The organism is Croceitalea sp. W27 (genome assembly GCF_055693185.1).
Genome location: NZ_CM146327.1, coordinates 3,679,504 through 3,794,846, shown reverse-complemented (window position 1 = coordinate 3,794,846; position 115,343 = coordinate 3,679,504). Strand labels below are relative to the sequence as shown.

The window sequence follows — 115,343 nt, the reverse complement described above, 5'->3', positions numbered from 1 at the left end:
GTTTATGAAGGTGATTATATAACTGCTAAAAAACAAGATTTAAATCTTGAAGCATTTTTTGTTCATAATAAGTTTCCTTCCATAGGGCTATACTTAGGCCTTTTAAATACTTACCAAAATGAATTAGAAAATTTAACGTCTTTTTCTACGGGATTATACTTTTCAAAGCCAAAACAACCCACAAACCCGTCAGTTGGTATTGTTGTCAATTTTAATGATGTTAATAATGACTTTAATCTAGAATCTGAGAATAGATTTTCAATAAATTTTGTAACTAGATTAAACCTTACTAGAGGATTTAGATAAAAATATAAACGATTAAAATTAAGTCTCAGAAATTATGAGCTTTCAAAATATTTTTTTAGCAGATTCAAACATATGGGATGTTATTCCTAACATAAAAACGATTATATCCTTAATTGCCTTCATTGTAGCGGCTGCTTTTCTCTATTTTCAGAGAAAGACAAAAGACAAAAGAAAAATATTAGAACAAACCCCTGACGATGAAAAAGCTCAAGTTGCTGGTATGATATTGGAAGACTTCCATGTAAATATCGATGAGCTAACAAAAGAACAACGCTATAATCTAGCAATGGAAAAGCTTAAAAACCGATCCAAATATCGTTTAACGATAAGTATTCTACTGGCTTTTTTATCGGTACTAGCATTACTTGCTTTAATTTTTGGAAATGGAGAGGGTAAAGAAAAGGAAGAAACCAATAACAAAGTCAGTTATGAAGTTTTTGCCACACCATTTGAAAACTCAATTGAGAAAAGAGAGAAATCTGGTGATTTTGAACATAGGAATGATTATTGTCAGAGCGAAACACCCGTAAATTGGATTGTGAGTGCTGATACACTAAATGGATGGCATATCGATGTTCCTTCAATTAGTATTACCCATACGGCACGAAGAAATTGTACTTTCAACGGAGTATTTAATGAATCTAAACTTGGTTTTGAGATTAGAGGTATTGTTAGAAATAATGGGGAATGTACGGGACCATTTAGAGATGGTAGAGGGAAAATTACAGCTTCATATAATTGCACAGAGGTTAAAAATACTAGAGTTCCAAAACCTACTATACAACTGACCAAGGGGAAATTAAACAGGAATGGAAGTAAAGAAATTGAACTTCCTTTAAAAACACTTGATTATAAAATAATTATCAGTGATTCTGAAAATCAAAAAACAACCCTAAGTAATATTAACCCTAGTGAAAATGGTTTTTCAATTAGAAAATTAGGCGACACAAAATTGTTACTTAAAACCTGAAGAATAAAAATAAACTTATATGCAGGTTGTCTGCCTTCAAGAAGATGCCTTTTACACTTTATTTGATAAGGTGGTAGAACATATTGATGCCAAAAGAAAAGAAGCACCTGCCAAATGGATTGATGGCAAGGAAGCAATGAGTATTCTAAAAATATCATCCAAGACGACCTTGCAAAAACTTAGGGATGAAGGAAAAATTCGGTTTTCTCAACCACAAAAGAAAATCATCCTATATGATAGCGATTCAATCAATAACTACATAGAACAACACGCCCACGAAACTTTCTAGAAATGGAGGAAATAAAAGTCGATAAGAACTATAAGGAGGCATTCAACCAGGGATATGGGTTAGCTAAGGAACTTGGACTAAAATCAGATATCTTAAAAGATTTGGCTTCTGGCAATAATCGAATGCAAGCGATGAAAGAAGGAATGGAGCAGTATGGGAAAGAATTGCTAGCTGAAAAAGACAAAGAAATTATTCCTCCTCTTGATATTGAAAGTTTAGATAATCATTCTATTGATTTAGATACTTTCGATATAAATAGCGATAAAGACATAGATTTATCAAAGTAAGAAGCTTATTTATTTCTTTGATGTCCTACTTGTTTTGGTGCATCATTTGATTTTTCAATTATACTTTCTGCTCCTGATTTTTTTGGGTCATATAAAATAGACTTTTCGTATGCTCCAGATTTATCATAAAAGTTCCACCACCCGGAGCTTTTTCCATCTTCATTGCACCCTTCAGCCTTCAGTATGGCATTGGTATTTTCTTTAAGCCACCACTGACTAGACCTGTCAGTTTCTACACTGTTGACTTCAAAGTTTACTACAGCATATGGGGAATCGAAATCTATACCTCTATATGCAACTGAGGTTTTTGCAATAGCATTGTCAGGTTTGTTTCGATTAATCCATTTCTGTATGCCAGGGTCATTTCGAATTTTGTCCATATTATTATCTATTGTGCTTATTGCAAATGCATTTAATAGGTTATTTGGTAAGGTTACCTCGCCTTTTATTAATTTTTTTTGTAAATCTTTTTTTAGTTTAACTTCAGAATGCTCATTGAGTAAATCCACGGCATATTCTTTTAGTCCTTTATCAACAGATTCATCTTGTAATAAATTCACGGCAATTTCTACATATTTTGAATCTAACTTATTGTATTCAACTTTATTGGTGATTATGATACCAATGAAACCTATGAAAATATAAGATGCAATTCTCAGTAAAGATTCAAGTCTACTAAAAGTTTTTTTCTTCATCTTTTAATCAAATAAAATTATTAGAATGCCTGCATAGTAAGATAAGAAGTAACAAGTGATTTCAACTATCAAAAAGCCTTAAATTTTTTGTGGTTTAGGTGCGTATTTCTTCTCTCAAACCCATGTCAAACTTGTGGCATGAAACAAAATCAAGAAAAATATGCCATTAGCGAAATCAAATTGACCTATACCAGAAAGGTCAAAGCTGATAAACGCCCCAAAATAACTTCCTCACAGGATGCACATTCACTGTTTCGTGCAAATTGGGACGATATGACCATCAATCTTTTTGAAGAGTTCAAAATACTCTTACTGGATAGAAATAATCGCTGTATGGGTATTGTGCCAATTTCACAAGGTGGTGTTTCGGGTACAGTAGCCGATGCTAAATTGATTTTTGCTTCAGCCTTAAAGGCTAGAGCTTGCGCCATTATTTTAGGACACAACCATCCCTCGGGAAATTTAAAGGAAAGTTTATCGGATAGAGACTTAACGAAGAAATTGGTCAAGGCTGGTAGATATCTCAACCTTCCAATTCTTGACCATCTTATCCTAACAAACGAAGGATACGCTTCCTTTGCCGATAATGGACTAATGCTTTAAAACAATAATCGATTAAAATTTGGTGGATTAAATTGAATCTCTATCTTAGATTCAATGAATCAAAACGATTGATAATAAACTATTTAATATAGATATATAGAAAACTAAATATTTAAAACATAAGCGTTAGCTAGCAAATTCCATCGAGTATAGAAAACTGGTAATTTTTGAGTCAGATGGAAGGCAAAAAGCTAATGCCCACGGTGAAGGCGCGGGCTTAGTTGCTGTATTTGATTCAGGGTATACCAGTACCTCTATACTCAAGGCACACTAAGTACCGCGCTATTTTTTTGCCGTATGAGTAATGACACCTTTCATATTCGAGACCCTTAGACCAAGAATTCTTCAATTCTTTAGTACTAACCTACACTCTTTTAATCTTTAAAAAATGAATATGAAACTAAAATTTTGTTTACAAATAACTTTATTAACGACGTTGATTTTAACTTTTTTTTCCTGTGGCTCAAGAGGTGATGTAGGAAATGAAACCCCTGAACATTTGGGCAAATCAGTTCTCTATGCCTTGAAGACCAATGACAAAGAATTATTTGCCAGTTATGTCTACACTGAGAATGAAGTTGAATACATTATAGAAAACTCTAAAAAGAAATCCAATGCCAAATGGGAACGTGACAGACATGCGGAATACTATCCAAAACTTATTGAAGCCTTTGATTTTTTAAGAGCAAAGGCGACTTCAAGAGGCCTAACAGATTGGGACGATGTTGAGTTCTCAAAAGTGAGTTACTCCCTAAAAAACGATGGGCTGGATGCTCGTAACACTACATTAGAATTTACCAATGGCAAGTTTATTGGAAGAATAAGCCTGTCAACGATTGGAAAATCGGATAGAGGTTGGTTTTTACAGGGCATGCCAAGCTTCAGAAATTATTCAAGAATGAATTAAACAATTAAATTTTATAAATATGAAAGCCTTTATATTAAGCAGCAAATTTTTATTACTTCTTTTAGCTTCTTTGCCACTATCATTATGTTCTAGTAATGATGATAATCCAGAAAATGAAGAAGAAATCGAAATGGAAACTATAAACCTAGATTTATCGGGTTTAGATGTTCAGGAAGAGGACACCACTTTTAGCCTTGAGGGATTTACATTTAATAATTCGGGGGCAAAGTCAGATGACTTTTTCATTACCGAAGAATTGAATGGAGAGGTGGTGGATATCAAGGGAATTAGCCTTTGGAATGATGGGACTTCTTTCAGACTGATAGGGATTAATTTGGATAGTACCTCTGGAATAAAAACAATTACAACTAGATTATTTAATAATGGCACCTTTGGTTATATCACCCTATATAATGAAAGCACTTTTGTTGAAGAGATTGAGACGGACAATAGATTGTCCGATATTGTCCTTGATGTTGAAGGCAAGAGTTATACCCGTCTTCAAATTAGGTCAGCAGAAGGAATGGCAATATCAATACAAATCGATTACTAATGAAAAAGTTAGCATATTTACTTATCGTATTTAGTATCATATTGGTCGGGTGTAGTTCTGATAATGAAAATTCTAACCTTCAAGAGCCAGGTACGGTCGATTCTGGTGACAGTAATGGAGCTGATTCAGGCTCAGACGGGGATAGTACACCTTCTGATGATATTTCAACACTTTTTCTAGGTGGAATAGCGCGAGCACGATTTAGTGAAGGTGAAATCTTTCTAATAAAGAGCAAAAACATATCGCTCAGAGGTAATGATAAATACTATACTGATTTAGGATTAGATGAGTTGGCAGGTATTATTAGCGTTACAGGTGCTAGTTATAATAAAGATGGCACAGCCCCAAAATCTGAAGACGATTTTTACTCGTTTTACAATCAAGCAGAACTAGATAGGGGGCGTAAAAGAAATAATGTAACAATCTCTTTTATTATTACGGAGGAAAATTCAGCAAATGCAGAACTCATGATAAATGACCCCATGACGTTTGCAGTCGGTACTCTTATACCCTCTCAAAATACTGGAGGTCGTCCAATTGAGAAGGGAAGTTTCTCGATTAAAGCGAGACAAAAGCGATTAACCGATGAAATCCCCCCTTTTGGAAAGGATATCAATGGAAATGTATTTCAAGAATTTACTTTTAATGACATTGAGGTTAACATGGATGATGAACATAAAATAAACGCCCTTAAATATAGACAAGGTGCGGAAGCACCTGTTGATTTCTTGCACGAAGAATTAGCCACAATGTTTGAAGAAAAGGGCAATGTCATATTCATAAAGGTTATTGAAACGCTTGTAGTTCAAAATGGAGAACGGCTGGAGGTCGTAACACCACCAAATTTTAACCCATAAGATTCTAAATTTATTTTAAAGAAAGCTCATAATCTAAATGGGCTTTCTTTTTATTCAAAATCATCTGACGGAGATGGTTTTTTGTCTACATATATATCTTTCAGATTATCCTTAAAATCATCTATATTTAATTGACGGTCATGAAAAACCTTGTCGCTAGTTTCATCATCCATTTGAAGACTGAGTTCTATATCTTGGTCATGAAAGATTTCTTTTTCTTCTAGGGTTGTAATTTCTTCACCTTTTTCCGGTTCATCAAATAGTTCCTTAGATTCTTTATCGGTCATAGATAGATTGAGACTTTCCTTATTATCTTGAAACTGTTCTTCTCTTGTTTCTATCCCTTTTTGCTCTTGCAATTGTTTATATCCATCAACACCTTTCTCGGCTAGAACGGATGCATCCTTAGGGGGCATATTTTCTAATTGCTCAATGGTATAGTCTTCATAGTCGCCCGTTGATTTAGCCTTATTGAGCATTTCGTCTTTAATCTTGTCCTCATATTCACGAGAAACCTCTGCCTTCCTTAATTCGTTATCCTCTTTAGATATCGTTTCCTTTTTTTCTGATTTAACAATACGAATATCCCCTTTTGGTTTGGGAGCTGGACTAGGACTTTTGGAAGAAGTGGTTTGTGTTCTATCCATGTCAAAAAGTATCTTATTTTTCTCCGCAATAAGGTCTTGAACTTTTTGACTTCGCTCAGCAATAGTACCAATAGTTTCAAGGTCTAAGTCATCGAGTTTTGTTGACATAAATAAATCATTATGTTAAGTTTTTCTTGTTTAAACAAACATTTAAGAGGTGAATGATGGCGTTAGCAAGTTGGGATCACTTTAAAAGATATGGCGAAAATGATCTTGAGCATAAAGAACAAGCCAGAGCTTTGTTAACGGAATCTCTTGGATTTGAGCCACCTGTTAAACTATCGGTTATGGGTGAGGTAGCTATTCGTAAAACCCTCAGAGAAATTGCCGAGGGTCAAGATAAGCAACAGACTCTCGAAAACAAGATTGAGCTATACTCAGGAATTATCAAAAGAATGATTCCCGAATACGCGCCAGAATTTGCCCATTTCTTAAATTGAGTCTTATCCATTTCCTGATTGACCACCCTTTTTCTTTTCGTCTAGAAAGTCATTGACCCATATTTCATCAGATGTGGTAAATGAGTCTTCGACAATGTCATAAAGTACTTTACGGGTTTCTTCATCTTCCGGTAATTCTATAGGTAAATAAACGCCTTTGGTGTCTTTTTTTGGTTTTTGGCCAATAAAAACATCATATTTCATTTCATTGGTAATCTTCTTATCGATATTGTCTAATACCCAATCCCTTCCCTGTTGAGCTTTACTAAAGTTCTTGGCCATAAACATCAAACCACAAACGATAAGTAGAACACCCGTTAATTTTGCAAACGCAATAAACGTAAATATAAGTCCAATTAGAATTGGAATAAGTGGCTCTAAAAGAACGTGAACCAAATAGTGGGAGATTTTTACACCTAGTACTTTTCTACCGATAATTTTATACCAGAATGGGGCTATTTCACCATCGGATAGACTGAAACGTTTAAAATCATAAGCTGTTCCATATCTTTTTATTTCTAAGCGATGATAAATTGCAAAGCCTAAAAATATCAACATGAAAATACTCAAAAACGTTCCTGAATTTCTTACTTGACTCAGATTGATGGTACGAATATTAACCCCTACTAGTTCTAGAAAATTGACATACAAATAAACTAATACTGGGAAAAGAACAAATGAGCTTAAAAAAATTCCAATCGATTGGGCTAAAGTGATATACCGTTCGCCAAATTTTCTTCTTAAAAAGACTTCAACGATTGCAGAACCATAAGAAGCAAATAACAAGAAAAATCCAACTACAAATTCTTTAAATCGGTTGGTGCGTCCTTGATGGATTTCAATGAATATATTTCTTTTCTCAGGGTTATAACTGTAATACTGACTTTCTGTACTCATATTTTTTGTTGGTTTATAGTGAATAATGAATGATTCTTTCCTGTGTTTTCAAAGGGAATTCCTTGCCGGTGAACAATAACCTCAATCCAAAACTCATTGATGGGTCCACCAGTTTTTTGCCGAGCAAAATCTGACGGCTCAATGGTATAAAGCATATTTTGAGAACTCCCCTCGCTAAAACTAGAATTATCTCCCGTTGACATCCCTTCACTACTAACCCATTTTAATTCTTTACCGATGAGATTGGCAGAATACTCATTAGTCTCAACATCTGAATTAGCGTGAAAGAATTTTGTCCCTAGGTTTCCAGCCAATGCTTTGAAGTGATATGCCCCTCGTTCTCCTCCTCCTGCATGTAGGGAATAATTGGGAAGGTTTTGAGTTAAATATACGGTGCACGCCCGATAACTTCTAGCAGTAGATTGATGGTCAATATCATGGTCATGCAGAAAGTAATGTGCTTCATCTACCCAAAGAAAGGTCGGACGACTGTTATCCCGTATTTGTCTTCTTTGCATAGCTCTTTGCCAAACATACTTGAAAAGAATTTGTCCATCTCGACCAATATTCTCATAAATAAGATAAGGTAAGTTGAAAACTATAATTTTTCCTTTGATGGTATCCTCTGGGGTAATAGTGGTTTCCGTATTGAACAAAGAATATAGAGGGTCACGCATAAAGCGGTCTCCGAAGCCAAAGAACATCTGCTCGACGATACTTCGGGTTTTTTCCGAAAGATATAGCCAGTTGCCATAAAAGAAATCCTCAATGATGTGTAATCGTCTGGCTAAATTATCTGCTTTTTTAGACTTAGGAGCTTCACTCAATTTGATAGCTGCGTGTTCCATCAGTCGAAAACACTGAGAGCTTTTACGCCAAGACTCACTGCTCAATTCAGCTTTGCTTTTGGGTGCGGATTGTATGATTTTGTAAATATGTTCGAACTTAATTCTTTTCTGTGTCAAAAGAGCTAAATCAACCGAATTGACTAGAAGTTGTTGTAGGGATGCATCCCAAAAAGCTTTATCCGATTCCTGACCTTCATTTGCACCCGCTTTGATTACAGTTTTTAAAGTATCTGCTATATTGTGTGTAATTCCTGTGCCTTTATCTGGGCGACTAGACTCATAATCAAGAAAGTTGAAACACTCATCGGAATCTTGACCAATAATAATTAAGTCATCTTCACGACCATATTTTTTGCAATAGAATTTCCACAGTTCCAATTCGTCTTCTTTGGCTGTGAGTACTAGCCCGCCAAAACCTTTATTAAGATATTTCTTTGCCAATAAAGCACCTGAACCCGATGTCTTACCCGAGCCTAGACCACCCATTATGAGAACACCTTCACAAGGATCCCGAATAGTAAATGGATGTCCCATTGGCCAATCAATCAAGTGCGTATCAAGCACGTTTGCCATATGTTATTTGTACTTTTATGTTTGTGGGGGAAACAATTTGGAGGAATACTAAATATAAAGATTTAGCCAGTAAACCCATTAAAGGAAAACCACATATTTTTCATGGTTTTTATAGGGGGTTTGACTAATAAAAACCTCAGTTTTTCAGTGGACTTCTTAGGTTTGAAATTTGAAAATATACTTAAGCACTGCTTAGGGGAGATGTCTGATTATTCAGAGCTGTGTTTGTTACGCACAATGAGCACAGAACAAACTTACAAATTAGACCCTATCACAAAGGTGATTTATCAACTTATTAAGTAATATGTTTAACATGAATTGGCAATAAACACCAAATTCTGACTGACCAACTTAAGATTAAATCAGTTAAAAGTAGGCTAACATATATTTAGATATACTTGCATATTATTTGCTTATTTTGCATTTAAAATGAGAATATGTTAAAAATAGATGTTTTTTGTCTAAAAAATCTCAAAATAAAGGAACAATCTTATTTTTTTTCTATTTTTAAAAATGAAAGTGAACTATACTATGCATGCATAATATTTTTTCTTCAGTTACTTAATATGGTACGATTCTTGTCAACAAATGTTTTAATGACTTTCAACTGTAACAAACTGTAAAAAACATATTCTATTATATGAGAGGAGGTCAATATAAATGAAAGCACCTATAGGTAAGAACATTGAGAAACTACTGCGAGAAAATAAGTACGATAACTTTGTGTATCGAGCGGTGACAATCCCAAAAACTCTTGAAGATGCTGGGTATCCCATTGAGGTTAAAGTAACAGAGACAAGTCTTAGATATTATTATTTAGGAAAAGATATTACCGATGAAATTGAGGAAGCAATTGAGGAAGGTACTATTGCGGCTGGTAAAATTGCTAATGATAAGAAACAAAATATCCAACCAATAATCTAACTTCATCATTTGCAATTTGCGTTAGTATTAATACTATTACTGTTTATTGTATTACCAGGCATAGCCTTCAGGCTAGGTTATCTTAAAAGGGATGGCCTTCAAGTTTTGGCTGGAACAAAGTTCTATATTGAAATATTTTTTGTAGTAACAATAGCTCTATCACTCCACTTCATAAGCTGGATAATCCTAGAGAGTGAAACTTTTGGATATGATTTTAAAGCTCAATTGTTTTACGATATTATTACTGGAGGAAAAAGTTACACATTCAATGATATTAATTTAATCAGTAAATCTGGGAAACTAGATGCTGGATTAGTATCGAACAATAAACAAGAAATCAAAAACTTTATTGGGTATAATTTTTATCTTACAATAATCTCTTACTTGTTTGGCGTTGCTTTAAATTACTTATTTCATTTAACCAATCTTAAGTTTCATCCAAATCTTCAGTTTCTAGACTATACGGGGAATTGGGATAGAATTTTATCATTCAACAAGCCTAAATTAAATCAATTCAGAGAAGTTTTTACAATAATCGATTCCGTTATTGAATTAGACGGTAGAGCCATAATTTACAGTGGTATACTTAAACGCTATTATGTTGATTCCCGTGGTTTTATTGATAAATTGGTTCTTGAAGATGTTGAGAGAATTTCATTAAAAAAATTCAACACAATTTCATCTTCAGTATCGTCACAAGCTACCAAAAAAACTAGTTCTAAAACTAAATTTATTTATAGAAATTTAGATTCTCCCCAAAAAAAGAAACTTATTGAAGAAAGTTTACCCGAAATAAAAAAGATTATAAAACAAGACGTTCAAGATAAAAAAGAGACGATATCAAAACAGTTTATTAAAATCCCAAGTCATCATTTTATAATTTATGGTTCAACAATTAAAAATATTGGTATTAGATATCATCAAGTAGATTATGACCTACGCCACAGAAAAGCAGCTTTTCATTTAGGTCCGTTTATAGTGAGATATCAATCAATTCACACTATAAGACCTTATCATGCTTTAAAGTCCCTTTTAGGAATATCAAAAAAAATAGAAGTAGGAAAGTATAAGTATAACATGTATGCATACTTACACTTGAAAAAGAGAATAAAAAAAAGGAAAGGGGAGCAATAAGCGAGCGAAGCGCTGCAAGCCCCAAAGCCTTACCGAGCTAATACTATGGAATGTCTATGGATGGAATTTAGTAAAATTATTCAGGCAATTATGACCTAGCATTACTGTTAAGACACGCCTTGTAATTGAGGGATTATAAGGGTCCAAACTAGGGTTACGGTAGTTGACATCATAATAATTAATTTCCCAGTTTACAGAACTCATGATTCTTTCTTCAAAAAACCTTCCTTTATTACGTTCCTTCGATAATTCATGGGTTGATGTAAAATCGGCATAAATAGTTACGCCACTATGGACGGTCATGAATTTAGCATAATCTAGCTTTTTAACGAATTCACTGTACACAAAGAAACCATTTTTGTCCCGTTCTCTTAAATCTTCGTTGAAAATATTATATCCTTTACGAAAATCATCATTCATTTTCGCTAAGACTTCAATTGAGTGTGGCATAATAAAAATCTTAAAGTTAAGAAGGTTGCCAAATTATGACAACCTTCTCCCCATTTAAAAACTATAGTTTAGGTTGATGTTTAGTCGTTGCTTTAAGGACAACCTCTTCACGAGGTTTGGTCTTAAAGGCAACCATATCGCCAAAGTTCATTTTGAAGGTGTTGTCTTCGGCAGGTTCGAAAGTCGCCACTTTCACTTTGCAAGGCTGTCCGTAAATTTTAGTACTCACGTAAAGGGATGGAATGATATTCCCTTTGGAATCCTTGTCTTGGTGAAGAATGAGTTCTTCTAATCCGAAGTTCATCCCATCACCATTATGGTGTTCCCACATGGCGGCAATCTTAATATTGATTGCAGGGTTGAAATCTTCTGATTTAACAAAAAGCATATGCGTTGGACGATTGCCTTTCTTTTCCGTTTTTTGTGCGTTAGCAGTCATTGTGTACTCCTTTGTTATAAATCATCAGTTGATATGCGAAATAAACGCCAAGGCAGAATTGATTTGCCCAGAATCACACGGGGTTGGTGCGGGCAAGTGACGGGCAAATCAATGCGTTGGTAGTATCGCTCCTTAAAACAACTGAGGTACGTTCTATGACAAAGAGATTAAAGTGACTACGCACATAAATTTCAAAAGAAATCATTATTTTTAATAAGATTCCCCTTTCATTTATTAAATTCAAATTTATATATGCCTAAAACTATAGGGAATATCGAGATGTATATGGGGCCTCATCAAGTAGGGAGTCCTGATGATTTATTATCACCAATAATTGACTTTATTGATGGAGCACAGAAGAATCTGAATATTGCTGTTCAAGAAATTGATGCTAAGGAAATTGCAGAAGCAATAATTAGAGCACGAATTAGAGGTGTCCGCATAAGAGTAGTTTTGGAAGCTGACTATCTTATTTCTAAAAAGGTTGCTCCAAATGCTTTTGACCCAAAAGGCAGTAATTATGAAATAAATCGTGAACTGTATAATGCTATACTAAGGTCAAGTATCAGGGTCAATTCAGATTTTAACCCAAAAATATTTCACCAAAAATTTATCACACGTGATAACACTTCTGTTCTTACTGGTTCTACAAACTTTACTGAAACAGGTGTAAAATCAAATTTGAACCATATAGTCATTATTCATGATAAGAAAGTGACTAAAAATTACAATGATGAGTTTAAGGAAATTAGGAACGGTCATTTTGGCAAGTATAATTTAGCTCATAACAAGCGACCACCTGAGATTGAAGTTTCAGGACTTCGAGTAAAAACATTGTTTGCCCCTGACCATAACCCAGAAATGGAAATCATGAAACAAATAGCAAAATCAAAAAATAGAGTTGATTTTGCCATTTTCACTTTTGCAAAATCATCAGGTATTGATGATGAATTGGTAAGTGTTTCACAAAGAGGGGTAAAAGTCAGAGGCGCATTGTATACTTCCCAAGCAAATCAAAAATGGTCAGCTAAAGACACATTTAAAGGCAGTCAAGCAGATTTATTCTTCGTGCCTAAAAAAGGCTTACCTGCTCCCAGACCAAGTAAACTTCACCATAAAATCATGGTTATTGATGAGCGGCTTATAATTGCAGGTAGCTTCAACTATACGGGTGCTGCAAACCTAACTAATGATGAGAACATCATTATTATTGGAGATTTAGATGCTAGTGATAGTTCGACAATATCTAAACAGAAAGAACTTGCTAAATATGTTCTTGATGATATTGACCGAATTATAACTGACTATGGATTACCTATAACCCATTAATTTTTTCTAGAATGCCAGAAGAGAAACGTTTAGACTATATCATTCATAACGTCCATTGCCATATCTTCACAATAGATTATCTGCCAGAAAAATATATTGGGTGGTATCTACCCACAACACTTGTGCGCAAAAAATGGATTGCAAAGCGATTATTCGGTTTAGCAAAAAGATTTGCCCCAAGGATAGCTGGATTCATCTATAGTGCTATAAAAGATAGCCAAGTTGATATTTTTAAAGAGTTGAGAGGATATTATCCGGCAACGGCTAGGTTTTGCCCCTTGACTATCGATTTTGATTATATGAATGCTGGAAAAGCGAAAAAAGACTTTTTGTCACAGCTTGATGATATTGCTAATATCAAAAAGAAATATGAAGAAGATGGTTTAGATGTTTGTTATCCATTCATAGGAGTTGATCCACAGCGGGACAATATATTAGATATTGTAAAGGAGCATATTGAAAAGAAAGGTTTTACGGGAATAAAACTATATCCTGCCCTTGGGTTTTTCCCCGATGACGATAGGCTGAACGGTGTTTATAAATATGCCGAAGAGAATGAAATACCTATTACAACCCATTGTATCCCCAAGAACAGAAATCATTTTCGCTATAATCCAACTAAAGAAATGATAGAAAAAGCTAAAAAACGTTTTAGTTTTTATGATAAAAAGGATGGACGAAATAGTTATGATTTTGCCAAGTATTTGAACCACCCTGACAACTACAGCTATGTGTTAGAAAAATTTCCAAATCTTAAAATAAATCTAGCCCATTTTGGTGGGAATGAAGAATGGAATAAGTATTTAGACACATCAGATGAGAATTTCAAAAAAGAACGGAATTGGTATTCGATTATAAGAAAGCTCATAATGGCACATCCAAATGTGTATGCTGACATTTCTTTTACGGTCTATGATGACAAATTATATCCGCTACTGAGAAATTTACTCAAAACCCCAAGCACAAAAAATAAAGTGTTGTTTGGATCAGATTTTTACATGCTGCAAAAAGACTATCACGAAAGACGTTTTGGAATAGATGTTAGAGGGTATTTAGAAGATGAAGAATTTTGGATGATTGCCGAGGAAAATCCAAAGAAATTTTTAAACATCCCATAAGACTTTAATTTTCCATTTGTGACTGACATTTCATGTGCGTGTTCTGATTTAACCCCCTCATGTAAAGAAGACTGTTTATTCAAAAATTGGGGGGAATTATGATTAGAATGTTTCAAAGCCAGACGGCAGGACATGCAAAGAGTTATTTCAGGGATGCCCTTTCCAAAGCGGATTACTATATCAATGACCAAGAATTAAATGGCACGTTCAACGGACGTATTGCTAAACAATTGGGATTAGAGGGGCATCTAGTCGATAAAGAAGCTTTCGAAAAACTATGCGACAATATTAATCCCAAAGATGGGGGTTCGCTAACCCCTCGAACAGTCAAGGATAGACGAGTGGGATATGATATAAGTTTTCATGCACCCAAATCCGTTTCTATTGTTCATGCGCTAACAGATGATAAAAAAGTGATGGAGGTTTTCAAAACAAGCGTCCATGACATCATGAATGAGATGGAATTGGATATGCAAACCCGTATTCGTACCCAAGGACAATATGATGACCGCTCTACCGCTTCAATGCTTTGGACAGACTTTATGCATCAAACGGCTCGACCTGTGGATGGTCAACCACCAGACCCGCATTTGCACTGCCACTGCTTTACATTCAATGTTACCTATGACGAAAAGGAAGCCCGGTATAAGGCAGGACAGTTTCACAACATCAAAAGGGATATGCCTTATTATCAATCACGATTTCAAAAGAGATTGGCAGATAACCTATCCAATATGGGGTATGGGATACGAAAAACCCGAAATGGGTTTGAAGTGGCCATCGTACCCCAACAGGCAATAGACCATTTTTCTAAACGCACGAATTTGATTGGGCAAGTCGCAAAAGAAAAAGGCATTGTCAATCGCAAGGAATTAGATGAACTAGGAGCGAAAACAAGAGGGAAGAAGCAAAAATCCCTCTCCATGCCTGAATTACAAGACCTATGGCGAAACCAGCTTGTTCATGAGGGTATTGACGAAAAAGCTAAAAGCGAGAAAGAGACTATCGATAAGAGTTTAAATGAAGAAAAGGCGATGAACCACGCCATCAATCATGTTTTCACCAGAAGCTCTGTAAAAAGGGAAAGGCAGATATTAAGCGAAGCCTATCTTCATGCCATAGACAACAAAAAGGTTTCTATGAAAGGTATTGATACCGCATTGAAAAAAGATGACCGTATTTTTCAAATTAAATCGGGAAGTGAAACGCTTTGCACAACCGCCCTTGTCTTAAAAGAAGAAAGAAAGATGGTTGAGTTGGCTGTTCAGGGGTTGGGTAAGGTCAAGCCTTTTCAAGCCAATTTCAAATCAGGACAATATAAGAACCTTGGAGATGAACAGGAAACTGCCCTAAAACATATTCTTACCTCCCCCGATAAGCTTACCATGATAAAGGGCGGTGCTGGCACGGGTAAAACCACACTTATTAAATATGCCGTTAATAAAATTGAGAAAAGTAACCGCCAAGTCATTTTACTTGCCCCAACGGCAGAAGCGGCACACGATGTTTTGAAAAGTGAAGGTTTTGAACGAACCGATACGGTTGCTCGATTTTTAAAAGACAAAGACTTACAAGAAAAATCTAAAGGTCAGGTTATTTGGGTTGATGAGGCAGGTATGCTTGGCACGAAAGACATGGCATCGATTTTGGGCATTGCCTCAAAAAATAAGACAAGGGTCATTCTCTCTGGTGACCCAAGACAACATTCTGCCGTTGACCGAGGAGATGCAATGCGGATTTTAAAGACAGTGGGCAATATTCCGCAAGCTTCAATGGAGCGCATTTATCGCCAGAAACATAATAATTATAAACTCGCCGTCAATCATATAAGTAAGGGCAATATAGTTACTGGGTTCAAACAATTGGATAATATGAACGCCATCGTTGAGACAGACTATACTGAGATTTCCAAGACCCTTACAGAAGATTATCTAAAGGTCATCGATGGCAAGAAATCAGCTCTTGTTGTTTCTCCAACACGAGAGCAGGCACAGAAGATTAATGGCGAAATCCGAGAGGGTCTTCGAGAGAGGGGCAAGGTCAAGAAACGTGAAAAGTCAGTCACGATACTGGAAAATCTGTATTTCACGGATGCCAAGAAAAAAGATGCACGGGTTTATCAAAAAGGTGATGTGATACAAGCGCATCAGAATATGCCCAAATTAAAAAGAGGGGGTAAGGCAGAAATTGACCATATTAAGGGGAAGTCGGTTTATTTTAAAAACAATAAAGGTGATATAGTGCGTTTGGATATGTCACGCCCATCAAATTTTGATGTGTATCGCAAACGAGAAATCACCCTTTCAAAAGGAGATGAAATCCGTATTACCAAAAACAGCTTTGATGAAAATAAAAAGCGTATCAATAACGGAACAGTGCTAACAGTCAATTCGGTCGACAGCCAAGGTCGTATCAAAGCAATTAAGAAATCTAAAGCCAAGAAAACAGGATTTAACCTCCCTGCCAATTTTGGTAATTTGGACTATGCTTATTGTTCCACGTCTTATAGTGCCCAAGGTAAAACGGTTGACCATGTATTAATAAATCAGCCTAGCACGACCTTTCCTGCCAGCAACCAGAAACAATTTTATGTTTCTGTTTCCCGTGGGCGAGAGGGGGTAAAAATTTATACAGATGATAAGGAGACTTTATTAGCTCAAATCCAAAAATCTGGTGATAGAATTGGTGCAACCGAACTTTTTAAGGATGGATACTTTCTGCCTAAAACTCTTGACATTGCAAAGGATAAAGAAAAATCCGATATTGAGAGAGAAATAAGACCAACGAAACCATCAAGGGAATATGAGCCAGACGTATAAGTTTAAAAGCCTTGCTATTGCCAGTAATGAGAAAGATGAGAATGCCTATGAAGAAACTGAAAAACTCAATGTGTTTACCCTTGGCGAAAGTAAGACAATCGATTTTAATTTAAAAGATGGTACACGCCAAAATTTTCATTATAGCCACTTTATCACCGCTTGGCTTGGTAATGAGGATAATTTGAATGTCCTTAAAATTTTCTTCTCAACCCATTTGGTAACAATAAAAGGATATTGCTTAGAAGAACTCTATGACCACTTGATTGAGCATACTATTAAAAACATAATAGAGCATGATGAGAGATATATCAGTATGACTGGCGAGGGGAAAGTTTTTGTGACACTAATAAAAATTGAATGGAAGAAGACTAATGGTAGTTAAATCCTAGAAATATCATTTGAGCATAAATACAGAATTTGATATTAATTTTAGAGATTTCTTGATAGCGATTAAAAAGGGGCAAATTGCTGCAAAGCAACCTGCCCCTTTTTAATGTTTGATGTAAAACCTTCATTTACACATCAGGCCCACCATTTTTAAATAAAATCTTCATAACCAATATTTTTAACGTTCAAAATTAAAGTTAAGAAAAATATATCAAACTTTAGATACATGGTTCATCTAAAGTAAACAATGAAGTAAAGATTTGTTGGGTTAGGATTTTTAATTTCAAACTTGAAGTAGTTTGTAGAGATTTGTTCAGGTTGTTCTTCACAGGTATTAAGAGTATCATTATTTAAGTCATAGCTCCATAGACCTAAAGAACGTACTGCTTCAGAAAATCTTATTTCAGAAGAAAAATGAATAGTTCCTTTAGAAAAATACGAAATCGGAGTGTAAAAGACCGCATCCATTGTAGGCCACATAGTATTGACCTTTTTTTCATTCATAAATAACTTAAATCTTTCTTTTATCTTTAGTGGTGTTAAAAATTGCAATTTAATTTTATTGAGTTTATCACTAATATATTCAACATTACTAATTACCTGATATCTTTCTAATCCGATTTCTTGATACAAATCCAAATCATGTTCTTTCTGGTCTTGACCTGTTCCACGAATACTAGCTAAAGAGACATATCCCGAAGATGCAATAGATAAGTTTTTACCTTCAAAAGTTTGAGTAATTTCAATATTATTACCAGTAATTAAAATGTTCTTAACATACTTCTCCAGAATAAAATCCTTATTAGCTTCATTTAATACAGGTATAAGGTTAGAGGCAAATATATTGGAGTTAATCCATTCTCCGATTTTTATAGCTTCTGGCCAAGTTTTTTTAAAAACTTCTACAATTGTTATTTTTTTTTCTTTATTTATCAATGAGTCAATTTCATTTTGTAGATAAAACACATATAGAGTAAGGATAATTAATAAAAATACGAGTATGGACATTATTGTGATTGTAGGGCCAAAAATCGAGTAAATTGTTATTGCGCCTCCAATAATAGTAATGATTGACACAATTTTGGCCATTAATTTTTTTCGTTTGAGAAAAGCTAAGAATTTATCCAATTGTCGATTTTTTTATTAAACTAAGAGTAGAGTACAGATATAAATTTTTAATCGAACTAGAACCATAACTCTTGAAGACATTCTCCACAAGGTTATAACCCATATAATAGCATGGAAAATAGTACTTCCACTTTCCGATGGCTGCATTAATAGGTTTTTCAGCGGCCTCGGTAGACAACCCTATTTCACCCTTTAATTTTTGAACACCCTCACTAATACTTAAGTTTCCCTTGATTATTTCGACTGCTAGCTTGTGTCGAACGGTTTTTATTAGTCGACGGTAGTTGTGACTGATAATTTGATTATCAGTGTAACTATTTTCTAAAAAGTGGCAGCCAAAGTCTGCAATCCCTTCGGCAATCAAGGAGAAAGGACTGCATAATATATTGATTGTAGACGATAAACCTAGTATTCCCTGTTTATAATAATATTCTCTTATAATATTTTGTGTATGATGTCCTGGGAATATTTCGTGGGCTGCCAAGAAAAAAGCTTCATGTTTATTAAAGGTGTTATTCTTATTGACTTTCACAATACTTTGATAATCCTTTTTGTAATAATGATATGCATTCCACAACTCTTCTGTATTAATTAATTCATAAGTTACATTACTGATTTTACGCAGATTTACACTTTCTTGTTCTCCAATTATTGGCTTAATTATTCTTTCAAAGGTTAAATTTTCTAGTCGCAAGGAATGTTTCTTTAGAATAGTAAAATATTCTTCTCCACTTATTAAATTATCCTCATTCCAATCTTTATAGCACTGTGGCCACTCAGTTTGGTATCCTACTTTTTTAAGACTTCTAATAAGTTTACTTTTTAATGTTTCAATTTCATTTTTAGAGGGTTGTAATAAAGCTGTTTTGTATATATTATTAATATGTTCAGGATACTTTTTGCCGGTGGGTTTTAATAAAGTTTCAATCAAATAATAGAGTGAGGATACTGAAGCTAGAAAATCAAGTGACAATTCGTTATTAGTTTTTTTTGCAAAATTGTCAACATCTTCAAAAAGCTTCTTAGCGGCATTAAATATTTGTTCTTTACCTTTTATTAATTTAGACTCTTCGATATTAAAATCACCGGTATATGAATCGACAATACTCCCTTTACCAATAAAATGGTCTAAGGAAAAACATATTACTATATAATCTTGACTTAACTTTTGAATCATTTTCTTAAACATTAATTCTGTAATATCAAATATCTAGTGCCTATGCAAACATAAATATATGATTTGTTGTCAAAAATACTTTAACATGTTTAAGTTATTTAAACGATCTATTCTTTATTAAGAAAACTATGATGATGGACAACATTAAGGGTAACCCTACTTATAAGTCCTATTGATTATTTTATTCAAATGGTTCAAGTTTGCTCCTTTGCCGTAAATAGGTCTTTTAAACTTATGCCCCATCAGTTGGCATTGAATTCTATCCGGTATTTCAAGAGTATTAAGTCTATCCTGAAAACTATGTCTAAAAGAATACAAAGAATGTTTTTTGGTAGGTCGTAAACCGTTTTCTTCTAAGTATTTATTTATAGTTGCGGAGAGTAAATCAGATTTACCATTGTATTTAGAAAATCCATTTGGAAAATCTTGAAAGGCTTTAAGGCAATCTCCAACTAATGGTATTTGGCGTTTACTCTCTTTAGTCTTTAATGAGTATCCCTTTCTCGGTCGAATATAAATATGTGGGATTTCATGATCGAGAATAATATCTTCACTACTTAGATTAACAAGTTCGATTGGTCTTGCTCCAGTTTGAATGCAAGCAAGAATTAAACACCTTTCCTCACGATCTAATTGTTTCAGGAGATGTTTATTCAAAATCTTTTCTCGAATAAATTCTGTTGAATAGGATGCCCGTTGTCCTTTATCATCTTCTTTCAGATAAATATTTTTAAAAATGGACTGAACGTTGATGTTCAATTCTTCATGGGTACTAACGGTCTCTATTACCCCCTTTAGGTGGGTAAAATCTTTATTGACTGTATCTGACTTGATATTTTCTCTCTCCATACGAGAGAGCCACAAATGACGGAGTTTTACCATATCTAAATTGGTTATTTTGGTTATGTTTTTATCCCCCACCTGATTGACGAAGTTATTGACCGCCTTAATCCGAGGATTTTTCCATTTACGCTGTTGGTCTTTGTTCTTATTCAGAAGTTTGGGTTTAGAGTAGTCCCAAAATCGCTCAAGAGCTTCTGAGAGGGTAACAATTTTCTCTTTATGGCCTAATAGTGCCTTTACCTTGATTTCATCGTCAGTGAACGATTTAGCAGTCAGAACACGCTCTAGTAGTTCTACAATCGCAAGAGAACTGATGTGATTAGTTGGCAAATAGGCAAAACCGAGCTTCTTTGCCATTTCTCTAATCTTTTTGAACTTTTCATTAGTGTGCGTTTTATTCTGTTCTACAAGAGTGTTCCAATACTTTTCAATAGTATCATTGATTGAAACGAGGTTTTTTACTGCTGTTTTTTTGCATTGCGTATGCAACGAAATTCGAACACGTTTCCTTTGGTCAAATTTAGAATAACAGATAGGTACTCTTCGGTCATAGAAATACCATCCGTTGCGGTTCATTAAATATCTCATTTTGGTTTCCCTTTTGGTTACCACATTGGTTGACAGAATCACTTGGTTTTGACCCTCGTGAAACCTCTAGAGATAATAAGACAAATAAATTCAGGTATTTACGCACATAAAAGAATATGTAAATGGAGGAGAGGATGGGATTCGGTAAGAATTTTCCAATCGTCCTAAATACCTGAAATCTATACAAAAGCAGTGCCTTGCGATTTCTATTAGGTTATATTTTGGTTGACAAAGTGGTTACTATTTTTTGCAAACCAATAGTGACATCATTACTTGTTGTTGAGCATTTGTAAAGCAATTTCTTTGTAAGACTGATTCTTTTTTCGATTTTCTATTTCTTCAAGAATTCTGGCGAAAATGGGAATGTATAAGTCTCCATATTTTTCGATGATTTCTGCCATAATTAAACTTGCCTCTTCTAACAGAACAATAGTTATGTCGCTTTCTTCTAAAAAGACTCTTTGCTTAGGCATAGCCTTGTCTAACTGCCTTTTGAGTTGTATTTGATTTTTCATGCTGTGAGACTCATAATATGTTGGAAGGGCAAACCTGCCCTTCCATTTTAAGTTCTATTCTTGGCCATATTCAGAGGGGTTTTCCAAATAGGTCTTGATGTCATTTATGCGGTATGCCTTTCTGCGGACATTATTAGAAAGTCTGTAAAGTTTTGGAAACCGTCCTGCTTTTCTTTCCCTTGATTGAGTTGTTTTGTCTAATGTGGTCGCTAATTCGGCTGTCCTAACAGAGATAAAAGCATTTATTTTTAACATCAAATGAGCGACAACTTCTGCCTCTTCATCCGGATCGATAAGAATAACGTTGTTGTTATTAATCGTTTTAGTCATGTTTTTTCCTTCTATTGATAATGAAAAACATGAAATAGATGACTATAAGGTTCATTTGTACGCACCTAGTAGATAATATAGAATCGATGAATAGAGGCTAAATTATTAGGTGTTTCCAGTTTACTTCAGTAATAATAGCTCAAGCTTGAAAAACTTATTTGAGCGCTAAGTGATTGTTTATCATTAATAATTCTACTTAAGGTTGAAAATATAATCCTTTGTTTATGGAAAGTTAACCTTTGGGTGCGTATTGTCCCTGCAACTTAGTTTTTAAAAGGTACTAAAAGAAGGAGTTACATTATGAACATGAACTTTGACTACCCCTATAAAACTAGAGACGACTTTCTTAAGGATGTTGTCAAGCTACTTGTGGCAAGGCGTATTCAGCTTGGGATTACCCAAGATGAACTCAACCATATGCTTGGAGTAGCTGATCGATTGGTCAGTAAATGGGAATGCGGGGTGAGAACACCCACATCATTCCATCTATTTTGCTGGGCTGATGCCTTAGAAAGCATGATGACTATTGTAGCCAATGACAACAATCCGCCAACCCCAGAGGGTACAACGGAAAAGGCTGTGAATGATAATCTGTTATTTCAGGTTCATCAAAACAAAGTGTAGTCATCAAAATATTTCCCAATGGAGAAAGGCAAGAAAAGAGAATTCTTAAACGGCAGCCCCACAAAGCTTAGGCGTTTAGCTTCTCTTTTCTTCGCTCCTCTAATACTAAGGAGATGAAAATTGGTTAAAGAAAGAAACTATATCAATGCTATCGTTGAATTTTATGAAGAAGGTTTTCAAACCGAGGTTATATTCAAAGTTGGTGAAATCGACTTAGAAGATGATATGCACGTTTTTGCATGTTTTAAATCTGAGGATGAAATTGAAGAGTTGGTTACAAAAGGTAATTCAGAATTTAAGGTTTTGGAGTATTGGAGGGGTGTCAGAAAAGATGATAAGCCTTTAAAACCAAGCAAACCTGAAGAATGGGATAATTTTTTTTGCTCAATTTCAAAAGGTCCAATTATATGATTTGAATTTGCTCGATAGTAAACTTTAACCTTTGTAATAAGTCATCATAGGAAAGAATATCTATAACGTTTTTGTATTTCCTTTTGACAACCTCGAAATCGGATTTTTGCGCTTTGGTTAGATTATTTTCCCGTCCCATTATTATAAACCCTTTAGGGTTGGTAATATGAATTTCAAAGTCATCCGGTAAATACTTACTATATTTTTCAATTAATTTTTGTTCACCTCGTTTTCCCCAGCGATTCAGATAGTATATATATTTTTCTAGTTGCATAACTGTACCGGATAACTCTTTTAATGGTATATGGTTACCACGATATAAGCTTCCGGTCATTATTGCATTATCAAAAGGTTTTTTAATTTCGACAATATCTATGTGCCCATTTGCATCAACAAAGAGATAATCTAAGTACCTATCTTTCCGTTCATCTGCTTTTATGTGTACATTGTCAAATACAGCGATATATTTTGGATATAACATTAATAGAATATCGATGATTTCTTTTTGCCATTGATTTTCATTAAAATCTTCCTCGCCATCTAGCATTGACTCTAGTTTCTCATAAATAGTCTGGTATTTTTCGACCTCGTATTCACTAAAAATTCTTCGTAATTGTTTTTTGGTTAACGACGGTTTTTTGTTTCGATATTTATTGAAGAGGGTTTCTGCATCCTTTGTGCTATCAAAGTAATTTTTCAACACAGCAGAAATTCTAGCTTGAGCATACAACTTTTTTTCATGAGTTGTTGGAAAGTTATTCAGCAAATCATAAAACTCTTCTGCCGGAATACAGTTTGGTAATTTACTTCCGATGATTAAATCTTCTGTAACCAATTTAGATATTTGCCCAAAAATTGAAATATTTGATTCTGCAATAAAAAAGTCAATTTCAATATCTAAATCTTTATGAAGGTAAATATCCTGTTCTTCTACTAAGACATTTGGGTATATTTTATAGAATTGATCTTCAATTTCTCCCTGTTTTAATGTTTCTAATGTACCTATGTTAAAGGTTATTTCTGCATAGTTATCATAATCCACAATGAATTCCTCAGTTTTAATTTTTAGGCGGGATGGATCAGATACCAATTCTGGAGTTAGTGTAAAAACCCCTCGTTTAAGCCTTACGAAACCATCATCTTTGAGTAAGCGCACAACCCAGTCGTCAGGGCTAAATGAAGCATCTCCATAAGCATATACCAGCTGTAAATAGCTGTCTTTTTTAAGTATTTCAATCATGTATCTTTAAACAACAAATTCTATAAAATTGATTATAAAATAAATATGAAAATTTAAATCTTTTTTTCAAAGTACAATTCACCTAACATTCCTTCTTTTTTGTCTGAACAGGAAGAGTTAATAACTAATTAGTTTGTATTGTTATTAAAACATTTATATTTTAACAGTCTATTTCCGACCTTCTTCCCCTATTTCGGATTCACTATATAGCTAAACATTACAAGGATAAAATTGTATGATAGATTCTACCGTAAAGACTGACTTCCTAGATTTATTTTATCACGATTTAATAGATCAAAAGTTAGAGAACAACAATACTTTAAACCTCTTCACCTTAAAAGTGAAAAACAACTGTTTTGCATATGATGAACTAACTGAGAATATTGCTAATTTACTGCATTGCTTTGCACTATCTAGAACCGAAGTCTCAATACTGTTAAAAGAAAATAAGTTGAATACCTTGGTTACAAGGGCTAAGCAAAAATTACGAGAGCATAATATCAACGATGGTGAGTTAGGAGAAATTCTACTTTATTGTTTATTGGAATCCCATTTAAATGCCCCAAAAATTTTAACTAAGCTTGAACTGAAGACATCGCATAACGATTATGTTAAGGGATCAGACGGTGTTCATTTATTGAAATTGTCAGATTTTGATTATCAATTAATTCTTGGCGAGTCAAAAATGAATAGTGACCTCGGAAAGGGTATCTCGGAAGCTTTTGGTTCAATAAAAAAACTGTTAGCGGAAAATTCAAACAAGCTAAACTTTGAGATTGATTTGGTGAACAGCCAGTTGATTAAGGAAGTTTTTGAAGATGAACAATATGAGATTCTTAAAAAAATACTTATCCCAAGTGCAAAAGAGGATGAAACCTACCTGGATTATTCTTTTGGAATATTTTTAGGTTATGACATTTCAATTGTGGAAGAAGATATGAAATTATCGAATTCGGATTTCAGAAATAAACTTCGCGAACAGATTAAATCAGAAATAAACAATGTAATTCAATCTTTCAATTTTCAGATTAAAAAGGCAGAATTTTCCGGATACGACTTTTATATATATGTTATTCCTTTTTCTGATCTTAAAATAAAAAGACAAGAGATTATCAGAGAAATCACGTCATGAAGTTTATAGATAGATTGGTAGATGACATCATTCGTGATGATTATTTTAAGAATATTTACAAAAAGTGCTTTTTGGTTTCCTCTTACTTCAACATCAAATCATCTGAAGTACCTGAGCTTACTCATAAAGAGTTCAATGATGCTTTGAGATTTGCGGATTTGCTATCGAATTCTGAAAAATCTGAGGCAAGAAATTTTGCTTATAGGATTATCACCTTTATCAATCCGGTATATGAAGAGCATCCTATTTATAAAACAGTATCAAAAGCGGTTTATTCAAAGCTAGGCAACTTTCCTGCAATAATATATCTAGAAAAAGAAAATGCTAACTATGCAAATCTACCCTTTATACGGATGATAGAAATGGAGGCAAAAAAAATTATCCAAAAAGTCCCTGATTCTGAAAACTTCATTTTTACAGATTCGCAATACGAACTCTTTAGTCGCTTAAGTAACACTACTGAATATAGTTTTTCTGGGCCTACCTCCATGGGTAAATCTTTTATGATTAAAGCATTTATCAAAAAAATCATGAAAAATAGCCCTCCTGAAAATCTAGTTTTGGTTGTACCTACAAGAGCGTTGATAAATCAATTCACCATAGATTTGAAAGAGGAGCTTTCTGAACTTACAGAATTGTACAATTACAGGATAATTACTAATTCCAATGTTACCGATTTGATAAGTGATACACCTCATAATTATATTTTTATTCTTACACCTGAAAGGTTTATTAGTTATTTATCTCAAGATAACAACCCATCGATAGGGTTTGTTTTTGTTGATGAAGCACACAAGCTAGCCAATCAAAAGGATTCCAGAAGCGTAACAACTTATACATCTATTGAAAAAGCCATAAACAAATATGGAAACATAAAGCTATATTTTGCATCTCCTAATGTTTCTAATCCGGAGGTTTTCTTGGAACTTTTTAATAGGCAATCGCTTGATAACTTTTATTCTACAAATGAATCCCCCGTTTCACAAAATCTGTTTTTTATAGATTTTATTGACAAGCAAGTTGAAGTGATTACAGAAAATGAAGTTACTAAGATTGATTCTCAATTCTTGTTTGAAAGTAATTCTAGCGTAGTCGAGCTCATAATTTTTTTGGGAGAGGGCAAGAATAATTTGGTCTATTGCAATAGCAAGAACAGGACAATTGAAAAATCATATGAGTTTATCCAAGAATTAGAAGAAACTGAATTGTCTTCGGATGTTAAAATGGCAATAAAACAAGTAAAAGAATACATCCATCCGGAATACTACCTAGCTGAATTGTTAAAGCATCGAACAGCTTATCACTATGGTAAACTTCCGCAGCTTCTAAGAAATCTTATAGAAGATTTATATAGAAAAGAGGAAATTAAGAATGTATTTTGTACTTCTACCCTCTTGGAAGGAGTAAATATGCCTACCCAGAACATTTTCATTTTAGATAATAGAAATGGGTTAAGGAAATTATCTCCAATAGATTTTTGGAACCTGTCTGGACGAGCGGGTAGATTATCAAGAGAGTTATCGGGTAATATATATTGTTTGAATTATAGTCAGTGTGAATGGGAGAATAAAGAGATTCTTCAAAAAAAGGAAATTAACCTCACACCAACTGTTATTGATAAGGTAGATAGGAATCTTCGAAAAATAGAAAAAATACTTAAGGAACAAGATGTATCAGGGACTGAAGAAGAAAAGAATATCCTAAAATATATTGCCAATATCATAAGCGTTGATACACTTGAAATAGATTCAAACTACAAAAGCCCAATAATTGATAAACTAATTAGTAAAAACAAAGAGACAATTATCGAATTGGCTCAATCAAAAGTAAGGGATTACGTAATCCCGAAAAGTATTTTAAGTTCTAATCAGTCTATTAATTTAAAAGTACAGGATGAAGTATATCGATGGGCGATAAAAAACAAAAGGGATAATAGCAATGTAAGACTTCCAAGGAATATAAATTATGAATCTTGTTTAACAGTAATAAATAGCTTCTTTAAGCTTTATAAATGGGAAACAGCAGAGAAAAAATTGAATAATCCTAATAGTCTTAAGTATTACGCATTTCTGATGAATCAGTGGATAAATAACATTGGTTTAAGCCAAATGATCAAACAATCATTGGATTATTACAAAAACACAAATTCTAAGGTAAACATTGGGGGAAATGACTTTGTCCCCTTTGAATATGGTAACAAACGGCATATCAATATCGTTATTGAAAACTTGATAGAAGATATTGATTACATATTGAGATTTTTACTTGAAAAATATTTCAATCATTATCATCAAATTTTAGTTTCTATATATGGAGAAGAGGATGTGGGGGAAAACTGGGCTTCACTACTTGAATACGGTACTCAAAATAGAATCGTAATTGCGTTGCAAAATTTAGGATTGTCAAGAAATACTGCTCTTAAAATATATAAAATAAAACCATCCCCATTAATAATCGAAGAGGGAAAGCTAAAAGAAGTGAACAAGAATTCTGTCTTAGATAAACTAAACAAGGATAGTTTAGAATATAGAGAAGCCTTGAGAATGTTATAAAGTAGGAGAAGCTTAATAAGCGTGAATTTTTAAAAATATATTTAGAGATCTTTGTATGAAAAAAGCAAAACTCTACAACAACATAATTCAAAAAATAACTAATATATCGAACATGGATAAAATTTATCAAGATATTGAAGACGATTTAGGCATCTATGCATACAATGCATATCATGACAATAGTAGACATGAAATGGAAGAAAAGATTCTGATTGCGATAATATCAAAAATCATTGTCGAATTTTTAATTGGTCTAATTGATCCTAAAAAACTTGGTGAAAAACTAAGAATAAAATTTAAAGAGCTGATAACCAAAAACAGAAAAAAGAATAAAGATGAATTCCTGTTTAGAGGTCAACTTGAAAATTTCCTTAAAGAAAATAAACAAATAATTGTAGGTGATAATCATTTTAATCAATCTAAAGAAAAGATATCGAACTATCTTATTTCGGATTTGAAATTACCATCAGATAAAGCAAGTCTGATTGCAGCCAAAATTTACGATGATTTAATCAAAAATGTAAATCAAGGTGATTTTTAAAGGTATTGAAATCAAAAATGCATTTAAACTATGTCTGACAAAAGAGTTAATTGCTGAAACAATATATCCAAACAAATCAAGTGCCGATACTCTTGTAGAAATAATAAAGGAATTTGAATCTTCGAAAGATGATAGGATTGTAAACGAAGAATCCAAAAGAAGATGGTATGAGATAAATTTTAAGGGAAGAATAACCTACATTAGTGTTAATCCAGGAGAAATGACCTCAATTAGACCTGAAGATAATTCTGAAATCATTTTACTTCCACTTACTCAAAATCAGATTGATGATTTCAATAAAAGAAAACTAGAAAAGACAAAGAATCTCATAAAAGACCTTTCTCAACAAAATACCTCTAAATCCGAAAAAAAACTCCTAAAAAAGTATCAACTAATCATTGATAATAGAATTCAAGTATTCTCTGATGCATCTAAACGTTTTGATAAAGAAGCAAAAAAAATAAATGAAAGAAATAATTATTTCTACGCAGAAAATACAATGAATAGATTGTACAGTGAGTATTTAATCAATATTGAAGACGATTATGCTTTCACCTTACCCTTGACACGAATTTCAACGAATATTCTTTTATTACAAGCGCAGATGATTTTTGGCATTTGGGCAAATGAAAATATCTATATTCAAAATCAAGCCACTGCACTTGGTTTTTGCACAAGGCTAATTCAAATGAGCCAAGCTGTAGATAGGTTGAAAGAGTTTTTTCAATTTGGAAACGAATATTTCGAAAAAGCAAATGAAGTTTTAATCCAAGCTATCCAGAATACTGGACCAATAAGTCATATTCGTGAAATAAGAATTGCAGCCCACTATTTTTGGGTAGCTATGATGATAAGTAAAGTAGCAAATGATATCGACACTAAAGAAAAAAAGGTTTTAAAGTATTCTTCCCTTATAGCTGAAGAGGGATGGGCGTGCTGTGTCACCTCTATGAGTTACACTCATTATGTTTATGAACATCCAAACTGGTTTGCCAATAGGGCAAAATTGATTTTATCTGATAATTCTTCAAATTTTATTCGCAAATTTTCAAGTTCAACTAATCCAATTTTACCCAGGAAAATGGCTGAAATTTATGCTTCATACGGAAAATTTATGATAGGAAGCGAGGAAATAAAAAATCAAGAGTATAATAACCTATTGAATTATCATAAAGATGTTAGTTTAAACACTTTTTTAGTTCACCTAGTAGAGTTCTTTTTAAATGAAATATCCTCCTCGTAGTTAAACATCAGTATTTATAAGAACAAATCAACACATATTAAACCAATTTTTGAGTGCAAATTGAGTGCAAATAAAAAGAGGTTTACAAAATTTTATTCATAAACCTCTGATTTTTATGTGATCGCGATAGGATTCGAACCTATGACCGTCTGCTTAGAAGGCAGATGCTCTATCCAGCTGAGCTACGCGACCTATTTTGCGGGTGCAAATATAGTAAGGTATTGTTCAAGTTAAAAATATTTTTTTAGTTATTGTTCATCAATTAAAATGTCCAATAACTGAATTGCCGCCTCCCCTATTTTTGTGCCAGGTCCGAAAACTGCTATAGCACCGGCTTCATAAAGAAAATCATAATCTTGTTTCGGAATCACTCCTCCAACAATAACCATAATATCTTCCCTTCCATATTTTTTGAGTTCTTCGATTACCTTTGGCACTAAAGTTTTATGCCCCGCTGCCAAGGATGACACGCCTAAAATATGCACATCATTTTCTACGGCTTGTTTTGCGGCCTCCTCCGGGGTTTGAAACAAAGGGCCGATATCCACATCAAAACCAATATCAGCATAACCCGTAGCAACAACTTTAGCACCTCGATCATGGCCGTCTTGCCCCATTTTGGCAATCATTATACGAGGTCTTCTTCCATCTTGTTCGGCAAAAATATCGGCCATTTTTTTGGCCTTTATAAAACTCTCATCTTGCTTAATCTCTTTAGAATACACTCCTGAAAATGATTTAATCACAGCTTTGTGCCTTCCAAAAATTTCTTCTAGGGCGTTACTAATTTCCCCTAACGTAGCTCTTAGGCGGGCTGCATTCACCGCTAAAGCTAATAAATTTTTATCCGCAGGCAAGTTTTCATCTCCAGATGACATCTTTAGTTTGGCGGCTTCGGTTAACTTTGCCAAAGCCATATTTACTGCTTTTTCGTCCCTAGATTCTTTAATGGATGCCAATCGCTCTAATTGTTGTCGTCGGACCTCTTGGTTATCTACCTCTAAAATTTGAAGGTCATCTTCTTCTTCTAACCCAAATTTATTGACCCCAACGATTACATCTTGCCCACTATCTATCCGTGCTTGTTTTCTTGCTGCAGCCTGTTCGATACGCATTTTGGGGATACCCGCTTCAATGGCCTTGGTCATACCTCCTAGTTCTTCTACTTCTTCAAGTAAAGCCCATGCTTTTTGCGCCAACTGATCTGTCAAATATTCCACGTAGTAACTACCTGCCCAAGGGTCGACAGTTTTTGTGATTTTTGTTTCTTCTTGAAGAAATATTTGAGTTTCACGAGCAATGCGTGCCGAAAAATCTGTTGGTAACGCTATTGCCTCATCTAAGGCATTGGTGTGTAGACTTTGGGTGCCGCCTAAAGTAGCTGCCATAGCCTCGATGGTTGTTCTTGCTACATTATTAAAAGGGTCCTGCTCCGTTAAACTCCATCCACTGGTTTGACAATGGGTGCGGAGTGCCAGGGATTTTTGGTTTTTAGGATTAAACTGTTTTACCAATTTAGCCCATAACATTCTGGCAGCGCGCATTTTGGCAATCTCCATAAAATGATTCATACCAATGCCCCAAAAGAAAGACAGGCGCGGTGCAAAATTATCGATTTCCAACCCAGCTTTAAGTCCTGTTTTAATATATTCCAATCCGTCTGCCAAGGTGTAGGCCAACTCAATATCTGCGGATGCTCCTGCTTCGTGCATATGGTAACCAGAAATACTGATACTATTGAATTTTGGCATAAACTGGCTCGTATATTCAAAAATATCGGCCACCAATTGCATAGAGGGTTTTGGCGGATAGATATACGTATTACGCACCATGAATTCTTTAAGGATATCATTCTGAATAGTACCGGCCAGTAAGGCCTTATCAACCCCTTGTTCTTCTGCCGCTACAATGTAAAAGGCCATAATAGGAAGCACCGCACCGTTCATGGTCATTGAAACTGACATTTTATCCAACGGAATACCGTCGAACAAAATCTTCATATCCTCAACGGAGTCAATTGCAACCCCAGCTTTACCAACATCGCCAATAACACGTTCATGGTCACTATCATAACCCCGGTGCGTAGGTAAATCAAAGGCAACGGATAACCCTTTCTGCCCCGCTTTTAAATTTCTTCTGTAAAACGCATTACTTTCTTCGGCCGTAGAGAATCCCGCATACTGGCGAATTGTCCAAGGCCTCCGCACATACATTGTAGAATATGGTCCACGGAGATAGGGTGGAATACCTGCCGCAAAGTTCAAATGCTCAACAGCTTCAATATCACCTTCATCAAAAAGAGGTTTTACCTTTATTTTCTCTGCAGTTTCAAATACAGCGGTGTTTTGGTTCTTGACCGCCCCTGTTTTAACTGTAGCTGAAGGACTTAAACTGATATTTTGAACATCTTTTCTACTCATCTTTCAGCCTATTTTGTTCTACATCCTCTGCTAAACGTCTCTCAATAATAGGCTCTAGCAAAGTCTTTCTAGCATTTGTTTTCACAAACGGATACAATTCTAAATCATCCTTCATCTTGTCGGACTCATTTAAGAACTTATTGGTTCCTACCAATACTTCTTTTCCAGCTTTAAAAGCAACCTGTTCTTTTTGCGCACTTTCTTTTATTTTCTTTTGAATGGTATGCGCTTTTAATTGCTTTAAAAATCCCCCTCCTTTTTCAATCGATTTAAAAAGTTCGAGACCTTTATTTGCAAGTCGTTCCGTAAGCGCTTCTATATAGTATGCTCCGTCCGCAGCATTATCAATCTTATCAAAATAACTCTCGTTTTTCAATAATAATAATTGGTTTATTGCAATACGATTTCCAAAGTCGTTCTCTTTATGATAAATCGCATCATAAGGCATATTATATACCATATTTGCCCCACCTAAAACGGCTGCCATACTCTCAGTCGTCGTTCTGAGCATGTTGGTGTTGTAATCGTACAAAGTTTTATTTCTTCTTGTTGGCACTGCAATGATATGGCAAGACTCTGAAACGCCATATTCCTTGGCTAGTGCACTCCATAAAATCCGTAAGGCTCTTAGTTTGGCAATCTCAAAAAAGTAATTGGTTCCTACGGAAACCTTAAAGGTGATTTCGATAGGTTTTTCGAAATTGCTCTTAATTTCATTCAAGTATTCATTTGTATGTGCCAACGCATAACCCAATTGCTGAACCATATTTGCCCCTGCATTTTGATACAGGGAAACATCTATACCAATCGTATTTTTAGCGTCTAAATCTAAAATAGTTTTGAGCTCTTCATGGTCTTTTTCTAGGTTATGAAACCAATTTCCGCTTCGGGCCAGGTTTCCGACAATATCAACATTTAGATAAATATTTTCCTTAGCATCACCCACAAAATTTAGCAGGTCTTTAATATATGCTGAAGACAAAAATTGAAGCTCAAAATAAATAGCAGTCTCTTTTGTATTGATGTCTTTTAGGAGTTCTTCTACTTTAACCTCCGTTGAAGGAATAACGAAAATTAGACTCTCCGCTCCATTCTCTAGCGCCTCTAGGCCATTTTTATTAGCTAAGACCGCATTACCCGCGTAAATAGATTTACCAATGTGCCATCCTGAAGTTTTTTTGACCTGTATGGGTTTCATCTCATCATCACTATGATAGAAAGGTTTTACCTTGATACCTTCTGGAGATTCCCAAACTAGGGTTTCGTTATAATCGGCTCCTTTAAGGTCAAACTGAATTTTCTGTTTCCATTCTTTGGCTGAAACAGGGTCAAAATCCTTAAATAAGTTGGTAGTACTCATTCTTTAATTCGTTTACAAAGGAATATTTCCGTGCTTTTTCTTTGGCAAAGAAACTACTTTGTTTTGAAGCGTGGTATAAGCTTTGATCAATTTTCTACGGGTATTTTTTGGTAGAATTACCTCATCTATGAAGCCTCGCTCCGCAGCACTGTAAGGATTGGCAAACTTTTCGGCATATTCTGCTTCTTTTTCAGCTAGCTTCGCCGCAGGATCATCAGCAGCACTAATTTCTTTTCTGAAAATAATTTCACTAGCTCCTTTTGCGCCCATTACCGCAATTTCGGCTCCTGGCCAAGCATAATTGAAATCGGCTCCAATATGCTTGGAGTTCATTACATCATAGGCGCCACCATAAGCCTTTCTGGTAATAACAGTTACTTTAGGTACCGTTGCTTCGCTCAGGGCATACAATAGTTTAGCACCATTGGTTATAATTCCGTTCCATTCTTGGTCTGTTCCTGGAAGAAACCCGGGAACGTCCACCAATACCAATAAAGGAATATTAAAACAGTCACAGAAACGTGTAAAACGAGCTGCTTTTCGTGAACTTTCCACATCTAAAACACCAGCCAAACTTATGGGTTGATTTGCCACTATACCAATACTTTTACCACCTAACCTAGCGAAACCAACAACAATATTATCGGCATAGTCTTTATGTATTTCGAAGAAGGTATCTTCATCAATAATACCATCGATCACATGACGCATATCATAAGGCTGATTGGCATTTTCGGGAACAATACGTTCAAGGTTCTCACGAACCTCATCACCCAGTTCAAATGGCAAATCTGCCGGAATATCTTCACAGTTCTGTGGCATATAACTCACCATTTGTTTGATTTGGTCGATACACTGAATATCGTTTGCCGCTGTCAAATGGGTTACTCCAGATTTCGTTGCATGCGTTGAAGCACCTCCCAATTCTTCGGAAGTTACTTCTTCATTAGTTACTGTTTTTACTACGTTTGGCCCGGTTACGAACATATAACTGGAATTTTCAACCATAAGTGTAAAATCAGTCATCGCAGGTGAATATACCGCCCCCCCGGCACAAGGCCCCATAATGGCAGATATTTGTGGTATAACCCCCGATGCCATAACGTTTCTATGAAAAATATCAGCATAACCACCCAAAGAACGAACACCTTCTTGAATACGGGCTCCACCACTATCATTTAATCCGATAACCGGCACACCAATTTTCATGGCCATATCCATTATTTTACAGATTTTCTCAGCATGGGTTTCCGATAAAGCCCCTCCGAATACAGTGAAATCTTGTGCAAACACACAGACCTTTCTGCCATTTATTGTTCCGTAACCGGTAACGACCCCATCGCCATAAAAAACCTGCTTATCCATACCAAAATCTTTGGTACGATGCGTTACCAATGCTCCCATTTCTTCAAAAGAACCTTCATCCAATAAAAAATGGACGCGTTCACGAGCGGTAAGTTTTCCTTTGGCGTGTTGTTTATCTATACGTGACTGACCACCTCCTAGTTGAGATTGGTTCAATTTATCTTCTAGTATCTGTATTTTGTCTTTCATCTGTATTTTTCCTAAAATCTAAACTCTATTTTTTGACCAATCAGAGGAAGTTGAAACTGCTGTTTTCAAATTCTTTTTGTCCTCTAAATACAACTTTAAGCCCAATAAGGCTGCAATTTCTTTTTCCTTGGCATATTGTACCTTGAGTTGTTCCGGAGCGTAGTAATTCTTTACGAAATGTGTATCGAAATTACCCGAAGTAAAAGCCTCATGCTCGCATACAAATTTCCCAAAAGGAAGTGTTGTAGAGATACCTTCAATCTTATAGTCTCCAATAGCTTTAATCATAAGCTGTATGGCCTCTTCCCTATTTTTACCATAGGTGATAAGTTTTGACAGCATAGGGTCGTAATGAATAGGTACTTCCATACCTTCTTCAAAACCGTCATCTAAGCGAATACCTTCACCAAATGGCTGTTTGTATGTGGTCAAAGTACCAATACTTGGCATAAAATTATCGAGGGAATCTTCGGCGTACACTCTAATTTCCAAGGCGTGCCCAGTAATTTTTAAATCTTGTTGTGTAAACGGAAGCGTTTCGCCACGTGCTACTTTTATCTGTTGCTCGACCAAATCAACCCCAGAAATCAATTCCGTCACAGGATGCTCTACTTGTAAACGTGTATTCATTTCTAAAAAGTAGAAGTTCTTGTTCTCATCCAATAAAAACTCCACTGTTCCAGCTCCTACATAATCGCATGCCTTGGCTACCTTTACCGCTGCTTGGCCCATAGCTTCACGAATCTCTGGAGTAAGTACAGCCGATGGCGCTTCTTCAACAACCTTTTGGTGCCTTCGCTGCACGCTGCACTCGCGCTCAAACAAGTGCACAATATTACCATGTGTATCAGCCAGCACCTGTATTTCTATGTGTCTTGGTGAACCTACATACTTTTCTATAAAAACGGAACCGTCTCCAAAAGCGGCTACTGCTTCACTAATGGCCCGTTCCATTTGCTCTGGAAGCTCTTCTAATGTATTTACAATTCGCATTCCTTTTCCGCCGCCGCCGGCAGATGCTTTTATTAGAATAGGAAAGCCTACCTCTGAGGCAATTTTCTTTGCCAATTCCACATCGGTTATGGCCTCTTCGATACCAGGCACCATGGGAATATCATAATCCCTGACCGCTTCTTTAGCCGCTAGTTTATCACCCATTACTTTTATAGCATGTGGTTTCGGACCAATAAAGGTTATCCCATTTTCTTCTACCATTTTAGCAAAAGCAGCGTTCTCACTTAAAAATCCATATCCGGGGTGTATGCCTTCCGCGCCAGTACTTTTTGCGGCCTCAATTACCTTATCCATAACAAGATAAGATTCTGAAGATGGTGCTTTACCCAACAAAACCGCCTCATCAGCAAACTTTACATGAGGTGAATGCCTGTCGACCTCTGAATAAACGGCTACCGTTTTAATTCCCATTTTCTGGGCGGTCTTCATTATTCGGAGCGCTATCTCCCCCCTATTCGCTATTAATATTTTTTTCATCGAAAACAATATTTACTTTGAATCCCATTATATCGGGAATCCGTTCTTATTCCATCTCTATAATCAATTGCCCTTTCTCAACGGCATCGTCTTTGGCCACCTCAATAGACTTGACAACCCCATCACCTTGTGAGAGAATAATATTCTCCATCTTCATAGCAGATAGAACCAATAAAGGTGTTCCTTCCGTAATTTCTTGACCAACTTCTACCAAAACATCAAGAATAAGCCCGGGCATAGGAGCTTTGATTTCATTAACTTTTTGAGATGTATTGACCAATAAACCCATTTCTTCAACCATCTGGTCATAGCTATCCGCTATATGCACTTGATATGAATTCCCGTTAACCTCAATGGTCAAGGTCTTATCCATAAAATTGGAATGCAATACATTAGCCCTATAAGCCTTATTGTTCTGGAGCACATGAAATTTACCCGCCTCTAACTCTAAAAGGTCCAATTGACTTGTTTGCTCTTCGGAAAAAGCAAATTCTTCATCGTCTACGCTGATTTTATAATTTGTCATCTTATGATCCATATATCATATTTTGGAAGTATAAAGATATTGAAAATTAATTAACTATGTTAATCATTAAATATATTAACTATTTTTAGTACATTAGGGATTTAGACTTAAAAAGTACGCAATCGCTTAGACATTTGAGCTGTTTTTTGATACAAACTACATGAAACACAACCTAAACTTCACAGACACAGACCCCAACATAAAAGGCTTTCAAGAAGTAATCTTTAGTGTCTCCAATATTGAGCGGTCCATAGACTTTTTTACTAGGGTATGTGGCTGGACTTTGCAGACCAGAAAAGAAAGCAGCCCAAATCTTAAAAGCTCTTGGCAACTGCCCGATACTGTTGAGATTACCGAAGCACTTCTATCTAATGAAGGTGACAATGAAGGTTTTGTGCGCTTGGTACAGTTTAAAAATATAGCCCAACAGCAAATTCGTTCCGCAACAAATGTTTGGGATACCGGAGGTATTTTTGACGTAAATATGCGTACCCCAGATATGGATAACTGGTACCGAGAATTACAGACCGAAGGCTGGAATGGGGTTTCGGAGCCAAAGCGTTATGTGTTTGGTATTTATGATGTTTCTGAAGTGCTCATGAAAGGACCTGATGGAATCGTAATCGCTTTTATGCAACGTTATGCGCCCCCTCTTAAAGATTTTGACCATATGAAAAAGACCAGCCGTATTTTTAATTCGTCGGTCACCGTTTCTAATATGGGGGAATCTTATGATTTCTACGTAAACAAACTTGGTTTCAATATGTTTTTTCAAACACCAGGTCTAGATAGAGAAACCGGGCATAATGTAATCGGCATACCCCCAAATGTAAATCATGAAATCACCGTACCTATTGATATCGTAAGGCCTGATAAAGATAATTTTGGATCTATAGAATACTTACAAACCAAGCAACTCAAAGGTAGAAATTGTGCTGCTCTGGCCAAACCGCCCAACCTAGGAATTTTAATGTATCGTTTTCCCGTTAGAGATGTTGAAGCTTATGCCGTAACACTTATTGAGAGAGGGCTTACATTAAATAGCGATGTACATACTATAGAAATTGCACCTTACGAAAGTTTAAAGGCATTTTCAGTACGCTCACCAGATGGGGTATGGATAGAATTTATAGAATTAATCAATTAACATTAAATAAAATATTATGTCACTCTTATACAAAAGAATTACACTATGCGTAGCAGACCTAGAACGTTCTCTTACCATTTACAGAGATATTCTTGGTTTTACCATTAATTATATTGAGCCTTCGGCGGAAGATTCTTTTTCGTATCCTGTTTTTCAGATTCCTAAAGAAGCGAAACTTAATTTTGCCACTCTCGATTCACCCACACAAGAGCGCACCTTCGCACTTACCGAAATTAAAGGTGTGCCTTTACCTAAACAAGAAGGTATTAAAATGGCCGCATCGGTAATCAAAGTAGACGACTTAGAAGGCGTCATGAAAAAAATTAAGGCTCTAGGATTGCATATAACGGATGTAAAGACCGATGAAAACGAATATGCCATGTTCAATGAACAAGCCTTTGTGGACTTTGATGGTCACTTAACCGTGCTGTATCAATTGATGGAAAAGTAAGCGCATTATGATTTTTAATACTTTGAATAAACTAGAAAAATTAAAAGACTACGCCCCCGTAACCATCCGTATCATTTTTCTATTATACTTTATTTTAGCCGTAAAAGCTCAAGTATATCTACCAAGTAATGCCGAGAAATTTGGAGAGAATCTAGCGACCATGGGCATCCCCTTTGCTTCTTTCATGGGATATCTCGCTACCTATAGCTTGTTTATTGCGCACCTAATGATAGTAATAGGTTTTAAAGTACGTTTAGCGGCAATACCTGAAGTAATATATTTTTTAGTAGCTGTATTTGTTTACCATATACCTGAAAGTCATGGCATTAGTCAAACTATGCCAGCCTCCGTAATGCTCGCTATGAGTATATTTTTATTGCTTAATGGAGCAGGAAAACCTTCTGTGGATGAGTGGAAAAAACCTAAGCCCTAAGGTTTAGTTTTTTTATTAAAAACATACCAATTTTTAGAGATTTCGTAATACATAAGCCCATCTTTATGATACCATGCGTCTGAATAAGATAGTGTAGTTGCATTCAATTTCATTTGAGACCAAGAGTAAATGGGTTTACCCGTATCAGGTGCGTCAAAAGCGCAAGCGCCTCTTTTCATAGCACCTTTAAATTCATTGACACTTTCATTAAAATAAATGTCACAACCGCCTAAAGGGTACATATCTTCTGGCGTTATTCCGAGTAGTTTGGAAGGGTCTTTATAAGCACCTTTGGTTCTGGCCTTAAAAGCACTATCCATTGGAAAAATATGTAGTCGCAGCACCAAAGCCGTATCTTTCTTATCAAAGGCATAAAAACGCTGGCGAGTTACCTTTTCCTCATTTTTGAATTCGCTCCACTCTGCATAAAACACATTTTCACCAAAGGCAGGTAGCAATACACGTTTGATATGTAAAGAAAGATGCTTGTTTCTGTACTCCTTATTGAGCTTTGCTTTGTTTTGATCTCTTATCTGTTCGCTATTATCATAATCACCTTCCCAGTAACTCAAAAATTGCTTCCATTCCAAGTTTTCTTTTGTAGTATTTTCCGCTTTAGAGCCAGCTATTTCTTTTTTACCCGACTCTTTACATCCTATAAAAACAAGGCAAAAACTTAAAACGAAAATTTTAAAAATTTTACTAGACCTCCACATAGTTTAAAAAATTCAAAAAAAATCCTTGTCAATTCTATGCTGTAATTATTAAGCTACTTCTGTCGGACCGTCCGTATTATCAGGAGTTACATATTTAATTGAGAAAGAGGTGATAAAAGAAATGGTCAACAAACCTACAACCACCCAAAAACTAGCACTATATGAACCCGTTTGGTCAGAAATAAGCCCGGTCAACCATGCTCCTAGACCAACGCCAACACCCTCAAAAACAGAAATGATTCCACCAATTTTTCCAGCAGATTTGACCCCGAATGTAGAGATGATAATATAGTTTAAAAGTGTGTATAAACCGCCCCAGCCGATACCTACGGCAATTAAAGCGGGCCATACAAAAGCCTCTGAGTTCATAGCCATACCAACAGTGCCTAAAAGCATCAATACCAACTGAATTTTAAAGAGTTTGTATTCATTGATGAAGTCAGTAACAATACCTGAACATAGTTTTGCACATAGAATAATAATGAAGAAAATACTAAATGTATTCCTTGCTTCTGATTCAGTATAGCCCAGTTCTAAAAGATACAAGAACAAATTGGCAATGATGCCCATAATACTATAAAAACAGAAAGTTCCAGTAATACAAATAGCCCAAAATACTGGTGATGCTAGAGCTTGTTTAAAATTGAACTCGGTCGCTTCCTCTGCTTTTTTAGATTCTTCTGTTTGCTTTTTTACCGGTTTTAAAAAGAAGAATATAAGAATGGCAATACCCACGGGAATCAATGCTTCCCATTGGAAAGAAGCTCTCCAACCAAAATTTTCCAATAAAGGACCACCAATTTGCGGTATCACGATACCGCCTAATGAAGTGCCTGCCAAAGCTATGCCAATAGCCGTACCCCTATTCTTTTTTATTCTCTGCGAAACCATTATGATTACGGCCAAAGTACTTGCTCCTGCAACAGCTAAGGCAAAACCCACATGTATGGCATACATATGCCAAGCCGCAGTGATGTAACTATATGAGTAGTACAAACCTGCAATCATGAACAAACCGACAATAATTGTCTTTTTCGCGCCGTATTTATCAATAATGGCACCTACAAAAGGCATGAGTGCCGCTGAACTAATAGAATTAAGAAAATCCCTAAACTTCAACTCCGATTTAGTCCACCCGAATTCTTCTAAAAGTGCACTATCAAAAATGGTAATACCTGAAAAAGTAAGGCCATTAGAGCATAATAGGACTATGGTTCCTAAAACGGCAATTCCAAAAAGCGTAAAAAAGGATTTGTTCTCGTTACTCATAATCAGTTTATTTTAATGTACTCTATTGGTGTATCGTAAGGTGTAATTTTGACTCCGTTTTGGCGTACAATTTCCATAACGGATAGGTGCCCATCGGATAAGGTTTCGGTAAGCTGAAAGGTAAGTCCGTTACCCAAATCTCCAATATGGTTAACAGTAAATTGGTCGGTTACCTGTAAGGTATACTCGGCTGTTCCGAAAGGCCCAACTTCTAATTTATTATAATCCAATATTAAAGCTGCATTATCATTTGTTATGCTTGCCGGGTCTAAGTGTGGTGCTTTTATAGATTCTAAAAACACTTTTCTATCACCATCTGAACGTAAGTAAAAAATAAGAGGTTTGATATCCATAGGTTTCCCTGGATAGGTGTAATAACTTTCCTCTAGCACATATATACCCTCATGGCCTTTGGGCCTATTAATAACCAAATGGTCACAGATATCGGTAACATGTTTTGCGTATGGGTGTACCTGATTTCCCGCCGCTTTTTCCTTATCGACTTGGGCTTGATTGTCCAAGGTACCGCATAAGATATCCGTAAATCTTTTTAATACTTTATCCATCATGAAGCTTGAAAAATTTCGACGTAGAATCCGTTTGGAGTTTCTAATACACATGCCTTACCCTTACCCAGAATATAATCGGAAACTTCTTGTATCTCTGAGATCACCTTAATATTTTTTGTCTTGGCATTTGCCATTACTCTTTCAATATCTCGGGTATTAAAACTATACATTCCTAATCCTTGATTTGGCAGACAACTTTGTACCCCTGTATCTATCATATTACCATCTTTAAAGTCTAGCAACAAATAGTGATTCTGTTGTGCTTCTTTCGCATAGATTCCACAAAAGCGGAAGGGTGTTCCTGTTTTAACGCCTAAAGCACCTTCATCAGCGGCTTCCCATACCGAATCAAACAAAATATAATGTTCTAACACATCTGTAAAGAACGCTACCTCGACATCTGAATCTTTAGCAACAAAAGCTGAATACCCAGGGCCACCAAAGCCGTCAGCAGGGTCACAAGGAGCCAACTGCGGATAATTTACACGTTCTATACCTACACAATGCAAGTAATCAGGGCCCTGATAAATCGTCTCTAGATAGTGTCCTTTATCTCCATTGGCTCTTACAATATCACCCAATTGCATGGGCGCCATCGCTTTTACCCCATATTCTTGCATGCGCTTGTCCATTCCTTTTGCGTCAGAAGTTGGGAATCCTAAAGAGAAAGAACCCAATTCATACGAACTATAGCTATTGTGAATTCTAGGTGTATCCGTTTTAAGGTGCAGAATACGCAATTGGATCAAGCTCGGCACCGTTGGGCGATAGCAGTGATATAAATCATAGTCGACCTCGGCAGGAATATTCCAAAATTTCTTTTGTTTACTCTTTTCTTCATCGGTTAAGATAACCGCATCAATCTGCATTTTCATGACCTCGCCATAAAAATGTTTATATCCTTCCAAATCTACAGTACATAAAGTAGCTGTATGGATATAGCTGGTTAATGCACCTTCTCCAATTCCATCAGGGATATCAAGTGTTGTTTGTTTCATGAAGCTATTTTTTATAAACTTTCTAAAGTGTTTTTAATATTTTCAAAACTCGGTAATGATTTTCCATCCGTGGTTTCGGCATATTGCACCACCCCTTCACCATCGATAACAAAAGCAGAACGCATCGAAAAACCGGTCATACCAGCAAAATCACCATCAAATAAAACACCATAGTCTTTGCTTACTTGACGGTTAAAATCTGAACCTAAGGAGAAATTAAGGTCGTTCTCTTTTGAAAATTTATCCAATACAAAGGGTGAATCAACTGAAACTCCCACCACCTTGGCATTTAATGAAGCGTAATCATTTTCTTCGCCATTTGCAGTGCATAATTGTTCGGTACAAACACTGGTAAATGCCAATGGAAAAAAATGAAGTATTAGATTTTTGCCTTTGTAATCACTCAATTGAATGGGTTCTAAATCAGTGCCCACCAATTTAAAATCAGGAGCTTTTTGCCCTTTAGTTACTTGAGCCATAATATTTATTCTTTAATAGTAACATGGTTAAAATCGTCGTATGAAATTCTTGAATTAAGATGAACAGTCCGTAATTTATTTCTTGTTTGTTTTTTCTTCTGCGGCTTTCTTGGCTGCAATATGTTTTTTATAAACTGTCCAAGAAGTTTCGTTTTCTCTTTTATCATCTTTAGCAGGTGGATTCATGTAAAGAGGATAGCGCTCTTCGAGTATTTTTTGGATTCGAGGCCATATTTTTGCCTTATCCAAAACACTTTCCCCTGTAGAATTAACAACCATAATGCCTTGCTTGCCGCCCATATTCATCCATGGTAACCATTGCGCAATACGCGACCATGAAATACTTGATGTTTCTAAATCTCTTATCTTAGGATTTGTCAATTCTTCTGTGGAGTAGTAGGTATTAAAAATCTCCATAGCATGGTATTTACCGCCTACGGCGTTTTGATAATCACCACCTAAAGGATTATTATAAAATAGCGGATATTCGTAAGAAGTCACCGCAACGTCACCATATTGACGGAATGAAAAAGTAGCTCGATCTTCTCCCTTATCATCCTTCTCATAAATATAACTTCTCAGACTTACCGGATCATTCGCTACATGAAGTACTTCAACGGTTTCCCCAGTCCATGGGTTTTCCCAAGTATCTAATATTTCATTCGTTTCCGGATCTAAATACATCATAATTTCACGGCCAACACTACGAAATCCTTGTCCTTTCACATCATCTTCAACACAATCGCATTGCCTTACATTTATACCGACCACATTAAAGATATTCTTGTCTTTTTCGCCTTCGATACGGCTATACATACGCCCCTCCCACATACCGTAAACAGGCTTACCCTCTTCAAGGGTATTGCAAACCGTTTTTTGAAGCATTTGAAGCGCCTCTAAACCTTTATATTCTTTTTTTTGTGCCTGTAATGTGAGTACTAAAACAGTACTAAGCATAAGTGAGATTCTTGTTTTCATATGTGTTTTATTTAGTTGTTCTTCTCTAAAAATTCCCACCATACCCCATCAGGACTTTTCAATGCAAAACACTGCACTTGACCGTAAGGAGCTATGGTTATTTGTTTTATGGGTTGATGTATTTCAACACCCTTTTCTAAAAGTGATTTGTAGTACGCCTGTAAATTATTTACATCGCATCTGTAAAGCAATAATCCACGATTTGGCGGAATAGCTTTATTAGAAAAATCCTTTCCTGCTATTCCTTCAAATTCACATGCCTGAAACATAACATCCCTTGAACCATCCAAAGAAAAAATATTGGCCATACAGGTCACATTTTCTATCATATTCATAGGAATGTTGAACATGTTTTCTATGGGAGCATCTTTTTTTACTTCGTATTCATTCAAAAGCGAAAAACCTAACTTGTCGACATAGAAGTCTTGGGTTTCTTTCAAATTTTTAACGGTAAGGGAAGAATTATAGACGTGAGAAGGTATTTTATAACCTTGAGGAAGTTCTAAAGGCGGCTGTACCCTATGGGTAAAAGCAATAATGATATCATCATACCCTTTCATTAAAATATCATACAGCTCAAAAGGACCCATTTTCTGCAACAAAGGGTCGCTAAGCCCATGCCATCCCAAATCGCGTATTTCATCAAAAGTTTGCGCTACTTCAGGAACTCGTAGGTTAATATCCATAATACCACCGATGTCCCATGGGTTTTGGGAAGAGCGAATATGCTCTTGAGCTACTCCCTCGTATTTAATCAACCGAAGAGAACCTGCTTCATGATTATTAAAACGAATCAACCGCTCACTGGCACTGACCTTTTTGTTTAGGCCCCAAAAGTCCAAGGTACTTCTGTCTGTCTTATACTCACCAACAATATCCAACCCACCATAGTCACAGAAAAAGTCACTTACCTTTTCCATATTACCTACACTGTAAACAACTTCTAAAATGGTATTTAGTTGAAACATTGGTTCTCGATTCTGTAACAAGATAATAAAAATAGTTAACTATATTAACTATTAATAAGGTTAATAATATTTTATACTCAATTTAACCCATAAAAAAACCCGTATTTCGAAATATACGGGCTCATAAAATCTTATTGAAGTTCCTTATTTATCTTTTTTCAGCCAATCCCCAACACCATATGGGTCGGGGTGCGCCGCAGAAACATGCTCGTGTCTGATTTTCCAATCGCCATCTATTTTCTTCATTACAAAAGACGAGCGAAAGGTTGTCATAATTTCTTTATCTCCTATGGAAATATACAAATCAGTTACACCACCTATCCAGCCCATATCACCCACGATTTCTTCGTAGGGTCCCTCGGTCCAGATAATTTTATCTAATGAAATGGAGGAAGTAACAAAATCACCCCATCCTTTCATAATCATACTAAAACCTTTGGTAGCCAAACGTGGCCCTTCTAAAACCACATAAGTATCTTCATCTGGGCAGTATCCGTTTCTGATTTCATCCATATCGCGTTCCGATATGGCATTCCAAAATTTTCGAATTCTTTGTTGAAGTATACCCATTACATCTCGTTGATATCGTTCGCAATTTCTTCCAACGATTTATCAGGATTCTCCAATTCTTCTTGCTCTTGTTGTACAATTCGAAGTACCCGTCCGATATATTCAGCATGCCATGTTTGACGCTGCTCCTCTTGCTCTTCGGTCTCAGGAACAAAGGTTTCGATTTCTTCGCGAGTCACCGTTCCCTTTTTCTCCAGCAAACGTTCAATACTGTCCATACGCTCACGCATTACCGCAAGCTCACCTGCTATGGCCATGGTAATATTCAACACACGCTCCACCGCTGGGTCGTCATGAAAATAAGGACGTTTGCCCTTAGGCTTGTTTGAAGCTAATTTTATATAATCTATTTTTTCTTCCATCTTCTAGTTTTTAATAGCACCAAATACGTTCCAAATTGGTGAACGGCCATGGTCTTCCGGTTCATCCGCTTTTTGCGAACCATCGTCCAAATCGTTTTCCGCTTTCGCTCCAATCTGCATAAAATCTTCTTCTCTAAATCCTGAAGATTTCATCAAATCAATAGGCTCAATATCATGCATTTTAGACCAATACGGTTCATTGTTATACAGTGCATCCCAATCACGAATGAACTTTTCAAATAAACTCATATCATCAGTATACTGAGGTTGCTCAATGTGTAAGGTCAAACCTTTAGGTTTTAACACACGATGCACTTCATCCATGATATTATAAATGGATTTTCCACCAGTTTCATGAAAGAACATAGTAGATTGTACCCAGTCAAAAGACTCATCTTCAAAAGTAGTTTTCGCGGCATCCATTTGCATGAACTTCACGTTAGTGATACCCAAATCCATAGCTCTTGCATGTGCATATCGTAACATTGGTGCTCCGGTATCTATTCCGATAACCTCAGCATCAGGAAACGCTTTTGCAATTGGCAATACATTATGACCCATACCACAACCAATATCTAAAATTCGTTTGGGATTGAAATCAGGGTAGGTTTTCTTTACCCAACTCACAATCGCTTTTCCGCCTCCATCACTGTAGCGACCTAAAAGTCCCGCCGTAGTTACGAAAAGTCCGGTATCATAATTTGCAGCCGGCGTTACATCATCCTCAATAAGTTCTGTATGGTAACTACCAGGCATGATGTGATTGTCACATGCCAACAAATAAGGTGGCACCTCCACACTTTCATCAAGTATCAAGGAGTCTTTACCTTCATTTAGAGCTTTTACTTTATCACGTAATTCGGCTGCTTGACGCAAAACAATAGAACGCCCAGCCTGCTGACGCATTTCCATTGTACTTCTTCTTAGGGAAGACCAAACTTGGTAATGGGCGTCTTTGCTTATCGCTTCTTTTAATTCTTCGGTGGATGCTATTTTTCTACCGTGTTCTTTCTCAAATTTAGGTTCTACCCTATTTTCAAAAGCCACTTTGTTACCGGTAGATACGTGCGCTAAATGCTTGTTTAAATTCGCCAAGAAATTATATCTAGCTCTTTCATCATGGTTCATCTCGGGAAAAACAGCGTGTTGTGCTATTTTATTATAGACCGGAGGTAAGTTTCGTACGCTCATAACTTTCTTTTTTAACTAATATATCCTAAAATTTTATCTTCTGCTATCGCAGCTTTATCTCTATCCGCGGGGCTGCCGTATCCAGCACCTCCGGGAAGTGTTAATATCAATTCTTCTCCTGGGAATAACTTATCCAATCCTTTTGGTGGAAATTCTCTTTCGGGTACAATTTGGATGGAACCCATTTGTCCGTCTTTACCTTCCAATATTCCTTTAGCAGGTGTCTGCGTTTTTTCGGTTAATAAGGATATATTCAAAGGATTTTCTCCTACATTCATAAAACTAAAACGCTGCCCTAAACCACCTCTAAATTTACCATCTCCTGCTGAATCTTGAAGTAATGATTTCTCTGTAACTCTTACGGCCACATCCGTCTCTAAAACTTCTATCGGCACATTGGCTACATTTGTTGGGAAGCTCAATACATGTTCACCGTCCATATTCGGTCTTGCACCATAACCTCCATTTAAAAAGAAGTATTCTACAAACTCTTTGCCCTTGTGTTCGCCATTTAAAACGATACACCAGCAGGCACTTCCACAATCTGCTTGTACTTGTTCGGGCACAGCTTTTGCCAAAGCTCCGAATACAACAGAGTGCAGCATATTACCTGTAATATTTCTAGCGCCGAGTGGAGAAGGTTTTTGGGCATTGACCAAACAACCTTTTGGCGCCGTCACTTTAATAGGATAAAAAGACCCATCGTTATTGGGTACATCTGGACTAAAAGTGCATTTAATGGGATACGCTGTGTAAGCGAATGTATAGTTTAATACTGCATTGATACTTAACGGATGCGCTCCTGAAGTTCCGGTATAATCCGCATGAATCTCATCACCTTTGATATTAATCGTGATTTCAAAATGACAGCCATTGCCTAATCCATCACCATCCGTATCATATGAATATTGATAGCTGCCATCTGGGGCAGCTAAAAGTGCTTCGCGCATTGCTTTCTCCGAAGCATTGATTACCGCATCTGCCAAATCTTGCAAATCGGTCAAGTCATTTTCTTGCATCAATTTCATCAAGGAACGAATGCCTTGGTCGTTGGCTGCTATTTGCGCGCGAATATCACCAATAGTTTGGTCAGCAGCGCGAACGTTATGTTCTAGAATATTGAATAGCGTATCGTTAGGTTTTCCTGCGGATATCAATTTTGTTGGCGGCACCATCAATCCTTCTTCATACAAATCTCGGGAACCTGCACCCCATAATACACCACCCATATCAGGTGAGTGTGCTATAGTTCCTATAAAACCTATTAAACTACCTTCATGAAAAATAGGAGAAACAATACCGATATCGGGTTTATGACCAGCACATAACCAGGGGTCGTTTGTCATTACGACATCTCCTTCTTTCCAAGTTTCCAAAGGAAAATAATCTTTCAATAATGCCTTAGTAAGTATTGGTAAAACTCCTAAAAACGAAGGTACAGAAACACTTGACTGTGCAATTGACCTTCCTTTCCTATCCATCAAAACCACCGCAAAATCATTTGATTCGCGTGTAACCGTTGAAAATGAAGTACGCTGCAAGGTCGTACCTGCCTCATCTACAATACTTATCAATCTTGACCATAATATGCTTAGTGCTATAGGGTCAAATTTTGTTTCTGTTGCTTGCATAAAAAATGATACTGGAAAATTAGTTAACTAAGTTAACTAATTTTTGATTAACTATTTATTTCTCAGGGTAAAAACTTTGTGGTTTAACATGGTTTTTACACAATTTCTTTAAAGTGTTCTTCCTAAAATTCTTCCGAAACTTAATGCCGGAGTAATGGCCATGCCACTACAAAAAGAACTTCCGCTCGTTGAGCCCAATCCTAAAAACTCTCCTGCTCCATATAAGCCTTCCATAGGTTGCCCTTCTGCATCTAGAATTTGTAAATCTTTGTTCACTTTAATTCCGCCAAACGTCACCAATACCGATGCATGGACTTTTAACGCATAAAATGGAGCTTCTTTAATCGGGTCTTCTAGAAATTCCCTTCCAAAATCAGGGTCTTTTTTCGTTTCTACCATGGTATTGTACTCCTCAATCGTGGTTTTCAAATTATCCGCTGGCAAGCCTGTTTTCTCAGCCAAGGCTTCAATAGAATCTGCCATCATTAGTGCTCTATTCTTTTTGGCTTCTTCCTTCATTTGCTGGACCGTCCATCCAATTACTATGGGATTGTGATGCCCATTATGGTCGTTCGAAGTCAATGCTTTTTCATCAAAAACCACCCAAAAACACCAATCCGGTTGTTTCATAGTTGCCAGTTCACGCGTCTCAGGATTCACCTCATCTTCCCGGATAAATCTTTCTCCGTTTGCATTTACGTAAATATCCCGAGGTTGGCGATAGACCGAAGTTAATACCATGGCCCAAGCCTTGTTGAAATCTACACGACCACTGCCAGCTTCCTCTTCCATTCCTCCCAAACTCGGGAGGTGAAAATCACCTAGACGAAACTGTGCCCCGTGTTTTTCAACAATCATATGACCGTCAGCTGTCGCAGTTGGATAACAACTACTTACCAAAGGAATATCTCCATGCTTTTCTTGAAAATAAGCTGGATTGCTTCCGTAACCTCCTGTTGTGATAACAATATTTTTTCCAGAATACCTTTGTTCTCCACTTTTAGTATCACAAATTACTGTATCATATCTTTTACCGGTTTTACCTAATCCTGTAAAGGAATGTTCAAAATGAATATTGATATTTCCACTAGCTACGTACTTCTCCCACAGTGGAAGCAGCACCTTATAAATACTCATGGCCTTTTCAGGTCCATAAATGGTTCTTGCGGTGTCATAAGCTACATGACCATAAATTATTCTTGGACACTCTGGAGCCCATTCCATTCCGATATCATCTAACCATTGAATGGTCTTCGGAGCTTCATAAACGGCTTTCTCTATCAGGTCTAAATCACCTGACCTGTTATTGATTCTATAAATATCTGCAAGATGTTTTTCTGGTGAATCTTCAATACCCTTTTCTTTTTGGAAATGCGTTCCCCCTGCACTCATATGACCTCCTGACCAATGCATGGCGCCACCGACATAATCCACTTTATCAATAACACCTATGCTTAGACCTCGTTCTGCTGCCGTAATAGCACACGCCATTCCTGAAGTACCTGCACCAACAATAAGAATATCGTAAACCATGTTTTAATGTAAATCGATGATGATGTTCTTATCATTATCCACTTGAACTGAACTATTCACACCCACAACTGTGGTGCTTTCTGTTTCTTCTATAATAGCAGGGCCATCAAACTTTTCATGTGGTTTTAAAGCATATCTATCATAGACAGGACAATCTAAATAACCTGTTTCTTCAAAGTATACTTTTCGTGTTCCTTTGTAGGCATTCTCAGCTGCAATACCAGTAGAAAACTGTTTTACTTTCATTTCTGGAGTTGGTCCTTGAACTACAACACGCCAAGTCACCATTTCCATAGCCATGCCTTCAATAGAGCGATTGTAACGGAATTCATATTCCTTTATAAAACGCTTTTCTATTTCTGTAATACTACTTTCATTCAATTGTCCTTCTGGTAATTCAATTGTAATTTCATGTCCTTGTCCCGAATATCGCATTTCAACGATGCGATTAACAATAGCATCTTTTTTAGCAATACCTGATTGCTCCAAAAAGGCGTAGCCATCATTAGTCATATCAGCTAAGAAATCATTGACTTCTTTCCAGTCAATTGAATTCAATTCTAAAATATGACTATGTATCTTTTCGCTTGCTACTGGAGAAACCAAAAACCCTAAGGCCGAAGTTACACCAGCTCCTACAGGAATAATCAAACGTTTTGTATTCAATAATTTCGCTACCCCAAACGAGTGAACAGGACCAGCTCCACCGAAACCAATCATATTAAAATGACGCGGGTCCATTCCTTTTTCCAAGACATGGACTCTAGCGGCATTGGCCATATTTTCGTTTACAATTTTGTGAACGCCCATCGCCGCCTCTTCGACTGATATGCCTAAAGGTTTGGCCAACTTATTTTCAATTGCTTTTCTAGCGGCATCAACACTCAATTGCATTTCACCACCTAAGAAATAATCGGCGTTCAAATAGCCTAATACCAAATCTGCATCGGTTACGGTTGGGTCTTCTCCACCCAAATTATAACACGCAGGACCTGGAGTTGATGAAGCACTATCTGGACCTACAGTTAAGAGTCCAATATTGTTTACACGGGCTATACTTCCTCCACCAGCTCCTATTTCAATCAAATCAATAACAGGGATTCTAACAGGAAGTCCGCTTCCTTTTTTGAATCGTTTTATACGACCTGCTTCAAAGTGGTTTGTTATTTCTGGTTCTCCTTCATAAATCACACAAGCTTTTGCCGTGGTACCGCCCATATCAAAGCACAACAAGTTTTCCTCGCACAAGTGCTTTCCAAAGAAAACACCAGCCATGGCACCGCCTGCAGGGCCGGACTCCAACAAATGAATCGGTGATTTTCGAGCTCCATCAATTGTGGTCAATCGTCCACTTGAAATCATGATATTCACGTTACCATCAAACCCTGATTTACGCAATTGCGTTTCAAAATCTTTTAAATACTTATCTGTAATTGGCTGCACGTAGGCATTCATTGCCGTGGCAGAACTACGCTCATATTCACGTATCTCAGGCATTATTTCTGAAGATAAACTGTAGTACATTTCAGGAACATGCTTGGAGAGATATTCTCCCAGTCTCTTTTCGTGGGAAGTATTTGCAAAGGAATTCAGCAAACAAACACCAACGGCTTCAATACCATTTTCTTTTAGAGTTGCTGCTAAATTTTCCATGGAGCTCTCATCCATCGGAGTCACCACATTCCCATGAATATCCACACGTTCTGCCACACCCATTCTTAGGTTACGAGGCACTAAAGGCTTGGGCATTGTCAAGAAAATATCATAGATATCATATCTCATTTCGCGACCAATTTCCAATACATCTTCAAAACCTTTCGTTGTGATAAATGCCGTTTTTGCTCCTTTACGTTCAATAACCGCATTGGTAACTAGCGTAGTACCGTGAACGATACCATCCATATTCTTTACCGGGAAATTGAACTTTTCCTCTATCTCTTTTATCCCATTAAAAATACCCACAGTAGGGTCTGGATAGGTCGTTAAGGTTTTGGCAAAATAGAGTTGGTTATTTTCATTGTTGAACAACACAAAATCTGTGAATGTTCCTCCGATATCGATTCCTAATTTCATTTCTTAAAATTCAAATTCAATTGTCAAAGACAAAATCAATTTCTCGACTCCGCTCGAAATGACAGTTTACTTGTTTTTGCTCTTTATTTTGTGTTTCTGATTTTATGTTTTTTAATGGTATTCTTCACCGCCAGAAACATTCATCGCCTCACCTGTGATATAATCTGCTTGGTCTGAAGCTAAAAAAGCAACCGCTTTTGCAATGTCTTCTACCAAACCTGTTCGTTTTAAGGGGTTTTTATCAACGATTGCTTGTAGGTAATCATCGTAATCTTGACCCAATTTTTCGCTAAAAAATTTATTTTGCCAATGCCCTAATCCTGTAGTAATATGATTTGGACAAACCGCATTTACACGTATTTTATGCGCTCCCAATTCTACAGCGTTTGAACGTGTCAGACCAATCATACCATGTTTTGATGCTGTGTAAGCAGCCGCAAATGGGAACCCCGATTTTGCCGCCTGACTTGCAATATTGATAATCGATCCACCTTTACCTTGATCAATCATAGCAATTGCAGCGTGTTTCGAACATAAAAATGCACCTTTAAGGTTGACATCTAAAACGGCATCCCAGCTTTTCTCTTTGAACTCCTGAAAGGGTTCCATGATATAACCAACCCCAGCATTGTTCACCATGATATCGACACCGCCAAAAGCTTCTCTTGTCTTTTTAACAAGAGTTTTCACTTGGTCTTCGAAACGAATATCACAAACAATTGCGGTAGCATTTACGCCTTTATTTTTTGCTTTTTTGACGATGGTTTCCATATCATCAGTCGTTCCTATATGTTCTTCGCTAAAGTTTTCACCTTGTGCAACGCCAATATCTGAAATGACCACATTGCACCCTTGTTCCGCCAATTTTAAAACAATGGCTTCACCGATACCATCTATTCTTCCCGAACCTGTAACAATTGCCGTTTTTCCCTTAAGATTATACATGATTTAAGCGATTTGTTCTGAAATAATAAACATCGGATTATCGGCAAATGATTGAAATTGTGCTGCTACTTTTTGCATCGCTTCGGAACCAGCTTCTTCGCCAAGCTTGTTCATATCATTTATCTGCAGTACCTCACAATATTGATAAGGTGAGGGATTTTCGGTACCCATGACATTTCCTAATCTGAAGACTTTAAAATCGTCTACACAGCTCATTTGAGAAGCTGTAGGCACATCGGTTTCTTTAGCCCACTGCTCGTAAGCTTCCTTTGAGCTTTCATCTTTTAAGTTGAAGAGTACAACTAGTGCTGACATACTATTCTTTTTTTAATCTTTCTAACCTACATCTCGACTCCACTCGATGTGACAGAAATTATATTAAACTATTATTTTCTTGCTTGTAAAAATGCATTCCCCGAGGATTTAATCAAACCTTGAACGGAATTCATGACCATCGAAGCTCCCTTTTCAATAAGAGCTTCAGCTCCTGCAGCATTACCTGCTACCGTTCCAAACCATTTTCCTGAATCCAAAATGGTGGCAAAGATTTCATCCAAAACTTTCTTCACCTCATCATGTCCTGGCCCATCATAAAAGCCCATTGACATCGCCAAATCGCGAGGGCCGATGATGAATCCGTCCACACCATCAATCTTACACAATTCAGGAAGGTTTTTTACGCATTCCATAGTCTCTATTTGTGGCATGACCAGGGTTTGTTCATTGGCAAAACTTACATACTCTTCTTGACTCATTGGCCCTTGCATATAATCCGAAGCCCTTACAGGACCCAAACCTCTCTTACCTAAAGGTGGGTATTTTATGGCTTCAACTAATGTTTTTACATCATCTGCATTGTCTATAGTAGGCATCATCACGCCCATGATACCAGCATCCATATATTGTAAAATCAATTTGGTATCAACACTTCTAATTCTAGCTAGAGGCGTAGTATTTCTCAACTCACAAGCACGGACCATATTTGTCACATCAGAAGCCGTTATAGCCCCATGCTCGCCATCGATCATGTAAAAATCCATTCCTAGAAGTCCTATATATTCACAAATCGTTGGGTCAATGGTTGGAGAGATTACCCCAAGTCCCGCCTTGCCTGACTCAATTCTCTTTTTTAGTTGGTTTTCTTTCATGCTGTTACGCTGTTGTTAGGTTGTACGATTATATTCAAGAAAAACACACATAGTAATTCCACTCTTATTGAAAGTGTTTTTCTTAATCTTGGAACAATTTAAGAAAAATAGTTAACATAATTAATAATTAACATAGTTAATCATTAAAATTTTGGTGTATTGTCAAGATTTCTGTAGAATTTCTGAACAATTTAATAAAATATCACCCTGAAGTGAGAATTCGACATTGGCAGAATTAAAGGGCTAAAAAAATAAAAGTCAACAACATGCTGACTTCTACTTACTATTCTATCGGTTCTCCCTTGGCAATTTTATCCCTTACGTAGTTCATTAGCCCTCCTGCTTCTCCTACTTCACCTACAAAGGGTGCAGCAGGTACAGATGTAAATTGAGTGCCTTTGGTGATGTTTTTTATAATTCCGTTATCTGCATCATATTCCAATTCATCGCCAGTCTCACACCCCAAATGCATTTCATCGTCCGATGTTACAAAAGGGAGACCATAGTTTATGGCATTTCGAAATTGCAATCGTGCAAAACTTGTCGCAAATACTGCTTGAATACCTGCCCCCATCAATCCCGTAATAACATGCTCAATAGACTTACCACCTCCGGCAAAATTATGGTTCGCAACAATAAAGGTGTGTCCTCTATCTTTAAAGGCGTTTTCTTTATTGAACTCTTCTTTGACACCTGCCATAACCCATTTACTATTTTCAACGGGATCAATTGCTGATGTCCAATATTCTTGAATAATAATATCATAGGCCATCACATAATCGTCAGCGACCCAACAGGTTCCTTTTATCATCTTATTTTCTATTTAGCTTATTAATTCTTTATATACACGATTGGCAGACTCTGCTGCCGCTTCCATCCCTCTATTTTCATGCGCCGTATGTTCACCCGCAAAGTATACGTTTCCTGCAGGTTTTATCATATCTAAAAACCATTCTGCCTGCCCAGGAGCAAATTCTACATAAGCCCCTTTATTATATTCATACTTACCCCAATTTTGGATTCCCAAATACTCCAGTTTACCTTTTGAAGCGGGTCGTATTTCGTTTATTTTTTTTATGGTGTAATCTGCAATTTGATTCTCGGTCATATTATCAAAAAAAGCAGTTCCTTTTCCATTGACCCAACACGCAATTTGTTTTTCTGTGGGTGATGAACTCATGTTCATGATACGTTCAATAGGTGTATCGGTCCACATATCCAATGGAATACCATCAGCCTCCCAATATTTTTCGGTATGCGCCAAATGAATTTGGGTAATGTTCGTGTATGATAGTTCCTTTATCGCTTTAGCTTGATTATCGTTGACATCGACATCTAGTTTTACATCTCGTAAAGTGGTGAAAGGAAGCGTGCAAACAACCTTTTTAGCCCTGTAGCTAGAGCCATCGCCACAGTTTACCGTAACGTTGTTTCCCGAATCATCGATTTGAGTAACCATTTTATTGGTTAGCACAGGTTTTTTCAGGGTATCAACTACTTTACTTATAAAATTAATAGTACCCCCTTTGAAATTCAGTGCTCTTTTAGAACCATTGTATTTACCAAAAGCCCTACTATGATGCGCATTGATAGCAGATGTTTTATAAATATCATTGTAATTAAGACTAATATCTGCCAGTTCAATTTCTTTATCAGAAAGACCTTTTTTCTTTAAAAAAGCTGCATACGGCTCATCTAAATTTTCAGTTTGATACCATTGGTCCAAACCAGATAAATAATTTGACTTCCCCAACGCCATAAATTGCTGAAGGTAAGGTTTGATTTCTCCTTCGGGCCATGGATGCTTTAGCTCACCATTCATATAAACTGCGGTCGGCGAATTCATAAAGTCGGTAATATCAATCATTTCTGCCCCCACCTCATTAATCAAAGGGAGTAAATTATCATATTTATCCCCAATACCACGACCACCAACATCTCGATTTATATCGGTTCGAGTGAACATTCTGCCTCCAAGACGATTGCTCCCCTCTAGGAGCATGTAGTCTTTCCCTGCTTTTTCTAAAAGATTAGCCAGAAACAATCCGGATATACCTCCACCCAAAATCAAATACTCCGTATCAGGTGCGGCTTTGGCACAAGATAAAGGCAAGATTCCCAAGGCGGTACTTGCCAATGCAGTATTTTGAATGAAGATTCTTCTATTCATGTATTACCTATCAAAAGTTCTCGGATCCGTAATTTCTCCGCGAATAGCCGAAGCTGCAACTACAGAAGGAGAGGTCAAATAAATTTCTGCTTGTTTACTACCCATACGGCCTGTCATATTTCGGTTTCCTGCACTTAAAACGATATCGCCATCACCGGCAACTCCAGTATGTATTCCAGCGCATGCAGCACAACTTGGTGTATCTACAGCAACGCCAGCCTTTATCAATGTTTCTAAATGACCCGCTTGTAAAGCCTCAAGATAAACGGTCTGACTGGCAGGTACCAAAATCATGTTTACATCACGATGTACTTGTTTGTCTTTCATTATTTCGGCCATGGTAGCAATATCCTCTAATCTTCCATTGGTACAAGTTCCCACAAAGGCTTTATTAAATTTTTTACCCAGTAATTTATCCACGGTTACAGTATCATCCAATTTACCCGGCATGGCCACCGTAGGTGCTAAATCAGAAATATCAATATCATAAACCATATCGTATTCCGCATCATCATCACTCTTCAAAAATTCCCACTTATCTCTTGTTCGATTTCTCAGATACCTTTCAGTAACCTTATCTGGGGCAACAATTCCATTTTTGGCGCCAAGGTCAACAGTCATGTTACATAGTGTCATCCTACCTGCCATGCTTAAGCTCTCAATTGCAGGGCCTGTAAACTCTAATGCCTTGTATAGCAAATGACCGTTCCAGTGCATCATACCCATTATATGAAGACTTAAATCCTTGGCCATAACCCATGGTTGCCATTTACCCGTAATATTGAACTTGACCGACTTAGGAATTCTAAACCAGGCTTTACCTGTTGCCATGGCAACGGCGGCATCGGTCACGCCAATTGCATTACCCATAGCGCCAACTGCCCCATAGGTATTTGCATGAGAATCCGTTCCAATACTAATAGTACCAGGAAGCACATGACCTTGCTCTACCATTATTTGATGTGCAATACCTTGTCTGCCTAAATCATAAAAATTGGTGATATCATGCTGTTTCACCACTTCTCGCCACTCATTTAACATATTGGCGAACTTCTGGTTAGGTGGTGGCACTAAGTGGTCGGAAACACAAATTACACGGTCCTTATCAAATACTTCGGTCTTACCTAAAGATCTGAACTTATCAAAACATGTTTTCCCAAGATAATCCATAGTCATAACCGTATGAATATCAGTCCATACTAGTTCTCCTGGTATAACTTTATCTCTGCCGCTACTGCGAGCCATTATCTTTTCTGTAATGGTCATTCCCATATTTTAGAAGATTTATGTGATTATCTTATTTTGTCTAAGATATTTATTTTATTTTAGTTAACAATATTAATTATTAATAAAGTTAATCGTTTTTGCTAAAATAAAATGTTTCTTATTGATTTATAGACTTTTAAGTAAAAAATAAGTTTGTAATCTATATCAAATCATTGATTTATAACAACCAATTTGGTTTTTGTACATTCAACATATTAGCAGAAATTCAATTCAAGAACCACTAAAAAAAGACACTTTGGAAAAACGAAGCTTTAAAGAATTTAAATTTGGATGGCCTGTTATCTTATCATCAACTTTCGGAATTGGTCTGGGCATGTCTCCTCTTCCGTTTTACACTATAGGTGTTTTTGCGATACCACTGACCAAAAATTTTGGATGGGGAATGGATACCGTAATGGGAGGCCTAACCGTATTTACTTTTGCAGCTTTAGTTGCAAGCCCATTGGTTGGATATATCGCCGATAAAATTGGAGCACGTAAAACCGCAATGTGGTCTTTATTCTTATTTGGCCTCACGTTTATAGCTTTCAATCTCAATACTGGCTCGCCTTTGATGTACTATATTTTGTGGGGGCTTTTGGCATTTACAGGAGCCGGAACATTACCTATGACCTGGACACGGGCCATTAACAATTGGTTTAATGAAAATCGTGGGTTGGCCTTAGGCTTATCATTATTGGGCACAGGGATTTTTGGTGCCTTTGCAAAACTTTACGCCTTTTCACTAATTGAAAAATTCGGATGGAAAACAGCTTATATAGGTGTAGGGCTTTTACCTATTCTAATCGCTCTGCCCCTTGCTTTTTTCTTTTTTAGAGACACTGATGACCCCAAAGTGGCAAATAAACTGGCCAAACTTAGAGAGGAAGTGCCGAGCCACAAACAAGTGAACAAAGCGGGATTGACCGTTAAACAGGCCCTTGCCGATTGGCGTTTTTGGATATTGGCTTTCTGTTTCATTTTGATTTCCTTCGGTGTTGGTGGCCCCATTCCAAATCTAGAGCGTCTATTTAGCTCCAAAGGTTTTGATACTTCTGATGCGGTAATACTGGCAAGCTCTATTGGATATGCCGTTTTAATAGGTAGATTGGTTGGAGGTTATCTTATTGATCGCTTTTGGGCGCCGGCAGTGGCATTCGTATTATTAAGTATCCCTGCAATTTCGTGCATTCTACTGCAGTCAGCAGATCTTACCTATACCAATGCACTCATTGCGGTAATTATTCTAGGGTTTGGAGCTGGAGTCGAATATGACCTTATGGCCTACTTGGTTTCCCGCTATTTTGGAATGAAGAACTATGCGGCTATTTATGGATTCCTTTATGGTTTCTTTGCTGTTGGAGCGGGATTTGGACCTGTGATTTTCGGTAAATTCTTTACAGCCAGTGGAACTTATGACTCTATTTTAGGTTATGCCGCCATCGCTTTTATTGTTGGGTCAATACCGCTATTATTTTTAGGAAAGTATCGTGTTTTTAAACCCGAACTAGAATCTTCTGAATCATAGTTTCTTATGAAAGTGCTAATCGTACATGCCCATGAAAACCCAGATTCGTTTTGCTCAGCTTTAGCAAATAGGGCAAAAGCAACTTTTGAAGATTTAGGCCATACCGTTAAGCTGTCGGATTTATATCTCAACAAATTTAATCCGGTAGGTGGCAAACATGATTTTAAAAAGTTATCCAATGGCAACTATTATAAATATGCATCTGAACAGATGAATGCACACGAACATAATGCATTTGCACCCGAACTAAAAACTGAAATGAAAATGTTGGTAGAAGCTGATGTTCTTATTTTTAATTTTCCGTTATGGTGGTTCGATATGCCAGCTATTTTAAAAGGTTGGGTAGACCGAGTTCTTGCTTATGGTTTTGCCTATGGTGGTAACTATGGCTTTTTTGATAAAGGAAGGTTTAAAGGAAAACATGCATTTTTATGTGTGACCACTGGAAGTCCGGCAGAATTTTATACCCCAGCAGGAGCCCATGGAAGAACATTGACAGACATTTTACAAAATATTCACCAAGGCATATTAGGATTAGTAGGTTATACGGTACTACCCAATTTTGAGGCATATGGCGTATCTAGAATTTCCGATGAAGAGCGTGCGCAACTACTTGTAGATTATGAAGCGTACATTAAAAAACACTTTGCATAAAAAAAGAGACTTATGATAAGTCTCTTTTTAATTTCTTTTAAAATCTTTTTCTAATTATCAGAACGAGACTTTTGTCCGTTTGTTCTGTTCTTAGGAAGGTCTTCCCAAAACTGAGGGTCAATACCATCTTGTCCGCATACCTTTCGTTCTTCAATCATAGTTACCCCATTAAATACGTCGCCATCAGACCATTTCCATACACGAATACGATGATCATCGTTTCCTATCAAATCAATTTGTTCGAACAGCATCATTCCAGGTCTGTGCTTGTACTCCCATATAAGGACCACGCTTCTGCCAGTCTCCCAAGCTTTACCTGAAAGTCTAGGGTTTTCAAAAATCAACTCCCCTTCTTCATTAAAAGGGCATATACCAAAATCAAGACATTCCTTAAAACCATCATCCCACATATATTCATTTACTTGATGGTATTTTCTATCAGGCAACATCGCACAAGTAAGCCTACTATTCCACTGATCGATTAGTTTACCATCTGCTCCAATTCTTTTATAGGTGCCTTCCCAAATACCAGCGTGCTTAGGAAATAGTTTTAATTCTTTCATTTTATTTCGTGTTACAAATTGTTATAAAAATAGTTAATATTATTAATCATTAATAAAATTAACTATTAAAATTTATCGGTAAAATGATATTTATCATTTTCTGAAGAAATATTTTCCTTGGTCAATTAATGAATTCTACACTTTCTAACTCATAATGCGTTTGCATATAACCGGCAGCACCTGCTTTTAAAAAAAGATAATCATCATCTGCAGTAACCCAAACATGGTATGGTGGATGTTCTTCCAGCAAACTACCCGCTGTATCACCGACTGAAAAATGCCTTGCATTAAAAGTACCGGCAGCTACGGTAATTTCTTCTTCACCATGATATTCGATACTCATTTTGGCCATTTTAAAAAGCATTGGCCCCGTCGCACCTCTATGATCGGGAGAAGTAAGTAAAAAATCATTTAGAAGTTGCTTGCCTTTACCTTTTGACAGATCATAGGTCTTCATTAATAGACCATCTCCCAAAATAGGATGCGCTTGCAACCATTTAACGGGTGTTTCAGTTTCAATACGCTGAGAAATGCGACCGTCTTTAGCATTTATCATTTCACATTCTGCATAGGTCGGGGTTACCCTAAACCACCCTGAACCTTCAAATTTATCACCGACCGAGAGTCTGACGCTGCAATCTAAAGGGGTACCATCTTTTTCCATTGCAATGATTACATCTCTAACTACATTAGGTTCATCATCTATTTCGCAATGTGCTTGCATCACTACGGTATCATCGCTCTGTGTCGTCAAGGTAAAATATTCTCGGCCACGTTCTTGGTCCATGCGCTCAGGCTTCTTACTTGTATATTTGATATGACCTCTTATAATTTTATGTTTCATCCTTGTATCTCTATTCTGATTTAAGTCAGATGTAATTCGCAATAAATCGTACTCGCATTACAAATACCTTAAAAACTAATTTCATATTATCCTATTAGGTGTAAGCCTAGTGCAGCATTCAGGGTGGTTCCTATCCAAATTCCATATACATAAGGCATACAATTGCCCATTCTTTTTGTCATAATGGCATTTGCATTATCTATATCCTTACCCTGCATTAGATTAATGAAAGCCGGCGTGAATTTTGACAGATGATAACGAATTCCTAGCCCAAATAAAATTAAAGCGCATACTATAAGCAACTTATAATTTAAATATGGCGCTAATATAATTGTAGGATTCATTATTGAATAAATAGCAAAACTTCCCATAACAATAACAATAACTATACGTGACCAGTAATCTATTGCCTTTAGTTTTTTCTTTTTTGCTTCGTTCTTGCTAAAATGCAGTGTCAAAACAAGTGCTAACCACAGCAGACTAAAGCCCCAGAGTGCCATAAGGCCTAAACCACTGATTTTAACCAGCCCAACCATTGATGCCATATGAATACCAGTAGGTGTTATCAAAGGCATAGCGATTCTCGGTCCTAAATCGCAGCCCAACAATATCTGCAAAGCAGTAGCTCTCTGAGGAGCTGATAATTTCGGGTTGATCACGAATCTACTTGAATAAAAGGTACCCATATCGGTACCTAACCAAAATACGAAAAGTAAAATGTGAAATAATTTTAAAAATAGAAACCAGTTCATTTTAAGTTTTTATTGGTTATTTATTTGATTACATGTTCCAAAGGAACCAATCTTCCAAAAGTTCTTTTACATATTTTAAAAAACGTGCGGCGTCCGCCCCATTGATAATTCTATGGTCAAAACCGATGGTCAACGGCATGATTAATCTTGGTTCAAAAGCATTGTTCATCCAAACCGCTTCTTTAGCGCTTGAGGCTACTCCTAAAATAGCAGCTTGTGGATGATTTACCAAAGGGAAAATTGCTGAAGTGCCTATTCTCCCCAAGTTAGAAATAGTAAAGGTACCCCCTTGAAGTTCATCAGGACTTATTTTCTTGGTCTTCACTTTCTCGGATAGCTGGACCAAGTCTTGAGAAATTTCCAAAACACCTTTCGAATTAGCATTACGCAATACAGGTACCATAAGACCCCTATCTGAATCTACGGCCACGCCTACATTAATGTAGTCCTTAAAAATAATCTCATTTGTATTTGTATCAAGACTTGCATTAAAAATAGGAAACTCCTCTAAAGCCTTAGCTGTCACTTTTACCAAAATACTGGTAATCGTAAGCGCTCCGCCTTTTTCTTTTACCTTATGTTTATGAGCTTGTCTTTTAGACTCTAAATTGGTAATGTCAACCTTTTCTTGAAGCCAAGCATGCGGTATCTCGCTCCAAGTAGTTGACATATTCTTACTGGTGGCTTGGGTAATACCGGCCATGGACTCCCTTCGAATACTTCCCCACTTACTAAAATCAGGCAGTTCTATTTTTGATGGCGCTACGACCGCTCCTCTATTTTGGTGCAAGGCCTTTGAGTAGTCTTTTACATCTTGTACTGATATTCTGCTACTGCCTTCCGGTAAGGTCATGGTTGTAATATCTATACCTATCTCTCTAGCAATTTTTCTGGCTAAAGGCGAAGATCTAAACTTACCCTTCCTTTCAGTTTTCTGCAAATAGGTAGGCATCGAAAGCATTGATTTGGAAACCTCGGGTGTCGGCGGCAGGCTATCTGCAGCCACTTCGGGTTCCTTAACTTTTTCAATGCTTTCTTCAGTTACTGAAGAACTTTCTGTTTTTAGAGAAACTATTGGAACCCCCTCGCTTATTTCATCTCCAATCTGCACAAGTATTTTCTCTACAATACCAGCTTCATCCGCGGGAACCTCAACTACGACCTTATCGGTTTCGACCTCCATTAATGTTTGCTCTAATGTAATCGTATCCCCATCTTTTATATGAACAGCTATTATAGTGCCTTTCTCTATTCCCTCACCTAATGATGGGAGTTTTAGTTCAGTAATCGCTTGAACACCGGAGTTCACTTTTTTATTAGTTTTTTGTGCTACTTCTGTATCGCTAACGAGTGTCATTACGGCTCGCTCTTGTTCTTCTGAAATGACAACAGGTTCTGAAGCGATGACGGCTTCACCCCCGCTTAATTGAATAATCGGGGTGCCCTCACTTATTTCGTCGCCAATATTAACCAGCAGTTTTTCTACGGTTCCTGATGCATCAGATGGTACTTCTACCACAACTTTGTCCGTTTCTACCTCCATCAATGTTTGCTCTGTAGTAACTGAGTCGCCAACTTTGACCGCAATGGAAATAATAGTTCCTTTCTCTATGCCTTCACCCAAGGATGGTAATTTAAGCTCCGTCATTTTCTTTTGCTTTAATTTGAATTAAATCGCTGCCGGATTTGTTTTTTTAACATCTATCTGATGCTTCTTTATAAAGTCTTTGACTTCTTTTAAGGTCACTATATCATCTTGATGTAACAACTGTAATGCACTCAAAGCAATATATTTAGCACTTATCTCAAAATGATTTCTTAAATCGTTTCTTCCTTCACTTAAGCCGTAACCATCTGTACCCAGAACATGATATCTTTCGGGCATCCATTTTGAGATACCCATACCTAACTGCTTGACATAGTCAGAGGCAGAAACAAAAACACCAGATTCATTTTCCAATAAAGTTTCGATATAGTTCTTTGGCTTGTTTACCGCCGTAGACAACAGTCTTTCTCTTTCCACATCCAAGGCGTCTCTTTGCAGTTCCGTATAACTGGTGACACTCCAAATGTCAGTTGAAATATTCATCTCTTCCAACAGGGCTTTGGCTTCAATCACTTGCATCATTATGGAACCACTGCCCATTAAATGCGCTTTACGTCCTTTCGATACTTTTTTACTTGATTTTTGATAGCGATACATTCCCTTGATTATGCCTTCCGTTACACCTTCAGGCATAAGTGGCATCGCATAATTCTCGTTGGTTACGGTGATATAGTAGAAAATCTTTTCTTGCTTTTCGTACATACGGTAAATACCATCTTTAACAATTACCGCCAATTCGAATGCAAAAGTTGGGTCGTAACTCTTCATATTGGGGACAATACTGGAAAGTACGTGAGAATGGCCATCTTGGTGCTGTACTCCTTCTCCGTTCAAAGTAGTTCTGCCAGATGTTCCACCAATTAAAAAACCTTTCACCATCATATCACCGCAGGCCCAAATCATATCACCTACCCTTTGAAAACCAAAGATGGAATAGAAAATATAGAACGGAATCATAGGCAATCCGTGCAATGAATAAGCAGAACCAGCAGCCATAAAAGACGCCAAAGCTCCTGCCTCGCAGATACCTTCTTGCAATATTTGACCATCGGTACTCTCACGGTAATACGAAATACTACCCGTATCAACCGGCTGATATAATTGCCCTTTAGGCTGATAAATTCCTGCATGACGGAAAAGTCCATCCATACCGAACGTTCGTGCCTCATCTGGTATAATGGGTACGATATAATCTTTTACACCCTCATGACGAAGTAACTTAGAAATGATTCTGACCAGTACCATGGTTGTAGAAACCTCACGGTCATCAGTACCCGCGTAAAACTCGTCAAAAAGAGCATCTTCTGGGGTTTTTATGGGCTTACTCTCGTCTTTGCGTTCCGGTAAATAACCTCCTAATATCTCACGCTGTTTCCGTAAGTATTGCATTTCTGGACTATTATCCGAAGGCTTGTAGAATGTAGCTTTTGCAGCTTCTTCTTCACTCAAGGGAATACCAAATCTTTTGGCAGCCTCAATACGTTCGTCCGCACTCATGTTCTTCTTTTGGTGAGTAGTATTTTTACCTTCACCTGAACTGCCCATACCATAACCTTTTAGCGTTTTCATTAAAATAACACTAGGCTTTCCGTTAGGCCTTGCTGCCTTTTCAAAAGCAGCGAATATCTTTTTGTAGTCGTGTCCGCCTCTTCTTATAGTCCTTATTTCCTCATCTGAAAGCGATTGCATCAATTTTTCTAATTCAGGATTGTCCTTAACCCAATGTTCACGTACCTTATCACCGGGCAATACGGAATACAATTGGTAGTCACCGTCCAATGCTCTTTCCATTCTATCTACCAAAATACCCTTATCATCACGAGCCAAAAGTTCATCCCACTCACTACCCCAAATCACCTTGGTAACATTCCATCCAGCGCCCAAGAAACTACGCTCCAATTCTTGAATTACTTTTCCGTTACCGCGTACAGGACCGTCCAAACGCTGTAGGTTACAATTTACCACCAGAACAAAATTGTCCAGCTGTTCACGAGAAGCAATGTTCAATGTTCCTAAAGTTTCAGGTTCATCCATTTCACCATCTCCTACAAAAGCCCAGACAAGTCCACCCTTTTTAGGTTTTAAGCCTCTGTTTTCTAAATACTTCTGAAAACGAGCTTGATAGATGGCACTTACCCCAATAAGTCCCATTGATGCCGAGGGAATTTCCCAAAAATCCGGCATTCTTCGTGGATGGGGATAAGAAGGTAGACCGCCTTCTTTCTGTAATTCTCTCCTGAAATTTTTTAGTTTATCTTCAGTAAGTCTTCCCTCTAAAAAAGCTCTCGCATATACACCGGGGGAAGCATGTGGCTGAAATGAAACCAAATCTCCACCATAATCTTCAGATTTTTTCTTGAAGATGTGATTTTGACCCACCTCATACATACTAGCAGCAGAAGCATAAGTTGCAATATGCCCACCTAATCCTTCACCACCATCGTAAGCTTGTAATACCATGGCCATGGCATTCCAACGATTGATATTTTCAATCTTTTTTTCTATTACGGTATCACCCGGATATGGAGGCTGATCTTTGGGGCTAATGGTATTGATATATGGAGAATTTAAAGCCTCTCCAGCCAATTTAACACCCTTACGTTGCGCAAAAGAACGAAGTTCATGAATTAGACTACTGGTCTTATCATCACCTTGTTCGTCGATAAATTCCTCTAGTGAAGCAATCCACTCTTCTAATTCCAATTGCCACTCGCGTTTTGTTTCTACAGCTGATGTACTCATGTTACTCGTATTTTTTGGGAACAAGCATTTCATAGATTCCCGTGATAAAACATCTAAAATATAAAAAATTAGTTAACAATGTTAATTATTAATGTTATTAATTAATTATATTTAGAGAGTAGAAACAAAAAATATTGTAATGCGCACTTCATACTATTCACGATTTACCTTGATTATTTCAATACTTATGCTGACCCGGTCATGTAATAATCGACAAACTATAGAAGGTGTTCTTATCGAAAATGTAACCGCAATAGATGCTAAAAACGGTATGCAGGAGCAGACAACTATCCTTATTAAAGCAAATAAGATAACCAAGATTGGTTCTACTGAAGACTTTAAGGACATTGAGGTTTCAAATACCATTGACGGAACAGGAAAATTCCTTATTCCCGGTCTTTGGGACACTCATATTCACATGGTCTACGATCAAGATTTGACCCCCGCCATGTTCGATTTGTTTTTACTCTATGGAATTACCAGTGTTCGTGATACGGGAGGAGAAATAGATTTGCTCACCCCGTTAAAACAAGAAGCGGACAATGACACAAAAAATACTCCACGCCTTAAAATAGCAGGTCCTTTGTTAGATGGTGTGCCAACCGTATACAATGGGAAAGGAAGACTTCCTAAACTGGGCGTGAGCGTACCTACTATATCGGCAGCTAGAGAACAGGTACTTACCTTACAAAAGGAAGGTGTAGATATTTTAAAGGTATATGAAATGTTACCTCCAGAAATTTTCACCTCCATTCTAAAATTAGCGGATAGTTTAGAACTACCCGTCACGGGCCATGTGCCTTTAAGTATGGATGCAACCGAAGCTGCAAATTTAGGAATGCGTAGCATGGAACACCTACGTAATCTTGAGTTTGCCTTTGTTAAAAATTGGGATAGTCTAAAAATTTCGAGAAGAACTATGCTTGAAAATCAAGAGCAGCTTTCCGGAATGAAATTACGTTCCAACATACACGATGCCCAACGTTCTTTTGCATTTGCCAATGAAAATGCAGAAAGAAAAAAGGAAGTTTTAGCGGCACTTAGACAAAATCAAACCTGGCAAGTGCCAACACTTACTATAATTACCGTTGCGGCAGAACGCTTTTTTGATACACCTGAATGGAAAGAAACCTTTAACCTAGTGCCGGATACTGTCGGTAACGGCTGGGCTTCGAGACTTGAAAAATATGCGGCAACACCGGTCAGTCCAAAATTCAGGGAATATGCGGATTGGATGTTTAAAATGATTGCTGAATTGAAAGCAGCCGATGTAAAACTTATGGCAGGCACGGATACTCCCATATTTTTTCTAACCCCTGGTTATAGTCTACATGAAGAGTTGGCATTATTGGTAAAAGGCGGACTAACACCAATGGAAGCCCTTGATGCCGCGACTTTACAACCTGCCAAATATTTTAATATGGAAAACGAACTTGGTAGTATTGAACCAGGAATGTTAGCGGATTTGATTCTTTTAGAAGCGAATCCACTAGAAAACATAAGGAATACCACAACAATTCAAGCAGTTATTAGAGACGGGAAAGTGCATGATAAGATTGCACTTGACCAACTCAAGAAGAAATTAGAAAATCTATAAATCATTCATAATACCAAGTCATCATGTTAACTACGGCCAACCCAAAAATTGAAAAAGGATATGTAAAAAGTGTCTTAGGGAAGATTCACTACTGGACTATTGGTAAGGGCAATCCATTATTTTTAATACATCAATCCTCATCTTCTGGAGAAGAATATGCGGGGCTTATCCCCTATTTATCCAATAAATACCAGCTTATTTCTTTTGACTGGCCCGGTCATGGTAATTCTGATGATCCCGAAAGTGAACTAGGAGTAGAAGAATATACGGAAGCTGCTTTGGCTATTTTAAATCATTTAAACATTGAGAAGTGTAGTATTTTAGGGCATCATGGTGGGGCCTTATTGGCAATGAATATCGCTTACTTACAACCAAATAGAGTTTCTCGATTGTTACTTTCTGGAACAAGTGGGCCTAAAACCAAAGAAGAGGCCGAAGCTTTTAAAAATAACCTCCCCATAAAACGGCATCATGAAATTGAAAAAGACGGACAGTCTATTCTAGACACTTGGAAAAGATACCTTCAATATATTCCTGATACAGACACCAAAAATGTAATGATTGCCTTTATTCACAATCTGAGTTCCAAACTAAGACCTTATGATGCACACTACGGCGTGTTGGGCTGGGATAGAAACCCCGCATTAGAAAGCCTTGAATGTCCTGTACTGCTTATTCAAGGAGGACAAGATGCATTTGTGAGTCGACAAGAACAATTGTTGAATATCATACCAAATAGTGAAAGAAAGGTCTTGCAAAATGCTGGGGCCTTCCTGTTTTTTGAAAAACCAAAAGAATGTAGCGAATTAATTCATTCCTTTTTAAGCAAAGAAGAATCTTAAACCACATGAAAATGAAGAAAATCATCTTTTTAAAACTTGTTACGGTACTATTTATCTTAGGTTTCTCGAGTCTAATAAATGCCCAAAAAGACACGACAAATACCGAATTTGCAGATGAGGACTTACTATTTAAGCGGACAAACCTTCTTATAAGTAATGCAGAAAAGTCTTTGGAAATTTACCAGAACATTTTAGGTTTTTCAATTTTTAGTAGGAAAAAATCCGCTCCGGACTCTTATTCATATCCTGTGTTTAAAATTCCAAAAGAAGCTGAAATCTCATTTATAACTTTAAATTCTCCCACTCAAGAAAGAACACTAGCCTTGACCGAAGTAAAAGGGATTGAGCTACCGAAACCCGGTATTCCGATCATGACCGCTGCCGTTATAAAAGTCGGTGATTTGAAAAAAGTAATGAATAAAATAGAAGCTTTAGGTTTGGAAACCACCGAGCCAAGGAGAGCGAAAAATCATGAATTTTATTTTGTAGAACAGGCTTTTATAGATTACGATGGGCATTTAATCGTACTCTATGAACTAGAAAGTCTAAAATAAACCAATTTCAATGAAAACTTTACATCTTTATATTTCTGCAATCTTTTTGGTACTATTAGCGCCCCTTTATTCGCAAAACGAAAATTATGAAGAGCGAAATTACACCTATCAAGAACGTGAATTGGAATACTTGATGAAAATATGGCCTGGAGAGTATGATAATGTGGAACAAATCGATTTTGATGCTTATCTCAAAAAAGATACTCCAGAAAAGGGAAAACATGAACGCGTTCATAATTTTACCAAAAAAGTAACTCTACCAAAATTCGGGGCCTACGTAATGTATGTCGAAGAATACCAAAATGACGACCCCTCAAATATTACAAGGCAAAGTATTTACAGCCTATCAGCTGATGAGGAAGCAAAAGCCATACGTATTAAAACCTATCATTTTAAGAGTCCAACACCTCAGCTAGCTGCCGAAAACACACTTTCTTTTTTGAACAATATTTCTCCGACATCGCCTTTGTTAAATGCAGGTTGTGACCTATTGATGCAAAGGGAGGGAATGGTATTCAAAGGAAAAACAGAACATAAAGACTGTAATGTATCTTCCGATTCAAAAATTACTTTGGACTATCAAATTACAGTCGGAGAAAAGGATTATACTTTTAAAGAAATCAAGTATGATAGGGCAACTGGAAGGCGTTTGCAAGAGACTGAACAGCTATCCGCTTACCTTTTAGAAAAATCACGATGTTTTGTGTGTATGATAGACTTTCCGAACGCGACAAACGGAAGACCCACTATAACCAAGTATTATATACCCATACATGACCAAGGGGGCAAATTTGAATTTGACTATGACGATGGCAGGCATATGGTCTTAGGCATGCGAAATACATGGTCTTTAGGAATGCAACGGGAAACCTTTGTAATCTTTATTCAAGAAGGTTCACAAAAAGGAAAAACACTTATTTATTCATGGGGAAATCCGGGGGCGGACCGAATAGGTTTTAACCCCGGATGGATTCGTGTACAATGTGATTTAGACACACCGGAAAATAGAAAGTTACAGCATGCACTAAGACCGGGTTCTTAAAAATATAAGGTTATTCTTTTGTGGCTATGGGTTTATCATTTCTAGACCATTCGCTCCATGAACCTACATAGAGATTAGGTATTTTAAAACCAGCATGATTTAAGGCCAAAAGAGTATGGCAAGCTGTTACACCAGAACCACAGTGAACCGTCACATTTTTTGAAGGTATATCGCCTATTATATTTTTGTATTTGATATTCAGTTCTTCTGATGATAAAAAGAGACCATCTGCATTTACATTGCCTGTGAGTGGCACGTTAATTGCCCCAGGAATATGACCGGCAATTAAGTCTATAGGCTCTGTTTCTCCTTTGTAACGTTCTTCGGCCCGAACATCTATTACAATATGGTTTTCATCTTGCACATTTTTCTCGACCTCGTCAATGTTTGTTAATGGTAAAGACCATTTTTTAATTTCATAAGATGAAACTTCGTGGGTAGACTCCTCGCCTGAATTTGTAGGAAAACCAACTTTAACGGCTTCTTTCATGCCACCATTGAGTACTTGTAATCTTTTGTGGCCCACTGCTTTCAACATCCACCAAAAACGTGCAGCTGCCATAGCCCCATTTGTAGCGTCGTACACAACCACATGACTTTCTTTAGTAATACCCAAAGAAGCCAAAACCTTAGAAAATTCCGTAATACTTGGCAAAGGGTGTCGTCCACCGTTCGCAGCATCTTCTTTTATGTCGGATAATTGTTTGTTTAAATCCACATAAAGTGCTCCCTTTAAATGCGCTTTGAGATAATCGGCTTTAGCACTTTTACCAAATCTTGCATCGATTAGTATTAGATCTTCTTTGTTTTTAATATTGAAAAGTTCAATCCCCGAAATTAGTGGTGAAAAATCAGTGGACATAACATTAAAATTTTTGGCCGTTATAACTTCCTCTTCAAAATCTAAAGTGTCCTGATTTTTTTGAATCTTTTTACATCCAAACAAAATCAGTACTAAAACAAGCAGTGCTGCTTTACCAAAATCTATCATTGTATAGAACTTTAAAACAGCACTTTTTTGCATAAATGTAACAAGTTCGACCTTATTAATTGATTCTATCTAAATTATGAAACTTATAATCGGCAGCAGTAGAAATAACCGAATCGGTTTCTTTGTCAGTAATTTTATCTCTGTAAGCAAAAACATCTTCGCTCAACATTACTTCATAATTAAAAGTTTTAGTGCCAAAGGTGCAGTCTTTTCCGTTCATCTTCATATTGTATTTTCCATCAACTTGTTTTACCAAAAGATCACAGATATCTGGATAAGAGCTGATTTCTTCTACGGAAAGACTATCTAAAACAGAAGGATTTTTCCAAGCGCCAACATATTTTTTCTTATCCTTAAAAGGCCACATTTTCACCCGTATTACACTATCTACCTCGCTAATTGTATAAATACGTTGTCTATAAGTTGAATCGGGTTGATGATCTCTATATTCTTCAACATACAAAACATGTTCGGCAATATCCGGTTTATCTAGTTTAATATAGTGCGATTCTATATTTAGATAACCGTTCTCACCAGAATCATCTAATCGCCAAACGTCTTCACCGTTCGCTTCTGCCTCAGCACATTGTTTATCGTTATTATACTTACCCGGCCACATGCGCATAATTTCATCCATCTGTTCGTTAAGGGTCAATTCTTTAACTACAGGTTCCTGTGTTTCCTCGGTTTCTTTAGCCTTTTCTTTGCAGCTGGAAGCTACAAGTAGCAAAGCAATTAAAAAAACACCGTTCAGTTTAAATTTAAAAGTTTTCATCTGTATCTATTTCGTGTTAAATTAAATTCATAATCTCAAGGGCAGCTCGTTCACCTGATTCCATTGCGCCTTCCATTCCCCTAGCTAAAACCGCAGTATGTTCGCCGGCAAAATGAATTCTGCCATTTGGTTTTGCTATTTCTTTTGAGAAATCGGTTATTTCGCCGGGTTTCCAGTAGGCATATGCACCTCCCGCGTATGGGTTGTTTATCCAAGTCCAATAGTGTACATATTTGAGCGCTCCTTTTAGGCTGGGGCGCATCTCTTCCAAAGTTTTGGTCACAGCAGAAATTGCATCTTCACGTTTCATTTTGTCTACTGATAGGGCGACGTTGCTGTTTAGATAGGCCACACAACTGGTCACTCTATCAGGGTGGTTTATATCATTTTTCAACGCCATAAAACGACCTGCTAAATTATCACACCACATACTGGGCGGAAGTCCATCTTCTTCCCAATACTTTTTGGTAGGGACAAAATGAATTTGAGCACAAGGGGTATATGATAAATTTTGAAAGGCTTTCCCTTGTTTCCCTTCTGGAGAGGGAGACATTTTTATATTACGCAATGCAGAAGCCGGTAATGTGCACAATACATAAGGCGCCCTTAATTTTTTATCGTTCGTTAAGGTTACACTGGCCGCATCAGCTTCTGAAACAATAGATTTTACCGGTGATTCCAATAAAATGTCTTGTTTAAAGGCACCAGCCATAGCTTCGGGTATACGCTGATTTCCTCCTATTGCGGCCCCTCCTTTACCAGATGAAGCTGCTTGTTGGGTTATGAAATTTAAAATTTGAAAATACATCAATACAGATATACTTTTCGCATCGGCACCGTAACTAGAATTGGTACTAACTGCAAGTTTTATAGCTTCGTCCGAGAAGCCGTTTTCTTTTAATGTGGTGTAAACTGATTTATCCCATTTGGCATATTCTGAATTTTGCCAAGCTGTTAAGTCGTTTTTTGGTAAAGGATTTAATTTATCATAAACTGACCAGGCGGGAGAAGTTGGAGATCCCTTTCTATACCCTTCTGGCATTGGATTAGCGCCATGTGAACTCCAATCAGAAGGAAGAATAAGGTTATTTTTAACCGCATACAATATTTCCCCTTTTCTTGGCTCTGTTCTAGGCCTGTAAGGCCCTATCTCAACTCCATATTTTTGAGCGGCATCCAACAATCGGGCATACCCACCACCGATTCCATTGGCCCCAAGCTCTGGGTGGCCAGGCACATCGCTATCTTTTGCAGTATGCACACGCCCCCCGAATCTATCGGTCGCCTCAACAACAATAACTTTATATCCGATATTCTCTAAAGTGAGGGCAGCATTGAGCCCTGAAAGACCCGCACCTACTATGATAACATCGGCATCAAAAGATTTTTTACCTCCACTCACACATGATTCCAATCCAAAATAGAAAGGAGCCGCGGCGAGCGCCAATCCGGTTTTTTGAAGCATCTTACGACGATTCATTTTCGATACTTGATTTTTGCTTTCTAACTTTTTCATTCTTTATCCCATTCTAAAGGTTCAGTAAAAACATCTGGTTGTTTATCTTCCGTAGCTTTAATAAAAGTCTCTGGCAAATCGCTCTTATTGTAAAAGGTCTGTCCACTAGAAGTCCATATCATATGGCCAGGGGTTCCTGCCATATCGAGTAATGACAACCAAGATGTTTGACTTGTCCAGTGATAATCGGAAGGTATATGCGTATGTGATCTGTCGGTAAGATAAGCGGTGTCAAAATCATAAGTATCTAAGGTCATTTCTGTTCTCCACGTTTGAGATTTACTTTCGAACCATTTGGTAAAGGCATGTCTAGTTACATGCATACGGCCACCTATTTCTGTAAATTGTAAATTTAAAGGAGCGCCAATTGCCGTACTCTCCATCTTAAAATTAGCATCCACTACAGGTCCATTCGGGGTCATGACCCCTCCACGTATGCCAGCCCTAAAGGCAGGAACTTCAACTTCTTGACCCGTATACGGGTTGGTCATTTTATCCAAAAATTCTCCTGTTTTAGAATCTTGGTACAACAACCAACCTTTGGACTTGGTTTCGATATTACCATTATCCAATTGTCTCATTATTTTAATACCACAACCCGTATATTTAAATACTTCTTTACCAAATACATTTAAACTATCTGGTCGGTCTGTTCGAATTCCAAAAACACGGCCTTCTGAATAAGAGTAGGTTTTCTTTCCTGAAATATCACCCTGTAATTTCTCAAAAATAAGCAGTTGGTCCATCGGGTCATCCAAATTATAGGCCAACGCTGTCTTTTCAAAAACTGAAACTTCGGTATCAACTGTTTCTTCGCCACTATTTTCTTTACAACTGAAAGAAAAAACAACAAGAACCAATGACAAATAAATTTTAAATAAGGTATTCATAATGTATATGTTAATTTTCGCAAGATTCCCTAAAAATAAAATAATTAATTATATTAATAGTTAATTAAGTTAACTATTAATTTTATATCTTGTACTTGTAAAATATTTTTTGAAGGGCTTTTTCTTTTTAAAATCACAGAGAAATCTTCAAAATACACCTTAAATTAAGCTATTAATCTCAACTAAAATGATGAAGGCTTTCACAATACTTCATGTAAGCATCCTATTTTTAGGTTATCAAACAATCATAGCACAAAACGATAGTATTCCGACTTTTAAAGATTGTAAGAACTGTCCGGAAATGGTTATCGTACCTGCTGGGTCAGTCTACATAGGCTCATATGAAGATGAAATAGGTAGAAAAAGAGGAGAACGAGATCGCGTTAAAGCTACTATAAGTGAGCCCTTTGCAATGGCCAAGAATGAGGTTACCCTAGCACAATACCGCGTTTTTATGGAAGAAACGAAGTATAAGTCGAATCAAGCCTACTATAAAGGTGAACCCTTGATAGGATGTAATTACTATGACGGAAAAAGTTATGGCTATGTTGCCGAACACAACTGGAAAAACCCAGGATATCCGCAAAGAGAGACTGACCCTGTGGTATGCGTAAGTTGGACAGATGCCAACGCCTATGCCCAATGGTTGAGCAAAAAAACCGGGAGGGTTTATCGAGTACCCTCAGCAGTAGAATTCGAATATGCATCAAGAGCCGGGAGTTCAACACCATGGTATTGGGGCACTGATCCCGCCGAAGCCTGCGGTTATGCCAATGTAGGCGATAGGGCATTTGCAAATAAATTTCCGACAAGAGCTTCTTTTCCGTGTACTGATGGCTATGTTTTTACTACAAGGGTAGGCAGATTCAAACCTAATAAGTTCGGTCTTTACGATATGGTAGGTAACGCATGGGAATGGACCAGTGACTGTTTTCAAAACGATTTATCCAATGCACCGGTAGATGGAACAGCTTGGACGGAAAATGAAAATAATGAGTGTGACGCGAGAACACCTAAAGGTGGAAGCTGGATAAGCGGAATTTCGTGGGCTAGAGCGGCAGTTCGCTCAAGAGATGGTGCAAATTATAAAAGTTTTATGCTCGGTTTTAGAGTTGCGGCCAAAGCTGAAAAGAATTAAAAAATTGCTAAAGAAATAGAGATGAAAACCACAAGAAGAAAATTTGTAAAAAATGTTGCAGGTGCTGCTGCGGCTGTTGGTGCTTTAGGTTTGGCCAATTGCGCTACAAAAGAGGGAAACAAAGACGAAAAGGATACCGCTCTCTTACCCGTTCAACCTAAAGGGCCTGCAAAAGAAAAATATGACGCCATAGTAGTAGGTGCCGGTCTATCCGGTTTACAGGCAGCTGTTTTGCTTGAGGAAGCAGGTTTAGATGTATTGGTGCTTGAAGGAAGAAAACGTCTGGGAGGTCGTGTTTATACCTTAGATAATATACCAGGAAAACCAGAAGCCGCCGGAGAGTGGATAGGGGCTAACTATGCCCGTATGATAAGTATGGTAGATAAAATGGGCTTAGAATTGTTTACACCTGAAATGAACAATAACAATAGACCATGGATGTATCATATTAAGGGAGAATATATCACCGCTGAGGACTGGCATGATCATCCATTAAATCCAATTCAAGGAGAGTTCAAAAATCTATTGCCGAGTCAATTTCTTTCAAAGATATCAAATCACGAAAACCCATTAAAGGACCAACCTCTAGACGCATGGTTAAAACCAGAGTTTCAGAAGTATGATATTCCCCATGATCAATATCTGAGGTCAAAAGGCTTGAATGAAGAGACGATTCGGTTGATGAATGTAACGATACATTCAGGTGGAATGCATAGAACTTCTGCCCTAAACGAACTTAGAAGATATCATGTGAACGAATTCAATAGTAAACTCAAATTTGAAGACGGTCATAGCTATAAAATGATTAAAGGCGGTAACTCTCAGTTACCTCAATTAATGGCCGAAAGTTTAAACAATGAAGTACAGCTCAGTAAAACTGTTGTTGCCTTCAGAGAAAAAAATAATGTAACAGAAATCACCTGTTCAGACAACACCACCTATAAAGCGGACCATGTTATTTGTAGCATTCCTATTTCCGTTTTAAAAAATGTGACTTTTGAGCCTTTGATAAAAGGTATTGCCTCTGAAGCTATCGACCAAATAGGGTATGGCTTATCCATACAGGCACACTTTCAAGTTTTAGAGCCCTACTGGGAAAAAGACGGCTTGGCCCCTAGTATTTGGTCCGATGGCGAATTAGAAAGAATCGCAGTACGACCAAAAAGAGATAAAAACGGGCCCGAAGCTCTTGTTGTATTTATTAATGGGCCAGAATCTCTTAAATTTAGATTGATGCCCGATGAGCAAGTATTTGCCTACTGCCAAAGAAAACTTGCCGAAATGAGACCATCTACTAAAGGACTTCTTAAACCGTTATTGATTCAATCTTGTGAACGCGATATTCACGGCGCTGGGGATTGGGTATACTGGCAGCCAGGACAGGTAACCAAGTTTGGTAATCATATGAGACCTAGACACGGTAACATTCATTTCTGTGGAGAACATACGGCAATTATGGAGCGTGGTATGGAAGGTGCCTTTGAGTCGGGTGAAAGAGCGGCCCTTGAAATTATTATGGAAGCTTAATACACTAAAAATGAACCTAACGAAATCCATTTGCACGCTACTTTTCTGTTCCATTTTCTCTATTGTTGGCCTTCAGAATAGTAATGCGCAATTAGACCCGAATACTAGAGACATTTTACTTTTGACAAAATGGTTCGAGGGTGAATTTGACAATGATTCTCAACTTTGGTTCGAAGGAAGAATGAAGGTTGAAGATGTACATGAACGGGTACATGCTATTCACGCCCGTATCGATGCCCCTAAAATCGGAAAACATGTCTTTTATGTCGAAGAATATACAGGTGGAGATACTACCAACATCACTAGACAGCGTATTGTTTCTTTTAAGAGCAATGCCCCCGCAGAGGAAATAGAGATGGAACTCTATTTTATAAAGGATGCCAAAAAATACCAAGGAGCGTATAAAAAACCTGAAATCTTTAAGGACTTTCCTCAAGACAAGCTTTTTGGTTTGGATGGCTGTAATGTCTTTTTTAAAAAAGTAGGTGAACAGTATGAAGGCAGTATGAAAGATAAGGCTTGTGTATTTGGAGAAAATGACCTAAAAAGATACTCCGTTCATAATATGACCATCTCTCAAAATCAGTATTGGCGAGTTGATCAAACCTATTTGGTAAAAGATGATTCTTTTTATAAAGGCCATCCCAATGACATTCCTCATAAGATGAGAAGGGCCGATATGTACTCCTGTGATGTAAACTTCTATATCAAATCATACGCAGAGCCTGATGAAGGAGATGTCGCCATAAAAGGTTTAAAAATTCACGACCAAGGTGGTTTTGCCTGGGTAACCTACCCTAAGGACAACAAGAAATATGGTTTTCAGCTTCGTGATAAAGAATACCCGTTCTATGCAACAGGTTCCGATTTTTTTATGATGCGCTTTATTGAAGAAAGAAAAACCCGATCAAACATTTTGGTAACTGCCGAACCTGATGCTAAAAAACTATCCTTTAATAGCGGATGGGTATCCTGTTTTTGTCAAAAAATTGAAGAATAATGATACATTTTACAACTAGAAAAGACCTATTAAATGAAACGTTTAAATACAGATTTTAAGACCATACTCGCCTTATCTCTTACATTGATTATGGTTTCTTGTGGAGAAAAAAAAGAAAAAAAGGAAGATAGCCTTATTAAAAGACCAAAGACCGAAGTCGCAAAAAAAGAGCCAAAACAAAAATTATCTGCTGGAGCTAGGGCTTTTATTCAATGCGCAGCTTGTCACAACTTAAAAGAAGGACAACCTAATAAAGTAGGGCCCAATCTTCATGGAATTTTTGGCAGACCTGCAGCCTCTCTTGAGAATTTTACCTACTCTGAAGCCCTAACTAATTCGAGCATCGTTTGGGATGAAGAAAAAATCCGTAATTGGCTTTCTAAACCATCAGACTATGTTCCTGGCACCACAATGGCGTTTATAGGAATCAAAAATGAAGAACAACAAACTGCTCTGATAGAATATTTAAAAGAAGAAACAAAATAATAGTTCAAGTGTTATACATAAAAAAGGGTAGAGGCAATTGCCTCTACCCTTTTTTTAATATGTCGTATTTTCTATCTACCCCAGCCTGCTCCTGCTTCACCACTTTGTAAGGCTCTTACTTCAGCAATATCTTTTGGTGGATTTAACCATTTCGGTTTTTCAGCTTTTGCCCAAGCCAATAATTTTGGTGGAAACTCATCATGACTTTCAACGCGCCATGAGTGCAATTGTATGATTGCCTTTTTATCCGGCATTCCCGCCCAAGGAGGTAAAGCTCCGTAACGCTGCCAGGCCATTTGATGTGGTTCATCTACCGAACCTTCTGGATGGATAAAGAAATCATAATTTTCCCAAGCTTGATACTGTTTTCCTGTTGGTAGCGGAAAATCTAAATATACTTGAGCATTATAAATGTAGCTCGCTCCCATTTTACGATAAGGTATTCCATCTTCTGATTTTATGACCTGAACGCGATCTCCTACTCCTTGCTCTACATCACCATATATTCTATCGTTCTCTAACCTATAGGTAATCATTTGATAAGGATAAGCAATGGGGGTAACGGGTTGACCATTATATTCTTTCAATACTTCACCAGTTTCTGGATCAGTATATGCAAACGTTTTTCTCGTTAAATGCGTAATTTTTCCATTCGGCTCATCTGGCCAAATAATAGTAGAACTATCAAAACCTATCATTCCAAATAGTTTTTTGCCCGATGGATACTCGTAAACAGCGCCATCGGCCACCCAATGAACCGCTTCGCCCGTACCACAACGTGCATCGACCCAATTCTTTAATACATCAGGGGCATTCTGGTAAGAGGCTTTTTCTGCCCATGGATGAGCAGTTGTTTCGGCTTTTTCTAATTCTTGGTCAGCTGGCTGTTCATTTTTTTCTTTACACCCTATAAATAAGGTTATGAAAAAAATTAGCGCTAAAAATTTGCTTTGTTCTTTTCGCATTGTATTCAATTTAATTCTTATAATCAAAAATGAAGGACTTTCTAATTCGTCCTTCGAAGTTTCTTTAATAGCAATTTACCAAAAGTTAATTTAGTTAACTATTAATCTGCTTAATTATATAGGACTATTTACGAATTATGCATCAAAAATGTGGTTTATTATCTAAAAGAATAACAAAATCATTTTGGCAAGAACAAATCGTTTGATATTCCCACATTTCTCATTGAATTTTTCATCTCCAAAAAAATCAAGTTAAAATTTATTTAAAAAAATAGTTAATTTAGTTAACGATTAACATAATTAATTATTATATTCGAAAAGTAATACTTGATAAGATTGATACCAATCGAAATTAATTAACTATAAATCAAGTACTTAAAATCATATTAACTAATAGTTAAACGAAGGACTAAAACTTAGAAAAATGAAAAAAATCTTAAATTTTATCTGTTTAGTCAGCTTTATTTGCTGCTCTACAGGGGTTTTCGCCCAAAGCACGGTTACAGGAAAAGTAACTGATCAAGACGGTATTGGAATCTTAGGTGCCAATATTCAAGTTCAAGGAACCAGTACTGGTAGTGTAACAGATGAAGATGGTAACTACTCCATTCAGGCAAATCAAGGAGATGTTCTAATCTTCTCTTACATTGGTTATCAAACCCAAAGACAAGAAGTTAATGGAAGTACGGTTAATGTTCAATTAAGAGAAAATGTAAGTCTTTTAAATGAAGTTGTTGTTTCTTCAACGAGAAAGCCAGTTAGAAAGCTACAGGCAACAACAGCAATTAATACCATTGGTACAGAGGAATTAGCAACCTTAAAAGCGGAGTCATTTACAGAAGCGATTCAGAACACACCAGGTGTCATTATAGATGAAACACAGGGTAGAAAAGGTGGATTCAATATTCGTGGTTTTCCCGGAGGTTCTATCTATTCGACTACACTCATAGACGGACTGCCCGTGTCTGCTATCGCAGCACAATCAGGAAGTCAGCAAGAATTTTTTGGAATCGACCAAAATGTCCAGAACATTGAGGTCGTAAGAGGCGCAGCGGCCACACTATTCGGTCGTGCAGCAGCTGCAGGTGCCATCAATATTATTTCAAAAACTGGTGGAACCGAGCATCATGGAAATTTTCAAATTACCAAGTACAGTAATAACTCAAGGGAGGGTCACCAATTTGATGGTGAGGTCGATTTTAGAGCAGACTTTAATTTTAATGGACCTATTTCCGATAAATTACGCTACAATATTGGAGGATATGTTTTGGAAGATTCTGGGGTAAAAGAGCAATTTGCTAAAGACAGAGGCGCTCAAGTAAGAGCCAATTTTGACTATCTAATTTCAGAAACTTCCTCTATTCGTTTGTATGGTAGTGTTTTCAATAATCAATTTCAAAATATTACTGATTCTCCATGGGATTTGGAAAATGGTCGCATTTTAGAAGGATGGCACCCAGCGAACACTTTCTTTAATGACGCCAGACCATTAGATAGGGCCTTTGGTGTTCTTGACGTGCGTCAGGGGTTTTTCAATCCTACCCTAGCTACACAAGCAGACGGTTCACCAATTAGAGATGCCCCCGGTGCCAATAGAGAGGTGACTAAAGGAGGAAACATTGGTGTTGACTTCAACATTGATTTAGGAAACGGATGGTTTTGGAGTGAGCGCTTCAGATATAATAACTTTGTTTACGAAGACATCAATGAGTTTAACTTTTCAACCTTCTACGAAGCAGATGCTACGGTCAACCGCTTTAACGGTCAGGCATTTAATCAAAACGTGGAGTTGATTACAGAACATAGAATTTCAAAACAAATTAAAAGCGAAAAAGCTGAGCACAATATCAGTGGTGGTCTATATTACAGTACTGCTGAAAGAGATCGTTTAGGCCTGAATTTTGTTTACGGATCCAGTGTGTCCTTTAGAAACCCTGAAGTAGGTCCTTCTTTCGGATTCAGTTCAGGTTCTTTCGGTTTTCCACAGCCTCCAGCAACCTCCTATATTTCGAATACTTCTTCTAACCGAGGGGAATCGGCTACCGGGATTTTCATAGGGGATGAAATGGTTTTCAATGAAAAATTGAGCGTAAACATTGCATTTCGCTATGACTGGCTAAAATCACGATTCAATACCAATCCTGAAGAAATTCCAAATTCCGGAATAGATTTTGACCCTAGTGGTGAGGTTGTGGAGAACGAATTAAAATTCAACGATTATTCCTATTCCGTAGGTGCGAACTATTTGATTGGTGAATCATCGGCACTATATGCTAACTACGTTAGAGCATTCTCCCTCCCAGGATCAATAAATGCAACCAGTATCGTTCCAGAAGATAACGAAGTGGTCAATAATCTTGAATTAGGATACAGAGCCGGATTGGGTGATTTAACCCTTGATTTTACCTTATTCAATACCAAAATAGACAATAGAATTGCCACGGTTTTTGATGGTAATCTGGGAGAATTTGTAGAAAGACCAGCCGGTTCGAACAAAATACTCGGAGGAGAGTTTGCCGCTACCTTTACGCCCAAAGGTATAAAAGGCTTAATTGTACGTGGTGCTCTTACCCTCCAAGATTCGCAATACGAGGATTTCTTTGTTCCATTGAGTACAGTTGACACCGATAGAGACGGTACACCTGATGCAACAAACGTTGATCAAGCAGGTGAACTGTTTGGCCTTAACCTTGTTGGAAGCGGCGTAAATGCAGGTATCAATTTGAATGGCCTAAAGGCGCAAAATAGACCTACTTCAATTATAAATGTTAATGTTGGCTACAATGCTGATCGATGGGGTGCCGATTTTGGTGGATTTACCTATTCAGGTGGTTATGCGGATGCATTAAACCTTTTTGAGTTACCAAGCATATCTGAGTACAATTTTGGAGCTTATTATGCTTTTCCACTTGGAACCGATGAACTGAGATTTAGTATGCGTATTAAAAACCTTTTTGATGGTGCCAATGCGAGACAACTTGTTGTAGGTGGTCAAAATACAGATGCTCCTTTAATTGAGAAACAAAACAACCCGACAAGTGCTGGTAGAATAACCACAGCGGTGTTCCAAAACCCAAAAAGAGTATTATTTACAATTGGGTACAAATTTTAAGAATTAAGTTTGAGTTAGTTCTAAGTATTAGGCATCACTTTTTAGTGGTGCCTTTTTTTATTACTTTTTTCATGGTTTAGAATTACAACCAATAAGATTAATGAAACCCATAAAAAACTTACGGTGGTATATTATCGGCACCATCTTTTTGGCAACGACCATAAACTACATAGATAGGCAAGCTTTATCCGTAGCGGCTCCGGTTATTAAAAAGGACTTGGAATTATCTAACGAGCAATACGGCTGGATCGTTAGTGCATTTTTACTGGCATACGCTATTATGCAATTGGTTTCAGGTATTGTAATCGATAAAATAGGCACAAAAAAGGGCTTTAGCCTCTCTGTAATATGGTGGTCAATAGCCAATATGCTACATGCTTTTGGAAGTGGAATGTTAAGTTTAGGTATTTTCCGTTTTTTATTAGGTATTGGCGAGGCCGGTAATTACCCTTCCGCAATGAAAGCCATATCTGAATGGTTTCCAAAAAAAGAGCGAAGCAAGGCCGTGGGTATTTTAAATATGGGGCCTGGCATGGGAGCAATTATAGCACCACCCTTAATGGCATGGCTAATTATCGCCTACGGTTGGAAAATGGCATTCGTTATAACCGGAGGTATCGGTTTTATCTGGTTGGCGCTATGGCGATGGATTTATTATGTACCAAAAAAACATCCAAGAATTTCAAAGGAAGAATTGCGCTACATTAAGGAAGACCAAGAAGAAACAATTCAAAAAAGTAAAACACCATGGTTAAATTATTTTAAGCACAAAGAGGTTTGGGGCTTGGCATTATCACGATTTGTATCTGATGGGGTATTTTACTTTTTTGTTTTCTGGTTGCCTTCATGGTTAGCCGATGAAAAAGGTTTTACCCTAACGGATATTGCCCTATTCGCATGGATACCTTTTGTACTTTCGGATGTTGGTAGTTTTGTTGGTGGATGGACCGGTAGTAGACTTATGAAAAGAGGGGTCTCTCTGGATAAGTCTAGAAAAAGAGTAATATGGATAGGCGCACTTTTGGTCGTTCCCATCTTGGGCTGTTTATACATTGATTCGCCATATTGGGCGATTGCCCTAATTAGTTTCGCCCTTTTTGCAACTCAATTCAAACAATCTGCTTTGTTTACCTTGCCCATTGATTTATTTTCGAAAAAGGATGCAGCATCGGTATGGGGAATTTCAGGTTCAGCGGGTAGTTTCGGTGCCATGTTATTTACACCGGTCATTGGTTGGTTAGTAGATACAATCTCTTACTCGCCCGTATTCATTATTGTAGCTTTTCTACATGTTTTTTCTGCAATTATAATCATGCTTTTTATTCCTAATATTCAATTAATTAAAAGTCATGCGTAGCTATCTATTTTTGAGGATCATAATTGGTTTATGGCTTAGTCCTATCATGACATTTGGGCAAAATAGTACAATCACAGCTTCCCTTAAGGAAAATCTAAATGAGCTTTTAGAGTGGTTTCCCGGTGAATACGATAATCATGAGCAGGTTTACAAAGAAGCTGTCATTGACCTTGCAAAAGAAAAAAGGCATCGACAAACCCATCATATCTTTTATCCAGTTAAACTAAACTTTATTGAAGGTAGAACGCTCTATGCACAACAATCACAGCACTACGATTTAGACGATATCTATCGTCAACGTATTTATGCTTTTTCAATAGATGAAGAAGAACAGGCCATTCGTCTTACAATCTACACTCCTAAAGAGCCAGAGAAATTTAAAAATGCGCATCTAGATCCATCATTTTTTCAAACACTATCAATAAACGATTTTATTTTGAAACCGGGTTGTGATGTGTTCTGGAAAAAAAAGAAAAATCAATTTGAGGGTTATCTAAAAGAAAATAGCTGTAGTTATTTTTCCGAGCGATTCAATACCCAAGTTTATTTAAACGAAACCTTGATTTTACGCAAAGATGCCCTTCTACTAAATGATAAAGCTTTAGACGAAAGTGGAAAGCTGGTTTTTGGTGTAAATGATAAGGGACCCACAATAAACCTAAAAGAAAAGTCTTGTGAAAATTAAAACACCTTTATGAAACCTATTCATATTATAACCATTATTTGTGTTGTATTTAGCGGTTGTACTGATAAAAAGTCCAAAGAAAAGAAAGTAAAAACGCTAACAGCTGTCGAGATTATGCAAAAGGCACATGAAAAGTCTGGCGGAAAGTTTTGGCAAAACCCTAAAAGCTTAACCCTAAAAGGACGTGGAATTTTTTATCAAAACGGTAAGGAATCAAAACATGAAGAACACAACATGTGGCGTGTTTTTGAAAGTAAAAAAGAAAATGCCCATAAGGCAAATGGAAAAGTGCGGATAGAATCCTTCAAAAACGGTAATCCTATATTTATAGTTACTTATGATGGGCAAAACACCTATGATGCCAATGGAAAACAAGAAAAATCCGAGGCCGACAAACGATGGGCTTCCAATTTTGGGTTTGGCGTTATCAGGCATGCTTTTGATGAAGGCTATGCACTACAAAAAATGGAAGATGACACCGTTAACCAGAAAGCCGTGTATCAAATTAAAGTAATTGACAAAAACAAAGGAGAAACTTTTTTTGGTATCGATAAAGAAGAATTCAAAATAGTAAAAGTAGCTTTTCAAACACCTAAAGGATGGCACCATCGTATCTATTCTAATTTTTTTACCAAGCCAGAGTATTCGTGGCTGCAATCTGGTCAGGTAGATTTATATTACGACGATAAATTGGCCAATACCATTATTTGGGAAGATTTTGAAGTAAATGAAGACTTACCAGAGGAGCTATTTATTCTTAATTAAATCTTATGAAAAACAAACGACTAGTACTAGCAGGTCGCCCAGAGGGGCTTTTGATAAAGCAAACCGACTTTAGGTTGGAGGAAGTGGAGCTTCCAACGCTAAAGGAGGGGGAATTTTTAATTAAAGTATTGTTTCTATCCGTTGCTCCCGTAATGAAATTTTATATGCAAGATGGCGCAGGCATTGAAGCTCCTTTGCAGTTCGGAGAAACAATGAGAGGTCGTGGCGTAGGAGAAGTAATTGAGAGTAAAAATGCTGATTTCGAAATCGGTGATATTGTACAAGGCAAATGTGGTTGGCAAGAATATAAAATTTGCGATGGGACCCCTTACCATATGATGTATAAGGTAAAACAAAGGAGCCTACCCTATTCCACCGCCCTTGGTGTCTTGGGTATGACAGGATTCACCTCTTATTTTGGGCTCTATCATGTAGGTAAATTAAAAGCTGATGACAACGTTTTGGTTTCTGCAGCTACAGGTGGCGTAGGCTCTAATGTAGGCAACCTAGCCAAAATAAAAGGTGCGCGTGCTGTCGGTTTGGCCAGTACTGACGAAAAATGTCGACTGTTGACCGAAAAACTCGGGTACCATGGAGCCATTAATTACAAAAAAGAAAATGTAGGTGAGCGAATCGATCATTTTTTCCCCGAAGGAATAGATCTATATTTTGACAATGTGGGTGCCGAAATATTGGATATCGCTTTGAGCAAAATTAGACGTTATGCCCGAGTAGTACTTTGCGGACGTATTTCACAATATGAAAAGCAACAGGACAACTCTGAATATGCACTAAAAAATTGGCATAAATTAGGATTGAATAGAGCCCAGATGAATGGTTTTTTTATCTACGACTTTGAAGACCAATTTGATATGGCTGAAAAAGAAATAGCCCAATGGATTTCTGAAGGCAAGCTAACCTATCAAGAAGATATGCTTGAAGGTCTTGAAAATATGCCAACCGCCTTAAATCGCCTTTTTGAGGGCAAAAACAAAGGGAAACAGCTTGTTAAGATTGCCAATACTTAATACTATGGGCACAAACAAACAACTTGTGATTTCTTCTTTTTCTGATGATATCCGTGCTGCGACCAGTATTCTTACAACCGAATTGCCTAAAATTTCGGAAAATCAAATCTTAGTCAAAAATAAATATGTAGGTATCAATGCACTTTACGACCGTGAACTATATCGCGGTAAAGTACCCTACATTAACGTGAAATTTCCATATGTTTTTGGGGTTGAAGCTGTTGGAGAAATAATTGAAACAGGCAGCCTGGTAAATAACTTCGCTATCGGAGATGCTATTTCTACCGTAAAAGTGGGTACGGCGTATAAAGAATTTCAAGTGCTCGATGCCGATGAAGCTATAGCTATTCCGGAAGCAACCCCCGAATACCTTACAATCAATCCAACAGGGGTTTCCGCTTATTTAGGTTTAAAAAATGTTGCCGAACTCAAACCGAAAGAAACTATTGTGGTCTCTGCTGCAGCTGGAGGTTTAGGTCATATCGTAGTGCAACTGGCCAAGCAGAAAGATTGTCATGTGGTGGCCATATGTGGCACTAAAGAGAAAGAAACTTTATTACAAAGCCTAAATTGTTGCGACCGTATTATCAACCATAGAAAAGAAAATATCCATACCGTTTTAAGTACCGAGTACGCTTCTAAAATCGATGCTGCCTTTGATTCCGTTGGTAGACATATGTTCGATGCTTTTCTAAAAAATTTAGCCCCCTTAGGTAGATTAGTAGTTAGCGGACTTGCAACCGAGATAAACGAAGGTTCGTTTGAAAAAATAAATGCCCCTAGAGTTTATGAAAGTATCTATTGGAAAGGAGCTTCCGTTCGATGTTTTATGAATCATTTGTACAAAGACCAGCATCCAGAAGCGAGAAACATATTATTTAAGCAATATCAAAAAAGAGAATTGCAAGTAAAGGTAGACCCAAAAAAGTTTCAAGGAATCGAGGCAATTGTGGAAGCTTCAGAATACCTGCTGGCAGGAAAAAGTTGTGGTAAGGTTGTCGTTGAATTATAAGAGGGTATTTTAGTAAAGTTGGTAACTCTTTAAATCAGGTTCAACCAACCTGTTTATGATTTCAATTCCATTCTTGATAATTATAAAACGTGCCGATGCTTTCACTACGCCGACATTTTTGGCATAATGGTAAACGTTTATTGACTTAGCCTCTATACCATCACTTAAATCCCAATACGTATCAAATTCCACTCTCAGGCAGTTTTTAAACTTTCCAGCAGGAACTTCTACATCTTCTTTTTTGACAATTTTTTGTGTCATTTCAAAAGTTCCTTTTAGTTGTGTACCATCCTTAAGATATCGGGTGTATCTCCGTGTTATTTCTAAATCACTTCCAATTTCTTCATCTTTGGCAAACCAAATAAAAGGTTTCTCAAAAACTGCTATACTGCCATCACTTGCAAAAGTTTCTCCATGATAAGAAATACCGCTTTCACTTACTGATAGTAATTTGGATGCTTTGGTCGCATCATAATGGCGATAAATCTTTGCTGTTTTTGGTATTGAAAATAAATCGCTTCCGTCTTCCCTTTCAATTTTATCAAATAACACCGCAAATCTATCTGCCTTTTCTTCAATCTTAGATATATAATCACCATCTTTCCAGTCCTCGGGAGCGGTATATCGCCATTCATTTTGGTCGGCAATCGGGTAGTAATCGGAAAAAAGAAAGGTGCTTTGTCCGTACCCAATTTTAAAGATTAGCACCCCAGCAAAAATCGAAATAACAGCTTTCATATTAGTCATCACTTTTTTCTAAAAAGATGGTTCGACCATACCTATCGGTAATCCATAAACGAATTCCATTCGGATCCCTAACCAAAAGCTCACTCCATGTACCATCAGGTTTTTCTGAAGGAGCAGAAATGATTTCGTAACCTAAATCCACAATTTTTTTATGAATTGGTTTTGTATCATCAACCAAAAATTGAAGCATTATAGAACCTGGTTCAGATCCGGAAGTTTTGACATTTGCTTTGGCGGGTAGACGCTTACCCGTAGCATCACTGATTTCAGATAAGGCAATATATCCTGCATTTACAAAAGCCTTACCATTATTTTGCGGAGCAAGAACGGTTAGTCGAATTGTCTCGCCCTTTGCTAATCCAGAAAAGTCGGGCAATCTAGAATCGAACATACCCTTTCTATCGATAAGAACCTTCATACCCAGTATATCTCGATATAGCAAAAGACTTTCATCTATATCTCGCACCGTAACCCCAGCTCGCATAAAAAATGCAGACTCAAACTTAGGTTCTTTGTCAGGCCAAGGGGCCGGGACAAATTGAGAGAAAACATAGGTTGAAAATAGGCAAGTTAATATGACTATTAAGACTATATTTTTCATTGTTGCGAATTTGAATTAAAACATTGGAACTTTTTAGGTATTTTTCTCCTCAAAATTGGCCATCGTCTCAGGATGGGCAGTTTGTATCAACAAGGCTTTCTTTCTAAAAAAGCGCAAAAAACCAGCATCGCCCATACGGGAACCATTGATACCCGATTCTTTAAAAGAGTTCTTCTCGGCATCGTAGACTTTGTTTGTCAAACTACCATCATTGATACTGATGGCACCAGCTTCAATCTGGGAGGCAATTTCAATAGCTTTATCTCTGTCTTTTGAGAAAACAGAAGCTGACAAGCCAAAAATACTGTCATTGGCCCATTCCAAAGCCTGCTCTTCTGTGCTAAAAGACATAATGGGAATAAGCGGGCCAAAGGTTTCATCTACCATGACTTCCATATCATGGTTAACATTGGTCAGTACTGTAGGAGCACACCAAAGTCCTCCGTCTATGTTTTCGACCTTTCCGCCACAAAGAATAGTTGCTCCTTTGGTCACGGCATCATCAATTTGCTCCTGAATTTTTTCGGCCTGTTTCTCAAAAATAAGCGGACCCATTTGCCCTTTTTCAGGATTGGTAGTTAAAGTAACCGCTTTTGCCTTTTGGGTAATTATTTCTACAAAGAGGTCATGGATGTTTTCGTGAACGTAAATGCGCTCCAAAGACTGACAAGCTTGCCCCGTAGCTCCTACACAACTTCTCAGAATTGCATCAGTGGCCACTTCTAAATCTGCATCTTCTAAAACAATTGCCGGATCTTTTCCACCAAGCTCTAAAAAAGCGGGAATAAAACGCTCGGCACAGGCTGCTCCAATTTTCTTTCCAGTAGGAACACTGCCCGTAAAGCAAATCGCATCTACATTGTTTACTACAGCTTTACCTGCTTCTGCCCCACCACGCACCAGTTTTAATACCGCCGCCAATTCAGGAACTGCAGCAATACTCTTTTCAAGTCCATCCATAAAACGAGGGGTAACCTCACTTGGTTTCAATAATACACCGCAACCTGCAAGTAAGGCAGGAATGGTATCGATTAATGCCAATAATAAAGGAAAGTTCCATGGACTTATAACACCCACAACACCATAAGGGACCCATTGCTGACCTATCTGCACAGTAGTGGCAGAAGCAGAGGGTCGTTCTGCCGGCGGATTATACAGCTGCGGGGCGCGATAGCTCCACGCTTGCATCAAACCAATGATACCTCCCGTCTCTACTTTGGCAATTCGTTTGCGAGCTGTATCGATTGCCAGCAGCTCTGCAATTTCTCCCTGAAATTGGGTAAAGCTACTCAGCCACTTTTGCAATACAGATACCCGCTCCTCTATGGTGCATTTTTGCCATGCCTTTTGAGCTACGCGAATTTCACCTACCTTATTCTCAACCATTTTTGGTGTATCTACCAACAACTCATAATCATATTGGCCTGTTCTCGGATTTCTAACCTTCATATCTTGGTGTTCGATGCTTTAAAACGCTTCTTTCAAAGTTACAAAAAATAGTTAACTATATTAATCATTAATTATATTAACTTTTTTTGTATTTTTAGTTTTTGATAAGTTAAGATAGATATTTTTGGGAGCACCTAACCGGTACTTCTTTAAACCAAAAGAACAATGAAGGTAATACTCGAAGAACAAGGCTTAAGAGACGGTTTTCAAACCTTGGACCAAGTTATACCTACCATAAAAAAGTTGGAATATGTTGACCGCTTGGTTGCTGCTGGCATCAAACGCATTCAAGTTGCATCCTTTGTTCACCCAAGATTGGTACCTCAAATGGCGGATGCAGAGGCAATCTGTGAGCAATTGAATAAGAAAGAAGGTGTTATTTATAGCGGCTTGGTCCTAAATTTAAAAGGTGTGGAACGAGGTATTGCTGCAGGACTGGACCATTTGGCTTGTTCAATTTCCGCTAGCAATACGCATAGTCAAAAAAACGCTCGCTTAACCCTAGACGAAGCAAAAAGTGCCTTCAAAGAAATGGTACAACTTTCTAAATCCAACGGAATTACAGTTCGTGGGGGAATTCAATGTGCTTTTGGATGTCGCTATGAGGGACATATTGATTCAGACCATGTTCTGGATATGGTAGACCATCATTTGGATGCCGGAATAGATGAATTGGCGCTTGCTGATTCTACAGGAATGGGCAATCCCAAACAACTGGGTGAATTGATGCAAAAAGTTGTGGAAAAAGCAGGAGACATTCCTGTGATTCTACACTTACATAACACTGAAAATAAGGGCTATTCCAATTTCTATGCAGCCACCGAAGCTGGAGTCCGCATTTTTGATACTGCTTTTGGCGGTTTGGGCGGCTGCCCTTTTATAAAAAGCGCCACCGGCAATATCGCGACGGAAGATACCGCCCATACAGCGCATCAAATGGGATATGAAACCGGATTGGATATCCATAAAATAGCCGAAATAAGTAGAGAATTGGAAACGACTTTGGGACATAAACTTCCCGGACAATTGTACCAATTAGTTGATAAAGATGATATTAAGATGATTTAATGGGACAGACAATTTCAGAAAAAATTATATCAAATCACGTTGGCAAAAAAGTTTATGCTGGCGAACTCGTGGTTAGTGAGGTAGATGGTTGTATGGCAAGTGACACTACTGGTCCTTTGACTATCAAAGCCTTTCATGAAATGGGTGGAAAAAAAGTTTTTAATCCGGATAAGTGTGCGTTGATTATCGACCATGCTGCGCCATCACCTAACGAAAGAATTGCCAATTTGCATAAAATGATGCGCGACTTTGCCAAAGAGCAGGGCATGCGTTTGTTTGAAATTGGAGAGGGTATTTGCCACCAAGTGATGGTCGAAAATGCCTATGTAAAACCAGGGGATATTTTTATTGGTGCAGATTCACACACACCGACTTACGGCGCATTAAATGCCTTTGCCTGTGGAGTAGGTTCTACGGATTTGGCAGCAACTATGATGACTGGAAAAATTTGGTTGAAAGTCCCGCAAACGATTCAAATCAATTGCTCTGGAAAGTTGCAAGAAGGTGTGACCGCAAAAGATTTGATTCTCTTTTTAGTTGGAAAAGTAACCGTTTCAGGAGCTACCTATCAGGCCATTGAATTTACGGGGGAAGCTTTTGAAGGACTGAGCTTAGCAAGCCGAATGACTATTGCAAATATGTCATCCGAAATGGGAGCTAAAACAGGCATTGTTCATCCGAAAGGGTTGGAATTGGATTATGATTTTGAAGCGATTACTCCCGATGAAGATGCCAATTATATAAAAACCTTCGACTTTGATGTCTCAGAATTAGAGCCACAAGTAAGCGCACCAGAATCTCCGGATAACGTGCATAACATCTCCAATTATGAAGGCACCAAAATTAACTACGCTTTTATAGGTACCTGTTGTAATGGTCGATTGGAAGATTTGGATATTGCTGCGGAAATCTTAAAAGGAAAGAAAATACATCCTGATGTTCGAATGGTCATTGCACCCGCCTCTCAAAGTGTTTTGTTGGATGCTATCAGTAATGGAACAATGAGCACATTGATTGAAGCAGGAGCTTCATTAATTACTTCCGGCTGCGGACCTTGCGTTGGCACACATCAAGGTGTTCCTGCAGATGGCGAAGTTGTGATATCGGCAGCGAATCGGAATTTCAGAGGACGAATGGGGAATCCCAATTCCAACATTTACTTGGGAGCGCCTTCAACAGTTGCGGCATCCGCTTTAGAAGGACAAATTGTGAATCCTAAAAAATACTTGGTGTAAGATGAGTGGAGTACAAACAAATATCAAAGCAAAGGCGCATGTGTATGGTGACCATATCGATACTGACCGTATCATCCCAGGAAAATATACCAAAACATTGGACATGACTACTTTGGCCAACCATGTTTTGGAAGATTTAGACCCTAATTTCAATAAGATTGTACAACAAGGAGACATTCTGGTTGCAGGTATCAATTTTGGTTGTGGTTCTTCAAGAGAACAAGCCCCCTTGGCTTTAAAAAAGTCAGGAGTTTCTGTGGTTATCGCCAAGGATTTTGCGCGTATTTTTTTTAGAAATGCCATTAATATTGGACTTCCCGTTTTGGAAATCGCAGACCATAACATTCAGAAAGGAGCCGAGCTCGATATTGATTTAAAAGCCGGTATCGTAAAAGATTTAACGGCAGGTGTTACTTATACTGCTACCAAACTTCCTGATATTATGATTAATATCTTAGGAGAAGGAGGCTTGGTGAATTACCTAACCAAATATGGAGATTACTCCCTTTAATCATGAGCAGAATTGCGCCAATTTCAGATTACCAAACCAGTGAGTTAGCCCCACTGTTTGAACAAGCCGAAAAATGGATGGGTTTTCAACCCAACGATGGACTGCTCATGGCGCACAAACCAAACCTATTGATTTCCTTTTTTAGTTTGGCCAAAGCTGTTTATGACGAAGGTTATGTAAATCAAGGTTTAAAGCGAATGATTGGTCATATTGCAAGCCTATCTGCAGGTTGCGAATATTGCAGTGCGCATACAGCCTTTAGTGCTGAAAAAAATGGCGTTTCCGAAGAAAAAATGAAGTCCATTTGGAATTTTCAAACATCATCCTTGTTTTCCAAAAAAGAAAAAGCAGCCTTAAATCTGGCTTTAAAATCAAGTATGGTTCCTAATCAAACGTCAGACAAAGACTTTGATGAATTGAAAAAACATTTTTGTGATGCAGCCATTGTAGAGATTATGGGCGTCATCTCACTATTCGGGTTTCTCAATCGATGGAACAGTACGTTCAAAACTGAATTGGAGGTCCAACCAAAAAAAGTATACGAATCTATTAAAACAACTGAAAATGCATAGTGCCCCTCTGAAAGGTTTAAAAGTATTAGAATTCACCCACGCCGTAATGGGCCCTTGTACTGGTTTGTTGTTGGCCGATATGGGTGCCGACGTTGTTCATGTTGAACCTACAAAAGGAGACAATACACGAAGATTAAAAGGTTTTGGCACAGGATATTTTTGGTTTTACAATCGGAATAAAAAGAGTTTAGCGGTTGATTTGAAATCGGAGGAAGGTATTCAACTGATTTATGACTTAGTGAAGGAATATGATATTGTGGTTGAGAATTTTGGCCCAGGTACGATGGATAGGCTTGGTCTTGGCTACGAAAAACTCAAAACCCTGAACAACAAACTTATTTACTGTTCATTAAAAGGATTTTTGAGCGGTCCTTATGAGAAAAGACATGCCATGGATGAAGTTGTTCAAATGATGGGCGGCCTTGCATATATGACCGGTCGTGAGGGAGACCCTCTGCGCGCCGGGACTTCCGTTATTGATATCACGGGCGGAATGTTTGGTTACATCGGCATTCTTCAAGCCCTTTATGAGCGTGAAAAAACAGGCGAGGGTGGCTTTGTAAAATCGGCACTTTTCGAAACCTGCGCTTTTCTAATGGGGCAGCATATGGCCTATGCTTCACAGATAGATTATGAGATTCCACCCATGCCCTCCCGTGTAAGCGCATGGTCTATTTACAAAGTATTTGATACCAAAGATAATAGTAAAGTTTTTGTGGGTATCATTAGTGAAAAACATTGGGCCAGATTATGTGAGGTATTTGAATGGAGTGATTGGGGCGGCGATGAACGCCTTGAAACGAACAACAAACGCATTGATGAACGTGATTGGTTTTTGCCAGCACTTGATGAACGTTTTAAAGCATTTACAAAACAAGAAATCATCGACCGATGTGATAAAGGTCATATTCCGTTTGCACCAATAAGCCAGCCCGAAGATTTGTTCGACGATGTTCAACTTAACGAAGGAGACAGTCTTTTGAATGTCACTATGCCGGATGGAAAAACAACAAAACTTCCTAAATTTCCATTAGAATATAAAGGAACACGTTCTGGCATTCGAATGGACCCTCCCAAAATCGGAGAACATACCTCGGAAGTTTTAAAAGAATTGAATATCGATGATGATGCTATTGCGAAAATGGTCGCTGCGGGAATTATAAAAACAGAGTAATTGTCTAAATTAAACATTATAAAATGAGGTTTCTGGTTATTTTGTTATTCTTTGTTGGGAATGCTTCGCTCTTATCCCAAGAGACAACTGAAAAAGAACAGGATGCTATTTTAAAGCAAATTGAACATCTTCGCACTGCACATTTGAATAGTGATGTAGACTTGGCTTCTGAGCTGTATCACCCTCAATTGATACTGACTTCGCAAAGCGGAAAAAAATATAAAAAGGATGTGGCCTTAGTAAATATCAAAAACACTTTTGAAAGCTATGAAAGTTCAGATATTGAATTCGTGCATATTTCGGATGATGTTGTATTGACCAATTATATCAATGAACGGAAGTATAAGGATTATGATAAAGGTAGGTTTCGTTTAACAGTGGTATGGACAAAACATGAAGATGCTTGGAAAATCATCTCAATGCAGTCCTCTAAAATTAAAGAAAGAAAAAAGAACTAGTGCAAATAGTAACTTTCTATTGGCATTAACAATAATCCAACTCATGTATGGAACAAAAAGAAGAAACAACTAGAAGTATTTTGAGAAGAGCCACATTTGTGGTTCCAGACGCCGAGGTAGCAGCTCAATTTTATATTGATGTATTCCAGTGGAAAGTTTGGTATGACGATATTGTTCATTGTGATGAGCGATTTCCGCCCTCAGGTGCTCCCCATCTTGCTGAAACAAGGGTAATAATACTTGAATCTGCAGACCCTGCTTTGGGCAAACTCGGATTCATACATTATACTGATGCTCCTTTTGATACCGGTTTGGTTACAAAGCGGACTAAAATCAGAGTTGGAGAACCATTAGTAGTTATAAATACTACAAATATTGATGATATTTATAATAAAGCTATTGCAGCTGGAGCAACCGTGGTAACACCGCCTGCCAACTGGACCGTACCGGGAGCAGATGGAAAAAAAATACAGTTGCGTTCCTCCTCTATGTTCGACCCTAGTGGTATCTATTTAGAAATAAGTCAAAGTGAGTTCTACAAGTAGTCGACCTATACTTTATTATCCCAACCAACCAGAAAAAATGATTTAAATCACCCTATCAATTAAAAAAATGCAAACAACAGATAAAACCGCCAAAGAACTTTATTTTGAAGTAAAAGCGAATCCAGCACGAAAGCGATTCGGATTTGGCAAAAAAGCAGCTCTGGTGAATATTGATATTCAAAAAGCCTACACAAGAACCGACCTTTTTAAAACGGCCTATGAAGCTGACCCAAAACAACTGGATTATGTAAACGAACTAGCTGCTAAATTTCGAGCTTTAGGTTGGCCTGTAGTTTGGACGAATGTCGCTTATATGGACACAGCGGCCGATGCAGGTATTTGGGGAACAAGAACCGATACACCGGATAGCTTACAAAATATCAAATTCGGTTCAGAGCGTTCCGAGTTAGACGACCGCTTGATTTTAGACCGTTCTATGGATGTTTTTTATGAAAAGAAAATGCCTTCTCCCTTCTTTGAAACACCTCTGCAATCGCTTTTAGTGTGGCATCAAGTAGACACGGTAATTTTGACCGGAGGTTCAACTTCGGGCTGTGTTCGTGCCGCTGGAGTTGATTCGCTTTCGAGGGGGTATCGCACTATCATTCCTGAGGAATGTGTGGCCGATAAACATGAAAGCTATCACTATGCAAACTTGACAGATTTATCTTTGAAGTATTGCGATGTGATGGAAGTAAAAGAGGTTTTTGAGTGGTTGGATAATTGCTAATCTTAACTGTCACATCGAGCGGAGTCGAGATGCAATCCTGTCTAACCTCTTGAAGTGTTCTCGACTCCGCTCGAACTGACAGAATAAATAAAAAATTAAAGATTCCCACCGGAGTTTATCCTGAGCGAAGACGAAGGGCGGGAATGATAACAAATGTCATTTTCCATGAAAGAAGACCCAGGATATTATGATTATTGGCCTTATGAAAATCGACCAAAGATTGAATGGCCAAATGGTGCTAAGGTTGCCTTTTGGGTAGCACCGAATATTGAGTTTTATGAGTTGAATCCGCCAGACAATCCTTTTCGAAAACCTTGGTCACAGCCTAGTCCCGCTTTACCAGGATATACCAGCCGTGACTGGGGAAATCGTGTGGGCCATGTGCGCCAAATGGAACTGCTTGAAAAATATGGTATTCGAGGTTCCATCTCTTTATCGACAGCTTTATGCGACCATCATCCTGAGATTATTGAAATGTGCAAAGAACGTGATTGGGAATTCTTCAGTCATGGTATTTACAACACTCGCTATACCTATGGAATGACCGAAGCCCAAGAACGGGAAATGATTAAAGATTCTATTGAAACCATTTACAAACATACGGGGCAAAAGTGTGCCGGGTACCTTGCTCCCGCCCTTTCACATTCCGAAAACACGCTTGACCTTTTTGCGGAAGTAGGCACTGAATTGTTTGGAAATGAAGCTGGAATTTACTCCTGCGATTTATTCCATGATGACCAACCAACGCCGATTCATTTAAGAAGTGGGAAGAGGTTTGCTTCGATTCCCTATTCTTTAGAAATGAACGACACTATTGCCTATCTCGTGCAGAAAATTACCCCTAGAAGGTATGGCAAAGAGCTCAAAGACAACTTTGACAGGTTATATGCTGAAGGTGCTGAAAGCGGAACGATTATGTGTATTCCCACCCATAACTATCAGGTAAGCAATGCCCATAGAATCAAAGCTTATGAAGAGGCGCTCGAATACATTACTGGGCATTCCGATGTTTGGGTAACCACCGGAAAAGAAATCGCACAGTACTTTTTGGATAATTATTATGATAAAGCGTTAGCAGATATCGAAACTAAAAACAAGAAATATGGCAACGCTTAACGAAGATTATCTAAAATACCCCGAGCGTTCCTACGGAATGGACCATGACCGTTACGAGTGGTCAATGTTGCAAGATAGAAAAGCAGTGCAATGGCCTGACGGAAAGAAAGTGGCGCTTTGGGTTAATGTAGGATTGCAATTTTTTCCCTTAAATCAAAAAGGGATTCCGTTTAAAGTTCCTGGTGGAATGACGAAACCCTATCCCGATTTAAGGCATTACAGTTTGCGTGATTATGGTAATCGGGTAGGTATTTATCGATTTTTGAAAGCTTTTGACACATACAATGTCACGCCCACGTTTGCTATGAATACAAGGTTGGCAGAACGCATCCCTTATTTGGTAAATACCATCAAAGAACGTGGTGATGAAATCATGTGCCATGGGTACAATATGGATAAGTTGCACTACGGAGGACAGGATGTATCCGAAGAAAAAGAACTTGTAAAAAAATCCTTAGAAGGACTTCGCAACCTAACGGGGCAGGATATCAAAGGATGGATTAGTCCCGCTAAAAATGAATCTGAAAATACTCCAGATATTCTTGCAGCAAACGGAATTGAATATTTCTGTGATTGGGTAAACGATGACATGCCCTATGATTTTAAAACTAAAAATGGGACTTTAACGGCCATGCCATTACCCACCGAATTAGATGACTATTTTATTATTAACAACAATTTACATTCTTCAGAAGACTGGGCCGACCAGGTAGAAGATGCATTTGAATTCTTATTAAAAGAAAGTAATACTGGTGGCGGACGCATATTGGCGTTAAATATTCATCCATGGGTATTAGGGCAACCCCATCGTATTCAGTATCTTGAACGTGTTCTTGAAAAGTTGGGCGGCCATCCTGATGTTTGGTCTACCTCGGCCAAGAATATCCTCAATGCTTGGAAAAGCCAAAAGTAAACCGATACTAAATGACCGAATTCTTATCAGCTTACATTCCCACCATTCTCCAAATTCTCCTTTTTTTGGTAATGTTTGGCATGGGAATGACATTGACTATTCCTGATTTTACAAGAGTTGGTGTTGCACCAAAAGCAGTTTTCACAGGACTAATTAATCAAATTATTTTAGTTCCACTCATCGCTTACGGAATTGTATTAGTAGTACCCATGGAACCTATGATTGCTATGGGATTAATGGTATGTGCCTGCAGTCCTGGTGGAGCGGTTTCCAATTTGTTCTCCTATTTATCAAAAGGAGATACGGCACTATCTATTACATTGACTGCAATTAGCAGTATCATAACCATTTTCACTATTCCATTAATTATCAATTTTTCTTTGGATGCAATACTTGGGGAAGCTTCCAAAAGCATTCAATTACCATTAGGAAAGACGATACTCAATATTTTTAAGCTAACGGCTTTACCTGTTTTCTTAGGCATGTTTATCAATTACAAATTTCCAGCTACAGCTGAAAAAAGCAAACCGGCCATTAAATGGGGTTCGATTACCGTAATTGTGCTTGCTTTGATTTTTATGGTTCTAAAATTAGAAGAAATCGGAGACAGTTGGTCTTTTTTGAAAGCCACATTTTTGAGTGTTGTGTTGCTTAACTTCTTCACCTTGGGTATTGGTTTTTTTAGCGCAAGATCCTTGAAATTATCTACCAAGCAATCAGCTACTATTTCTATAGAAAGCGGCATGCAAAACAACGTTTTAGGGATGACCCTAGCAATGTCACCCGGATTATTGAATAGTCCTGAAATGGCAGCCACTCCAGGAGTCTATGGAGTTGTAATGAGCTTGTTTGCCGTGGGAGTTATCTATATTTACAAAAGAATGATTGTAAAAGAAGAAAAAGCATGAATCTACATTTAACCGACAAACTTTTTTTAGTGGGTGGGGCCACTAGCGGACTTGGTAAAGCTATTTTAGAGCAATTAGTTGCGGAGGGAGCCCAAGTTATAGCGGTTGCCCGGACACAACAAAAACTTGAAGCCTTAAAAAAAATTCACAATGGCATCGAAATTATTACTGGTGACCTTTCAAAAGAAGCAGTTTTGGATAAAGTTTTACAACAATTGGAAAATCGAATTTTGACCGGCGCAGTGATAAATTCCGGGGGGCCACCGGCAATGCCTGTTATGGAAACTACCCTTTCCGATTGGGATGAAGCTTACAAAACGGTTGTTCGATGGAAAATTGCTTTGACTCAAGCACTATTACCTAAAATGATGGATAATGGTTATGGACGATTGCTCTACATTGAAAGTGTCTCCACCAAACAACCTGTAGAAAATTTAGTGTTGAGCAATGCCATGCGATTAGCGGTAACTGGGTATGTAAAAACCCTCTCTCAAGAAATTGGTGGTTCAGGAGTAACTCTGAATATACTAGGCCCGGGTTACCATGCAACGCAACGAATGGAAAATCTGTTCGCAAAAAATAGCGAGTTAAAAGGCATTCCTGAAGAAGAGATTCGAAAAACTTTTTCTGACCAAACGGCTGTAAAGCAAATCGGAAATCCTCAAGATTTTGCCTCTTTGGCTGTTTGGTTACTTTCACCAATGAGTGGTTATATTACAGGTCAAACCCTAACGGTAGATGGTGGTCTTGTGAAAGGCACGATGGGTTAAAGAAATCAGGAGTTAGGAGTTTTAAACTTGAGCTTGATTTTGATTCTTGAGTTTGAACTTTTAATGCATACTCGCACCTCCATTTACATGAATACACTGCCCCGTCAAATGAGAAGCGCCATCACTCAGCAAAAATAAGATAACTGAACTGACCTCTTCGGGTTTTGCTATACTGGCTAAAGGAACCTTTTTCATATACTGCTCTTTATCAAAGCGTGTAGAACCATCTTCCTTATAAATAAAGTTGGTATTTACAGCGCCCGGAGCTACACTATTCACCCTAACTTCAGGTGCTAATTCCGCAGCTAAGGTTTTACTTAAACTGATGACGGAAGCTTTACCGGCGCTATATGGACCATAATTTTTTTGTCCTATGAAAGCCAATCCTGATGACATATTTACAATAGAAGGGGCTTCACCGTTTTTCAATAATTCTCCAAATACTTTACAAGAATTAAAACAACTTTGAAAGCTGATGTTATAGGTTTCGTTCCAATCGGCGATATCAAGATTCGATATGGGTTTGAATTGCTTTATGGTACCCGAAAGATTCACCAAACCGGAAATAGAAGATGTATATGTTTTGATTTTATCACAAACTTGCTGTAATGCCTCTATGTCCATTGGGTTTGCCTTAAAATATGAATCAATTTTTAAGACAGAAGACAGGTATCTTTCTTGAATGTCAATACCGTAAACAGTAGCTCCACTTGCAACTAAAGTCTTGATTAAAGTTTGACCAATACCACTATTGGCCCCAACAATAACAACATGGCTGTCTTTGGCTTGATATTGTGTCTTTATCATACTACTTTTTTTTAAACTTGGTATTATCTGAATTTATAAAACCAGGTTCTATAAAGGTCCAGCCAGTAATAACCTTTCTTAGATTAATTCCAGTTCTCTTGGCACTTGGGTTTAGCCAAGTATAACTTATCGATTGGCTATTAATTTCAATACTGTCCATTGGCATATCATAGATAGCCAATTTCATAATAGGCAATTTATGCCCAAAAAGCAATTGCGTTAATTCTGCTGTATATTGAACCCCTTCAATATTTAACTCCGCCATGCCCCCTTGGTCTCCAATTTCAAGATTAGATTCTCTGTAAATACTATCTCCATATTGCGGCAACGGAACTTCTATCCAACCAGAAAATTTTCGGTCGCGAATAAATTTGTAAGGCTCTTTATTTTCGAACTGTTTTCTTCCTGACACAAATAGGGTGTCACCATCTATCTTGAAATCAGGTCCGGATAAATCGACTTTGGTAAGGGTCATTTTTTCTACGAGATGTTGCCCGTTTCGACCTTCGCGCAATTCCACGTAAAAGTCCCCCTCATTATCTTCATCAATACGAAGGGATAAATGGCGGTGCTTGTCATCGGTCTCAACTCGATGTATATCGGTGTCCGTATTTTCAAGCCAATACTGTTGAAAATTATCCCAATGGCCCACTAGACTTTTATTATCCTTGAGAGCTATTGCTTTTTCCTTTTTTACCTCTTTACAACTAAAGGCCAGTACCGCCAGTATAATAAGTATTGCTGCTTTTCTCATTTATAGTTTAATTATTTGAATACCAATCCACCAAGTAGTTTTGAATGCTTGCCGCAGTTTCATTAGGGTTATTTTTAATCAGATAATTCCATGCATCTTGCAAATGTTTTCCGTTTGATTTTACTTCTGGGGCACTACTATTTGGCTTATTGTAATCCAAGTGTACTTTTTCATAATTATTAATCACAAAATCATTGACATCAGTAATTTCATGACCTGAAGTTTTTTCTTCCATAAAAGCAACCATTTTTTCTGTGCGTTCGGTTGCATCGCCCTCAATCATAAAAGCTTTTATATGTTTCTCGAAGTTGTGATTCAACAATGCATCAACATATTTTGTTATGATACTGTTATTCCATCTAAAAATAGTGGTAGGTACTTTTAATTGTTCCACATACTTCGCCCGTTCATGTTGAAAAGCCAACCTATAAGCTATATCATAAGTACTGCCGGCTTTCAAGTAATCCATAGCTATCATTTGTAATACAAAGGGAGGCATCTGCGGACGATTCAAAGCGTATTCCTCAGTGGTGAAACACCAAGGAAAATATTGAAATAGCTTAGACACAATATTCCATATATCTGCTAAATGACTCCCATCTAATCGAGGTGTCAAGTCAGGAAAATAGTGTTCTAAAATCTTATCGGCCAGTTTATCATCAAAATGGGCAGCGTTATCCAAAAAAATATGGGAAACCGCATCGGGATATTCCAATCCATATCGAATAGCTAGTTGCGCACCTGTTGCAGAACCATAGATGGAGAATTTTTTTAATCCCAATTTATCAAAGGCCAAATGCAAAAAGGAAGTATAGTCCGTTAAACTCTTAGGGGTTTCGATAAAAGGGTCCGATTTGCCATAGCCAGGAGTATCAATACAAAAAACCATGTATTTAGAGGCCAGATGTTCCGCTAAAGGAAGCAAGGATTCACCTGTGCTTGGTGAAGGATGGAGCATTACCAATGCTGGTCCTTGCCCTAGGGTATAAAAATGAAGCTTTTGTTGATTTACTTCTACAAATCTTGCAAAATTCACGGTCTTTGTTTTAAATAATTAGTTAATATAGTTAATTATTCATAATATTAACTAATTTTGATTACTTTTAAGTAAAATAATAATTGTGATGACCAATACACTAGTAACTCTAGAAAGTAGACCTTCAGGCGCCATACAAGAAAGCAATTTCGGTTTAAAAACTGAAGAAATACGAGAGTTAAATGATGGGGAGTTTCTTGTAGCAATTGAGGCATTATCCATGGATCCTGCCATTCGAGGATGGATGAATGCTGGAACAACATACATTAAAGGCATAGAACTAGGAACGGTAATGCGCAGCTTTTCGGCAGGCAAAATTATTAAGTCTAAAAATAGTGATTTTAAGGTCGGAGACTACGTTGAAGGTATGCTAGGGGCACAATCACATGCTATTTCAAACGGACAGGGTATTCGAATAATCGATGTTTCAAAAAGTAAACTAACCCATCATCTTGGAGTATTGGGTATGCCAGGTATGACGGCCTACTTTGGACTTCTACGAAAAGGAGAGCCTAAAAAGGGTGATATAGTATATATTTCTGCCGCGTCGGGTGTGGTGGGCTCCACAGTAGGGCAAATAGCTAAAATTAAAGGATGTACCGTTATTGGTTCGGCCGGAAGCGATGCCAAATGTAAGTTCTTGATCGATGAATGCGGGTTCGATTATGCCATCAACTATAAAACTGAAAATCTTGACGCAAAACTGAAAGAATATGCACCAAACGGAATTCATATTTTCTATGACAATGTTGGTGGTGATACCCTGAATACGGCTTTGGCCAATTTAGGCCAAGGTGCCCGTGTTGTAATTTGTGGGGCTATTTCACAATATAATGATATGGCCAATATTCAAGGGCCTTCGAATTACATGAAAATTGTTACTGCACGTGGTTATATGACGGGCATAATTGTTTTCGACTTCGTAAAAGAATGGCCTGCAGCGGCTAATGAAATCGCGGGCTGGATTGCAGAAGGGAAGATAAATGTAAAAGAACATGTCGTTCAAGGCTTAGAAAATTATTTCTCAACCTTAGAAATGCTTTTTACAGGAGATAACTTTGGTAAACTGATTCTATCAATTTAAATCCATGGCACGATTAATTCTCATTTCATCTTGCTTACAAGTACTGCTGGCTTTCTCGGCAGTCAAGGCTCAGGATATTCCTGATACCGGCATAAGTGGTGTTTATGAGGTAATGTTGGGTACTGATGATGCAGCGTATGCAAAAAAATACTTTGCAGAGTACGGTTTTCAAGTAATTGATAGCGCAACTATTTCTACAAAAGAAGCACTAACAATTTATGGTGTAAATTCTAAATTAAGGTCGTATCGCCTGCAGAATGGAACAGTCGATAGCCATGGTCTTTTAAGGATTTTGGAATGGGAAAAACCTTTAGGTGACGGGGTTGGCTATGCTCCTGTAGAAACTATCGGGTCGCGAATAGCAGTTATGATGACCAATGATATTTTTAGGTTACATGATATCTATAAAACTGCCCGCGAAACTGGAAAAAAACCTTGGTTGTCTACGGAACCCATAGCAGATGACCTTTTTGGATTGAATACAGGAGAGAAAAACTTTTTCGATAGACCTGTTCTGGTTAGAGAAAATGCGGTGTACGGTGAGTTTTTTAATCATATTTTCTTTCAACGCTACGGGTATAAAATTCCTGGGTATGGCACCATCAGTTTAGACTCAAAACTTAAAACCAGTGAGTTTACCCATCATGACTTTATTATTAATGCTAAAGACATGGAACAAATGTCTTATTTGACAACAGCACTTGGTTTAAAAGCAGAAGCTAAACCCGTGGTTGATGGTGACTGGTTAATAGGACCAAAAAGAGTCTTTCAAATGGAACCTGGCTATAGTCATTGGTATCAAGGTTTTGTTTCACCAAACAACATTTGCGGAAAACTAAAATTCTTTATTCCAAGAGGAGCTAAAACCAATAAAACTGAAAATCAACGCATTGGTGAAAAAGGTATTACGCTACATTCTTTTTACACCGCTAAATTGAATTTTGTACATGATTTAGTTGTATCTCACAAAAATCTTACAAGTACAATAATCCAAAAAAATGAATTTGGTGAGCAATCATTCATTTTAAAAGATAATGCGGGTGTAAGCTTCCAAATTATTGAAAGAAAAACACCTCCAAAATCCGAGCCAAAAACTGTGCTCGAATTTGTTTTAAAAGAATAAATCTAAACTATTTTGTTTATCGAAAAACACCTATTTGACCCTTAAAAACGTAAAACAGTTAAACAAAACAATTAACAAAGTTAACTATTTAGTACTTTGCCCAATGAATCATGAAGAGATATAAAGCCTTAGCGTTACAGACAGAATGTTTTGCCATTAACAAATGTGCAAATCGACTTTCGGCTTATGCATTGATGGAAAAATCTTTGCAAAAAGTATTGGCTGAAACCAAGGGCTCAAAAGCATTTATTGGTCCCGATTTAAAATTGGTCGTTCTGCCTGAATACTTTTTAACCAGTTTTCCATTTGGGGAAAGTTTGGAACAGTGGAAGGAAAAAGCATGCTTATCTACCGACGACGATTTGTTTAAGCAGATGAAGGAGTTTTGTGCCGAACAAGCTATTTTTCTTTCCGGAAACTTTTATGAGCTTGATGATAATTTTCCGGAGCTTTATTTTCAAAGTAGTTTTATCATTGATGATGAAGGTGAGCTCATTTTAAAATACCGAAGGCTAAATTCGATGTTCGCACCCACTCCTCATGACGTGATGGATGAGTACATAAAGATTTATGGTTATGAAGCGTTATTTCCCGTTGTAGATACCAAATTAGGAAAGTTAGCCTGCATTGCCTCAGAAGAAATATTATATCCAGAGATTGCCAGATGCCTTATGATGCGCGGAGCAGAAGTTTTTCTGCACTCTTCCTCAGAAGCTGGCAGTCCGCAACTGACCCATAAAGAAGTTGCCAAAAGAGCGAGAGCTATTGAGAATATGTGCTACGTAATATCCTCCAATTCGGCGGGTATTTCTGGTATTGATTTTCCTTTTGCCGCAACTGACGGACTTTCAAAAGTTATCGGTTATGAAGGTCATGTTCTATCAGAAGCAGGAACAGGAGGTAGTATGGTAGCCAATAGCTATTTAGATATCGGAGCACTTCGTGACTACCGTTCAAAAGTATCAATGCAAAATTATAACGCAAGACAGCGTTTTGAATTATATGCACCTTCTTACACAAATTTTTCGCATTACCCTGCGAATAGCTTTGTGAAAGAAAAACCATCAAAAGAATTGTTTATAAAAACACAGTTAAACGTGATTAAAAAGCTTACAAATTAATTTGTATTGTTCATTTTTGACAGCTGATTAATCCCCACAAAAGAAGAAGAAATTATGATAGAAAAGAGTATTGAAGAGTCGATTGTATTAAGCATTTTTGATTTATCGAACCAACTTAAGAAAATTGGTGATGAAGTTTATCAAAAAGTAGGTTTAACAACCCAACAGTGGCTTATCCTTTTACACTTAGCGGATAATCCAAATCTTCCTTTTTTTAAAAGAGAGAAGCATAAAAAGGCCTTAATGGCTAGTGAATTGGCAGATTCTTTAAATGTGTCTAGAGCCAACATTACTAATCTTATCAATGTTTTATTAGAAAAGAGCCTGGTAAGACAGTATGAAGACGCCAATGATAGAAGAAAGAAAAGGTTAGAGCTTACCAAAGAAGGTATTGAACTTTTGAACAGAACCCAACCTTCACGCCTTGCTGTTATCATGTATTTGACCGAAGGTTTTAGCCAAGAAGAGAAAGAAACCTTCTTGAGGTTTATCGAGGCTTGTATGAATAAGGTAACTAATGAAGATGAAAAAATTAAGTCATTTCACCAATTATTGGTAGAAGCTTAAAGGTAAAAAGAAATACTGTTTCCTATGAATGTTGATGCCCTTATACCGACGGACAACTCCACAGAACTTGAAAACCATTTTAAGGAATTCAAAAAGCATATTATTGGTGATCATGCTAAGTTTGAATCGGTTCATGGTTCAAAAAAACTACTTTATGCCGATTGGATAGCTAGTGGAAGGTTATATGGCCCGATAGAGGACAGAATGCGAAATGTAATAGGTCCAATGGTAGCTAACACCCATTCCTTTTCAAGTGAAACGGGTAAAGCGTCTACGTATGCCTATAAGCATGCAAGGGAAATTATCAAAAAACATGTCAATGCAGGTGACACTGATGTATTGGTTACGTCAGGTACGGGTATGACAGGAGTTTTATCAAGACTTCAGCGCATTATGGGCCTACGTTGGCCAGATTCCGTAAAGAACAAAATTGAGATAGATGAAAAAGATAGGCCAGTGGTATTCATCTCGCATATGGAGCATCATTCGAATCATGTCCCTTGGATGGAAACTATTGCAGACGTAGTTATCGTGCCTTGCGACAAGAATAATCTCGTGTGCCCTGTGAGCCTTGACAAAGAGGTCAAAAAATATTTGGACAGACCCAACAGAATAGGAGCATTTACAGCATGTTCAAATGTAACTGGAATAATTACCCCATATCATGAATTGGCGAAAGTGATGCATCAAAATGATGGTATCTGTATCATGGACTTTGCAGCTTCCGCTCCTTATGTAGATATCAATATGCATCCTGAGGATGTTGAAGAGCGATTGGACGCTATTTGTTTTTCACCTCATAAATTTCTTGGAGGTCCTGGAACTTGCGGAGTATTGGTCTTTAATAAATCATTATACAATACCAATTGCCCGGATGTCCCCGGGGGAGGCAATGTTAAATGGACAACCCCAAAAGGGGATTATGGCTACCATCTGGATATCGAGACAAAAGAAGATGGAGGAACTCCCGGCTTTTTACAGGTAATGCGTGCTGCATTGGCCATACGATTGAAAGAGCAAATGGGAACCAAAAATATCGAACAACGCGAAGAAGAACTTTTGGAGCTTTGTTTTGAAAGACTTAGAAAAATACCTAACCTCTTCATATTAGGAGATAACTCTGAAAAACGCATTGGTGCGGTATCTTTCGGTATCAATGGTATTCACTACAATCTTATTGTTCGTCTACTTAATGACATCTATGGTATACAAGTTCGCGGCGGATGGTCTTGTGCGAGTACTTATGGTCATTTTCTTTTCAATTTAGATGAGAATACCTCAAAACAAATAATTACCGATATAGAAAATAAGAACCTAACGGATAAACCCGGTTGGGTTCGTTTATCCCTTCACCCGGTTACCACAAACGAGGAATTATTTTTTATTTGTGATGCGATAAAAGAAGTCGCCGAAAATATTGAGGAGCTAGGTAAAGATTATACCTATAACCCTAAGAGTAATGAGTTCGACCATAATAGAACCGGAGATGAAAAAATAGTGCAAACCGTTGAAGAATGGTTTGCTATTTAACTGAACTTTCTTATTCACAAAAGCAAGGTCGAAAGGAATAACAAATTACAATCCGATTAGGTCACCACAAATTTTAACCTTCACTTTTGCTGTACCAGGTAGATATGCCAATGGTATTATCTCTTTGGACAGTGTCTTCAAGGTTTCCTTTTTAGCTCCTTTAGCTAATAAGTGTAACGTAACTTTATCAAGAAGTTCTTGCAAGGCTATCTCTTCATTTTTTTGCATGGTATTTACAACCATTTCTTCTTCACTACTAATTTGGGCGATGCAAGCGCCGAAAGCGTTTGCTACCTCAAGATGTTCTGGGAAAAGTACTTCTGAAGCCCCGTCAATACTTTTAGGAAGCAAAAATGCCCCCCCTCCACAAGCGACTACGGGAATATCTTTTGAATCTGTTTTTAGTTTATCCACTAATTTTTCTATGGCGCCTTCAATACTCTTTTTAATCATTTGAAGGGCTTCATCGTACGGAATCCCAGTTTGTTTTTCAATCATGTTCTTTATATCTGAAATTGCAATCGAGCCATCAATCTGAATTTCATTTTCCGCAATAAAAATATCTGATAAAGTCAAGGTATTACCCCCGAAGGCCAATGCTTCCTTTTTCAATAAATACCCAACAGAATCGGGCCCTAATTGACATTCATCTTCCACAAATCTAACAATCGTACCTCCACCAATACCTACGGCGACAATATCTGGCATTCTAAAATTGGTCAGTACCCCTCCTATTTGAGCAGCTTGTGTACTTTCCCTTGGAAAAAAATCGACTAACATACCGGCATCAGAGGTTGTACCTCCAACGTCAATGACAACTCCATTTTTGACTTTAGATAGTGCCCCTGCCCCTCGAATACTATTTGTTGGGCCAGAAGAAATTGTTAGGACAGGAAAGTCCCTAACTTGCTCTAAAGACATTAAAGTACCATCATTTTGACCAATGAATAATTGTGCCGTGAGACCTAAATCTTGTATAGTATTTTTAAATGCTTTCACCATTTTTGTAGCTACCTTTTGTAAGGCCGCATTCAAAATTGCTGCATTTTCACGTTCTAATAAACCCAAGCCGCCAACCTGATGAGAGCATGTTATTCTTATACTATCACCTAATATTTCTTTGGTCCATTCCGCGACCTGTAATTCTTGGTCTGGTAAAGTTTTTGAAAAAATACCTGTAATGGCTACAGACTCTACCATACCTTTCATTTTATTCAAGCAATCCTTTACCTCATCCTCTTGAAGTTCACTAATCGGTCGGCCATCGTATTCATAACCGCCATGCACCAAAAAGTTATGATTGCCCAGAACTTTTTTTAAATCTAAAGGAAAATCGGTCATCGTCGGTATTGCCTTACTAGCGGGCAGTCCAATGCGAATACTTCCAACTTTGTTCAATTCTTTGCGCTCTACCAAGGCGTTGGTACAGTGTGTTGTTCCTAACATGACATACTTTATGCTTTCTTTTGGCACATCACTCTCTTGAATCACAAATTTTATCGCATTCGCAATTCCGGTACTTACGTCTAAGGTGGTAGTTTGTTTGGTCTTCGCAAGAATTTTATTGTCTTGAGATACCAGAACAGCATCTGTATTTGTACCTCCTACATCAACTCCAATTTTGTAGCACATGTTACTTTTGGTTATTTAATTCTTCAATAGGAATATATTGTTCTTGGTATCCGAATTTTTCAGGGCCACCTAAAACAATGCCAGCATCTGTTCGCCACTGTGGGTCTGATTTCATGCCCATTACGATTACCCTTGTTCCGAACTGAATCGACTCCGCTGTAATCGGCTGGGCGTTTTCTGCATCAATAAGTACAATTAAATCTGGCGTCATCGCTATCGGTACATCATCTTTAAAGGCCATTAAAAATTCATTTTGAAAATCAATTTTTAATAAACTGCCATTGTCTTCGTCTAAACCTAAAACTTCACAAACACCCTTATTCCAACGACCATCTATTATCGTTTTTACTGAACTGACCTTTCCCGTGAATAGCTTTATAGCAGCTGCTTTTTGCATAAGAGCGTCCACTGGATTCTGTTTATTCTTTTTAGCATCTAAAATAGCTTCGCCTAAAACCTGAGCGTAACTGACAATACCATGAATCGCAGCTTTTTTAACCTGAGCTCCATTCATAGGGTAACATCCTATAGCACAACTACCGCCCATTTGAATCGTAGTAGCACCGACAAGGGTTTCACCCCATACATTGTCGATAGTATGGTATATGTTCTTATTGCCTTTTTCATCGGCCTGTGCGATAGGAGAAACAGGAATATCGTGTAGGGTAAACGTCACCATCTCTAAACGAGGAAATGCACGCCCCATGCCGTCCGCATCTACTAAAGGAATTCCTTTTTGGGCGGCAACAGAAAATGGAATAACTCCATTTAAGCCTCCAGCTTCCGCAGGCATGACCGCATCGATTTTTCGACCTAAGTAACTTTCCATCATTTCAAAAGCTTGAATAAATTCATCTCCTGAAAATAGTTTCTCTACCAATATCATAGGTGCTCCAAACGCTGCAACGGGAACCACAAGAGCATCATCACTTAATTCTTCAGCAGCCATTAAGTTTACCTTTCCATATTTTTTAATGGCTTCTTTAGCTAAAAGCTTGCCGATATAGGGGTCGCCTCCGCCACCTGTGCCCAATACTGTAGAACCAAGGGCGATATAATCGATTTCATTTATTCCTATTTTCCGCATCTTACTTTACAATTTTTTGTAATAAAACATAGCATATGGCAGCAACAACAATACCTAGAATATTCTTAATATCTGATGTCATTACCAACATCAGTACAACACCACTCAACCACGAAACAATTCCTTTCCAATTTAGTTTTTGTGGGTTGTCAGAATAGGTCTTAGAAAGAAAATAGTCCGCTATCATTACACCTGCAATTGGTGTGATCGCAATGGTCAATATTGTTATAAAGCCCATGAAGTAGGTTAGTATACCGATTATGGCAAGTCCTATACCCACCAGACCGACAACCAAAGTAACCTTTGAACGTGAAGATTCTTTAAATCCAATCAAATTGGTAAAGGCTAAACCAGAAGAGTAAATATTCACCACGTTTGTGGTCCAAGTCGCTAAAATAAGCGTCGACATAGCAAAGAAGGGATATCCTAAAGAGGAGAATATCTCAACGATATCATAGGTGTTTTGTGTTATTGCGAATATGGCCCCGACCGCTAGCAAACATATGGCAGAAGGGATAATTCCGATAATCGAACCTAAAACGGCATCTTTTTTAGTAGCGGCAAAGCGATTGTAATCCGGAGAAATAACCCCACCTACGGCTACAAAACCAATAGTAAAACCAATAGCCTGAAAGAGTGGCATAGGTTGGGTAGGTCTAAAATTCAGCACTTCATCAAAACTATGTGCTTGAAAAGTCACCATTAAGCCGTAAATAAGCAATACCGTTAAAGCTGGTACGGCAATATAATTCAACCATTTTAGATACTTAAAACCAAAAACAGCAGTAACTATCATAACCAAACCCCAAAATGCAGAGGATAACCAAACTGGAATATCAGTACCACTCATTTCTAAAATAATTTTAGAAAATGAGGCTCCTGCTATATTACTTTGTATGCCGAACCATCCTAAAGTAGATATGCCAATTACCAGACCTACGATAATATTGGCGCCCAAGGTACCGAAACTACTTGATGCAAGTGATACCGTATTTTTTCGCTTTTCTACAGAGGCAATGCTCAAAAACGACATGAAAAGTACTACAAAACCAAAACCTATAAGACCTGCTAGTAGGGTAAATTGAAAACTTAACGCAGCAATCAAGGTACTTCCGATTAAAAGAGAGGGTACACTCACCATACCGCCAAACCAAATGCTGGCTAAGCTAAACCACTTCACATTTTCGTTGCTGTCTGACATAATTACTTTCTTAAATTAATTTTCCGTTTTAACAACTATTTTACCTTTCTGTTTGCCACTCAACATATAATTATATGCTTTAATGGTGTCTTTAAATGCAAACACTTTATCTACTATAGGTTTAAGTGTTCCGTTTTCGATTCTTTCTAAAACATATTTTTTACCTTCTTCCAAGGATTCTTCGGACATGACATAATTGAACATGGAATAGCCATGAAGTGTTGTATTATTTCTCACGACATCAAGTATGGGGAAAATAGGTAATTCGCCATCTAACAAACCATAAATAGCAGCGGACCCGCCAAAGGAAAGAGCAGACATGTATTGCTGATTAAAGCTAGTACTACCTATAGGGTTAAAAACAAATTTCACCCCTTTGTCTTTCGTGATTTCCTTTAACCTTTCTAACGTATTTCCCTCTTCAGTTACAATGACGAAATCGGCACCTAACTCAAACAAAAAATCTTTCTTTACAACTGTTCTTGTAGAACCTATGACAATTGCTCCTGCATCTTTTGCTAGTTTTAAAGCACCTTGTCCTGCAGTTCCTGATGTTGCCGCAATGAATACATAGTCGCCCTTAACCACTTTGCCTAATTTGAATAAAGCATAATAAGCAGTCAAGTATTGCATCCAAAAAGATGTTGCTTCCTCTATTGAGTATTTAGAAGGCACTTTAGTTAAATACATTTCAGGCACGGTAGCATATTCACCTTGTACTCCATAGTCTTGCGTATAAAAAGGAATAGAAGTTACCCTATCTCCTTTTTTGAATTTGGTCACTTTCGAGCCAACCCCTACCACTTCACCGACAGCTTCTGAACCTATTCGAGAAGGAAAATTAGGCTGTGTGTAATGCATACCATTGATAAACAATATGTCTGCTTGATTCAAAGCAAATGCCTCTACCCTAAAAAGCACTTCTTTCTCCTGAGGTTTGTTTTCAGGTACTTCATCAAACTGCAACACTTCAGGGCCGCCTATCCTATGAAATCTTAATATCTTCACTGACTCTGATTTAATACATAAATAATCTTAGTATCCTCTAAAACATTACCTGCCTGTGCTTCACCTGCATTGATATAAACCGCATTTCCTTTTTCTAATTTACCAATAGGATGCCCTTCTTCACTTAACATTTCTATACAGCCTTCAATTATAATTGAGATTTCATTAAAAGGATGTTTAGAGAAACCTGTCTCTGGAATACGCGTTCCTTTCTTTAAAAAAACCGTTCCACAGATAGTAGCAACACCAGCGTTACTTTGAGATATCAATTCTTTGTTGTAGTACTCATCAGGTTCTGGATAGCTAACCTTTTTTAGTTCCATATTATACTAGTTTGTAGTACTCCTTCGCCTCTTTTGAAGTTATATAGCCGTTTTTCACATCTAATAAAACCTGTTCTTTAGGCCTTTTTTCAGGTTTACCATATCCTCCACCAGTTGCCGTAACGCAGCGAACAATGTCCCCTTTTTCCAATTCAATATTTGTACCTAGATTGTGTCTTTCTTTTGTACCGTCTTTTCTTATTATCATGAAATAATTATAAGAACCGTCCTGCCCTCCGTTCATACCCCAAGTCTTTGTTTTCTCGCCTAAAAATGCTCCGGTTACATAGGCACCATCTGATGTGATTTTGTAATCTAGATACTGTCCGTTACCACCTTGGAATTCTCCATACCCCCCACCTTCATTATGGAAGGCATATTGTTCTACCTGAATGCCATAGCGCATTTCACGTATTTCAATAGGAATATTGTACGACTCACCACTTCCGCAAGAAAGTTGCCCTCTATTTCCGTCGTGGGTCGCGGATGCTCCCCAACCACCAGCTAGAGGCTCTGCCTGAATATAGAATTGATTGGTATCGGGATGAATTCCAGATATAAATGTGGCACATACCGAACGCATATGCCCTGCAGGTAATTTATCTGGAATCAACGGTGCTAAAATTTTCCAAACCAAATCTATAGCAGTAATCATAACCTCATAATACACAGAGACAGCGGACGGTGTTTCTGCACTTACTATCGTCCCTGGCTCGCATATAACCTTCATTGGCCTAAAAGTGCCCCCATTGGCGTCCATTTTGGGTGTGGTAATAGCTTTGAAAAGACTTCTACAACCTGTTACCAGAGCGCTATATGACAAATTCGTTGCTCCTCTAACTTGTGGATGAGAACCGTTAAAATCTGCTATAAACTCAGTATCCGTAACTGTTATCTTTGCTTTTATCGGAAAAGGACCTTCTCCAAAACCATTATCCTCAATTTCCGCTGTTCCAAAATAAGCTCCATTAGGAATCTCTTTCAGCGCTTCCAAACACATACGCTCACCATACTCCAAAAAGTCTGCAATGGCCAATTCAAAAGTCTCTAAACCATATTTTTTAATAATGGAGCAGACCCTGTTGGCCCCCACCTCTGCCGCCGCTATACCTGCAAATAAATCACCCAAAGTACTATCGGGTAACCTAACATTTGCCTTGATCAAATCTATAATGGCCTCATTTATTTCACCTTTAGATTTTATTTTTATGAAGGGAAAATGGAGTCCTTCTTGATATATTTCAGTTGAAACTGTTGA

At 37.5% G+C, this 115,343-nt stretch carries 115 protein-coding genes and 1 tRNA gene (2 of these 116 only partly in view); 57 read left to right on the top strand and 59 right to left on the bottom strand.

What is annotated here, in order from left to right; genetic code table 11:
- The 4 genes in view from ACZ1GR_RS17340 to ACZ1GR_RS17325 are tightly spaced (at most 34 nt apart) and all read left to right on the top strand, a layout consistent with a single transcriptional unit that may run on beyond the window.
- Positions 1 to 306, top strand: partial view of a hypothetical protein gene (locus ACZ1GR_RS17340; RefSeq protein ID WP_472610104.1) — the 3' portion only. It extends 789 nt beyond the left edge of the window; the window shows 306 of its 1,095 coding nt (coding positions 790–1,095); its start codon lies off the left edge, out of view; it ends in the stop codon at positions 304 to 306.
- 34 nt (positions 307 to 340) lie between these two features.
- Positions 341 to 1,276, top strand: coding sequence for a hypothetical protein (locus ACZ1GR_RS17335; RefSeq protein ID WP_472610103.1), 936 nt, complete (start codon positions 341 to 343; stop codon positions 1,274 to 1,276).
- A gap of 19 nt (positions 1,277 to 1,295) precedes the next feature.
- The gene (locus ACZ1GR_RS17330) at positions 1,296 to 1,565 is read left to right on the top strand and encodes a helix-turn-helix domain-containing protein (protein ID WP_472610102.1); all 270 of its coding nucleotides are present in this window, start codon (positions 1,296 to 1,298) and stop codon (positions 1,563 to 1,565) included.
- A 2-nt stretch (positions 1,566 to 1,567) separates the two neighbouring features.
- Positions 1,568 to 1,852, top strand: a complete 285-nt coding sequence (locus ACZ1GR_RS17325; RefSeq protein ID WP_472610101.1) for a hypothetical protein — start codon at positions 1,568 to 1,570, stop codon at positions 1,850 to 1,852.
- Positions 1,853 to 1,857: 5 nt separating this feature from the next.
- Here the strand turns inward: ACZ1GR_RS17325 and ACZ1GR_RS17320 are convergent, their stop codons facing one another.
- Positions 1,858 to 2,547, bottom strand: coding sequence for a hypothetical protein (locus ACZ1GR_RS17320; RefSeq protein WP_472610100.1), 690 nt, complete (start codon positions 2,545 to 2,547; stop codon positions 1,858 to 1,860).
- A gap of 138 nt (positions 2,548 to 2,685) precedes the next feature.
- On the opposite strand from ACZ1GR_RS17320, the gene ACZ1GR_RS17315 reads away from it, so the two are divergent.
- The 4 genes from ACZ1GR_RS17315 to ACZ1GR_RS17300 all read left to right on the top strand — a co-directional run bounded on the left by ACZ1GR_RS17315 (position 2,686) and on the right by ACZ1GR_RS17300 (position 5,467).
- Positions 2,686 to 3,150 (top strand): JAB domain-containing protein, encoded by a 465-nt coding sequence (locus tag ACZ1GR_RS17315; protein WP_472610099.1) that lies wholly within the window; start codon positions 2,686 to 2,688, stop codon positions 3,148 to 3,150.
- A 394-nt stretch (positions 3,151 to 3,544) separates the two neighbouring features.
- On the top strand, positions 3,545 to 4,057 hold the full coding sequence (locus tag ACZ1GR_RS17310) for a hypothetical protein (protein WP_472610098.1): 513 nt from the start codon (positions 3,545 to 3,547) through the stop codon (positions 4,055 to 4,057).
- 19 nt (positions 4,058 to 4,076) lie between these two features.
- Positions 4,077 to 4,610, top strand: coding sequence for a hypothetical protein (locus ACZ1GR_RS17305; protein WP_472610097.1), 534 nt, complete (start codon positions 4,077 to 4,079; stop codon positions 4,608 to 4,610).
- Positions 4,610 to 5,467 carry a hypothetical protein gene (locus ACZ1GR_RS17300; RefSeq protein ID WP_472610096.1) on the top strand — a complete coding sequence of 286 codons (858 nt, stop codon included), beginning with the start codon at positions 4,610 to 4,612 and terminating at the stop codon, positions 5,465 to 5,467. Before ACZ1GR_RS17305 ends, ACZ1GR_RS17300 begins: the two co-directional genes overlap by 1 nt.
- 50 nt (positions 5,468 to 5,517) lie before the next feature.
- Here the strand turns inward: ACZ1GR_RS17300 and ACZ1GR_RS17295 are convergent, their stop codons facing one another.
- A complete protein-coding gene (locus ACZ1GR_RS17295) occupies positions 5,518 to 6,222 on the bottom strand; it encodes a hypothetical protein (protein WP_472610095.1) in 705 nt (234 codons plus the stop codon).
- 53 nt (positions 6,223 to 6,275) lie between these two features.
- On the opposite strand from ACZ1GR_RS17295, the gene ACZ1GR_RS17290 reads away from it, so the two are divergent.
- The gene (locus ACZ1GR_RS17290; protein WP_472610094.1) at positions 6,276 to 6,554 is read left to right on the top strand and encodes a hypothetical protein; all 279 of its coding nucleotides are present in this window, start codon (positions 6,276 to 6,278) and stop codon (positions 6,552 to 6,554) included.
- Between the two features lie 3 nt (positions 6,555 to 6,557).
- Here ACZ1GR_RS17290 and ACZ1GR_RS17285 read toward each other — a convergent pair whose 3' ends face one another.
- The gene (locus ACZ1GR_RS17285; RefSeq protein ID WP_472610093.1) at positions 6,558 to 7,451 is read right to left on the bottom strand and encodes a hypothetical protein; all 894 of its coding nucleotides are present in this window, start codon (positions 7,449 to 7,451) and stop codon (positions 6,558 to 6,560) included.
- Positions 7,448 to 8,872, bottom strand: coding sequence for a type IV secretory system conjugative DNA transfer family protein (locus ACZ1GR_RS17280; protein ID WP_472610092.1), 1,425 nt, complete (start codon positions 8,870 to 8,872; stop codon positions 7,448 to 7,450). Before ACZ1GR_RS17280 ends, ACZ1GR_RS17285 begins: the two co-directional genes overlap by 4 nt.
- A gap of 660 nt (positions 8,873 to 9,532) precedes the next feature.
- Here ACZ1GR_RS17280 and ACZ1GR_RS17275 point away from each other — a divergent pair.
- Both ACZ1GR_RS17275 and ACZ1GR_RS17270 read left to right on the top strand, forming a co-directional pair.
- Positions 9,533 to 9,796, top strand: coding sequence for a hypothetical protein (locus tag ACZ1GR_RS17275; protein ID WP_472610091.1), 264 nt, complete (start codon positions 9,533 to 9,535; stop codon positions 9,794 to 9,796).
- Positions 9,797 to 9,805: 9 nt separating this feature from the next.
- Positions 9,806 to 10,930, top strand: a complete 1,125-nt coding sequence (locus ACZ1GR_RS17270) for a hypothetical protein (protein ID WP_472610090.1) — start codon at positions 9,806 to 9,808, stop codon at positions 10,928 to 10,930.
- Positions 10,931 to 10,984: 54 nt separating this feature from the next.
- Here ACZ1GR_RS17270 and ACZ1GR_RS17265 read toward each other — a convergent pair whose 3' ends face one another.
- Positions 10,985 to 11,380: a DUF3768 domain-containing protein gene (locus tag ACZ1GR_RS17265; protein ID WP_472610089.1), complete on the bottom strand. Its 396-nt coding sequence runs from the start codon at positions 11,378 to 11,380 to the stop codon at positions 10,985 to 10,987.
- Positions 11,381 to 11,441: 61 nt separating this feature from the next.
- Positions 11,442 to 11,819 carry a hypothetical protein gene (locus tag ACZ1GR_RS17260; protein WP_472610088.1) on the bottom strand — a complete coding sequence of 126 codons (378 nt, stop codon included), beginning with the start codon at positions 11,817 to 11,819 and terminating at the stop codon, positions 11,442 to 11,444.
- 252 nt (positions 11,820 to 12,071) lie between these two features.
- Here ACZ1GR_RS17260 and ACZ1GR_RS17255 point away from each other — a divergent pair, with 252 nt between their 5' ends.
- The 4 genes from ACZ1GR_RS17255 (at position 12,072) to ACZ1GR_RS17240 (ending at position 17,467) form a co-directional block, all read left to right on the top strand.
- Positions 12,072 to 13,148 (top strand): phospholipase D-like domain-containing protein, encoded by a 1,077-nt coding sequence (locus ACZ1GR_RS17255; RefSeq protein ID WP_472610087.1) that lies wholly within the window; start codon positions 12,072 to 12,074, stop codon positions 13,146 to 13,148.
- An 11-nt stretch (positions 13,149 to 13,159) separates the two neighbouring features.
- Complete coding sequence (locus tag ACZ1GR_RS17250; protein WP_472610086.1) at positions 13,160 to 14,266, top strand: amidohydrolase family protein; 1,107 nt, start codon at positions 13,160 to 13,162, stop codon at positions 14,264 to 14,266.
- Between the two features lie 98 nt (positions 14,267 to 14,364).
- Positions 14,365 to 17,085 (top strand): MobF family relaxase, encoded by a 2,721-nt coding sequence (gene mobF / locus ACZ1GR_RS17245; protein WP_472610085.1) that lies wholly within the window; start codon positions 14,365 to 14,367, stop codon positions 17,083 to 17,085.
- Entirely contained in the window at positions 17,069 to 17,467 is a 399-nt protein-coding gene (locus ACZ1GR_RS17240; RefSeq protein ID WP_472610084.1) for a hypothetical protein, read from the top strand. Before mobF ends, ACZ1GR_RS17240 begins: the two co-directional genes overlap by 17 nt.
- A gap of 236 nt (positions 17,468 to 17,703) precedes the next feature.
- On the opposite strand, the gene ACZ1GR_RS17235 is transcribed toward ACZ1GR_RS17240, so the two are convergent.
- The 5 genes from ACZ1GR_RS17235 to ACZ1GR_RS17215 all read right to left on the bottom strand — a co-directional run bounded on the left by ACZ1GR_RS17235 (position 17,704) and on the right by ACZ1GR_RS17215 (position 22,053).
- The gene (locus ACZ1GR_RS17235) at positions 17,704 to 18,600 is read right to left on the bottom strand and encodes a hypothetical protein (RefSeq protein WP_472610083.1); all 897 of its coding nucleotides are present in this window, start codon (positions 18,598 to 18,600) and stop codon (positions 17,704 to 17,706) included.
- On the bottom strand, positions 18,593 to 19,777 hold the full coding sequence (locus ACZ1GR_RS17230) for a hypothetical protein (RefSeq protein WP_472610082.1): 1,185 nt from the start codon (positions 19,775 to 19,777) through the stop codon (positions 18,593 to 18,595). The genes ACZ1GR_RS17235 and ACZ1GR_RS17230 overlap by 8 nt, the downstream gene beginning before the upstream one ends.
- A 156-nt stretch (positions 19,778 to 19,933) precedes the next feature.
- Positions 19,934 to 21,208, bottom strand: a complete 1,275-nt coding sequence (locus tag ACZ1GR_RS17225; RefSeq protein WP_472610081.1) for a tyrosine-type recombinase/integrase — start codon at positions 21,206 to 21,208, stop codon at positions 19,934 to 19,936.
- Between the two features lie 269 nt (positions 21,209 to 21,477).
- On the bottom strand, positions 21,478 to 21,723 hold the full coding sequence (locus tag ACZ1GR_RS17220; RefSeq protein ID WP_472610080.1) for a hypothetical protein: 246 nt from the start codon (positions 21,721 to 21,723) through the stop codon (positions 21,478 to 21,480).
- A 54-nt stretch (positions 21,724 to 21,777) separates the two neighbouring features.
- Entirely contained in the window at positions 21,778 to 22,053 is a 276-nt protein-coding gene (locus ACZ1GR_RS17215) for a hypothetical protein (protein WP_472610079.1), read from the bottom strand.
- A gap of 300 nt (positions 22,054 to 22,353) precedes the next feature.
- Here ACZ1GR_RS17215 and ACZ1GR_RS17210 point away from each other — a divergent pair, with 300 nt between their 5' ends.
- Together ACZ1GR_RS17210 and ACZ1GR_RS17205 are read left to right on the top strand one after the other, a co-directional pair.
- Positions 22,354 to 22,677, top strand: coding sequence for a helix-turn-helix domain-containing protein (locus tag ACZ1GR_RS17210; RefSeq protein WP_472610078.1), 324 nt, complete (start codon positions 22,354 to 22,356; stop codon positions 22,675 to 22,677).
- A gap of 120 nt (positions 22,678 to 22,797) precedes the next feature.
- Positions 22,798 to 23,088 carry a hypothetical protein gene (locus ACZ1GR_RS17205; protein WP_472610077.1) on the top strand — a complete coding sequence of 97 codons (291 nt, stop codon included), beginning with the start codon at positions 22,798 to 22,800 and terminating at the stop codon, positions 23,086 to 23,088.
- On the opposite strand, the gene ACZ1GR_RS17200 is transcribed toward ACZ1GR_RS17205, so the two are convergent.
- Positions 23,081 to 24,328 (bottom strand): Shedu immune nuclease family protein, encoded by a 1,248-nt coding sequence (locus ACZ1GR_RS17200; protein WP_472610076.1) that lies wholly within the window; start codon positions 24,326 to 24,328, stop codon positions 23,081 to 23,083. The genes ACZ1GR_RS17205 and ACZ1GR_RS17200 overlap by 8 nt on opposite strands.
- Before the next feature lie 235 nt (positions 24,329 to 24,563).
- Between ACZ1GR_RS17200 and ACZ1GR_RS17195 the strand changes: the two genes are divergently transcribed.
- From ACZ1GR_RS17195 to ACZ1GR_RS17180, 4 genes are read left to right on the top strand one after another with little or no spacing between them, the layout of a single operon-like run.
- Positions 24,564 to 25,460, top strand: coding sequence for a HamA C-terminal domain-containing protein (locus ACZ1GR_RS17195; RefSeq protein WP_472610075.1), 897 nt, complete (start codon positions 24,564 to 24,566; stop codon positions 25,458 to 25,460).
- A complete protein-coding gene (locus ACZ1GR_RS17190) occupies positions 25,457 to 28,012 on the top strand; it encodes a DEAD/DEAH box helicase (protein ID WP_472610074.1) in 2,556 nt (851 codons plus the stop codon). The genes ACZ1GR_RS17195 and ACZ1GR_RS17190 overlap by 4 nt, the downstream gene beginning before the upstream one ends.
- A 55-nt stretch (positions 28,013 to 28,067) precedes the next feature.
- Positions 28,068 to 28,553, top strand: coding sequence for a hypothetical protein (locus tag ACZ1GR_RS17185; RefSeq protein WP_472610073.1), 486 nt, complete (start codon positions 28,068 to 28,070; stop codon positions 28,551 to 28,553).
- Positions 28,543 to 29,796: a hypothetical protein gene (locus ACZ1GR_RS17180; protein ID WP_472610072.1), complete on the top strand. Its 1,254-nt coding sequence runs from the start codon at positions 28,543 to 28,545 to the stop codon at positions 29,794 to 29,796. Before ACZ1GR_RS17185 ends, ACZ1GR_RS17180 begins: the two co-directional genes overlap by 11 nt.
- Positions 29,797 to 29,914: 118 nt before the next feature.
- Here the strand turns inward: ACZ1GR_RS17180 and ACZ1GR_RS17175 are convergent.
- From ACZ1GR_RS17175 to ACZ1GR_RS17150, 6 genes are all read right to left on the bottom strand, one after another.
- Positions 29,915 to 29,988: transfer RNA gene (locus ACZ1GR_RS17175), tRNA-Arg, on the bottom strand.
- A 56-nt stretch (positions 29,989 to 30,044) separates the two neighbouring features.
- Positions 30,045 to 32,216 (bottom strand): methylmalonyl-CoA mutase, encoded by a 2,172-nt coding sequence (gene scpA, locus ACZ1GR_RS17170; protein ID WP_472610071.1) that lies wholly within the window; start codon positions 32,214 to 32,216, stop codon positions 30,045 to 30,047.
- Complete coding sequence (locus ACZ1GR_RS17165; RefSeq protein WP_472610070.1) at positions 32,209 to 33,576, bottom strand: methylmalonyl-CoA mutase subunit beta; 1,368 nt, start codon at positions 33,574 to 33,576, stop codon at positions 32,209 to 32,211. The genes scpA and ACZ1GR_RS17165 overlap by 8 nt, the downstream gene beginning before the upstream one ends.
- A gap of 12 nt (positions 33,577 to 33,588) precedes the next feature.
- Positions 33,589 to 35,130 (bottom strand): acyl-CoA carboxylase subunit beta, encoded by a 1,542-nt coding sequence (locus ACZ1GR_RS17160; RefSeq protein ID WP_472610069.1) that lies wholly within the window; start codon positions 35,128 to 35,130, stop codon positions 33,589 to 33,591.
- Positions 35,131 to 35,148: 18 nt separating this feature from the next.
- Positions 35,149 to 36,621 (bottom strand): acetyl-CoA carboxylase biotin carboxylase subunit, encoded by a 1,473-nt coding sequence (gene accC, locus ACZ1GR_RS17155; protein WP_472610068.1) that lies wholly within the window; start codon positions 36,619 to 36,621, stop codon positions 35,149 to 35,151.
- Between the two features lie 46 nt (positions 36,622 to 36,667).
- On the bottom strand, positions 36,668 to 37,159 hold the full coding sequence (locus ACZ1GR_RS17150) for a biotin/lipoyl-containing protein (RefSeq protein ID WP_472610067.1): 492 nt from the start codon (positions 37,157 to 37,159) through the stop codon (positions 36,668 to 36,670).
- Positions 37,160 to 37,307: 148 nt separating this feature from the next.
- On the opposite strand from ACZ1GR_RS17150, the gene ACZ1GR_RS17145 reads away from it, so the two are divergent.
- From ACZ1GR_RS17145 to ACZ1GR_RS17135, 3 genes are read left to right on the top strand one after another with little or no spacing between them, the layout of a single operon-like run.
- Positions 37,308 to 38,294 carry a VOC family protein gene (locus tag ACZ1GR_RS17145; RefSeq protein ID WP_472610066.1) on the top strand — a complete coding sequence of 329 codons (987 nt, stop codon included), beginning with the start codon at positions 37,308 to 37,310 and terminating at the stop codon, positions 38,292 to 38,294.
- Between the two features lie 16 nt (positions 38,295 to 38,310).
- Positions 38,311 to 38,745, top strand: coding sequence for a VOC family protein (locus tag ACZ1GR_RS17140; RefSeq protein ID WP_472610065.1), 435 nt, complete (start codon positions 38,311 to 38,313; stop codon positions 38,743 to 38,745).
- A 7-nt stretch (positions 38,746 to 38,752) separates the two neighbouring features.
- The gene (locus ACZ1GR_RS17135; RefSeq protein ID WP_472610064.1) at positions 38,753 to 39,178 is read left to right on the top strand and encodes a DoxX family protein; all 426 of its coding nucleotides are present in this window, start codon (positions 38,753 to 38,755) and stop codon (positions 39,176 to 39,178) included.
- On the opposite strand, the gene ACZ1GR_RS17130 is transcribed toward ACZ1GR_RS17135, so the two are convergent.
- The 19 genes from ACZ1GR_RS17130 to ACZ1GR_RS17040 all read right to left on the bottom strand — a co-directional run bounded on the left by ACZ1GR_RS17130 (position 39,175) and on the right by ACZ1GR_RS17040 (position 58,044).
- Entirely contained in the window at positions 39,175 to 39,894 is a 720-nt protein-coding gene (locus tag ACZ1GR_RS17130) for a CpcT/CpeT family chromophore lyase (RefSeq protein ID WP_472610063.1), read from the bottom strand. The genes ACZ1GR_RS17135 and ACZ1GR_RS17130 overlap by 4 nt on opposite strands.
- A 48-nt stretch (positions 39,895 to 39,942) precedes the next feature.
- Positions 39,943 to 41,163, bottom strand: coding sequence for an MFS transporter (locus ACZ1GR_RS17125; protein ID WP_472610062.1), 1,221 nt, complete (start codon positions 41,161 to 41,163; stop codon positions 39,943 to 39,945).
- A gap of 2 nt (positions 41,164 to 41,165) precedes the next feature.
- A complete protein-coding gene (locus ACZ1GR_RS17120) occupies positions 41,166 to 41,732 on the bottom strand; it encodes a hypothetical protein (RefSeq protein WP_472610061.1) in 567 nt (188 codons plus the stop codon).
- Positions 41,729 to 42,730, bottom strand: coding sequence for a VOC family protein (locus ACZ1GR_RS17115; RefSeq protein WP_472610060.1), 1,002 nt, complete (start codon positions 42,728 to 42,730; stop codon positions 41,729 to 41,731). Before ACZ1GR_RS17115 ends, ACZ1GR_RS17120 begins: the two co-directional genes overlap by 4 nt.
- Positions 42,731 to 42,741: 11 nt before the next feature.
- Entirely contained in the window at positions 42,742 to 43,209 is a 468-nt protein-coding gene (locus tag ACZ1GR_RS17110) for a redoxin domain-containing protein (RefSeq protein ID WP_472610059.1), read from the bottom strand.
- Positions 43,210 to 43,284: 75 nt separating this feature from the next.
- Positions 43,285 to 44,187, bottom strand: a complete 903-nt coding sequence (locus ACZ1GR_RS17105) for a DUF1838 family protein (protein ID WP_472610058.1) — start codon at positions 44,185 to 44,187, stop codon at positions 43,285 to 43,287.
- Between the two features lie 11 nt (positions 44,188 to 44,198).
- Positions 44,199 to 45,155, bottom strand: a complete 957-nt coding sequence (locus tag ACZ1GR_RS17100) for a VOC family protein (protein ID WP_472610057.1) — start codon at positions 45,153 to 45,155, stop codon at positions 44,199 to 44,201.
- A gap of 144 nt (positions 45,156 to 45,299) precedes the next feature.
- Positions 45,300 to 45,725 (bottom strand): YybH family protein, encoded by a 426-nt coding sequence (locus ACZ1GR_RS17095; RefSeq protein ID WP_472610056.1) that lies wholly within the window; start codon positions 45,723 to 45,725, stop codon positions 45,300 to 45,302.
- The gene (locus ACZ1GR_RS17090) at positions 45,725 to 46,087 is read right to left on the bottom strand and encodes a hypothetical protein (protein ID WP_472610055.1); all 363 of its coding nucleotides are present in this window, start codon (positions 46,085 to 46,087) and stop codon (positions 45,725 to 45,727) included. The genes ACZ1GR_RS17095 and ACZ1GR_RS17090 overlap by 1 nt, the downstream gene beginning before the upstream one ends.
- 3 nt (positions 46,088 to 46,090) lie before the next feature.
- Positions 46,091 to 47,278: a methyltransferase domain-containing protein gene (locus ACZ1GR_RS17085; protein ID WP_472610054.1), complete on the bottom strand. Its 1,188-nt coding sequence runs from the start codon at positions 47,276 to 47,278 to the stop codon at positions 46,091 to 46,093.
- Positions 47,279 to 47,289: 11 nt separating this feature from the next.
- Entirely contained in the window at positions 47,290 to 48,909 is a 1,620-nt protein-coding gene (locus ACZ1GR_RS17080) for a hydantoinase B/oxoprolinase family protein (protein ID WP_472610053.1), read from the bottom strand.
- Positions 48,910 to 49,017: 108 nt separating this feature from the next.
- The gene (locus tag ACZ1GR_RS17075) at positions 49,018 to 50,442 is read right to left on the bottom strand and encodes an FAD-dependent oxidoreductase (RefSeq protein WP_472610052.1); all 1,425 of its coding nucleotides are present in this window, start codon (positions 50,440 to 50,442) and stop codon (positions 49,018 to 49,020) included.
- Positions 50,443 to 50,445: 3 nt separating this feature from the next.
- Complete coding sequence (locus ACZ1GR_RS17070) at positions 50,446 to 52,515, bottom strand: hydantoinase/oxoprolinase family protein (protein ID WP_472610051.1); 2,070 nt, start codon at positions 52,513 to 52,515, stop codon at positions 50,446 to 50,448.
- Positions 52,516 to 52,626: 111 nt separating this feature from the next.
- Entirely contained in the window at positions 52,627 to 53,460 is an 834-nt protein-coding gene (locus tag ACZ1GR_RS17065; RefSeq protein ID WP_472610050.1) for an SDR family NAD(P)-dependent oxidoreductase, read from the bottom strand.
- 3 nt (positions 53,461 to 53,463) lie between these two features.
- Entirely contained in the window at positions 53,464 to 53,775 is a 312-nt protein-coding gene (locus ACZ1GR_RS17060) for a hypothetical protein (protein WP_472610049.1), read from the bottom strand.
- A 71-nt stretch (positions 53,776 to 53,846) separates the two neighbouring features.
- Entirely contained in the window at positions 53,847 to 54,608 is a 762-nt protein-coding gene (locus tag ACZ1GR_RS17055) for an HpcH/HpaI aldolase family protein (RefSeq protein ID WP_472610048.1), read from the bottom strand.
- Between the two features lie 283 nt (positions 54,609 to 54,891).
- On the bottom strand, positions 54,892 to 55,419 hold the full coding sequence (locus tag ACZ1GR_RS17050; RefSeq protein WP_472610047.1) for a 3-isopropylmalate dehydratase small subunit: 528 nt from the start codon (positions 55,417 to 55,419) through the stop codon (positions 54,892 to 54,894).
- A gap of 12 nt (positions 55,420 to 55,431) precedes the next feature.
- The gene (locus tag ACZ1GR_RS17045; RefSeq protein ID WP_472610046.1) at positions 55,432 to 56,778 is read right to left on the bottom strand and encodes a flavin monoamine oxidase family protein; all 1,347 of its coding nucleotides are present in this window, start codon (positions 56,776 to 56,778) and stop codon (positions 55,432 to 55,434) included.
- Positions 56,779 to 56,781: 3 nt separating this feature from the next.
- Entirely contained in the window at positions 56,782 to 58,044 is a 1,263-nt protein-coding gene (locus ACZ1GR_RS17040; protein WP_472610045.1) for a 3-isopropylmalate dehydratase large subunit, read from the bottom strand.
- Positions 58,045 to 58,300: 256 nt separating this feature from the next.
- Between ACZ1GR_RS17040 and ACZ1GR_RS17035 the strand changes: the two genes are divergently transcribed.
- Together ACZ1GR_RS17035 and ACZ1GR_RS17030 are read left to right on the top strand one after the other, a co-directional pair.
- Positions 58,301 to 59,572, top strand: a complete 1,272-nt coding sequence (locus ACZ1GR_RS17035; protein ID WP_472610044.1) for an MFS transporter — start codon at positions 58,301 to 58,303, stop codon at positions 59,570 to 59,572.
- A 6-nt stretch (positions 59,573 to 59,578) separates the two neighbouring features.
- Positions 59,579 to 60,226 (top strand): NAD(P)H-dependent oxidoreductase, encoded by a 648-nt coding sequence (locus ACZ1GR_RS17030; protein WP_472610043.1) that lies wholly within the window; start codon positions 59,579 to 59,581, stop codon positions 60,224 to 60,226.
- Between the two features lie 50 nt (positions 60,227 to 60,276).
- Here ACZ1GR_RS17030 and ACZ1GR_RS17025 read toward each other — a convergent pair whose 3' ends face one another.
- The 5 genes from ACZ1GR_RS17025 to aceE all read right to left on the bottom strand — a co-directional run bounded on the left by ACZ1GR_RS17025 (position 60,277) and on the right by aceE (position 66,733).
- A complete protein-coding gene (locus ACZ1GR_RS17025) occupies positions 60,277 to 60,789 on the bottom strand; it encodes a DUF3598 family protein (RefSeq protein WP_472610042.1) in 513 nt (170 codons plus the stop codon).
- Positions 60,790 to 60,910: 121 nt separating this feature from the next.
- The gene (locus tag ACZ1GR_RS17020) at positions 60,911 to 61,633 is read right to left on the bottom strand and encodes a hypothetical protein (protein WP_472610041.1); all 723 of its coding nucleotides are present in this window, start codon (positions 61,631 to 61,633) and stop codon (positions 60,911 to 60,913) included.
- Between the two features lie 86 nt (positions 61,634 to 61,719).
- On the bottom strand, positions 61,720 to 62,385 hold the full coding sequence (locus ACZ1GR_RS17015) for a hypothetical protein (protein ID WP_472610040.1): 666 nt from the start codon (positions 62,383 to 62,385) through the stop codon (positions 61,720 to 61,722).
- A gap of 28 nt (positions 62,386 to 62,413) precedes the next feature.
- Positions 62,414 to 64,033, bottom strand: a complete 1,620-nt coding sequence (locus ACZ1GR_RS17010) for a 2-oxo acid dehydrogenase subunit E2 (protein WP_472610039.1) — start codon at positions 64,031 to 64,033, stop codon at positions 62,414 to 62,416.
- Between the two features lie 21 nt (positions 64,034 to 64,054).
- Positions 64,055 to 66,733, bottom strand: coding sequence for a pyruvate dehydrogenase (acetyl-transferring), homodimeric type (gene aceE / locus ACZ1GR_RS17005; RefSeq protein WP_472610038.1), 2,679 nt, complete (start codon positions 66,731 to 66,733; stop codon positions 64,055 to 64,057).
- Between the two features lie 139 nt (positions 66,734 to 66,872).
- Between aceE and ACZ1GR_RS17000 the strand changes: the two genes are divergently transcribed.
- The 4 genes from ACZ1GR_RS17000 to ACZ1GR_RS16985 are packed head-to-tail and all read left to right on the top strand — an operon-like array spanning position 66,873 to position 70,768.
- Positions 66,873 to 68,330, top strand: a complete 1,458-nt coding sequence (locus ACZ1GR_RS17000; protein ID WP_472610037.1) for an amidohydrolase family protein — start codon at positions 66,873 to 66,875, stop codon at positions 68,328 to 68,330.
- Positions 68,331 to 68,353: 23 nt separating this feature from the next.
- A complete protein-coding gene (locus tag ACZ1GR_RS16995; protein WP_472610036.1) occupies positions 68,354 to 69,172 on the top strand; it encodes an alpha/beta fold hydrolase in 819 nt (272 codons plus the stop codon).
- A gap of 11 nt (positions 69,173 to 69,183) precedes the next feature.
- On the top strand, positions 69,184 to 69,726 hold the full coding sequence (locus ACZ1GR_RS16990; RefSeq protein ID WP_472610035.1) for a VOC family protein: 543 nt from the start codon (positions 69,184 to 69,186) through the stop codon (positions 69,724 to 69,726).
- 10 nt (positions 69,727 to 69,736) lie between these two features.
- Positions 69,737 to 70,768 carry a CpcT/CpeT family chromophore lyase gene (locus tag ACZ1GR_RS16985; protein WP_472610034.1) on the top strand — a complete coding sequence of 344 codons (1,032 nt, stop codon included), beginning with the start codon at positions 69,737 to 69,739 and terminating at the stop codon, positions 70,766 to 70,768.
- A gap of 10 nt (positions 70,769 to 70,778) precedes the next feature.
- Here the strand turns inward: ACZ1GR_RS16985 and ACZ1GR_RS16980 are convergent, their stop codons facing one another.
- The 4 genes from ACZ1GR_RS16980 to ACZ1GR_RS16965 all read right to left on the bottom strand — a co-directional run bounded on the left by ACZ1GR_RS16980 (position 70,779) and on the right by ACZ1GR_RS16965 (position 74,940).
- Positions 70,779 to 71,630, bottom strand: a complete 852-nt coding sequence (locus tag ACZ1GR_RS16980) for a sulfurtransferase (RefSeq protein WP_472611835.1) — start codon at positions 71,628 to 71,630, stop codon at positions 70,779 to 70,781.
- 184 nt (positions 71,631 to 71,814) lie between these two features.
- Positions 71,815 to 72,534, bottom strand: coding sequence for a chromophore lyase CpcT/CpeT (locus ACZ1GR_RS16975; protein ID WP_472610033.1), 720 nt, complete (start codon positions 72,532 to 72,534; stop codon positions 71,815 to 71,817).
- A 16-nt stretch (positions 72,535 to 72,550) separates the two neighbouring features.
- Positions 72,551 to 74,050 carry a flavin monoamine oxidase family protein gene (locus ACZ1GR_RS16970; protein ID WP_472610032.1) on the bottom strand — a complete coding sequence of 500 codons (1,500 nt, stop codon included), beginning with the start codon at positions 74,048 to 74,050 and terminating at the stop codon, positions 72,551 to 72,553.
- Entirely contained in the window at positions 74,047 to 74,940 is an 894-nt protein-coding gene (locus ACZ1GR_RS16965; RefSeq protein ID WP_472610031.1) for a DUF1838 family protein, read from the bottom strand. The genes ACZ1GR_RS16970 and ACZ1GR_RS16965 overlap by 4 nt, the downstream gene beginning before the upstream one ends.
- Positions 74,941 to 75,127: 187 nt before the next feature.
- On the opposite strand from ACZ1GR_RS16965, the gene ACZ1GR_RS16960 reads away from it, so the two are divergent.
- Genes ACZ1GR_RS16960 through ACZ1GR_RS16945 form a run of 4 tightly spaced genes read left to right on the top strand, consistent with a single transcriptional unit; the run spans position 75,128 to position 79,091 of the window.
- A complete protein-coding gene (locus ACZ1GR_RS16960; RefSeq protein ID WP_472610030.1) occupies positions 75,128 to 76,078 on the top strand; it encodes a formylglycine-generating enzyme family protein in 951 nt (316 codons plus the stop codon).
- A 21-nt stretch (positions 76,079 to 76,099) separates the two neighbouring features.
- Entirely contained in the window at positions 76,100 to 77,605 is a 1,506-nt protein-coding gene (locus ACZ1GR_RS16955; protein WP_472610029.1) for a flavin monoamine oxidase family protein, read from the top strand.
- 10 nt (positions 77,606 to 77,615) lie between these two features.
- Positions 77,616 to 78,605, top strand: coding sequence for a chromophore lyase CpcT/CpeT (locus ACZ1GR_RS16950; protein WP_472610028.1), 990 nt, complete (start codon positions 77,616 to 77,618; stop codon positions 78,603 to 78,605).
- A gap of 33 nt (positions 78,606 to 78,638) precedes the next feature.
- On the top strand, positions 78,639 to 79,091 hold the full coding sequence (locus ACZ1GR_RS16945) for a c-type cytochrome (RefSeq protein WP_472610027.1): 453 nt from the start codon (positions 78,639 to 78,641) through the stop codon (positions 79,089 to 79,091).
- Between the two features lie 71 nt (positions 79,092 to 79,162).
- Here ACZ1GR_RS16945 and ACZ1GR_RS16940 read toward each other — a convergent pair whose 3' ends face one another.
- Positions 79,163 to 80,056, bottom strand: coding sequence for a DUF1838 family protein (locus ACZ1GR_RS16940; protein ID WP_472610026.1), 894 nt, complete (start codon positions 80,054 to 80,056; stop codon positions 79,163 to 79,165).
- A 424-nt stretch (positions 80,057 to 80,480) separates the two neighbouring features.
- On the opposite strand from ACZ1GR_RS16940, the gene ACZ1GR_RS16935 reads away from it, so the two are divergent.
- From ACZ1GR_RS16935 to ACZ1GR_RS16910, 6 genes are all read left to right on the top strand, one after another.
- A complete protein-coding gene (locus ACZ1GR_RS16935) occupies positions 80,481 to 83,168 on the top strand; it encodes a TonB-dependent receptor (protein WP_472610025.1) in 2,688 nt (895 codons plus the stop codon).
- A gap of 100 nt (positions 83,169 to 83,268) precedes the next feature.
- Positions 83,269 to 84,525 carry an MFS transporter gene (locus ACZ1GR_RS16930; protein WP_472610024.1) on the top strand — a complete coding sequence of 419 codons (1,257 nt, stop codon included), beginning with the start codon at positions 83,269 to 83,271 and terminating at the stop codon, positions 84,523 to 84,525.
- Between the two features lie 46 nt (positions 84,526 to 84,571).
- Positions 84,572 to 85,210: a chromophore lyase CpcT/CpeT gene (locus ACZ1GR_RS16925; protein ID WP_472610023.1), complete on the top strand. Its 639-nt coding sequence runs from the start codon at positions 84,572 to 84,574 to the stop codon at positions 85,208 to 85,210.
- A 9-nt stretch (positions 85,211 to 85,219) separates the two neighbouring features.
- Positions 85,220 to 85,975 (top strand): LolA-like protein, encoded by a 756-nt coding sequence (locus ACZ1GR_RS16920; RefSeq protein WP_472610022.1) that lies wholly within the window; start codon positions 85,220 to 85,222, stop codon positions 85,973 to 85,975.
- 5 nt (positions 85,976 to 85,980) lie between these two features.
- Positions 85,981 to 87,003 (top strand): NADP-dependent oxidoreductase, encoded by a 1,023-nt coding sequence (locus ACZ1GR_RS16915; RefSeq protein ID WP_472610021.1) that lies wholly within the window; start codon positions 85,981 to 85,983, stop codon positions 87,001 to 87,003.
- A 4-nt stretch (positions 87,004 to 87,007) separates the two neighbouring features.
- On the top strand, positions 87,008 to 88,015 hold the full coding sequence (locus ACZ1GR_RS16910) for a zinc-binding dehydrogenase (RefSeq protein WP_472610020.1): 1,008 nt from the start codon (positions 87,008 to 87,010) through the stop codon (positions 88,013 to 88,015).
- Positions 88,016 to 88,024: 9 nt separating this feature from the next.
- On the opposite strand, the gene ACZ1GR_RS16905 is transcribed toward ACZ1GR_RS16910, so the two are convergent.
- Genes ACZ1GR_RS16905 through ACZ1GR_RS16895 form a run of 3 tightly spaced genes read right to left on the bottom strand, consistent with a single transcriptional unit; the run spans position 88,025 to position 90,812 of the window.
- The gene (locus tag ACZ1GR_RS16905) at positions 88,025 to 88,753 is read right to left on the bottom strand and encodes a hypothetical protein (RefSeq protein WP_472610019.1); all 729 of its coding nucleotides are present in this window, start codon (positions 88,751 to 88,753) and stop codon (positions 88,025 to 88,027) included.
- Position 88,754: 1 nt separating this feature from the next.
- A complete protein-coding gene (locus ACZ1GR_RS16900) occupies positions 88,755 to 89,363 on the bottom strand; it encodes a VOC family protein (RefSeq protein WP_472610018.1) in 609 nt (202 codons plus the stop codon).
- 33 nt (positions 89,364 to 89,396) lie between these two features.
- A complete protein-coding gene (locus ACZ1GR_RS16895) occupies positions 89,397 to 90,812 on the bottom strand; it encodes an aldehyde dehydrogenase family protein (RefSeq protein ID WP_472610017.1) in 1,416 nt (471 codons plus the stop codon).
- A gap of 165 nt (positions 90,813 to 90,977) precedes the next feature.
- On the opposite strand from ACZ1GR_RS16895, the gene ACZ1GR_RS16890 reads away from it, so the two are divergent.
- The 12 genes from ACZ1GR_RS16890 to ACZ1GR_RS16835 all read left to right on the top strand — a co-directional run bounded on the left by ACZ1GR_RS16890 (position 90,978) and on the right by ACZ1GR_RS16835 (position 100,812).
- Positions 90,978 to 91,880 carry a hydroxymethylglutaryl-CoA lyase gene (locus ACZ1GR_RS16890; RefSeq protein ID WP_472610016.1) on the top strand — a complete coding sequence of 301 codons (903 nt, stop codon included), beginning with the start codon at positions 90,978 to 90,980 and terminating at the stop codon, positions 91,878 to 91,880.
- Positions 91,880 to 93,115: a 3-isopropylmalate dehydratase large subunit gene (locus ACZ1GR_RS16885; RefSeq protein WP_472610015.1), complete on the top strand. Its 1,236-nt coding sequence runs from the start codon at positions 91,880 to 91,882 to the stop codon at positions 93,113 to 93,115. The genes ACZ1GR_RS16890 and ACZ1GR_RS16885 overlap by 1 nt, the downstream gene beginning before the upstream one ends.
- A gap of 1 nt (position 93,116) precedes the next feature.
- A complete protein-coding gene (locus tag ACZ1GR_RS16880) occupies positions 93,117 to 93,626 on the top strand; it encodes a 3-isopropylmalate dehydratase small subunit (RefSeq protein ID WP_472610014.1) in 510 nt (169 codons plus the stop codon).
- A 2-nt stretch (positions 93,627 to 93,628) separates the two neighbouring features.
- Entirely contained in the window at positions 93,629 to 94,198 is a 570-nt protein-coding gene (locus ACZ1GR_RS16875) for a carboxymuconolactone decarboxylase family protein (RefSeq protein ID WP_472610013.1), read from the top strand.
- Positions 94,191 to 95,372: a CaiB/BaiF CoA transferase family protein gene (locus tag ACZ1GR_RS16870; protein ID WP_472610012.1), complete on the top strand. Its 1,182-nt coding sequence runs from the start codon at positions 94,191 to 94,193 to the stop codon at positions 95,370 to 95,372. Before ACZ1GR_RS16875 ends, ACZ1GR_RS16870 begins: the two co-directional genes overlap by 8 nt.
- A gap of 23 nt (positions 95,373 to 95,395) precedes the next feature.
- Positions 95,396 to 95,830, top strand: coding sequence for a nuclear transport factor 2 family protein (locus ACZ1GR_RS16865; RefSeq protein WP_472610011.1), 435 nt, complete (start codon positions 95,396 to 95,398; stop codon positions 95,828 to 95,830).
- Between the two features lie 47 nt (positions 95,831 to 95,877).
- The gene (locus ACZ1GR_RS16860; RefSeq protein WP_472610010.1) at positions 95,878 to 96,375 is read left to right on the top strand and encodes a VOC family protein; all 498 of its coding nucleotides are present in this window, start codon (positions 95,878 to 95,880) and stop codon (positions 96,373 to 96,375) included.
- Positions 96,376 to 96,442: 67 nt separating this feature from the next.
- Complete coding sequence (locus tag ACZ1GR_RS16855) at positions 96,443 to 97,105, top strand: isochorismatase family protein (protein ID WP_472610009.1); 663 nt, start codon at positions 96,443 to 96,445, stop codon at positions 97,103 to 97,105.
- A 165-nt stretch (positions 97,106 to 97,270) separates the two neighbouring features.
- Positions 97,271 to 98,221, top strand: coding sequence for a polysaccharide deacetylase family protein (locus ACZ1GR_RS16850; RefSeq protein ID WP_472610008.1), 951 nt, complete (start codon positions 97,271 to 97,273; stop codon positions 98,219 to 98,221).
- Positions 98,208 to 99,134, top strand: a complete 927-nt coding sequence (locus ACZ1GR_RS16845) for a polysaccharide deacetylase family protein (protein WP_472610007.1) — start codon at positions 98,208 to 98,210, stop codon at positions 99,132 to 99,134. The genes ACZ1GR_RS16850 and ACZ1GR_RS16845 overlap by 14 nt, the downstream gene beginning before the upstream one ends.
- Before the next feature lie 11 nt (positions 99,135 to 99,145).
- The gene (locus ACZ1GR_RS16840) at positions 99,146 to 100,042 is read left to right on the top strand and encodes a bile acid:sodium symporter family protein (protein WP_472610006.1); all 897 of its coding nucleotides are present in this window, start codon (positions 99,146 to 99,148) and stop codon (positions 100,040 to 100,042) included.
- Positions 100,039 to 100,812 (top strand): SDR family oxidoreductase, encoded by a 774-nt coding sequence (locus tag ACZ1GR_RS16835; RefSeq protein ID WP_472610005.1) that lies wholly within the window; start codon positions 100,039 to 100,041, stop codon positions 100,810 to 100,812. The genes ACZ1GR_RS16840 and ACZ1GR_RS16835 overlap by 4 nt, the downstream gene beginning before the upstream one ends.
- 60 nt (positions 100,813 to 100,872) lie before the next feature.
- Here ACZ1GR_RS16835 and ACZ1GR_RS16830 read toward each other — a convergent pair whose 3' ends face one another.
- Genes ACZ1GR_RS16830 through ACZ1GR_RS16820 form a run of 3 tightly spaced genes read right to left on the bottom strand, consistent with a single transcriptional unit; the run spans position 100,873 to position 103,409 of the window.
- Complete coding sequence (locus tag ACZ1GR_RS16830; RefSeq protein ID WP_472610004.1) at positions 100,873 to 101,619, bottom strand: SDR family NAD(P)-dependent oxidoreductase; 747 nt, start codon at positions 101,617 to 101,619, stop codon at positions 100,873 to 100,875.
- Between the two features lies 1 nt (position 101,620).
- The gene (locus ACZ1GR_RS16825; RefSeq protein ID WP_472610003.1) at positions 101,621 to 102,373 is read right to left on the bottom strand and encodes a hypothetical protein; all 753 of its coding nucleotides are present in this window, start codon (positions 102,371 to 102,373) and stop codon (positions 101,621 to 101,623) included.
- A gap of 7 nt (positions 102,374 to 102,380) precedes the next feature.
- The gene (locus ACZ1GR_RS16820) at positions 102,381 to 103,409 is read right to left on the bottom strand and encodes an alpha/beta fold hydrolase (protein WP_472610002.1); all 1,029 of its coding nucleotides are present in this window, start codon (positions 103,407 to 103,409) and stop codon (positions 102,381 to 102,383) included.
- An 88-nt stretch (positions 103,410 to 103,497) separates the two neighbouring features.
- On the opposite strand from ACZ1GR_RS16820, the gene ACZ1GR_RS16815 reads away from it, so the two are divergent.
- The 5 genes from ACZ1GR_RS16815 (at position 103,498) to ACZ1GR_RS16795 (ending at position 108,834) form a co-directional block, all read left to right on the top strand.
- The gene (locus tag ACZ1GR_RS16815; protein WP_472610001.1) at positions 103,498 to 104,493 is read left to right on the top strand and encodes an NADP-dependent oxidoreductase; all 996 of its coding nucleotides are present in this window, start codon (positions 103,498 to 103,500) and stop codon (positions 104,491 to 104,493) included.
- Positions 104,494 to 104,497: 4 nt separating this feature from the next.
- Positions 104,498 to 105,616 (top strand): hypothetical protein, encoded by a 1,119-nt coding sequence (locus tag ACZ1GR_RS16810; RefSeq protein WP_472610000.1) that lies wholly within the window; start codon positions 104,498 to 104,500, stop codon positions 105,614 to 105,616.
- Between the two features lie 110 nt (positions 105,617 to 105,726).
- Positions 105,727 to 106,737: a nitrilase-related carbon-nitrogen hydrolase gene (locus tag ACZ1GR_RS16805; RefSeq protein ID WP_472609999.1), complete on the top strand. Its 1,011-nt coding sequence runs from the start codon at positions 105,727 to 105,729 to the stop codon at positions 106,735 to 106,737.
- Between the two features lie 54 nt (positions 106,738 to 106,791).
- Positions 106,792 to 107,304 carry a MarR family winged helix-turn-helix transcriptional regulator gene (locus ACZ1GR_RS16800; RefSeq protein WP_472609998.1) on the top strand — a complete coding sequence of 171 codons (513 nt, stop codon included), beginning with the start codon at positions 106,792 to 106,794 and terminating at the stop codon, positions 107,302 to 107,304.
- Positions 107,305 to 107,328: 24 nt separating this feature from the next.
- Positions 107,329 to 108,834, top strand: a complete 1,506-nt coding sequence (locus ACZ1GR_RS16795) for an aminotransferase class V-fold PLP-dependent enzyme (RefSeq protein ID WP_472609997.1) — start codon at positions 107,329 to 107,331, stop codon at positions 108,832 to 108,834.
- 45 nt (positions 108,835 to 108,879) lie between these two features.
- On the opposite strand, the gene ACZ1GR_RS16790 is transcribed toward ACZ1GR_RS16795, so the two are convergent.
- The 6 genes in view from ACZ1GR_RS16790 to ACZ1GR_RS16765 are tightly spaced (at most 15 nt apart) and all read right to left on the bottom strand, a layout consistent with a single transcriptional unit that may run on beyond the window.
- On the bottom strand, positions 108,880 to 110,466 hold the full coding sequence (locus ACZ1GR_RS16790) for a hydantoinase/oxoprolinase N-terminal domain-containing protein (RefSeq protein ID WP_377768213.1): 1,587 nt from the start codon (positions 110,464 to 110,466) through the stop codon (positions 108,880 to 108,882).
- A 1-nt stretch (position 110,467) separates the two neighbouring features.
- Complete coding sequence (locus ACZ1GR_RS16785) at positions 110,468 to 111,553, bottom strand: DUF917 domain-containing protein (RefSeq protein ID WP_472609996.1); 1,086 nt, start codon at positions 111,551 to 111,553, stop codon at positions 110,468 to 110,470.
- 1 nt (position 111,554) lies between these two features.
- Positions 111,555 to 112,754, bottom strand: coding sequence for a cytosine permease (locus tag ACZ1GR_RS16780; protein ID WP_377768211.1), 1,200 nt, complete (start codon positions 112,752 to 112,754; stop codon positions 111,555 to 111,557).
- 15 nt (positions 112,755 to 112,769) lie between these two features.
- Entirely contained in the window at positions 112,770 to 113,762 is a 993-nt protein-coding gene (locus ACZ1GR_RS16775) for a zinc-dependent alcohol dehydrogenase family protein (protein WP_472609995.1), read from the bottom strand.
- On the bottom strand, positions 113,759 to 114,085 hold the full coding sequence (locus ACZ1GR_RS16770) for a cupin domain-containing protein (protein WP_377768209.1): 327 nt from the start codon (positions 114,083 to 114,085) through the stop codon (positions 113,759 to 113,761). The genes ACZ1GR_RS16775 and ACZ1GR_RS16770 overlap by 4 nt, the downstream gene beginning before the upstream one ends.
- 1 nt (position 114,086) lies before the next feature.
- Positions 114,087 to 115,343, bottom strand: the 3' portion of a protein-coding gene (locus ACZ1GR_RS16765) for a hydantoinase B/oxoprolinase family protein (RefSeq protein ID WP_472609994.1). It continues 408 nt past the right edge of the window; only the last 1,257 of its 1,665 coding nucleotides appear in the window; its start codon lies beyond the right edge, outside the window; its stop codon occupies positions 114,087 to 114,089.

Excerpts from the sequence above, each read along its gene's own strand:
- ACZ1GR_RS17130 (WP_472610063.1), bottom strand. The coding sequence starts at position 39,894 with ATGTGGAGGTCTAGTAAAATTTTTAAAATTTTCGTTTTAAGTTTTTGC.
- ACZ1GR_RS17330 (WP_472610102.1), top strand. The coding sequence starts at position 1,296 with ATGCAGGTTGTCTGCCTTCAAGAAGATGCCTTTTACACTTTATTTGAT.
- ACZ1GR_RS17060 (WP_472610049.1), bottom strand. The coding sequence starts at position 53,775 with ATGTCAGCACTAGTTGTACTCTTCAACTTAAAAGATGAAAGCTCAAAG.
- accC (WP_472610068.1), bottom strand. The coding sequence starts at position 36,621 with ATGAAAAAAATATTAATAGCGAATAGGGGGGAGATAGCGCTCCGAATA.
- ACZ1GR_RS17050 (WP_472610047.1), bottom strand. The coding sequence starts at position 55,419 with ATGATAAAAGGAACCTGTTGGGTCGCTGACGATTATGTGATGGCCTAT.
- ACZ1GR_RS16915 (WP_472610021.1), top strand. The coding sequence starts at position 85,981 with ATGAAAAACAAACGACTAGTACTAGCAGGTCGCCCAGAGGGGCTTTTG.
- ACZ1GR_RS16850 (WP_472610008.1), top strand. The coding sequence starts at position 97,271 with ATGAAAGAAGACCCAGGATATTATGATTATTGGCCTTATGAAAATCGA.
- ACZ1GR_RS16815 (WP_472610001.1), top strand. The coding sequence starts at position 103,498 with ATGACCAATACACTAGTAACTCTAGAAAGTAGACCTTCAGGCGCCATA.
- ACZ1GR_RS17100 (WP_472610057.1), bottom strand. The coding sequence starts at position 45,155 with ATGTTTCAACTAAATACCATTTTAGAAGTTGTTTACAGTGTAGGTAAT.
- ACZ1GR_RS17115 (WP_472610060.1), bottom strand. The coding sequence starts at position 42,730 with ATGAAACAAACAACACTTGATATCCCTGATGGAATTGGAGAAGGTGCA.
- ACZ1GR_RS16870 (WP_472610012.1), top strand. The coding sequence starts at position 94,191 with ATGCATAGTGCCCCTCTGAAAGGTTTAAAAGTATTAGAATTCACCCAC.
- ACZ1GR_RS17090 (WP_472610055.1), bottom strand. The coding sequence starts at position 46,087 with ATGGAAGAAAAAATAGATTATATAAAATTAGCTTCAAACAAGCCTAAG.
- ACZ1GR_RS17240 (WP_472610084.1), top strand. The coding sequence starts at position 17,069 with ATGAGCCAGACGTATAAGTTTAAAAGCCTTGCTATTGCCAGTAATGAG.
- ACZ1GR_RS16925 (WP_472610023.1), top strand. The coding sequence starts at position 84,572 with ATGACATTTGGGCAAAATAGTACAATCACAGCTTCCCTTAAGGAAAAT.
- ACZ1GR_RS16800 (WP_472609998.1), top strand. The coding sequence starts at position 106,792 with ATGATAGAAAAGAGTATTGAAGAGTCGATTGTATTAAGCATTTTTGAT.
- ACZ1GR_RS17230 (WP_472610082.1), bottom strand. The coding sequence starts at position 19,777 with ATGATTCAAAAGTTAAGTCAAGATTATATAGTAATATGTTTTTCCTTA.
- ACZ1GR_RS16890 (WP_472610016.1), top strand. The coding sequence starts at position 90,978 with ATGAAGGTAATACTCGAAGAACAAGGCTTAAGAGACGGTTTTCAAACC.
- ACZ1GR_RS16790 (WP_377768213.1), bottom strand. The coding sequence starts at position 110,466 with ATGTGCTACAAAATTGGAGTTGATGTAGGAGGTACAAATACAGATGCT.
- ACZ1GR_RS17150 (WP_472610067.1), bottom strand. The coding sequence starts at position 37,159 with ATGGATCATAAGATGACAAATTATAAAATCAGCGTAGACGATGAAGAA.
- ACZ1GR_RS16945 (WP_472610027.1), top strand. The coding sequence starts at position 78,639 with ATGAAACGTTTAAATACAGATTTTAAGACCATACTCGCCTTATCTCTT.
- ACZ1GR_RS17075 (WP_472610052.1), bottom strand. The coding sequence starts at position 50,442 with ATGGTTTACGATATTCTTATTGTTGGTGCAGGTACTTCAGGAATGGCG.
- ACZ1GR_RS16965 (WP_472610031.1), bottom strand. The coding sequence starts at position 74,940 with ATGAATACCTTATTTAAAATTTATTTGTCATTGGTTCTTGTTGTTTTT.
- ACZ1GR_RS16835 (WP_472610005.1), top strand. The coding sequence starts at position 100,039 with ATGAATCTACATTTAACCGACAAACTTTTTTTAGTGGGTGGGGCCACT.
- ACZ1GR_RS17000 (WP_472610037.1), top strand. The coding sequence starts at position 66,873 with ATGCGCACTTCATACTATTCACGATTTACCTTGATTATTTCAATACTT.
- ACZ1GR_RS17145 (WP_472610066.1), top strand. The coding sequence starts at position 37,308 with ATGAAACACAACCTAAACTTCACAGACACAGACCCCAACATAAAAGGC.
- ACZ1GR_RS17085 (WP_472610054.1), bottom strand. The coding sequence starts at position 47,278 with ATGAGCGTACGAAACTTACCTCCGGTCTATAATAAAATAGCACAACAC.
- ACZ1GR_RS16885 (WP_472610015.1), top strand. The coding sequence starts at position 91,880 with ATGGGACAGACAATTTCAGAAAAAATTATATCAAATCACGTTGGCAAA.
- ACZ1GR_RS16970 (WP_472610032.1), bottom strand. The coding sequence starts at position 74,050 with ATGAAAAAGTTAGAAAGCAAAAATCAAGTATCGAAAATGAATCGTCGT.
- ACZ1GR_RS16905 (WP_472610019.1), bottom strand. The coding sequence starts at position 88,753 with ATGAAAGCTGTTATTTCGATTTTTGCTGGGGTGCTAATCTTTAAAATT.
- ACZ1GR_RS17045 (WP_472610046.1), bottom strand. The coding sequence starts at position 56,778 with ATGAATAGAAGAATCTTCATTCAAAATACTGCATTGGCAAGTACCGCC.
- ACZ1GR_RS17315 (WP_472610099.1), top strand. The coding sequence starts at position 2,686 with ATGAAACAAAATCAAGAAAAATATGCCATTAGCGAAATCAAATTGACC.
- ACZ1GR_RS17190 (WP_472610074.1), top strand. The coding sequence starts at position 25,457 with ATGAAGTTTATAGATAGATTGGTAGATGACATCATTCGTGATGATTAT.
- ACZ1GR_RS17135 (WP_472610064.1), top strand. The coding sequence starts at position 38,753 with ATGATTTTTAATACTTTGAATAAACTAGAAAAATTAAAAGACTACGCC.
- ACZ1GR_RS17255 (WP_472610087.1), top strand. The coding sequence starts at position 12,072 with ATGCCTAAAACTATAGGGAATATCGAGATGTATATGGGGCCTCATCAA.
- ACZ1GR_RS16840 (WP_472610006.1), top strand. The coding sequence starts at position 99,146 with ATGACCGAATTCTTATCAGCTTACATTCCCACCATTCTCCAAATTCTC.
- ACZ1GR_RS17070 (WP_472610051.1), bottom strand. The coding sequence starts at position 52,515 with ATGAAATTAGGAATCGATATCGGAGGAACATTCACAGATTTTGTGTTG.
- ACZ1GR_RS16985 (WP_472610034.1), top strand. The coding sequence starts at position 69,737 with ATGAAAACTTTACATCTTTATATTTCTGCAATCTTTTTGGTACTATTA.
- ACZ1GR_RS16865 (WP_472610011.1), top strand. The coding sequence starts at position 95,396 with ATGAGGTTTCTGGTTATTTTGTTATTCTTTGTTGGGAATGCTTCGCTC.
- ACZ1GR_RS16805 (WP_472609999.1), top strand. The coding sequence starts at position 105,727 with ATGAAGAGATATAAAGCCTTAGCGTTACAGACAGAATGTTTTGCCATT.
- ACZ1GR_RS17280 (WP_472610092.1), bottom strand. The coding sequence starts at position 8,872 with ATGGCAAACGTGCTTGATACGCACTTGATTGATTGGCCAATGGGACAT.
- ACZ1GR_RS17015 (WP_472610040.1), bottom strand. The coding sequence starts at position 62,385 with ATGAACTGGTTTCTATTTTTAAAATTATTTCACATTTTACTTTTCGTA.
- mobF (WP_472610085.1), top strand. The coding sequence starts at position 14,365 with ATGATTAGAATGTTTCAAAGCCAGACGGCAGGACATGCAAAGAGTTAT.
- ACZ1GR_RS16845 (WP_472610007.1), top strand. The coding sequence starts at position 98,208 with ATGGCAACGCTTAACGAAGATTATCTAAAATACCCCGAGCGTTCCTAC.
- ACZ1GR_RS17220 (WP_472610080.1), bottom strand. The coding sequence starts at position 21,723 with ATGAAAAATCAAATACAACTCAAAAGGCAGTTAGACAAGGCTATGCCT.
- ACZ1GR_RS17290 (WP_472610094.1), top strand. The coding sequence starts at position 6,276 with ATGATGGCGTTAGCAAGTTGGGATCACTTTAAAAGATATGGCGAAAAT.
- ACZ1GR_RS16960 (WP_472610030.1), top strand. The coding sequence starts at position 75,128 with ATGATGAAGGCTTTCACAATACTTCATGTAAGCATCCTATTTTTAGGT.
- ACZ1GR_RS17285 (WP_472610093.1), bottom strand. The coding sequence starts at position 7,451 with ATGAGTACAGAAAGTCAGTATTACAGTTATAACCCTGAGAAAAGAAAT.
- ACZ1GR_RS16975 (WP_472610033.1), bottom strand. The coding sequence starts at position 72,534 with ATGAAAACTTTTAAATTTAAACTGAACGGTGTTTTTTTAATTGCTTTG.
- ACZ1GR_RS16785 (WP_472609996.1), bottom strand. The coding sequence starts at position 111,553 with ATGCGGAAAATAGGAATAAATGAAATCGATTATATCGCCCTTGGTTCT.
- ACZ1GR_RS17275 (WP_472610091.1), top strand. The coding sequence starts at position 9,533 with ATGAAAGCACCTATAGGTAAGAACATTGAGAAACTACTGCGAGAAAAT.
- scpA (WP_472610071.1), bottom strand. The coding sequence starts at position 32,216 with ATGAGTAGAAAAGATGTTCAAAATATCAGTTTAAGTCCTTCAGCTACA.
- ACZ1GR_RS16980 (WP_472611835.1), bottom strand. The coding sequence starts at position 71,630 with ATGTCCACTGATTTTTCACCACTAATTTCGGGGATTGAACTTTTCAAT.
- ACZ1GR_RS17125 (WP_472610062.1), bottom strand. The coding sequence starts at position 41,163 with ATGAGTAACGAGAACAAATCCTTTTTTACGCTTTTTGGAATTGCCGTT.
- ACZ1GR_RS17165 (WP_472610070.1), bottom strand. The coding sequence starts at position 33,576 with ATGAGTACTACCAACTTATTTAAGGATTTTGACCCTGTTTCAGCCAAA.
- ACZ1GR_RS16920 (WP_472610022.1), top strand. The coding sequence starts at position 85,220 with ATGAAACCTATTCATATTATAACCATTATTTGTGTTGTATTTAGCGGT.
- ACZ1GR_RS17215 (WP_472610079.1), bottom strand. The coding sequence starts at position 22,053 with ATGACTAAAACGATTAATAACAACAACGTTATTCTTATCGATCCGGAT.
- ACZ1GR_RS17200 (WP_472610076.1), bottom strand. The coding sequence starts at position 24,328 with ATGATTGAAATACTTAAAAAAGACAGCTATTTACAGCTGGTATATGCT.
- ACZ1GR_RS17120 (WP_472610061.1), bottom strand. The coding sequence starts at position 41,732 with ATGATGGATAAAGTATTAAAAAGATTTACGGATATCTTATGCGGTACC.
- ACZ1GR_RS17335 (WP_472610103.1), top strand. The coding sequence starts at position 341 with ATGAGCTTTCAAAATATTTTTTTAGCAGATTCAAACATATGGGATGTT.
- ACZ1GR_RS17195 (WP_472610075.1), top strand. The coding sequence starts at position 24,564 with ATGATAGATTCTACCGTAAAGACTGACTTCCTAGATTTATTTTATCAC.
- ACZ1GR_RS17080 (WP_472610053.1), bottom strand. The coding sequence starts at position 48,909 with ATGCAAGCAACAGAAACAAAATTTGACCCTATAGCACTAAGCATATTA.
- ACZ1GR_RS16855 (WP_472610009.1), top strand. The coding sequence starts at position 96,443 with ATGCAAACAACAGATAAAACCGCCAAAGAACTTTATTTTGAAGTAAAA.
- aceE (WP_472610038.1), bottom strand. The coding sequence starts at position 66,733 with ATGAGTACATCAGCTGTAGAAACAAAACGCGAGTGGCAATTGGAATTA.
- ACZ1GR_RS16900 (WP_472610018.1), bottom strand. The coding sequence starts at position 89,363 with ATGAAAAATATAGTCTTAATAGTCATATTAACTTGCCTATTTTCAACC.
- ACZ1GR_RS17140 (WP_472610065.1), top strand. The coding sequence starts at position 38,311 with ATGTCACTCTTATACAAAAGAATTACACTATGCGTAGCAGACCTAGAA.
- ACZ1GR_RS17300 (WP_472610096.1), top strand. The coding sequence starts at position 4,610 with ATGAAAAAGTTAGCATATTTACTTATCGTATTTAGTATCATATTGGTC.
- ACZ1GR_RS16780 (WP_377768211.1), bottom strand. The coding sequence starts at position 112,754 with ATGTCAGACAGCAACGAAAATGTGAAGTGGTTTAGCTTAGCCAGCATT.
- ACZ1GR_RS17025 (WP_472610042.1), bottom strand. The coding sequence starts at position 60,789 with ATGAAAGAATTAAAACTATTTCCTAAGCACGCTGGTATTTGGGAAGGC.
- ACZ1GR_RS17210 (WP_472610078.1), top strand. The coding sequence starts at position 22,354 with ATGAACATGAACTTTGACTACCCCTATAAAACTAGAGACGACTTTCTT.
- ACZ1GR_RS17095 (WP_472610056.1), bottom strand. The coding sequence starts at position 45,725 with ATGGGTATACTTCAACAAAGAATTCGAAAATTTTGGAATGCCATATCG.
- ACZ1GR_RS17260 (WP_472610088.1), bottom strand. The coding sequence starts at position 11,819 with ATGACTGCTAACGCACAAAAAACGGAAAAGAAAGGCAATCGTCCAACG.
- ACZ1GR_RS17250 (WP_472610086.1), top strand. The coding sequence starts at position 13,160 with ATGCCAGAAGAGAAACGTTTAGACTATATCATTCATAACGTCCATTGC.
- ACZ1GR_RS16940 (WP_472610026.1), bottom strand. The coding sequence starts at position 80,056 with ATGCGAAAAGAACAAAGCAAATTTTTAGCGCTAATTTTTTTCATAACC.
- ACZ1GR_RS17040 (WP_472610045.1), bottom strand. The coding sequence starts at position 58,044 with ATGACCATTACAGAAAAGATAATGGCTCGCAGTAGCGGCAGAGATAAA.
- ACZ1GR_RS17320 (WP_472610100.1), bottom strand. The coding sequence starts at position 2,547 with ATGAAGAAAAAAACTTTTAGTAGACTTGAATCTTTACTGAGAATTGCA.
- ACZ1GR_RS16830 (WP_472610004.1), bottom strand. The coding sequence starts at position 101,619 with ATGATAAAGACACAATATCAAGCCAAAGACAGCCATGTTGTTATTGTT.
- ACZ1GR_RS17310 (WP_472610098.1), top strand. The coding sequence starts at position 3,545 with ATGAAACTAAAATTTTGTTTACAAATAACTTTATTAACGACGTTGATT.
- ACZ1GR_RS16770 (WP_377768209.1), bottom strand. The coding sequence starts at position 114,085 with ATGGAACTAAAAAAGGTTAGCTATCCAGAACCTGATGAGTACTACAAC.
- ACZ1GR_RS17305 (WP_472610097.1), top strand. The coding sequence starts at position 4,077 with ATGAAAGCCTTTATATTAAGCAGCAAATTTTTATTACTTCTTTTAGCT.
- ACZ1GR_RS17110 (WP_472610059.1), bottom strand. The coding sequence starts at position 43,209 with ATGGCTCAAGTAACTAAAGGGCAAAAAGCTCCTGATTTTAAATTGGTG.
- ACZ1GR_RS16950 (WP_472610028.1), top strand. The coding sequence starts at position 77,616 with ATGAACCTAACGAAATCCATTTGCACGCTACTTTTCTGTTCCATTTTC.
- ACZ1GR_RS16795 (WP_472609997.1), top strand. The coding sequence starts at position 107,329 with ATGAATGTTGATGCCCTTATACCGACGGACAACTCCACAGAACTTGAA.
- ACZ1GR_RS17185 (WP_472610073.1), top strand. The coding sequence starts at position 28,068 with ATGAAAAAAGCAAAACTCTACAACAACATAATTCAAAAAATAACTAAT.
- ACZ1GR_RS16910 (WP_472610020.1), top strand. The coding sequence starts at position 87,008 with ATGGGCACAAACAAACAACTTGTGATTTCTTCTTTTTCTGATGATATC.
- ACZ1GR_RS16935 (WP_472610025.1), top strand. The coding sequence starts at position 80,481 with ATGAAAAAAATCTTAAATTTTATCTGTTTAGTCAGCTTTATTTGCTGC.
- ACZ1GR_RS17105 (WP_472610058.1), bottom strand. The coding sequence starts at position 44,187 with ATGAAAACAAGAATCTCACTTATGCTTAGTACTGTTTTAGTACTCACA.
- ACZ1GR_RS16825 (WP_472610003.1), bottom strand. The coding sequence starts at position 102,373 with ATGAGAAAAGCAGCAATACTTATTATACTGGCGGTACTGGCCTTTAGT.
- ACZ1GR_RS17055 (WP_472610048.1), bottom strand. The coding sequence starts at position 54,608 with ATGAAAGAAAACCAACTAAAAAAGAGAATTGAGTCAGGCAAGGCGGGA.
- ACZ1GR_RS17065 (WP_472610050.1), bottom strand. The coding sequence starts at position 53,460 with ATGTATAATCTTAAGGGAAAAACGGCAATTGTTACAGGTTCGGGAAGA.
- ACZ1GR_RS16995 (WP_472610036.1), top strand. The coding sequence starts at position 68,354 with ATGTTAACTACGGCCAACCCAAAAATTGAAAAAGGATATGTAAAAAGT.
- ACZ1GR_RS17265 (WP_472610089.1), bottom strand. The coding sequence starts at position 11,380 with ATGCCACACTCAATTGAAGTCTTAGCGAAAATGAATGATGATTTTCGT.
- ACZ1GR_RS17160 (WP_472610069.1), bottom strand. The coding sequence starts at position 35,130 with ATGAAAGACAAAATACAGATACTAGAAGATAAATTGAACCAATCTCAA.
- ACZ1GR_RS16930 (WP_472610024.1), top strand. The coding sequence starts at position 83,269 with ATGAAACCCATAAAAAACTTACGGTGGTATATTATCGGCACCATCTTT.
- ACZ1GR_RS16860 (WP_472610010.1), top strand. The coding sequence starts at position 95,878 with ATGGAACAAAAAGAAGAAACAACTAGAAGTATTTTGAGAAGAGCCACA.
- ACZ1GR_RS17030 (WP_472610043.1), top strand. The coding sequence starts at position 59,579 with ATGAAAGTGCTAATCGTACATGCCCATGAAAACCCAGATTCGTTTTGC.
- ACZ1GR_RS16895 (WP_472610017.1), bottom strand. The coding sequence starts at position 90,812 with ATGAAGGTTAGAAATCCGAGAACAGGCCAATATGATTATGAGTTGTTG.
- ACZ1GR_RS17295 (WP_472610095.1), bottom strand. The coding sequence starts at position 6,222 with ATGTCAACAAAACTCGATGACTTAGACCTTGAAACTATTGGTACTATT.
- ACZ1GR_RS16955 (WP_472610029.1), top strand. The coding sequence starts at position 76,100 with ATGAAAACCACAAGAAGAAAATTTGTAAAAAATGTTGCAGGTGCTGCT.
- ACZ1GR_RS17010 (WP_472610039.1), bottom strand. The coding sequence starts at position 64,033 with ATGACGGAGCTTAAATTACCATCCTTGGGTGAAGGCATAGAGAAAGGA.
- ACZ1GR_RS16880 (WP_472610014.1), top strand. The coding sequence starts at position 93,117 with ATGAGTGGAGTACAAACAAATATCAAAGCAAAGGCGCATGTGTATGGT.
- ACZ1GR_RS16875 (WP_472610013.1), top strand. The coding sequence starts at position 93,629 with ATGAGCAGAATTGCGCCAATTTCAGATTACCAAACCAGTGAGTTAGCC.
- ACZ1GR_RS16990 (WP_472610035.1), top strand. The coding sequence starts at position 69,184 with ATGAAGAAAATCATCTTTTTAAAACTTGTTACGGTACTATTTATCTTA.
- ACZ1GR_RS16810 (WP_472610000.1), top strand. The coding sequence starts at position 104,498 with ATGGCACGATTAATTCTCATTTCATCTTGCTTACAAGTACTGCTGGCT.
- ACZ1GR_RS17020 (WP_472610041.1), bottom strand. The coding sequence starts at position 61,633 with ATGAAACATAAAATTATAAGAGGTCATATCAAATATACAAGTAAGAAG.
- ACZ1GR_RS17325 (WP_472610101.1), top strand. The coding sequence starts at position 1,568 with ATGGAGGAAATAAAAGTCGATAAGAACTATAAGGAGGCATTCAACCAG.
- ACZ1GR_RS17225 (WP_472610081.1), bottom strand. The coding sequence starts at position 21,208 with ATGAGATATTTAATGAACCGCAACGGATGGTATTTCTATGACCGAAGA.